Raw genomic sequence first — 106,177 nt, 5'->3', positions numbered from 1 at the left:
CGGGGGCGGGGGGGGGGGGGGGGGGGGTGTGCCGCCGCCGGCCCCCCCCGCGGCCGGTCGAGGACCGGCCGCGCGCCCCAGGTCGGTTCGCCGGCGTGACAGCGGCGGGCCGGGGGCGGTCGGGCTGCTGTGTCGTCGCCGGGATTCAGCGAAGCCGGTCCAGCACCGTTCGCAGCACGGGGGCGAACGCGTCGGGGGCATCGGCGAAGCCCGTGTGGTCGCCGGGGAACAGGACGGGGTCGAGCCCGAGCGCCTGCCCCAGGGCCCGGGAGGCGCGGTCGCACAGCTGCCCGGCCGACTCCTCGCCGATGCCGATCACCAGACCGGGCGTCGCGCGCAGCCGGTCCAGGTCGGGCGCCCAATGCGTGGTGGCGTGCAGCTCGTGGGCGAACCAGCGGCGCTCGTCGGCGACGTCCCGCGGGTCGCGCGGGCCGCCGAACATCATCTCCAGCGCGCCGTCCGGCACCGTGATGCCGGCCTGGCCCATGACCCCCGCCCAGGCCCCGACGACGTCGCCGCTCAGGTAGGCGGCGATGAGCTCGTCGGTCTGGCGGTGCAGCTCGTCGCGGTCCGGCAGCAGCTCGACCAGCGGCGGTTCGTGGGCGACGACGCCGCGCAACTGATCGGGACGGGCCTGCGCCAGGGCCAGCGCGGTGACGGCCCCGCCGCTGGAGCCGAAGACGACGGCCGGACCGGCGTCCACGTGGGCCAGCAGGCGGGACAGGTCGTCGGCGCGCAGCCGCGGCGTGGAGTCCTGGGCGGGGTCGTCCAGCGGGCTGTGCCTGATGCCGCGCGGGTCGGTGGTCAGCACCGTGTGGTCGCCGGCGATCAGGTCGGCCAGCGCGGCGAAGGAGCCGGCGTCCATCGGCGCGCCGACGAGCGCGACGAGCGGGCCCTGGCCGCGTACCTCGAAGTGCAGGCGGGCGCCCGGGACGTCGAGCGTGGAGACGGTCGTGGAGACGGTCGCGGTCATGATGTCCTCCTGGAAGCGACGGCCCTGACGCGGGCCGCCGGATGGTCGGCCGCGGCCGCGGTCGTGCCGACCGCGTCCAGCAGCGGTGGTGCGGCGATGGCCACGAGCAGCGCCAGGGCCGCCGGGATCACCAGGGCGAGGGGCAGCGACGCCGTCGTGGCGACGTACCCGATGAGGGCGGGGCCGACGAGGCCGCCGCCGTAGCTGACGGTGGTCACCGCGGACAGGCCGCGCGCGGCCCCGCCCACGGTGCCGAGCAGGCTGGCCACGACCGGCCAGACCACGGCCACGCCCGCGCCGGACAGCGCCCAACCGGCCATGGCGCAGCCCAGCCGGACGGCCGCTCCCACGGGCAGGACGCCCGCGAGCAGGACGAGCCCGTAACCGGCGGTGGCGGTCGCGCCGGCCAGCCGGATCGTGACGCGGACGCCGAGCCGCGTCCTGACGGCGTCGCCGGCGAACCGGACGAGCGTCATCGCCACGAAGAAGACGGTGTAGACGAGCGACCCGGTGGCCGGGTCGGCGCCCAGGACGCGGGTCGCGTGCACCCCGGCCCAGTCGGTGGCGGCGCCCTCGGCGACGAACGCGGCGGCGCCGATCACGCCCAGCATGGCCAGCACCCCCGGCCTGAGCCGAGCCACCCCCCGCCCCTCCGCTCCGCCCACCCCGCCCGCACCCCCGCCGACGGCTCCGCCCGCGCTCCCGTGGGCGGCCTCGACGGTGGTCCTGGCAGCGCCCCCGACGGTGGTCCCGGTGGTGGTTCCGGCCGTGGCCCGGGTGGGGGCCATGGCGGCGCCCCCGACGGCGGCCATGGCGGCGGTCAGCGCCGTCGCGCCCACCAGCATCAGCACCCGCACGTCGGCCCCAGCACGCAGGGCCGCCGTGACGAGCGCGCCGCCCGCCACCGCGCCGAGCGTCCATGTGCCGTGCACCGTGGCCATGATCGGCCGCCCGAGCCCCCGCTCGACGGCCACCGCCTGGACGCTCAGGGCCACGTTCAGCAGACCGAAGAGCACCCCGAGCAGAGCGGCCGAGACCATCAGCGGCCCGGGACCGGCCGCCAGCGCCGGGCTGGCCAGCGCCAGCGCCGCCGCCGGTGCGCAGACCCGCAGCAGCCCGCCCCCGGACCACCGGTCGCACAGCCGTCCGGCCACCGGCATGGCCACGAGGGAGCCGGCGGCCAGCACCATGAGCAGCGCGCCGAGCCCGCCGGGCCCGAGCCCGAGGCGCGCGTCGGTGGCGGGCAGCGTGGCGGCCCACACCGCGTTCATGACGCCCGTCAGCCCGTAGCACAGCGTGATCGTTCCTCGTCCGGCCATGTCCTGATCCTTGCGGTGACGCGGCGTCCGGGTCCAACACCTGTTCGAACGCGATTCACGCGCCTGCTGTGTGAATCAGGTAGGAAGGTGACATGCCGGACGACGTGGAGATCCGCCTGCTGCGCCACTACGTGGCCGTCGCCGAGGAGTTGCACTTCAGCAGAGCCGCCCAGCGCCTGTACGTGGCGCAGCAGGCGCTCAGCCGCGACGTCCGCAAGCTGGAGGACCGGGTGGGCCGCCGGCTCCTGGAGCGCACCACCCGCAAGGTCGCCCTCACCCCGGAGGGACGCCTGCTGCTGACCCGGGCGCGGGAGATCCTCGCCCTGTACGACGCCACCATGCTGGACCTGCGCGGCCGGCCCAGGTCGCTGACGGTCGACGTCGTCGGCGCCGGTCTGACCCCTGCCCTGGTGCTGGCCGCGGCCCGCGCCCACGCGCCGGGGGTGGAGTTCTTCGCCCGCTTCCACAGCGGCACCGAAGCGGCTCCGCCCCTGCTGGCCGACGGCCGCCTGGACGTCACCTTCGGCCGCAGCCCCGAACCGCCCGGCCCCGGAACGCTCGGCCCCGGAACGCTCAGCTCCGGAACGCTCGGCTCCGAAGCACTCGGCTCAGGAACGCCCGGCCTCGGAGCGTCCGGCCTCGGAGCGTCCGGCCTCGGAGCGTCCGGGCTCGGAGCGCCCGGCGTCAGAGCGCCGGGCCTGGGAGCGTCCGGCCGTGTGCGGTGGCGGCCGGTACGCCACGAGCGCATCGCGGTGCTGCTGCCCGAGCGTCACCCGCTGGCCCGGCTGCCCGCGATCCCTCTGGAGTCGTTGCGCGGCGCGAGCCCATGCATCCGCGCCGGCGACCACGCCACGCCCGGCTGGGAGCACGCCGTCCTGCAGTTGCTGGCCCCCTTCGGCGTCGACGCCGCCCTGGCTCACCCGCACGTGCGCGGCGGCGACGAGCTGGCCCAGCACCTCCGCGACCGCGACGCGCCCATCCTCACGCTCACCACGCAGCCCGACATCCCGGGGGCGGTCCTGCGCCCGCTCGTGGACCCGGTCGCCATGTTCCCCTGGACGATGATCTGGCGCGCCGACGACGACCATCCCGGCCTGCGCGCCCTCCACCAGGCCGTGGACGAGCTGGCCGCCGCCCACGACTGGCTCGGCGTCCCGGACGGCGCGTGGTTCCCCGGACCCGAGGCCGGGCCGGCCCGTCAGAAGGCATAGCCGTCAGAAGGCGTAGCTGGCAGAAGGCGCTGTCGTCAGAAGGCGTAGCGGATGCGGCAGTAGGGGAGCCTGGCGGCGATCAGCCCGGTCAGGGCGGCGACGTAGCGGCCCTTGTGTCCGTTGCGGTAGCGGACGTTCCAGCCGCCCGTCTCCGACCGTTTGGCCTGCTGCAGCTCGGGCCGCCACAACACCTCCTCGGCCTTCGGATGCCAGCCCAGGTTGACCTGGTGGAGCCGGTCGTTGTGGGTCAGGAAGATCACCTCGGCGGCGAGCTGGGCGCGGGCCTCGGGCGACAGCGCGTCGTCGAGCCGCTCCAGCAGCTCGGCCCAGTCCTCCAGCCAGCCGTCCCGGACCACCACCGGGCTCAGGTTGACGTGCACCTCGTAACCGGCCGCGACGAAGTCGTTGATCGCGTCGATGCGCTCGGCGACCGGCGAGGTGCGGATGTCCAGGAGCTTGGAGTCGGCGGCGGGCATGAGGCTGAACCGCACCCGCGTACGCCCGCGCGGGTCCCACCCGAGCAGGTCGCGGTTGACGTACTTGGTGGCGAAGCTGGCCTTGGCGTTGGGCAGGTCGCGGAAGAGCTCGACCAGGTCCCGGACGTTGTCGCAGATCGTGGCGTCGAGCGAGCAGTCGGAGTTCTCGCCGATGTCGTACACCCACAGGCGGGGATCGACCTGGTCGGGCCGGGGTTTGACGCCCTGGCGGGAGGCGTGCCGCCGCAGGTAGCCGGTGATCTGGTCGATGTTGGCGAACACCGTGATCGGGTTGCTGTAACCCTTGCGGCGGGGCACGTAGCAGTAGGCGCACGCCATCGCGCAGCCGTTGGCCGTGGAGGGCGCGATGAAGTCGGCCGAGCGGCCGTTGGGACGGGCGGTCAGCGACTTCTTGACGCCGAGCACGAGCGCCTCGGTCTTGATCCGCACCCAGCGGGCCACGTTCGCCTCGTCGCCGTACAGCTCGGGGATGCGGTGGTGGCTCTCGACCTCGACGATCTCGGCGGCGGGGAACCTGGCGAGGACCTCGCGCCCGCGCGGCAGCGCGGCGGCCGCGGGCTCGGCGTAGATCCGCCGGACGTCGAGAAGGCCGGTCACGGCCGCTCCGGCTGTTCCATGGGGCAACAATATGCGGTCCGCGACGCGAGTTGCCAGGTCAGCACGGGTGCGCCGCAGCTTCGGCAGTGCTCGCGCCGGTACACCCAGCGCTCGGAGGGGGCGTCCGGGTCGCTCACCACCTGCCCGGCGTCCCGGCCGAGAGCGAGATACCGGACCGCCGTGTCCCACAGCCGCCCGGCGGCCTCGGCGCAGACGCCGCGGGCGTTCGGATGCAGGCCGACGAGGAACAGCAGCTCGGCCCGCCACGCGTTCCCGATGCCCGACCACACCCTCTGGTCCAGCACGGCCGCGCCCACCGGCCCGCCGAACGCGGTCAGCCGGGCCACGGCCTGCTCCGGCACGGCGTCCGCGCGCAGCGGATCGGGCCCGAGCGAGTCCCGCAACGCCGTCACCTGCCCGCGGGTCAGCGCCTCGCACCGCGAAGGCGCGATCAGGTCGTAGGCCACCTCGCCGGTCGCCAGCCGCAACCGGGTGCCGGGCCGCGGCGACGTCCCCGGATCGTCGTACCGCAGGAAGACGCCCCGCATGCCCAGGTGGACGTGCACGGTCGGCGCGTCCGCGAAGTGGTACAGCAGGTGCTTGCCGACCGCCTCCACCTCCGTCAGCACCCGCCCGTCCCACGGCCGCGCGTCGAACCGCCCCTGCGGCCCGGCGGCGAGCACCGTCCGCCCGGCCAGGTCCGCGTGCTGCCCGGCGGCGTGCCGGTGGATGAGATGTCCTTCGGGCATGCCCGGGCCCATACCCCGTGAGCTGCGCCGACGCGCCGCGCGCGGCCGGTCCACTGAGTGGACCGAACGTTGCCCGCCGCCCTTCCACCCCAACAGCATGGACGCAGTGTAAGTGATCGCTCACGCAGGGCGACGATCGCTCGGGCGATCAGACCGTCCCACGGAAGGACGAGCACGATGAACGACAGAACAGCGAGAGCCCTTTCCCGGGCCCTCATCGCGACGGTGGTGGCGGGGGCGGCGGTGACGGCGTCCGGCGCGGCCCATGCGTCCGGCGTGCGGGCCGCGGCCGAACCGACGTGCGGGAGCTGGGTCTCCAGCGCCGTCTTCCCCGGCCTGTCGGCCCGGGCCTGCATCTGGGGCACCGGCGCCTCCTGGAAGCAGGCCCAGACCGAGGTCTTCAACGGCACGGGTTTCGCGGTGGAGGTCGAGACCCTGACCGCCACGCTCGACCCGCTCCCCGGCAACGCCCGGTGCACCGCCATCCACCTCCAGAACGGGCAGACCGCGTTCTGCGGCACGCGGAGCGTCCCCGACAACAACCCCTTCCAGTTCGACCGGGCCGTGGGCTCCGTCCAGGTCACCGACCTGGTCCACCGGGAGCAGTTCGCCTTCGCGTCCCCCTTCGTCGGCTGAGCGGGAAAGGGTGGTGAAGCCTTGACCGGTCCCGCGGAGGAGCCGGAGCAGGTCCGCCTGGTCCGCACCGCCGATCTGGCGGATCTGCGCTTCGGTTTTCCCGGCCTGTCGTTCAAGCGCCCGGCGGCCGGCCGGATCCTGGTCAGGACCGTGCCGGAGCGCGAGGGGCTGATCGTCGTCACGTTCGCCGCGCAGCACATCGTGGAGCAGGCGTTCTTCGAATCGGCCGGGGCCGGGCTGCCCGATCCCGTCCCGGTGCGGCCCCGTCCGGCGCCTCCCGTCGTCTCCCGGATCAGCGGACGCACCACGCTGGTCTTCGTCGTGGGGCCCGAGGACGAGGTGCCGTACACCGCCGAGGGCCTGCTGGCGGCCATGAGACGGCTGCCGCTGCGCACGGTGGGCGACGAGGGCCCGGCCGACCCGCTGCGCGACCCGGCGGGGGATCCGCGGACCGCGATCGAGCTGCCGTACCGGCTGCTGCTGTCACCACCCCCCGACGTGCGCTGGACCCACCGCACGGCCCCCGCCGACGACGCGGACCGGGTGGAGCTGTGGCACACGCGGGTGCGCGACACGCGGGCCAGGGCCGTGTGGACCAGGGACTTCCCCGGCGACACGCCGGTCGATCCGCCGCCCGACCCGCTTCCCACGTCGCTGACGCCCGCCGACCGGGCCGCGCTCGTCCACCTCACCAGCGACCGCGGGCTGTTCACCGAGCCGGGGCACCAGCCGTACGCGCCCGTGCCCGTCGAGGTCGGCCACCTGATCCTGTCCGCCCTGGGCGGCTGGCTCGACGCCCTGGGTAGCTGGGACCCCCGCCCGGCGATCACCAACGTCAGCCAGTGGCGGCACCGCGCGGCCATGGGCCGCGACCACTACGTACGGGTGCTCTACTCGGGCTACCTGTGCCCCTTCGGGCACCGCGCGGACCTGGTGAAGGTGACCGAGCGGAAGTTCGACCCAGATCGCCCGGAACATCCCGCCTACCTGGCCCAGCGCATCTTCATCACCTGCCGCGAACCGGTCCGGGACTTCCCGCCCGGCCCGGCCCGCCGCGACGACGACGGCGAACGGCTCGACGCCCTGTTCCCGTTCCGGCGGGTCGAGCTGCTGACCCTGGTCACCCCCGACCTCTCCCCGCCCGCCGACGTCCTGCCGGTGCGCGAAGGGCAGCACGCCTTCTTCCCCGCCGTCCGCGACCAGGACCCGTACCTGTTCAAGGTGCGCGCGACCGACCTGGCCGGGCGGGAGACCGAGTTCAGCACCCCGCTGCTGTTCCTCACCGAGAACTTCAACAAGGGCGCCGACCTGGTGGCGGTGGCAGCGGCGTACAACGCCCTGGACCCCGGTCCGGCGGAGGCGCCGCCGGACCGGCTGAGCGCCAACCTGCACGGCGCCCGGGTCGCCGTCGCCGCGCCCGCCGCGCCCGGCGACACCACCGTCGAGGCCGCGACCCTCGTCTGGGGGGCCGCCCTGCCGACGGACCGCGACGACCGGCTCCACCAGCGGATCCCCGGCTTCCTCCCGGTGCTGCGCTGGGCCTCGGCGGTGGTGCCGGCCGTGAGCAGGCTCACCGGCGCGGCCGGGCCCCGCCCGGTCCGGTACGCCCGGCGCTACCGGCAGGCCGCCTTCGACCGGACGCCCGACAGGCCCGGCGACCCCGTCAACCCCGGCGAGGTCTTCCTGGAGCTGGTCGCCGGCACGTCCCCGCTGGTCATGGACTTCGACGACCAGCGGGACCGCGCCGGCGGCCTGGCCGCGCCCACGTTCACCGTCGCGGGCCTGTCCCGCCTGACCGGACCGGTCAGCGCCACCCGAACACCCGCCGCCGCGGCGGCCGACCCGCTCGGGGCGGTCGCCGACGGCACCTTCCGGCCCTCGGACTTCTTCGACGCGATCGGCGCGAGACTCTTCGGCGTCATCCCGCTGTCCGCCCTGGTCAAGGCGGCCGGCCTGGACGAGGAGCTGAAGGCGCCGCGGTTCGTCACGCAGACCGTCAACGCCGCCACCTCCTTCCTCTCCGACCTGCGCCGCGCCGAACGCCGGCTCACCGGCGTGGCCGAGCGCTTCCCGGCGGTGGCCGCCGCGGCCGGGCGGGTGCGGACCACCGCGCTGACCCTCGCCGCCACCGTCGAGGCGTTCATCGCGGGAACGGCCGACCTCGGCCAGGTGGACGCGGCCTTCCGCGACTTCGGCGCCGCCCTCGACGCGCTCGGCGCCGGCCTTCCCGCCGACGTGGACCACGCCGTCGTCACGCTGCTCGGCCACCTGCGACAGGCCCTCGCCATCTGGGACGACGCCCCCGCCGGGGTGCTGCCGCTGCGGCAGGCGATCGAGAGCGCCAGGGCGGGACTGCGGCTGCCGGAGTCCGTCGCCGCCCGGCTGGAGTGGACGCCCGACATCCAGCCCTGGTCGTTGCGCGAGGGCGAGCAGCCGGTCTTCGTCCCGCACGACGGCCACGGCGACCCGGCGCGCAAGGGACGCTTCTCCGTGGTCGTGGACCTGCGCGCCGCGCTGCGGCCCGACACCCGCCCGGCCGCCGACGTGACCTGCACGCTGGAGGAGTTCGACCTGGTGCTGCTGCCGGGCGTGCTGGAGGCGATGCGGCTGGACTTCCGGCGGATCAGGTTCACCATGCGGGCCGGCGAGAAGCCCGACGTCGAGGTGGCGTTCCGGAACGTCGAGTTCATCGGGGCGCTGTCGTTCGTCGAGACGCTGCGCCGGATCATCCCGCTCGACGGGTTCAGCGACCCGCCGACGCTCGACGTCTCCCCGCGCGGCGTGCTGGCGAGGTACGGGATGCCGCTGCCGAACCTGGCGATCGGCGTCTTCAGCCTGGAGAACATCTCCCTGAACGCCTACCTGGACCTGCCGTTCGCGGGCACCCGGCCGCTGGAGATCGGGTTCGCGTTCTGCCGCAGGGACGCGCCGTTCCGGCTCACCGTCTCGCTGTTCGGCGGCGGCGGCTGGTTCGGGATCGTGCTGTCGCCCGACGGGGTCCGCGCGCTGGACGCCGGCCTGGAGTTCGGGGCCGCGGCGTCCGTCGACTTCGGGGTGGCCAGCGGCAGCGTGTCGGTGATGGCCGGGATCTACTTCCACCTCGACGCCGCGACCGGGCAGGCCGTCCTGTTCGGCTACTTCCGCGCGCGCGGCGAGGTGGACGTCCTCGGCCTGGTCTCCGCCTCGATCGAGCTCTACCTGGAGCTGGGGTACGAGGGCGGCGACGCGGTCGGCCGGGCGCGGATCACGATCACCATCGAGATCGGGTTCTTCGAGGAGTCCGTCGAGATCAGCTGCGAGAAGCGGTTCGGCGGCGCCCGGTCACTGACCGCCGCCGCGGCGCTCGCCGAGGGCGCGGTCGTGGACGGCGAGGAGACGGCCGGTTCCGCCGCGACCTTCGCCCAGATGATGGCGCCGTACCGGGATCCGGTCACCGGCGCGCGACGGGACCCGGTCGCCGAGTACTGCGGCGCCTTCGCGGCGGTGGCCTGACATGAGCGAACGGACCGGACAGAGTACGGGGGAGCGCATGGGCACGTTCAAGGTTCTGTGGACGGCGTTGCCGGCCGGGGCGGCCGGGCCGGGCGAGGTGCGGCTGTCGGTCGCCGTCGGGCCCCGGCTGGAGGCGCCGCGCGGCCGGCTCGATGACGTCGCGGAGTTCACCGACTGGCCGAGGACGCTGCGCGAGACTGTCCTGCCGGCCCTGCGCATCGTGTGGGACGGCCACGCGGCCCCGGTCGTCCCACACCCCGACCCGAGATCCCCCGCCCCCGACTCCGACCTGTGGGGGAGACTCTTCCCGGCCGCCTCGCCGGTGCGGTCGCGCTCCCTGGCCGCCGCCGGCGCCCTCGGCGCGGCGGTCGCGGGCGGCTCGCCGGGCGTGCGGGTGCTGCGGTCGTTCCCCGCGGCGCTGGTCCACGAGCGCATCGCCACGCTGTACGACCAGATCGGCCAGGCCGTGATCAGCGACCGCCTCACGCCTCCGGGAAGCGGCGAGGCCGCCCTCGGGGACGGCCGCCCGCGACGGCCCTGGCGTCAGCCGTACACCGGTCTGGTCCGCGAACTCCCGGTGGCCGGCGAGATGAGCAGGTTCAGCGGCGACCCCCAGGCCGCCTACCGGGCCATCGACGGCATGATCGGCGGGGGCGTCCGCTCCGCCGCCGAGCTCGGCCCGGCCACCCTCGACCGGACGAGCGCGACCTACCGGGGCGACGAGACGAGGTTCGCGCTGGCCGAGGCCGTCAGGTTCTACGACCGGCCCAAGCCCCCCGGCAACGGCGGCGGCCCGGCGGGCGCGGAGGCCGGCCGGCCCCGGCCGGAGCCGCCCGACGTGGAGTTCCACGGCGTCTGCGGCTTCCTGGCCGACTATCCGGAGCTGTGCCGCCGGCTCGGGCTCGTCCTCGACCTCGTCGTCCCCGTGCCTGCGGGGCTCGCCGCCGCCGGACGGCTCCGGGTGGCGTTCGAGGACGTGCCCCCGCCGTTCGACACCGACCGGCTGCGGCCGTGGACGCTCTACGACTTCGCGCCGGGGGAGCGCTTCACCGCCGCGTCGCCGCCCGGGCACCCCGTCCAGGGCGGCTGGCTCGGCCTCGGCGGCGACGACTGGACGGTCACCGACGCCGACGTCGACGGCGCGGCCATCAAGGCGGCCGACTTCACCGCGCTGATCGAGCGCATGCACGGCCTGAGCGGGCCGAGCGGCCAGCCGAGCGCCCAGCACCTGGGCACCGGCACGACGGCGCTCCAGGGCGCCGGGCTCACCGTCTTCCACCGCGGACGGGACGCCTGGCTGGCCGCCCAGATCGGCGACGACGCCGCCCACCAGCGGGGACCGGACGACGCGGTCCCCGAGCTGCACGCCGGGCACCTGGTCCGCGGGTTCCGCGTGGACGCCGGGATCGTCGGCCCGGACGGCGCCGTCACCGGCTGGCTCTCCCTGTGCCGCCGCCGCGGCTCCTACCTCATCCGCCGCGGCGGGCAGCCGCCGTACTGGATCGAGGGGATCGCCGACGACGAGGGCGCGGTCCGGGCGAGCGCCGTCACCCGCGACGCCACCAGGACCGACGAGCTGTACGTGCACCAGGCGCTGTTCGGCTGGGACGGCTGGAGCCTGGCCGCCCCGCTGCCCGGCCGCACGCTGGACAGGTTCGGCCGGCCGGTCGTCGCCGATCCGGAGGTGGACGTGAACTTCCCGCTCGACACCAAGTTCACCCCGGTGCCCGGCTCGCTGCCGGCGCTGCGGTACGGGCGCACCTACCGGCTGCGGGCCCGCGTCGTGGACCTGGCGGGTAACGCCCTGGACCCGGCGGCGCAGGCGCCCGCGTCCGCGCTGTCGCGGGCGATCACGTACTCGCGGTGGGAGCCGGTGCCGCCGCCTGTGATCGTCGAGCGCAGGCCGTTCAACGAGGGCGAGTCGAGCCAGTGCCTGGTCATCCGGAGCACCGTCACGGCCACCGGACGGGACGTGCCCGCCTGGGAGTGGGCTTTGGACCGCCAGGACGTCCCCGGCCACACCGACCACCCGCCCGCCGCCGACGGGCTGAGCCGCCGGTACGTCTACTACGACGAGCGGTTCGTCGCCCCGCCCAAGACGTCGCTGCAGATGGCCGAGCGGCACGGCCGGTTCGACGACGCCATCGGCGGCGACCGGCCGCAGGAGGTGCGCAGACGGTTCTTCACGGCCGCCGCCCGCGAGGCCGGCACGTTCCTCGACACCGTGGTCAGCTACGCCGACGACCCGCGCCGCACCCGCGACCTGCTGTTCTTCGGCGAGATCGCGGTCGCCAAGCACGACGCCGCCGACCCCGAGCCGGTCACCCAGCTGCCCGTGACGCGCGGCGCCGGGCTGAAGCGCGGCGAGTTCGTCGTGCACACCGCCGCCGAGCTGATCCTGCCGTACCTGCCCGACGTCCTGGCCAGGGGCGTCACGCTGTACGGCCTGCCGGGCGCGCCGCCCATGTACCCCGTCTCCTTCTACGACGGCTTCCACGACGGCTGGCCGGACGCGGCGCCGTTCACGCTGCGGATCGAGGAGGGGGACGGGCCGCCGCGATGGCAGGACGTCCCGCGCCGGCTCACCGTCCACCTGCCCAAGGCCGAGACGGCGACCGTACGGCTCAGCTGCCGGCTCACCGCGGCCGATCTCGCCCTGCTGCCCGTCTGGCAGCGCCTGCTCGTCTCGGACTTCTGGCGCGACCTGACCGACGCCGAACGGGAGCTGATCGCCGAGGAGACCGTGGCCGGGCTGAACTGGCTGCTCACCCCGTACACGGAGCTGCGCCTCGTGCACGCCGTCGAACGCCCGCTGTCGCCGCCCGCGCTCGCCGGGCTGGACTTCGCCCGCGACCCCGAACAGACCTTCGCCGACCTGCGGGGCACCCTGCGCGCACACCCCCGCAGCACCGGGCACGTCGACATCGACGCCACCTGGACGCGCTGGATCGACGACGTCAAAGAACCGGCCCCCCGCCGGATCAGGGAGCACGCCCACGTCGGCCGGGTCGAGCTGGCCCACGCCGACCGCGAGGAGGTGCGCCTGCCGCACTCGGCCACCCCGGTCCGCCACGACTTCGGCGACACGCTGCACCGCAACGTCGCCTACCGGCCGACCGCCACCACCCGGTTCCGCGAGTACTTCCACCCGTCGATCACCGCCGATCCCGGCCTCGTCACCAGCGCCGGCGAGCCGAGCGCCGGACCGTCCGGGCGGGGCTGGCCGGTGCCCGCGAGCAGGCGGCCGGAGCCGCCGAAGCCGTCGTACCTGCTGCCCACCTTCCGGTGGAGCCGGCAGGAGGACCGCCGCGAGCGGCGTCTGGTGTCGGTACGCGACGGGGCCGGCGTCCGGGTCCACCTGGACCGGCCGTGGTTCTCCTCCGGCGACGACGAGTTGCTGGCGGTCGTCCTCGACCCGCCCGGGGGCGACGTGCTGCCCGGCCGGCTGGCGACCCGGTGGGGCACCGACCCCGTCTGGTCGGACGCGACCGTGCTGCCCCCGCCCGCTCCCGGCAACTTCCCCGGCCCCGTCACCGCCGTCGGGCTGCGACTGGCCGAGTCGGGGGAGGGCCGCGAGCTGATGGGGGCCGTCGTGGCGTACGAGCCGTCGTACGACGCGGCCAAACGCCTGTGGTTCGCCGACGTGGACGTGGACCTGGGCACGGCCGGCCAGGCGTCGGCCTGCTTCCCGTACCTGCGCCTGGCCCTGGCCCGCTACCAGCCGCACGCGCTGACCGGGCTGGAGCTGTCGCCGGTGGTGCAGGCCGAGTTCGCGCAGCTCGTGCCGCGCCGGACGCTGACGGTCGAGGAGGTGTCCGGCGGGGGGCTGCGCGTCGTCCTCGCCGGGCCCGCCGCCGCCACCGAGCTCGGCGCGTCGGCCGGTGCCGGGCTGCCCGGGGTCGCGGCGAGCCACCGCGTCACCGCGACCGTCCAGCGGCGGCCCTTCACCAGCGCGGAGGAGCTCGACTGGACGGACACGCCGATCAGGGCCGAACTGACCTGCGGCACGGCCGGGGCCGGCTACCAGTGGTCGGCGGTGATCCCGCCGGCGGTGCTGGACATCGTGTGGCAGTACCGCCTCCTGGTCGAGGAGCGCGAACGCTACCGCACCGACCCGGGCACGGCCGACGAGACGGTCGTCATCGACGCGGCCGGGGGTGGTGCGCCGGAGCGGATCCCGGTGGGCGAGCGGCTCGCGCACGCCGACAGCGTCCCGCTGCGCGCCCGGCTGGGGCGGCTGGTCATCGACTTCGACGCCTAGCCGGACCGCCCGGCCGTGACCGGCGGCGACGGCCGCCGGTCACCCCTTCAGACGGGCAGCTGGGGGCTCAGCGGTCGGGTGGCGGGCCTTCCGGGGCGGCCAGCAGGCTCAGGGCGCGGCCCGCGCCCGGCACCCGGGCCAGATTGGCGCTGATGCACGCCGCGGTCTCGCGTACGGCGTCGGCCAGCAGGGGCAGCCGGTTCGTGCCGACCACCACGACGGCCGCCGCGGCCACCACGGCCCCCGTCGGCGCGCGCACGGGGGCGGCCACACAGCCCAGGGGCGGCAGGGCCGCCTCGAAGTCGAACGCCACCCGCCGCTCGCGGGCGTCGCCGACCCGCCGCGCCCACTCGGCCGGGGAGTGCCCCTCCGGCAGGCTCCAGCCGGGATCGGGACGGCGGCCCGACACCGGGTTCCCCACCGCCAGCACGACCTCGGCGGCGCTGGCCACCGGCAGCACCAGGCCGGGACGCATGCGGAAGACCTCGTCCACGGCCGGGTCGCCGATCCCCGAGACGACGATGACATCGTCGCCGTCCCTGACCGCGATGGTCACCGCGCATCCGGCGGCGGCCAGCCGGCGCAGCGGCCGCACGGCGGCCGTGCCCAGCACCTGGGCCGGTGACCAGCGCTGACCCCAGCGGAACATCCGCGTGCCGATGCGGTAGCGGCCGCCGTCCTCGCGGTGGACCAGGCCGAGGTCGGTGAGCCGGCACAACAACCGGTGGGCGGTCGCCTTGGGCAGGCCGGTGGCCACGGCGAGCTGCGTCAGCCCGGCCTCCTCCACCCGCGCGAGCTCCTCCAGCACCGCGAACGCGCCGTGCAGCACCCCGCGCCCGGCGGCGGGCCCGGCTCGTCCGTCGTCACCGTGGCCGCCGCCGAGCTCTTCCGGGCAGAATTCCATCGCGCACCCCCCGGGTCGCACTGACCCACCCGTTCGTATCACCAGGACGGACGCGCTCCCCAGAATCCCGGCCGCCATAAGTGACTAACCAATTACTCAAAGTGATGCCGCGAGGCGAGTGCACACTTCGGGGGCCTGGTCGCAAGAGGTGCGGACGGCTATAGGCGAGTTTCTCCGTCGATAGGGTGACGTGTCGCAATGACACGACTACTTATCGTGTGCGAGCGGTATCAGTCGTTCGGCCGGACGGACACCGGCGACGGGCGCGATCAGTTCGCCAAGACCGCGCCCTTCGCCGGTCCTTTCCCGTGCGCCGCAAGCCCCGCCTCCAGGAAGGGACTACATGCGCAGCAAAGTCGTCGCGGTCTTCCCGGGCAGCGTAGCCATGCCCGCCGCCGGGGTGCTGGCCCCCTTGGTCGCCCGTACGCCGGCCGTGCCGGAGCTCCTGGCGGAGATCGACGCGGTCGCCGCCGAGTACGGCTCGCCACCGCTCAGCCCCTACCTCCTCACCCCGGACGCCCCCCGCCCGCCCGGCCCCGAGAGCCACTACCTGGCCCTGATGGCGGTGTCGTTAGCCACCTTCGACACCCTCGTACGGGAGGGGCTCCAGCCGTACGCGCTGGTGGGCCACGGCCTCGGGGAGCTGTGGGCCCTGGTCGCCGCCGGGGTGCTGAGCGCGGGCGACGGCGCGCGCCTGGCCTGCGCGCGCAGCCGCGCACTGACCGGCCTGGGCTGGCCGGGCGCGATGATGTCCCTCGACGTCTCGGCCGTGCAGGCCCGGCACCTGGTCGCGCTGCTCGACCATCCCCATCTCGTGGTCGGCTGGGACGACACGCCGCGGCGGTGCGTCCTGTCGGGGCCGCGCGAGCTGATGCCCCAGGCGGCCCGGATCGCCGGACATCTGGGCTGGACGAGCGCCGTTCTCCGGGTTCCGCACCCCGCCCACACGCCCGCGGTCGCCGCCGCGGCCGCCGACCTGAGAGGGCGCATGCCCGGCGTCAGGACGGCTCCGGCGCGCTGGCCGGTGTTCTCGCCGACGCTGGGACGTCTGCTCACCCCGGACGACGATCCCGTCGCCGTCACCGCCGACGCCATGGTCGTCGCCGTGCACTTCCACCAGGCGGTCCGGGGGCTGGCCGCGCGTGGCGCGGAGGTCTTCCTGGAGTGCGGGGCGGGCGAGGACGCGGTCGCGCTGGTCCGCGCCATCGTCCCCGCCGCCACCGCCGTCTCCCCGCTCGCCGCCGACGGCCCCTGGCGGCCCGGCGAGCCCCTATACCCCGCCGCCGCCCTGACCACCCCCGCACCGGCACCGAACGGCTCCGCCCCCACACCGGCTCCGGTCGCGCCCGGCGGCCCTTCCCTGCTCCTCGACCGGCCAGAACCGCCGTGGCGCGACGAACCCGCAGCGCCGCCCCCGCGCGACGGGTTCTCAGGGCCTGGCCGGCGTGGCGAAGCGGTGGAACGGGGTGCGTGGCCGCAGGCCGGTGCCGGGCTCGTGCCCGCCCCGGCCCGTCCGGGGGACGCCGATCAGGGGACGGGCCGAGCGGGGACGGCCGGTGGTGCGGCTCTCGGTCAGGGGGCAGGCTGGTCGGTGGCCGGTCGCGCGGCTCTGGGGCGGGAGGCGGGTCGGTTGGGGGTGGCTGGTGGGGCGGGGCTCGGGGAGGGGGCGCGTCCGCGGCTCGCGCCTGCGCCGCCACTCGCGCCCCCGCTCTTCCCGTCCGTCGACCGGATGTTGCCCCCGGCGACGCTTCTGCTGTGCGGCGGGGCCGACGTCCCGGCGTTGCGGGCGTTGACCGACGATCGTGACGACGTCGTGGTGGCCGACGCCGAGACCATCGACTGGACCTGGCTCCCCCTGACGCCCCGGCACCTGCGGGTGGTCGCCCGTCCCGGCCCCGACGCCGGCCCGGTGCACGAGGCGATGATCGCCACCGCGGCGCGCTTCCCGCATCTCCACAGCATCGCCGCCCTCGTCATGGACGCACTGCGCCAGGAGGTGGTGCCGCACCCGATCGCCGGCCTGTTCACGGGGTCGATCCAGCCGCTGGCCGCCGAACTGGCCGGTTGCGCCTGCGTCGCGGTGGCGACCGCGGACGTCGACCTGCCCGCCGCGCTCGACGTCCTGGCCGCCGAACTGGAGGCGGCGCCCCCGCTGCTGGCCGCCTTCTACCAGGGCCCCCAACGGCTCCTGTACGAGCTCCCCCCGGCCTTCGGCGACCAGCCGGGGCAGGGGAACGGACGATCGTGGCCCTCGCCGACCAACACGGCCTGAACGCCCCGCCCCGCCGACATCCCGGGGAAGCGACTCCTGACGAGACCGCGCCTTCCGCAGCCGCCACTCTTTGCGTACGCTGCATGACGGTAAGTGACAGGCAAGCATTCGTTCAGGAGGGGCATTGCGCAAGACAAGGCATGTCGCGGCGGTCGTCGCCGGGTCCGTCGCCCTGCTGTCGCTGGGGTTCACCGCGCCCGCGTCGGCCGCCACGGTCCTCGACTGCGACACCTTCGTCCACAACAACGACAACTACCTCGGCATCGCGATGTGCAGCAACCCGACGGGCGAGACCTGGCGGTTCCGGGCCGTGATCACCTGCGGCTGGGCGCCCGACGTCGTCGGCGACTGGGTCGACCTCCCGCCGGGTCGTTCGGGCCAGTCGCAGGGCGTCTGCGGCCGGCTGGGCACGGGCGTCGGCGCCGTGGGCGTCGACGAGCGCCGCGTCTGATCCGGAAGACGACGTAACGCCGGTGAAGGCCCTCGGCCATGGTCGGGAGCCCTTCACCGGTGGAGCCGGCCGTCGGACGGCGATCGTCAGGATCGGCCGATGCCCTCTCCGTGCGGCGTGCGGGCATCGGTCCGTTCCTCCAGGTGGCCGTCGAACGGCGTCGATCAGGGGACTCGGGCCGGCGGGGAGCTCCGCGGTGGCGGTCAGGACCGCGCGGCTGAGGATGTGGCAGGTGTTCGGGAACTCGGGGTGGTGGGCGGACAGTACTGATATGTGGATATGTCGATGCGTGTCCGGATCCGAGCTGGGGATCGGGCGGCCTTCTCGCGACTCTTCGACGAGTACGCCAAGGCCGTCTACAACCATGCCTTCCGCCTGACGGCCAACTGGAGCGAGGCGGAGGACGTCATGGCGTTGACGTTCCTGGAAGCCTGGCGATTACGCCCGAAGATCGATCCCGAGGGCGGCTCGCTGCGGCCGTGGCTGCTCGGCATCGCGACCAACGTCTCCCGTAACGTCCGCAGAGCCGCCCGCCGCCATGACGACGCCCTGGCCAGGATCCCCAAGGGCGAGTCGGTGCCGGACTTCGCCGAGGAGGTGGTCGGGCGCATCGACGACGCCGAACGGCTGGCCGCCGTCAGACGCGCGTTCGGCAGGCTCCGCAAGCAGGAGCAGGACGTGTTCGCGCTGTGCGTCTGGGCCGCGCTGGACTACGCCCAGGCCGCCGAGGCGCTGGGCGTGCCGGTGGGCACCGTGAGGTCCCGCCTGTCGCGGGCCCGCAGGAAGCTCGCCGAGTTCGCGGAACGCGACGGACTCACGGAACACGGGCAACTCGGGGAATCCGGGGAACGCGAGGAACGCGGAGAAATCGCAGGATTCGGGGAACTCGCCGGGACGAGCCGACAGGTAACAGGTGACCGAGGCCCCGCCAAGGAGGAGATCCGATGAACGTGCCGGTTGAGCGTGATCTTCCCGAGGGCCGTCGCCAACTGCTCAAGGAGTTCGTGATGACCGAGATCGAGAAGGCGCCCCGTACTCGTCCGTCCCGGGTCGGGCTGCTGGCTCCCGTCGGCGCGCTGGCGGCCGCCGTGGCCGTCGCCGTCCCGCTGCTGTTCGGGGGGCCGGCGTACGCGGTGTCCAGGGCGTCCGACGGGTTGATCGACATCAGCATCAGCGAGGCGCAGGACCCCGAGGGGCTGCAGGCCGAGCTGCGGGGGCTGGGGGCGAACGTGGTGGTCAGCTACGTGCCCGACGGCAAGAAGTGCGGCCCGGAGCCGCGCGCGGCCCGTTTCCTGAGCCAGGAGGAGGCGCCGCTGTCGGTGTTCCCGCCGCCCGAGGGGCATGAGGCCGGCTTCGTCATCGACCCCAGGGCGATCAAGGAGGGGCAGACGGGCGTGCTGGAGTTCAGTGTCAGCGAGGAGAGGAACGTCGCCGGGATCTGGGCGCGCGTCGCCGAGGGGCCGGTGGCCGACTGCGAACTGGTCGACACCACGGATGCGCCGCTGTCGCACTGACGCCACCCTCCGCCCGTCCCCGCGGGAGGGGCAGGACGATCCCGGGATCTCAGGAGCTCTCCACGAAGCGCGCGCCTGGCCCGGGCGTGCGGCAGACGTCTTCCGGGGCGAGGTGGCGGTGCCCCGCGGCGCACTCGAGGACGACCTTGACCGGCTCGTCGCAGGAGCTCGCATCGTCGGCGGGCCGGTGCCGGACGATGACCGACGGGCCCTGCGGATCGGCGAGGTACGCGTCGCCCCATTCCAGGAGCGCCACGAGCGTGGGCCGCAACGCCCGGCCCTGCTCGGTGAGCTCGTAGGCGAAGCGCTGCCGATCCCCGGGATCCTGGTAGGGCGCGCGGCGCATCACTCCCGCGGTCACCAAGGTCTCGAGCCGAGTCGCCAGGAGATTTCTGGCGATCCCGAGGCGGGACTGGAACTCTCCGAACCGGCGCGCGCCGTCCAGCGCTTCGCGAACGATCAGCAGCGACCAGCGCTCACCGACCACCGAGAGGGCGCGCGCCACCGAGCAGTTCACCGGGTCGATCCGCCGCGTCTCCATGGGATGAGTGTACCCATCTGGGTTTACAAGTTGTACTCAGCCCTCGTAGACTCCGGCCTGAGTTGAAGAATTAAACTCAGAAGGAGAGCGACCATGCCCATGCTCGACGTGTACATTCCCGACGGCGCGCTCCAGCCGGACGCCGAGGCGGCCCTGCTGAACCGCATCACCGAGATCCTCATCCGCAACGAGGGATTCGACCCCGCCGACCCGGTGAGCCGTTCCGTCTCCTGGCTCTGGCTGCACCGACCGGCCGGCGTCTACGTCGGCGGAGAACCCGCGGACGCACCTCGCTACAAGGTCGTCCCGTCCGTCCCCGAGGGCCAGCTCGACGCGCGGCAGCGGGCGAGCGTCATCGCCGAGGTCACCGAGGCGATCCTCGACGCGGAGAACGGCGCCTGGCCGCGTGACGCCAGCCGGATCTGGGTGTTCCCCGCCGAGATCCCCGAGGGGCACTGGGGCGGCTGGGGCCAGATCAGGCCGCTCGCCACGATCCTCGCCCGGCTCACCGGCAAGGACACCGAACGGGCCCGTACGCTCGCGCGTGAGCGGATCGCCGCCACCCGGGCCGAACACGCCCGCCTGCCCTGATGAGCGGCGAACGGACGTTCGTCGGGGGTCCGCTGGTTCCGCCGGATGATGTGACGGCGGATCGGGCTGCCCTGCTCTTTGTGGGGGGCGTGGCCGGTGCCGTCCACGGTGAAGGAGCGAAGCCGGATCGCGTGGAGGTGTTCGGCGCGGGCGCAGGCGACGCTTCCGGCCGTCCCCGCCAGTGTCAGTGGGCGAGGCCGATGGAGGTGGGGATGCTCCAGGGGCCGCAGTCGGAGCCGAAGGTCGCCCTGTCGCAGCCCTGGACGACGAAGGCGAACGTGTTGACCTCGTGGCCGTTGGTCGTGGTGCCGACGCCGTCCCGTACGTAGGGGGCCATCACGTACTGGCCGCTCCAGGCGGTCAGCCGGCCCGTCCGGACCTGGGTGGCCTTGCCGCCGTCCTTGCTCCAGCGGACGTTGAAGAAGTCCCAGTCACGGCCGAGGCCGCTCCACTTGAAGACGAGGTTCTGGCCCTTCCGGTAGACGCGGACCAGGGCGCCGTCGCCGAGGTTCGGCGACCAGACGATCTTGCCGTTGGCGAAGCGTTGCCAGGAGCCCTTCTTGTCCGGGTATCCGTACTCCTTGGTGGTGGGGCAGCCGTACACGCTGCGCTCGCCGCCGTTGGAGCGCCACAGGCCGCCGATGAGGCTGCCGGACGGCGCCACCAGCGCCGGGTCGCACGCGCTGCCGGCCGCCGCCGCGGGCGCCGGTGTGGTGAGGCAGAAGGTCGCCGCGAGCAGGGCGGCGGCGGCCGTGCCGGTTCGGGATGGTGAGGCTGCGCGGCTCATGGGCGTCCTCTCGTCGAAGGTGTCGGCGCGCGTGCGGTGGGGCCTGGTGCGGGAGCGTTCGGGCGGCTCAGCAGTGCTTGCTCAGTGACATGCGCTTGACCAGGTCGAACAGGTCGGGGTCGAACTGGCCCTTGGCGATCCAGCGATAGGTCCGGCGGTCGTGCAGGTTCTTGACGAACTTGGTGCTGGTGCTGCCGTACACGCGGATGTCGCCGAGCAGGGCGCCGGCGCCGTCCTTCAGGTGCGCCCACATCAGCCAGGCGTCCTCGTCGCCGAGGCTGGAGACGGTGGCGTCCAGGCGCGCCGTGCCGTTGGAGTACAGGGTCCAGGTGGCGCCGGGCTCGATCGTGCATTGGCCCGCCGAGAGGTAGCCGCGCCAGACGTACGTCTTCTGCTCCAGGCTGGACGCGCCGGCCGTCGCGGTGACGGACGACGTCAGGACGACGGCGGACACGAGCACGCCGGCGGTCTTGCGGACGACTCTCATGAGGACTCCTCGGGGCGTGGGGGGTGTGCCGGGGGTCGGACGGCGGTGTCCGGGGGCGGGCCGATGACCTGGTAGCCGTGGCGGGCGGCGACCTCGGCCAGATGGCCGGGATCGACGTCCCCGGCCGCGACCTCGGCGGCGAAGTGTTCGAATCCGGCGGGCCAGGTGAGCTGGAGCAGGCGCAGGGGAGCGTCCTGGACGTTGGCGAAGGCGTGCGGCACCCGGCGGGGGAGCAGGACGAAGGCCCCGGCGGCGACCTGCCACGACCGCTCGCCGCAGTGCATCCGCGCCGTCCCCGACAGCACGTAGAACGCCTCGTCGTCGTCCCGGTGCACGTGCAGGGGCGTGGCGAAGCCCGGCGGGCATTCCTGCTCGATGACGGTGAGCCGGTCGCCGGTCTCCGGCCCGCCCGCCTTCACGGTCATGGTGGTGCCGAGGAACGGGTGGACGGCGCCGCCGCCCGCCGGCAGATGGAGCGCGCTCATGGCCGTCTCCGCAGCGTGTGGAGCCGGATCGCGATGGACGTCATGCCTCACCACCCTTTGTAGCCTCACTCTAAAGTGCTACTCTAAAGTGGTACTCTAAATCGATGGATGACGTCAAGAGCCCCAAGCGGCGCTCGGCCCAGACCAGAAGCCGGATCGTGAACGCCGCCCAGGGGCTGTTCGTCGTGCGGGGCTACGCCGGCACGACCTTCCAGCAGGTCGCCGACGCGGCCGAGGTCTCGGTGCAGACGGTGTACTTCCACTACGGGACCAAGAGCGGGCTGCTCAAGCACGTGGTCGACGTCGCCTCGGCCGGTGACGACGAGCCCGTGCCGCTGCTGGAACGTCCGTGGTTCGCGGCCCTGCAGGCGTCGCGGGACCCGAGGGAGGTCGTGCGGGGGTGGGTGCACCAGAGCGGCGTCATCCTCGGCCGCGTCGCCCCCGTCCTGGCCGTGGTCCGCGACGCGGCGGCCGCGGACGCCGACATGGCCGCCCAGTGGGCCGTCAACAGCGAGCAGCGGCACACCGCCCACGGGCAGGTCGTCGCCATCCTCGACCGCCTGCACGCCCTGCGGCCCGGCCTGACCGCCGAGCGGGCCACCGACATCACCGTCGGGCTGCTGTCACCGGACCTGTTCCTGGTGATGACCCGCGAGTGCGGCTGGACGCCGGCGCAGTGGGAGAGCTGGAGCGCCGACCAGCTCTCCCACGCCCTCCTGCCCTCCTGACGCCCCGGCGGATCGTCCCGGCGGGCCGGCGTCCTGATAGGCGGACGGACGGACGGGCGGGCGTCGCGGATGGGCGGATGGGCGGATGGTGGGCAGGTGGTGGGCAGGTGGTCAGTCGGTCGGCTCCGCGTCCGGCTCCACGTCCGGTTCCTTGTCCTCGCCGGACTCCTCGGCCACCTCGCGCCGCTCCTGCGCGACCTTCTCCTCCGGATCGGGCGGTGGCTCGACCGGCTCGGCGGGGATCGGCCGGGGAGTGTCCCTCACCTCGACCGCCGCCCGCGCGGCGGTGGTGTCGCTCTCCCCGTTGACCCGTCCGACCGCGGGCGGCATGTCCTCGGGCAGCTTGTCCTGTTCGTTCATGACCCGCAACTGCCCTGACCTTGACCTCTTGAACGAAGATCGGCCTGCTCGGCATCTGCCGCGGTCGCGGCCCCCGGCTCACGGGCCGAGCCACCGGGGAAGCCTTCGCGTCACGGGACTCGCGCTGTTCGGCGGTCAGGTCGTGCGGCGGGCGCGGTTCAGGACGAGGACGCCGAGGACGACGGCGGCCAGGCCGAGGATCAGGTCCAGGTAGCCGCCGACGATGCCGTAGCCGGTGCCCGGACCGCCCTTGGCGGCGCCGATGACCCAGCCGCCGATGACGATGCTGGTCACCCCCGCGGCCAGGGCGACGACGGCCCCGCGCTTCCCGGTCGCGGCCACCGTCGCGGTGCCGGTGCCGGTGCCGGGGGTGGCGCGGCGGCGGAGGCGGCCGGTGGCGCGGGCCAGGCCGAGGCCGCCGACGGCGACGCCGGCCAGGCCCAGCCCGGCGGCGATCAGGGACCACATCCGGCCGGTGGTCATGGCGTACGCGGCGACGGGGTCGGCCTGGGCCGCGAGCAGGTGGTCGATGAACATGGCGGGTTCCCTTCGGCTGGACGTTGACGTGGAAAGCATGACCGCCGGGCCCGCCGCCGGTCGTCCGGCGGGAGCGGGCTTGTCGGGGTGCCGCCGGCGCCGCAGCCGGCTACCGCAGGGGCGGCAGGCAGGCGCGGACGTACCGCGTCCGCGGTAGGCGGCGCATGATCCTCCTGCCGGAGTCGTACGGCCGGACATGCGGCTATGGTGCGCGTATGAGCACAAGGCGGCTCGGCGTCGGAGCCGGGGTGATCGACTGGCTGATCGCGGCCGGCGTGGCGGCGGCGCTGGTGATCACCGGGTTGTCCGGGCAGCCTTCCGCCACCCACCTCGCGCCGCTCGGCTACGCGCTGCTGGCGGCCGGCGGACTGGCGCTGGTCGCGCGCCGCCGGGCGCCGGTGCCCGTCCTGGCCGTGACGGGGTTGTGCGCGGTGGGGTACCAGGCGGCCGGGTTCGACGTGCCGGCGGTGGCGTACCTGTTCGCGGTGTACGCGGCGATGCGGGCCGGACGGCGGCTGGTCACCGTGGCCGCGAGCGTGATCGTGCTGGCCCTGCTGCCCCTGGCCGCGCTGGCCTCCGGGCTGCACGACACGGGCGAGGCGTTCGCGCAGGCCAGGGGCGCGCTGGAGCTGGCCTGGCTGGTCGCGGCCGGCGCCGCCGGGGAGGCGTTGCGGCAGGCGGAGGGACGGGCCGAGGAGGCCGAGCGCACCCGGGAGGAGACCGCGCGGCGGCGTGCCGACGAGGAGCGGCTGCGCATCGCGCGGGACCTGCACGATTCGCTCACCCACCAGATCTCGGTCATCAAGGTGCAGGCCGAGGTGGCCGTGCACGTGGCCCGCAGGAAGGGGGAGCAGGTGCCGCAGGCCCTGCTGGTGATCCAGGAGGCCGGACGCGAGGCGACCAGGGAGCTGCGCGCGACCCTGGAGGCGCTGCGCGACGACACGACTCCGCCGCACGGCCTGGACCGGGTCCCCGAGCTGCTGGAACGGGCCCGGACCACCGGCCTCGACGCGACGCTGACGATCGAAGGGCAACGACGGGACGTGCCGGCCGCGGTGGACCGGACCGCGTACCGGATCGTCCAGGAGTCCCTGACCAACATCGCCCGGCACGCCGCCGCCGCGACCGCGGAGGTCCGCATCGACTACCGTCCCGACGCGCTGGCCATCCGCGTGGACGACGACGGCACGGCCACGCCGGACGCCGCCCCCGTGCCCGGCGTCGGCCTGATCGGCATGCGCGAACGCGTCACCGCGCTCGGCGGCAGCCTGCGGGCGGCCCCGCGCGGCGCGGGCGGCTTCACCGTCCAGGCAGAGCTGCCGATGGACCGCACGCCGTGATCCGGGTCCTGCTGGTGGACGACCAGCCGCTGCTGCGCGGCGGGTTCCGCGCGCTGCTCGACCTGGAGGACGACATCGAGGTGGTCGCCGAGGCCGCCGACGGGGCGCAGGGCCTGGCCCTGGCCAGGGAGCACCTGCCGGACGTCGCGCTCATCGACATCCAGATGCCGGTCGTGGACGGCATCGAGGCGACCCGCCGCATCGCCGCCGACCCGGCCCTGGCCGGCGTGCGCGTGGTCATCCTGACCAACTACGGCCTGGACGAGTACGTCTTCAACGCGCTGCGCGCCGGCGCGGCCGGGTTCCTGGTCAAGGACGTCGTGCCGGAGGACTTCCTGCACGCCGTGCGCGTCGCGGCCCGCGGTGACGCGCTGCTCGCGCCGTCGATCACCCGCATGCTGATCGACCGGTACGTCACCCGGCCGCCCGCCGCCACCCACGGCGAGGAGCTGCGGGAGCTGACCAACCGCGAGCGCGAGGCCGTCGCCCTGGTCGCGCGGGGGATGTCCAACGACGAGATCGCCGCCCACATGGCGATCAGCTCGATGACCGCCAAGACCCACGTCAACCGGGCGATGGCCAAGCTGCGCGTGCGCGACCGCGCCCAGCTCGTGGTCCTGGCCTACGAGTCGGGGCTGGTGACGCCGCGCACGGCCTGACGTGCCCCGAGTCAGGCGGGCACGTCGTCCAGCCGCCAGCACAGCTCGTCCACCACGCCGACGACGCCGTTGACGCCGCAGGTCCGGCGGACGGCGTGCGCGGCCTCGGACCGGCGGTCCATCCGGCCCGACAGCGTGACCACGCCCTGCCGCACCGAGACCCGCACGCTCCCGGTGTCCATCCACAACGCCCGGTGCAGGACGTCGTCGCGGACGACGGCGGCGATCTCCTCGTCGCCGCGCAGGAACATCCTGACCAGGTCGCCGCGGCTGAGGATGCCCACCAGGCGGCCGTTGTGGTCGACCACGGGGATCCGGCGCACGTCGCGGGCGTTCATCAGCCGGGCGGCGGTGACCGCCGACCTCTCGGCGGTGATCGTGACCGGCGGGCTCGTCATCAGGTCCGCGGCCGTGACCGCGGTGGCCTTCCTGCTGCCGGGCCGGTGGCGCACCCGGGACAGCAGCGGCGGCCGGTAGTCCTCGCCGGGGAACTGCTCGCGGAACTCCTCCTTGCACAGCAGGTCGGACTCGGAGACGACGCCGATGACGTGCCGGTCGTCGTCGAGCACCGGCACGGCGCCGATCCCGCGGCCGGCCAGCGCCTCGGCGATCTCCTTGAACGGGGTGGCGGCGCCGACGGAGACGACCTCGCGGGTCATCACGTCCTCGACGGTCAGGTTCATCGTTCACCTCGGGGGTTCTCGGTCCTGACTCCATCCCATCCGGCGACGCGGCCCGGCCGTAGGGGCGTTGGTCCCTGGACGGCGGGCCGGGAGTCCCCGCCGCCGCTTCAGGGTCGCTCGCGCACCACCGCGACGGTGCAGCGCGCGTGGTGCAGGACGCCGCGCATCACCGAGCCGAGCACGAACGAGCCCAGCCCGCTCCTGCCCTGCGAGCCGAGCACCAGCAGGTCGGCCCGGTCGCCCGCGGCGACGAGCGTCTTGACGGGATGGCCGCACTGGACGTCCGCGATCACCCTGACGTCGGGATGCCGTTCCTGCCACGGGGTGAGCTGCTCCCTGGTGACGCGCAGGTGGCTCTCCCGCAGCGCCTCGATGTCGCACGAGAAGTCGGGCGCCAGCGCGAACGGCAGCGGCCAGGCGTGCACCGCCCGCAGGCTGCCGCCGCGCAGCTCGGCCTGCCGGAAGGCGTAGTCGAGGGCCGGTTCGCAGGCGGGGGAGCCGTCCACGCCGACGACGACCTCGTCGTGGGAGGCGGCGTCCCCGTCGCGGACGACGACCACCGGGCCGGGCGCCTGACCGGCCACGCTCATGCTGACCGAGCCGAGCACGGCACCGGCGAAGCCGCCCGCCCCCCTGCGCCCCACCACCAGCTCGGCGGCCTCGGCCGCCTGCTCGCGGAGGGCGACCGACGCCTTCCCGGTCATGACCCGGGTGCTCACCTCGACCGTGGGCCGGCGTTCACCGACGATCTCCTGCGCCTTGGCCAGGATCTCCCGCGCGCGCTCGGTCATCGCGCTCTCCCACTCGACGGCGGCGATCTGCGGAACCTGGTACGGCCAGGTCTCCACCACGGACACGATCCGCAGCGCGGCCCCCGCCCTGAAGGCGTCGTCGGCAGCCCACGCCACGGCGTCGAACCCGGACGGCGATCCGTCGACACCCACCACGACCAGCTCAGACATCGCTCATACCTCCCCTACTCATTCAGCCGTCCGGGAGGTGAGCGGACAGGATCGCCAGCCCCAAAACTTGGAGAAATCTGGCGGCGGAGGCGATCCGGGGCGGCTCCGGACGGCTTCCGGCCCGCGAACTTGGGGTTTCTTCGCCCGCTCCTGACTTTGGGCAGGCGGGGCCCGAGGAAGATCCACGGCCGGGAGGCAGCATGCCGGGACGGATCATGGTCGGCGTGGACGGGTCCGCGCCGTCGGACGCAGCGTTGGGCTGGGCCGCCGACGACGCGGCGCGTACGGGCGCGGAGCTGCACATCGTGCACGCCCTGGACCGGCAGCCGTACAGCGTCGGCAGGTTCCCCGACTTCGGGCAGTGGAACAACCTGCTGCTGGCGGCGTCCAGGGTGCTGGAGCGGGCCGAGGCGGCGGTCCGGGCGCGGCAGCCGTCCGTGGCGGTGCACGCCGAGATCGTGGAGGGGACGCCCGCGGCCGTCCTGCAGGATCAGGCGCGGCGGGCGGACGAGCTGGTCATCGGCAACCGGGGGCTGGGCGGGTTCGCCGGCGCGCTGCTCGGGTCGGTGACCACGCAGGTGGCCGGTCAGGTGCGGTGTCCCGTGGTGGTGGTGCGCGCGGACCCGCCGGAGCGGGTCGGCGAGGTCGGCGTCGGGATCGACGACTCCGGCGTCTGCGAGCCGGCCGTCGGCTACGCCTTCGAGCAGGCCAGGCTGCGCGGCGCCACGCTGCGCCTGATCCACGCCTGGCAGATCCCCGTGCACGCCTTCGCGCCGGAGATCGCCTACGACGTGGACGAGGTCCGGGCCGCCCAGCGGGAGGTGATCCGGACCAGGACGGCCGGATGGCGGGAGAGGCATCCCGAGGTGGCGATCGTGGAGGACGTGCAGAGCGCCCATCCGGTCGAGGCGCTCACCGGCGCGGGCTGCGACCTGCTGGTGGTCGGCTCCCGCGGCCGGGGCGCGTTCGGCTCGCTGCTGCTCGGCTCGGTCAGCAGAGGGGTGCTGCACCACGCGCGCTGCCCGGTCGCGGTGATCCGTCCCGCCGACGATGCCGAGGGCCGCGGGCCGCGGTGATGGACGGGCGGCGCGAATCAGTGCCCGCGAGCCGGCGAATCAGGGCCTGCGAGCCGCGGTGAAGGACGTCCGGCGCGATCAGGGGCTGCGCCGTCGTCCCCAGTCCTCGCCGGCCCGCGCCCACTGGACCTCCCACTCCCGGTACCGCCGCCGATCCGTCCACCACCGGAACGCCGCGAACCCGCCCGCGGCGGCCAGGGCGATCACGGACATGAGCAGGAGGCCGGTCACCACGCCCCTCGTCCGCAGGACGGTGCGGGCGGTGGGCGCCGGCACGGGCCGGCCGGCGGCGTCGATCCACAACGGGACCGTCGAACCGGCCCTGGCCACCCCGGGGACCGGCACCGGGCCGCTGCGCGCCGCGCCCGAGGACGTCGTCCAGCTCGCCATCGCCCGCTGCTCGCCCACCGGCATCTCGGTGAGGGCGACGCGGGCGGCCGGCGCGTCGGCCAGCAGCGTCGCCCTGACCTGGTGCCGTCCCACGGCGTGCGCGCTCTCCTCGTGGAGCGCGCCCTCGTAGGCCAGCCGGCCCACGAGGACGGCGGGCCAGACGCCCGCCAGCACCACGAGCCCGGTCACCAGCACCGCGAGCGCCTCCAGCCGGTCGGAACGGCGGCGCAGGGGATTGCCGTCGGGACGGTACAGGCGTACGCGCCGGGCCAGAAGGTCGATCAACGCTTTCAACGGACACCTCCTTGAAGCACTGTGCGGGCGCCCCGGCGGGGACGGCAGGGGCGGGCGGCTCTTGACGGGAGGACCTTCGTCCCGAGTCCGTCAGGACGGACGGGGCGGCCCCGCGTACGGATCACGGAGCAGGACGGATGGGGCGGCCCCGCGTACGGATCACGGAGGACAAGGCGTGGTCACCCCGCCATCATGAACGAACCAAGAAGATCAACATGGCCGTTCTCCTGGGAAGACGTGCCAACAGGCACCCCGGCCGGCCTCAGCCGGGCGCCAGCGAACGGGGGATCGAGTCCGACGGCCCGGCGGGATGCCCGGTACGCCCCGCCGCGTCATAGATCTTGACCCACCGGATCGCCGGGAACTGCTTGAGCGTCGGCCTGATCTGGTCGGCGATGGTGAAGGCCGATCCGCCGCCGTCGACCGGGCCGGTCAGGTGGACCCTGGCGATCCCGTCCGCGACGGTCAGCCTGCCGAAGCCGGTGGCCCTGGAGCTGACGAAGCGCAGGCCGCGCGCCCGTTCGGCCTCGGTCGGGCCGGCGAACAGCCGTTGCAGCGCGCCGTAGGCGGTCGCCGGCGGGGCCACCGGGCGGGTCACGGCCGCCGTGCGCGGGCTCCGGGCGGTGGTGTCGAGGAAGTGGTCGCGTACGGACACGGTCCGGTAGGACGTGGTGAGGTCGACGACGACCCGGCTCGGCCGGGTGAGCGTGCGGACCTGGTAGGGCACGCGCCTGGCCAGCCCGACGCCGAAGGTGAGCGTGGCCTCGAAGTCGCCGGTGTTGACGACCTGGACGACGCCGGGCAGCGCGTAGGTGCGGCGGGTGGGGCCGTAGGTGACCCGGCCCCGGCGGTCGTGGCCGTCGGCCTGGTCGAAGCGGACCTGGAGGAGGGCGTCGCCGACCGCGCCGACCGTCCGTCCGGAGCCGTCGGCGATCAGCCGGGACACGTAGCGCACGTCGTGCCGGGCCGGGACCGGGCCGCGGAACTCGAAGACCAGCCGGTCCAGGCCGGGCAGGTGCGCGGCCCGGATGCCGACCAGGACGGGGACGGCGGCCTGCCGCGCGGCCCGCGCGGGTAAGGCCGGCACGCCGGTGACGGTCACCGCCAGGGCGACGGCGAGGAGGGAACGGATCGGGGCCATGATCATCATCTCTTTCCCGTGAACGATCCTGGTCCCAGACTGACGCGCGCGACCGCGGGGCGACACCGCCGGACGTCCTGAACTCCGTGGCCCTCCGGCACTCGCGCCGGCCCCGGAAGTGTCCTTGGACCCTCGTGGCGCGGGTCCTCCGGCCCTGTGCCGGGCGTCCTGGGAGGTCTCATCCTGGCGGGGTAGGCCGGACAGAGAAGACCGAACATTCGACGCGGTCGTCTTCTGGAGGTGGACCATGAGCACGTGCTCGCCGAGACAGGCCATGGACGCGGCGGTCGAGGCCGCTCGATGGGCCCCTTCCGTGCACAACACCCAGCCGTGGACCTTCTCGGTCTCCGACGTGGAGATCGCGTTGAAGGCCGACACCGGCAGGCAGCTCAAGGCCGGTGACGCGACCGGGCGGGAGCTGGTGATCAGTTGTGGCGCGGCGCTGTTCACGATGTGCGTCGCGATGCGGCGCGCGGGGTTCGAGCCGGTCGTCCGGGTCCTGCCGGATCCCGATCGGCCCGGGTTGCTGGCGACGGTCCGGCCGGGCCGGGAGAGCGAGCCGGACGAGGTGACGCGGGTGCTCGCGGGCGAGATCGAGCGGCGTCACACGCATCGGGCGGGTTTCGCCGACGTCCCGGTCCCTGACGCGTTCGTGGAGTCGCTGGTGCGGGCGGCGATGGGTGAGGGGGTCCGGTTGACGCCCGTCCGGTCGGTGGAGGCGGTGGAGGTGCTGGCCGCGCTGACCCGGGCGGCGCAGGGCGTGCAGGAGCAGGATCAGCGGTTCGGGCTGGAGGTCGTACGGTGGGCCAGGCCGCCGGGCAGCACGCGGGCCGACGGCGTGCCGGCCGGGAGCTACCCGCGCGAGGGCGCGCCGACGGAGGCGGTCTTCCCCCAGCGTCACTACGCGTGGCGGCAGGGCTGGGGCGCGCCGGGCGGCCAGGACGAGACGGCCGTCGGGGTGGTCGCCGTGCTGACCACGCGGGCGGACGACCGGCGGGACTGGCTGGCCACCGGCCAGGCGCTGCAACGGGTGCTGCTGCAGGCGTCGGCGCACGGGGTCAGCGCCGCCTTCCACACGCAGGCCCTGGAGCTGGAGCTGTTGCGGGAGTTCCTGCGGCTGGAGCTGTTCTCGGGGGAGCACCCGCAGATGATCATGCGGCTGGGGGTCACCTTCGAGGAGAAGGGCACGCCCCGGCGTCCGCTCTCCGACGTCCTGGGGTGAGCCCGGCGCCCTTCTAGAATCCGCAGGCATGGGGACTGACAGGCTGCGCCGCAAGCCGTACGAGAAGGAACTCCTCCGCCTCCAGGAAGAGCTGGTGGAGTTGCAGGAGTGGGTGCGGGCCGAGGGGCGGCGGGTCGTGGTGATCTTCGAGGGACGCGACGCCGCGGGCAAGGGCAGCACGATCAAGCGGGTCACCGAGTACCTGAACCCGCGCGTGGCCAGGATCGCCGCGCTGCCCGTCCCGACCGACCGGCAGCGGTCGCAGTGGTACTTCCAGCGGTACGTCGAGCACCTGCCGGCCGCGGGGGAGATCGTGCTGTTCGACCGGAGCTGGTACAACCGGGCCGGGGTCGAGCGGGTGATGGGGTTCTGCACGCAGGAGGAGTACACGCGCTTCCTGCACCAATGTCCGATCTTCGAGAGGCTGCTGGTCGAGGACGGGATCCTGCTGCGCAAGTACTGGTTCTCGGTGAGCGACGCCGAGCAGGAGCGGCGCTTCCGCGACCGGCTGGCGGACCCGATGCGCCGGTGGAAGTTGTCGGCGATGGACCTGGAGTCGATCACCAGGTGGGAGGAGTACTCCCGGGCCAAGGACGAGATGCTGGTGCACACCGACATCCCCGAGGCGCCCTGGTACGAGGTGGACAGTGAGGACAAGCGGCGGGCCAGGATCAACATGATCGCGCACCTGCTGTCCACGATCCCCTACCGGCGGGTCGAGCGGGCGCCGCTGGAGATCCCGCCGCGACCGCCCGCCACCGGCTACCGCCGCCCGCCGCGCCGCCCCGGAGGGTACGTCCCCGACGTCACGGCCGGCCTCTGAGCTCGGGCCGTCCGCCGGGGGATTACTCCGCCGATCAAGGAAATCCGGCGTACCGGACTTGATCCTCCCTTGTCGGGGAAAAGATGATTGTCTTTGCTTGTGTCCGGTGATCTGCTCGACGTCGTCCTGGTCGTTCTGGTGGTCGGGTTCGGCGTGGCGGGGTTCCGGCAGGGGTTCGTCGTCGGGGTGACGAGCTCGATCGGGTTCGTCGCCGGATGCGTGCTGGGCATCGCCGTCGCCCCCGCCGTGACGAACGCGCTCGTGACCGGCGACATCGCGCAGACGGCCTTCGCGGTCGTCATCGTGTTCCTGATCGCGCTGGCCGGCCAGTTCGCCGCGTCCACCCTGGGGGTGCGGTTACGCACGTACCTGCGCGGCGAACCGGCCCGGATCCTGGACTCCCTGGGCGGCGGGCTGGTCAACGCCACGTTCGTGCTGCTGGTCGCCTGGCTCGTGGGCAGCCTCCTGGTGGCCGGCCCGTGGACGCTGGTGGTCGAGCAGATCCGCGGCTCGGCGCTGCTGTCCACGCTCGACGCGGCGGCCCCCGAGGCGGCGCGGAACTGGCAGCGGCCCTTCAAACGGTTCATCGACCGGTCCGACTTCCCGCCGGTGCTCGACACCATCGCCGGGATGAGCCCCGTCCGGGTGCCGCCGCCGGACGTGGCCGTGCTGCGCAGCCCGGCGCTGCGGCAGGCCAGGACGGGCATCCTGCAGGTCCAGGGGACCGCCTCCTCCTGCGGCAAGCGCATCACCGGCACCGGCTTCACCTACGCGCCCGACCACATCATGACCAACGCGCACGTCGTGGCCGGGGTGGACACGGACCTGCAGGTGGTCGACCACCAGCAGCGGCCGCACCCGGCGCAGGTCGTCTGGTACAACCCCCGGCGGGACGTCGCGGTCCTGTACGTCCCCGGCCTCGGGCTGCCCCCGCTCTCCTTCGACACCCGGGCCAGGGAGGGCCAGGACGCGCTGGTCGCCGGCTACCCGAACGGCGGCGGCTTCACGCCGGAGCCCGCCCGCGTCGCCACGCGGCAGCGGGCCGGCAGCCCCGACATCTACCACGCCTCGCAGGTGACCAGGGACGTCTACCTGGTCCGGGGCAAGATCCAGCAGGGCAACTCCGGCGGCCCGCTGCTCTCCGTGGACGGCCGCGTGCTGGGCGTGATCTTCGCCGCCGTCGCCGGCCAGGTGGAGACCGGCTACGCGCTGACCGCCGGCGAGGTCGCGCCCGACGCCCGCCAGGCCGCCACGGCCACGAACCCCGTCAGCACCCAGTCCTGCGACTGACCCCCGGCCCGCCCGCGGTGACCGGTGCTCACGCCGGCCCGGACGCCGCCAGCGGGAGCGGGTCGAAGGCGTGCCCGGCCCACAACCGGCGCGACGCCTCCTCCGGGTACGCCGCCGTGCCCGGCTCGGTGCCGATGATCCAGGTCAGCCGCTCGCGCGGCTCGTACGCCGGCCAGCCCGGGTCCCCGGTCGCGGCGAAGGCGGTCCACGCCGCCCGCACCCGGGCCGACAGCTCGGCGGCCTCCGGCGGCGGCTCCTGGCCGAGCAGCAGCCCGGCCGCGCCCGCGGTCAGGTTGCCGAACGTCAGCGGCAGGCCCAGCCCGTGGCACGCGCCGAGCATCCCGCCCATGCCGGGGGCCGGCCAGGTCAGCTCGTACAGGTGGGCCCGGCCGCGCCCGCCGTGGGCCTCGGCCAGCCGTACGGACGGCATCCGGAACAGCCAGTCGGAGTGGACCAGTTCGTACAGCCGCTCGTCACCGGCCTCCGGGTGGGCGGCCCGGTAGGCCGCCGGGTCGGGGGCCAGCGCCCGCAGCGCGGCGGCCGCCTGCTCGGCGGTGACCTGGCCGAGCTCGCCGCCGAGCGCCATGAACAGCCGGTACTCGTCGCGGTTGTGCCCCACGAGCAGGTCCACTCCGCCTGCCGGCGACCGCCAGGGCGTCGCGGGCAGCACCTCGCCGTCCACGACCGGCGCGAACGGCGTGCGGACGTGCGCGGCCAGGCCCCAGCGCGGCCTGCCGCCCATGCCGGTCGCCACCGCGTCGCCGGCCTCGATCAGCCGTTCCGGCGGCAGGCGCGCCAGCTCGCCCGCGTGCGGGGCCGCTCCCAGCTCGGCGGCCACCGCGGCGGCGAGATCGGCGGCCAGCTCGGGGGTGAAGAACAGGCCCGGCACGCTCTGCGCGATCGCCCGGCGGAACAGGCCGGCCGCGCCGGGCATCGTCATCAGCGCCGCGATGCTCCCGGCTCCGGCGGACTCGCCGAAGACGGTGACCAGGTCGGGGTCGCCGCCGAAGGCCGCGGCGTTCTCGCGCACCCAGCGCAGGGCGGCCACCTGGTCCAGCAGGCCGCGGTTGGCGGGCGCGCCGCCGAAGTGCCCGAAGCCCTCGGCGGAGACCCGGTAGTTGACGGTGACCACGACGACGCCGTCCCGGGCGAGCACGCCGCCGTCGAAGAGCGGGTCGCCGGACCAGCCGTACATGTAGCCGCCGCCGTGGATCCACACCATCACCGGCAGCCGGGTCGCGCCCAGGTCGGGGGTCCACACGTTGGCGGTCAGCCAGTTCCCGTCGGTGCCGGCGTCGCCGGCGGCGCCCAGCAGCCTGGACTGCGGCGGCGGCGGGCCGAACGCGGCGGCCTCGCGCACGCCGTCCCACGCCTCGGGCGGCGCCGGGGCGGCCAGCCGCAGGCCGCCCACCGGTGGGCGCGCGTACGGCACGCCGCGGAAGACGGCCACGCCGCCCTCGATCCGGCCGCGCAGCCGGCCCGTGCGGACGGTGACCTGCGGGTGAGCGGTTCCGGCGGCGCTCATGGCACGCTCCTCGTCCGGGGGACGGCTCCGACGGCCGTGCGCGGCCATCCTCACCCCGGACGCGGCCCGGCCGCATCCCGTTTTCCGACGGCCGGGCCACGGCGATGGCATGGGGCGGCCGGGTGAGGGTATGCGGTCCGGATCTCCCCCCCCGGAAGGAGCCGCCGGAATGTCTGATCGCATCGCCGACCCGTGGGGCTCGCGCACGCCGTACGGGCCGCGCGAGGACGGCAGCGCCGAGGACTGGCCGGTCCGGGTGGACGCCTGCCTGGCGGAGGGGCTGACCGAGCAGGACGTCGAGTCGTGGGCCCAGTCGGCGTCCGTCCTGCACTCCAACGGCGACGCGATGGACATCGCGGTCAAGGACGGACGTATCGTCGGCGTGCGCGGCCGTGCCGTGGACCGGGTCAACCACGGCCGGCTCGACCCCAAGGACCTGTACGGCTGGCAGGCCAACAACAGCCCCGACCGGCTGCTGCGCCCGCTCGTCCGCGAGGGCGGCACGCTGGTGGAGAGCGACTGGGAGACGGCGATGGGCCGGATCGTGGCCCGGTCGAAGGAGCTGCTGCGGGGCCCCGGCGGATGGGGGCACTTCGGCTTCCACACCAGCGGGCAGCTCTTCCTGGAGGAGTACTACACGCTCGCCGTGATCGGGAAGGCCGGCCTCGGCACCCCGCACATGGACGGCAACACCCGGCTGTGCACGGCCACGGCCGCCGCCGCGCTCAAGGCCGGCTTCGGCACCGACGGGCAGCCCGGTTCGTACACCGACATCGACCACTGCGACGCCATCGCGTTGTGGGGGCACAACGTTGCCGAGACCCAGGTGGTGTTGTGGGACCGGATGCTCGACCGCCGCCGCGGCCCGCGCCCGCCCGCGATGATCGCCGTCGATCCCCGCGCCACGCCCGTCGCCCGCGAGGCCGACGTGCACCTGCCGGTGCGCTCCGGCACGAACCTGGCCCTGATGAACGCCCTGATCCACCGCCTGATCGAGCGCGGCCGGCACGACCGCCGCTACGTCGAGGAGCACACGATCGGGTTCGAGCGGCTGTGCCGGGTGGTCGAGCAGTGCCCGCCGGAACGGGCGGCGGAGATCTGCGACGTGCCCGTGGCCCTGATCGAACAGGCCGCCGAGATCCTCGGCACCAGCGAGCGGCTGGTCTCCACCGTCCTCCAGGGCTTCTACCAGTCCAACCAGGCGACGGCCGCCGCCTGCCAGGTCAACAACATCCACCTGCTGCGCGGCATGCTGGGCCGCCCGGGGGCCGGGGTGCTGCAGATGAACGGCCAGCCCACCGCCCAGAACACCCGCGAGACCGGCGCCGACGGCGACCTGCCCGGCCTGCGCAACTGGGACAACCCCTCGCACATCCGCGAGCTGGCCGAGCTGTGGAACGTCGATCCGGCCGTCATCCCGCACTGGGCGCCGCCGACCCACGCCATGCAGGTCTTCCGGTACGCCGAGCAGGGGTCGGTCAAGCTGCTGTGGATCTCCGGCACGAACCCCGCGGTCTCGCTGCCCGACCTCGGCCGCGTCCGCCGCATCCTGGGCCGGGACGAGCTGTTCGTCGTGGTGCAGGACCTGTTCCGCACCGAGACCGCGGAGCTGGCCGACGTGGTGCTGCCGGCGGCGACGTGGGGGGAGAAACTGGGCACCTTCACCAACGCCGACCGGACCGTGCACCTGTCGGAGAAGGCCGTGGAACCGCCCGGCGAGGCGCGGGCCGACCTGGACATCTTCCTCGACTACGCCCGCCGCATGGACTTCCGCGACCGCGACGGCAAGCCGCTGATCGGCTGGCACGACGCGGAGTCGGCGTTCGAGGCGTGGAAGGCGTGCTCGGCCGGGCGTCCCTGCGACTACACCGGCATCACGTACGAGAGCCTGCGCGGCGGCAGCGGCGTCCAGTGGCCGTGCCCGCCGGGCTCGGGCGGCACCGAGCGCCTGTACGCCGGCGGCCGCTTCAACACCGACCCCGACTACTGCGAGACCTACGGCCAGGACCTCGTCACCGGCGCCGAGCACACCCGCGAGCAGTACCTGGCCCAGGAGCCCGGCGGACGGGCCTTCCTGCGGGCCGCGGCCTACCACCCCTCGCCCGAGGTGACCGGCGACGACCTGCCGCTGCTGCTGACCACCGGCCGCACCGTGCACCAGTTCCACACCCGGACCAAGACCGGCCGCGTCCCGCGGCTCGACGCCGCCGCCCCCGAGCCGTGGGTGGAGCTCAACGCGGCCGACGCCGCCGGGCTCGGCATCGGCGAAGGAGACCTGGTGCGGGTGGAGTCACCGCGCGGCCGGCTGGAGGCCCCGGCCCGGATCACCGGCATCCGGCGGGGCGTGGTGTTCGTGCCCTTCCACTACGGCTACTGGGACCTGGAGCCGGGAGCGGCGCCCCGGGCGGCCAACGAGGTCACGAACACGACTTGGGACCCCGTCTCCAAGCAACCGATCTACAAGGTCACCGCGGTCCGGGTGACCAGAGCGGGAGGATGACCGTGCTGCTGGCGCACTACCTGGGGCTGCTGCACCGATCGGAGGAGGAACTGGCGTCGGCGTACCGCGAGGTCGCCGCGGCCCACGGCGACGAGCCGGACGTGATGCACGTCTGCCGGCGGCTCGCCGAGCAGTGCGACGAGCACGTACGGCGGCTGCGGCCGTTCGTCGAACGCTACTCCGAGGACGCCCCCGACGAGCCGGAGCGGCTGCACTCGACGCTGTTCTCCGGCTCCCGCGGTGGCGGCCTCGGCCTGCTGCGCGACCTGCACGACCTCTACCTCATGGCCGCCGAGTGCGACGTCTGCTGGACGCTGATCGGCCAGGCCGCGCAGGGCGCCCGCGACGAGCCGCTGCTGGCGGCGGTCCGCGACTGCGAGGACGAGACCGCCACCCAGATGACCTGGGCCCGCGGCCGGATGAAGCAGGCGGCCCCGCAGACGCTGGTCGTCGCGTCCGGGTAGCGCCCGGCCCCGGCGGTCAGCCGTCGAAGACGATCAGCTGGCGCAGGGCGGCGCCGTCGGCGAGGTGGTCCATCGCCTCGTTGACGCCCGCCAGGCCGATCCGGGCCGAGACCAGCCGCTCCACCGGCAGCCGGCCCTCGCGCCACATCCGGGCGAACACCGGGATGTCGCGTGCGGGCAGCGCCGAGCCCAGGTAGCTGCCGATGATGCTGCGCCCGCCGGCCACCAGCGCGAGCGGTGAGATCGAGGCGCGGGCGCCGGGCGCGGGCAGGCCCACGCTGACGGTGCGGCCGCCGGGGGCCGTCGCGGTCACCGCGGTCTCGAACGCCCGCGCGCTGCCCGCCGCCTCCACCACGACGTCCGCCTCGCCGGGCAGCTCGTCCGGGCCGTACACCTCGTGCGCGCCCAGCTCGCGGGCGGTGGCGAGCTTGGCCGGGTTGGCGTCCACGCCGATCACCCGGACGTCGTCGAGGGCCAGCGCGGTGAGCAGCGCCGCCATGCCCACGCCGCCCAGCCCGACGACCGTGACCGTCTGCCCGGGGCGTGGCCGGCCGGCGTTGAGCACGGCGCCGCCGCCGGTCAGCACGGCGCAGCCGAGCAGGGCGGCGACCTCGGCCGGCACGTCGGGATCGACCGGGACGATCGAGCGCCGGTCGACCACCACGTGCGTGGCGAACGCCGACACCCCGAGGTGGTGCAGCACCGCGACGCCGTCCCTGTGCTGGCGGACCGCGCCGCTCAGCAGGGTGCCGTCGTTGTTGGCGGCGCTGCCCGGCACGCAGGGCGTCACGCCCTCGGTGGCGCAGCCGGCGCAGCCGCCGCACCTGGGCAGGAAGGTCATCACCACGCGCCGCCCAGGGGCGAGGTCGTCGACGCCCGGCCCGGTCCGCTCCACCACGCCCGCCGCCTCGTGGCCGAGCAGCATGGGCGTGGGACGCACCCGGTTGCCGTCCACCACCGACAGGTCGGAGTGGCACACGCCGGCCACCTCCACCCGCACCAGCAGCTCGCCCGGCCCCGGCGGATCGAGTTCGAGGTCGCAGACCGTCAGCGGCCGCGACTGCGCGTAGGGCCGGGACCGGCCGATCTCCTCCAGGACCGCGCCGCGAATGCGCATCAGTTCGCCCTTCTTCGTGTCGAGAGGTTGGCCAGCAGCACCCCGCAGCCGCCCAGGACGAGCCCGGCCACGGCGAGCGGGGGCAGCGGCTGCCCGGCCAGCGACCAGGCCAGCACGGCGGTCACGGCCGGGGTCAGGAAGAACACCGTGCTCACCCGGCTGGCCGGGGAGCGCAGCAACATCCGGTTGAGCAGGATGAACGCCGCGATGGAGTTGACCAGCGCCATCCAGCCGACCGACAGCCCGAACGCCGTCCAGTCCGACACCCGGACCGGGCCGAGCGCCAGGCAGGCCAGCCCGGCGGCGGGGGCGCTGACCAGCAGCTGCACCGCGGTGCCGCTCAGCGCGTCCATGCGGGGGGCGTACCGCTGCTGGTAGAGGGTGCCCGCGCTGAGCCCGGCCAGCCCCAGCAGACACAGCGCCACCCCGGACGCGGACAGGCTGATCCGGTCGGCCACCGCCAGGACCACCCCGGCCAGGCCGAGCGCGAACCCGGCCCACTGCCCGGCGCCGACCCGCTCACCCAGCACCCGGCCGACCAGCAGGATGACCACCGGGTTCAGCCCCTGCACCAGGGACACGACCGCGGCCGGCAGGCCCGCGCCGAGCGCGCTGTAGAAGGCGCCGAACTGCACGGCCTGCATCAGCAGCCCGGCCACGGCCACGTGCGCCAGGTCCCGCCCCCGGGGCCACGGCACCCGCCTGACCAGCGCGTACGCCCCCAGCAACACCCCGGCGACGGCGAACCTGCCGAACATCAGCAACAGCGGCGGCGCCGCCCTGACCCCCGGGATGCCCGCGATGAACGCGCTGCTCCACAGGACGACGAACACCCCGGGCGCCACCGGCCACCGCCTCCCGGCGCGCCGGACGGGCGCCGTGGCGGCGGCGGTCTCCCGCACGCGGGCAGGCGTCATCGCAAGGTCCTTCCGGATGAAGACGGATCAGGAGGCGCGCAGGGCCGAGCGGCGCAGCCCCCACAGCTCCTCGTCGGAGGTGCACACGCCGACGGCCCCGTGCCGCAGCGCCTCCACCACGTCGTCCGCGCTCTGCACGAACCCCGCGGCCAGGCACGGCACGCCGACCGCCCGCACCTGCCGCTCGACGTGCCGCAGCACCATGGCCGGCATGAGCTGCACCAGGTCGGGCCGCGACCGGGTGATGGACTGCAGGCTGCGCCGCAGGTTCGACCGGTCGGTGACGAACACCTTCTGCATGGTCAGCAGCCCGAGCCCGGTGGCCCGCTCGATCATCGCCTGCCGCGTGGAGACGACCCCGACCGCGCCGATGCCCTGCAGGTACGCCAGCGCCCCGGGATCGTGCCCCAGGCCGGGGGTGGAGTCGATGTTGACGAATGCGATCTTCCGGGCGGCCACCGTGCGCTGGACCGTGGCCGCCAGGTCGCCGAGCGGGATCGAGGCCAGGATGCCGATCGGCGTGGCGGAGGAGGTGAACCGCTCGACCATCTCCACCCCCACCAGCGACGCGGCGACGGGATGCTCGGCGAGGGCGGCGAGCAGGCGCTGATCCAGCGGACCCTTGTGTCGAGAGTTCACCGCATCCACCTTAGTGCGCCGTGTTTTCGAAGGACGCGGGCAGTCCCAGCTTGCCGGGGTTCATGATGCCCCGCGGGTCCAGCGCCTGCTTGACCGCCACCAGCGTGGGGTAGCCGCTGCCCAGCGCGTCCCGCATGTACGGCGAGCGCAGCAGGCCGACGCCGTGGTGGTGGCTGATCGCCGCGCCGTGCCTGACGAGCACCTCGGCGGCGGCGTCCCAGGCGGCCCGGTACCAGGCGCGCCGCTGGTCGCGCTCGACGTCGCCGCGCAGCGAGAAGTACAGGCAGGCGCCGTCGGTGTAGGCGTGCGACTGGTGGGCCGAGGCGCGCAGCGTGCCGGGGACGGCCTCGATGGCGGCCACGACCTCGTCGTACAGGGCGGGCAGCGCGGCCCACGGCCCGGCGATCTCGCAGGTGTCGGAGACGAACCCCGGCCCCCGGACGAAGCCGTCGGCGGCCTTGCCGACGATCATGCGCTCGTCCAGCCAGCGGGCGAAGACCGCCGCGCCGTCCAGTTTCACCGACGCGCGTTCGGCGCAGACCTCGTCGGCGATCTTCATGACGGCGTCGACCAGCACCGGGTCGCCCTCGTCGGCGACGAGCAGCAGGTTGGTGCCGGGCTCGCCGAAGTGGGTGCCGCTCTCGTGCGCGTCGTACAGGCGCAGCGCGGCCGGGGTGGCGCCGCGCTGCAGGATCTCCCGGCACGCGTCGAGCCCGGCGGCGAAGGTGTCGAAGCCGTAGGCGATGCCCACCGCGTAGTCGGGCAGCCGGTGCGTACGCAGCCGCAGCCGGGTGATGACGCCGAGCGTGCCCTCCGAGCCGATGAACAGCTGCCGCAGGTCGGGGCCCACCGCGGCGCGCGGGTAGGTGCCGTAGCTGGCGGTGGTGCCGTCGGGCAGCACCACGTCCAGCCCGACCACCATGTCCTCGATCTTGCCGTAGCGGGTGGAGAGCTGGCCCGCGCCGCGGCAGGCGGCCCAGCCGCCGACGGTGGAGATGGCGAACGCCGACGGCCAGTGGCCGGTGGTGGCGCCGTGCGTCTCCTGCAGCTCCTTCTCGAACAGGTCGCCGAACATGCCCGCCTGCACCTCGACGATCATGGATTCGGCGTCGAAGGACAGGATGCGGTTGAGCCGGCACACGTCCAGCACGACGCCGCCGTGCACGGGCAGCGCGGCGCCCAGCACGTTGCTGCGCCCGGCCGAGACGGTCAGCGGGATGCGGTGCTCGTGGCAGATCCGCACCACGGCGGCCACCTGCTCCTCCGCGTCCACCTCGACGACGACCGCCTCCGGGGTGGCCGGGCGGCCGTCGGTCTCGCCGATGGAGGTGCCCGCCCACCAGTCACGGGTGCGCAGGACCACCTCGTCCCGGTCGGTGTGCACGGCGGCGCCGAGCGCGCGCAGCTCCGCCACCACGCTCTCGGGGACCGGCACGACCTGGTCCTGCAGGCTGGCCGGGCCCTTCCCCGGCGGGCAGTCGGCGGCCCAGCGCGGCGGCGTGGGCGCGCCCACGACGTAGTCGCCGCGGTTGAACGGGTGGGTGACGGTCTGCCTGCTGATCATGAAAGTCCCTCCATCAGAACGCTCTTCTCGCGGTCCACGCCGCGTACGTAGTCCTCGACCTGCCGGGCCACCTCGTCGTCGGAGAGGCCGAGCTCGCGCTGGAGCAGCCGGCCCACCTCGGGAGCCGCCTCGACCGACAGGTCGCGGGCGAAGACCCGCATCCGGGTGCGCCGCGACAACACGTCGTCCACGTTCCTGGCCAGCTCGCAGCGGGCCGCGTAGACGACCTCGGCCCGCAGGTACTCGCTGCCCTCGACGACCGGCCCGGCCAGCGACGGGTCCTCGGTGATCAGGTCGGCGACGAACCGGGCCTCGGTGCCGTACCGCTCGCCCAGGTGGGCGCCGAGCCCGCCGGTCGCGGTGGTCGCCTCGGCGTCGTAGCCCGCGCCGCCGAGCAGCGGCAGCCGCGCGGTGCGGCAGCGGGCCTTGCGGCCGAGCACCTTCAGCGCCTCGTCCACGGCCAGCTCGCCCATGTGCCTGCTGGTGGTCAGCTTGCCGCCGGTGACCGTGACCAGGCCGAAGCCGTCGGTGATGATCCGGTGGTCGCGGCTCATGTCGAGCGTGGCGCCCTCCTTCTCGCCGACCAGCGGGCGCAGCCCGGCGATGGAGCCGATCACGTCGTCCGGGGTGAGGTCGGCGTCGAAGGCGGTGTTGGCGCCGTCGAGCAGGTACTGCATCTCCTCGCGGGTGCACAGCACCTCGTCGGGCGAGCCGTCGTAGTCGGTGTCGGTGGTGCCGACCACGACCACGTCGCCCCAGCGGGTGCAGGTGGCGCGGCGCGCCCGGCCGGGCACCGGGACGGTCACCGTGCCGTCCACCGGCAGCCGCGTCCACGGCACCACGATGTGCACGCCCTTGGCCGGACGCACCCGCGGCCGGTGCGCCGGGTCGGACAGCGCGTCCAGGGTGTCGGTCCACACGCCGGTGGCGTTGACGACGACCCCGGCGCGCACCTCGATCGTGCGGCCGTCCACCTCGACGCGGGCGCCGCGCACCCGGCCGCCCTCCTTGACCAGCTCGCGGCAGGTGGCGCCGTTCAGCACGGTGGCGCCGAAGTGGGCGGCGGTCCTGGCGATGGTCAGGGTCAGGCGGGCGTCGTCGGTGCGGCTGTCGTAGTAGAGCAGGCCGCCCTTGAGCCGGTCGGCGCGCAGCCGCGGCGCCCTGGCCAGCACCTCGGCCACGCTGAGCCGCTGGTGCAGCCGGCCGATGCGCCAGCCGCCCGCCAGGTCGTAGGTCCACAGCAGGCCCTCGAAGGCCTTGGCGATGCGGGCGTCGAAGACGCCGTCCTGGGCGAGGATCGGCAGCACGAACGGCAGCCGCCGCACCAGGTGGGGCGCGTTGCGGCGGAACCGCTGCCGCTCCAGCAGCGAGCGGCGCACCAGCGGCAGGTTGCCCTGCTCGATGTAGCGCAGGCCGCCGTGGACCATCTTGGAGGACTTGGAGGAGGTGCCCGAGGCGAAGTCGTCGCGTTCCACCAGCGCCACGCTGAGGCCGCGGGTGGCGGCGTCCAGCGCGGCGTAGCAGCCGGTCACGCCGCCGCCGACGACGAGCACGTCCACCGGCCTTCCGGCCAGCCGCTCGATCTGCGCCTGACGGTCCAGCCGCAGCGGGGTGCGCCGGATGGCGCTCCTGGTCTCCGATCTGGGCTTGCGTTCTGGAAGCCGGATCACGAGGGGGATTCCTCCTGTTGGTACGAGATGTGCCGGGAGAGCAGGTCACGCCAGGCGGCGCGGGCCTCCTCGCGGGCGGCGTCGGGCAACGTGGGCTCGAAGACGGGGACGTCGCCGAGCCCGGCGAGGGCGGCGGGCAGGTCGGGCCAGAGCCCCGCGCGCACGCCCCCGAGGTAGGCGGCGCCGCGCAGGCTGGCCGTCTCGTTGGCGCGGGCGCGGCGGACCGGCCGCCCGACGAGGTCGGCCTGGCTCGCCATCAGCACGTCGCTGCTGGCCAGGCCGCCGCCGCAGAACAGATCGGTGACCGGCGCGCCGAGCGCCTGCTCCACCCCGTCCAGCAGGTCGCACACCGAGTGCGCGATGCCCTCCAGGACGCCCCGGGCCAGCTCGGCCCGGGTGGTGGACAGGCTGAGCCCGGTCAGGACGCCGGTGGCCTCGGGCGACCAGACCGGGGTGCGCATCCCGGCCAGCGCGGGCAGGAACCGCACCCGGCTCGGCCCTGGATGCTCGCGGGCCAGCGCGGTCAGATGGGCAGGGGAGTCGAACAGCCCGATCTCCTCGCACAACCAGCGCACCGCCGAACCGGTGGTGGCGGCGTAGCCTTCCAGGCTGAACACCGCCGCGCCGCGCGAACGCCAGCCGACCAGCGTCAGCACCCCCGGCACCGCCCGGCGATGCGCGGGCGGCCGGTCGCCGGCCACGGCGTCCAGGAACGTTCCCGTGCCGTGCACGCACATCGCCTGGCCCGGCCGGTGCGCGCCGAGCGCGATCATCGCGGCGTGCTGGTCGCCCATCACCGACAACACCGGCAGCCGCACGCCGAGCACCGACGGGTCGGTGTGGCCGTAGTCGCCGTCCTCGTCCAGGATCTGCGGCAGCACGTCGCGGGGGCAGCCCAGGAAGTCCCGCCACGGCTCGTACCAGTCGCCGGTGCGCAGGTCGTAGGCGCCGGCGGCGACCGCGTTGGTGGCGGACATGACGTGCCGCGCGCCGCCGGTCAGCCGCCACACCAGCCAGGTGTCGACCGAACCGAACGCCACCCGTCCCGCCTCGTGCGCCCGGCGCACGGCCGGGTCGTCGCGCAGCACGTCGGCGGCCCACAGCAGCGGCGCGCGCGAGCCGACCGGCCGGCCGGTGTGCTCGACCAGGCGGGCGTCCCAGCCGGGCTCCCATTCCCGCAGCCGGGCGGCGTAGCGGCGGTCCTGCCAGACCACGGCGGGGGTGAGCGGCTCGCCGGTGACGGTGTCCCACAGCAGCACGGTGGCGCGCTGGGTGGCGATCGACACGCCGGTTACCTCGACGTCGTGCGCCCGCGCCCACTCCAGGGCCTGCGCGCAGACCTCGGCGGTCTTCGCCCAGATCTCCATGGCGTCCTGCTCGACCCGCAGATGGTCGGGGGAGCGGACCGAGATGGGCCGGTAGGCGGGCGGGGCCGCCGAGCCGTCGTCCAGGACGACCGCGGCGCGCGTGCCCGTGGTGCCCTCGTCGACGCTGAGGATCCCCCGTCGGGTACGGCCGGTCATCGGCGCTCGTCCCTCTTCCGCAGCGCGATCTCCTCCTCCTCCAGGTTGACCGCCACGCGGGTGGGGTCCCACTTGATCAGCAGGCAGGTGACCAGGCCGACCAGCGGCACCACCGAGAGCACCATGAGGCTGGCGCCGACCCCGATGCCCGCCTGCAACTGCGGGAACAGGTACAGGCCGGCGACCGAGCCGAGGCTGCCGAGCATGCCGGTCACGCCGGTGCCCAGGGTGCGGATGTCGCTGCGGTAGGACAGCGCGGCGATCGACTTGCCGTTCGGGCCGGGCCCGGCGGAGTGGAAGAAGATGAACAGCACGGGCAGCAGCGCGGCCAGCGCGACCGGCAGCTCCTTGAACGTCGCGCCCATCACCAGCAGCGCCACGAACACCACCGCGTACCCGGCCATCGAGCTGATCCGCAGGCCCAGGCGGCGGCCCGTGTAGGCCGCCAGGCAGCCGCCGACGATGCCGACCGCGTTGAACGCCATCGACCCGATCGTGGCCTTCTCGAACTCCTTGCCGAACAGCTCCAGGCTGATCACCGGCAGGTACCAGCCGACCGCGAAGTACTGCATGGCCTGGGTGAGCGAGATGACCGTGGACAACACCGTGCGCGGCAGGTACGGCCTGCGGAACAGCACGCCCGCGTCCCCGAACCCCACCTGCCGCCCCTGCTCGGCCGCGACGCCGTCCCGCCCGGCGTCCTCCTGGACGGCGAAGCCGTACATGCGGCGCAGGGCCGCGGCGGAGTCGCGCAGCCGTCCCTTGGCGGCCAGCCACGTCGGGCTCTCCACCAGGAAGGCGAGCTGCAGGACCAGCAGCACGACGGCGAAGACGGCCGAGGAGCCCACCGACCAGCGCCAGATGTCCGCGCCCACGTCGAAACGGTAGAACACCAGCGTGAGCAGCAGGTTCGTGGTGGTGGCGGTGTACCAGACGCCTTGCCAGAAGTTGAGCCTGCCCTTGAGCGCGGACGGCGTGTACTCGGCCAGCAGCGCCATGGCCACCGCGAAGTCGATGCCGTACGCGATGCCGACCAGGCCGCGGCCGGCGAAGACGGTCTGGAAGTCGGAGCCGGACGCGGTCAGCAGCGCGCCGAGCGCGAACACCACCTTGGTCAGCAGCAGCGGCTTGACCCGGCCGATCCGGGCGGCCAGCCAGCCGCCGAACGGGTTGGAGATGATGGCGATGGCCGGCGCCATGGCGGTGAGCACGCCCACCTGGCCCGGCGACAGGCCGAGCTGCTTGACCATGGGGGACAGGCCGGCGCCCAGGGCCGCGTTGGAGTAGGCGTCCAGGAACAGGCCCGCCAGGGCGAGGAACCAGATCCAGTTGGCCCGGCCGGCCAGCCTCGTCAGGGTGTTGATGACGTCGGCCGCGTCTCCGGCGTTGCGGATCCGCGTGACCGAGGTGTTCTGCACGGGGGCGTCGCTCATGCCCAGCCGCCTTTCAGGGGGGTGTGATCCCTTGCCAGCGGTCTGGATACGACAAAGGCACAGACGAAGACCACTGACAGGGATCTCTTCGTCTGTGCCTGCCGATTGACGGGACACTATGTGCCGGTTGTCCGGTATGTCAAGCGGTCGCGGTCGTATCGCCGCAGCTCGCACGCCCTGCCCGGCGGACCGGTCGGTCAGGAATACCTGATCTCCCACCAGCCGCGGGTGCACGACCACTTGCCCGCGGCCTTCACGCAGGCGCGGAACTTGCGGCCGTTCGGGGCGTCCACCGCGTACGACGTGACGCTGCGGCGTCCGCCGCCCCTGACGACCGCGTGGCAGGCGTGGTAGGTGCGGCCTCCGTCGTCGGTCCAGTCGATGGAGATCCGGTCGCCGGAGCGCAGGCTGGTGCCCCAGGCCCACCACACGTTCCGGCCGCGGTAGACGCCGTCGGCCTCGTACAGGTAGACCATGCCGCGGCGGCCCTTCGCCTTCGCCATGCGGTGCCAGGTGTTCCTGGGCACGTCCCGGCTCACCCGCAGCCGCGCGCCGCACGAGTAGTTGATCGGCCCGGCGGCCTGCGTCCGCGACACCTGCCGGGCGTCCTGGACGGTGGCGCCGGCGGGCGAGGCGACGGTCAGGACGCCGCCGGCCACCACCGCGGCGAGTGCCAGAGCTGGAAGGTTGCGCATGTGCTCCCCCTTGGTGCGAAATCGTGTGATCGCAACGTAGGGGCGCCGGTGTTGAGGATCCGTTGAGCCCGTGTTGATCTCTGCCGGGGTCCGCGCCGCCGCTGGTCAGGCGCCCGGAGGCGCCGGGGCCCGGTCGAGGTCGGCGCGGACGATCCCGTACATCACGCCGTCACGCCACTCGCCGGCGCGGAAGCCGCAGCCGCGCAGCACGCCCTCCCGGGTGAAACCGGCCTTCTCCAGCGCCCGCTGCTCGGCCACGTTGCCGAGCTCGGTGGTCGCCTGCACCCGGTTGACCGGCGAGTGGTCGAACAGGTAGCGCGCCAGCAGCCGCTGCGCCCGCGTCCCGTGCCCCTTGCCGCGGAAGCCGGGCGCCACGATGAGGCCCATCTCCCAGCAGTACGACACCCGGGAGGTGAGCTGCCTGCGCCACGACACGAGGCCCGCCCGGTCCTCGCCGGAGGCGATCACGAGCATGCCGCCGTCCTCGCCGAGCATCCCGTTCTCCTCCCAGAGGCGGCGCAGGCGGTGGGGGTCCTGCCAGCCGTACCACTGGTACTCGCCGCTGCCGTCCGGGTCGCCGATCAGCCGGGTCAGGAACGCCAGGTCGTCCTCGCGGACGGCGCGCAGTTCGATCGTCATGATCGCGACACTATGTGGCGGACGTGACGTCGGCGCGGGCCCGGCGTCCGGCCCGCAGCGCCAGGGCCAGCGCCGCCAGCAGCGCCGCGCCCGCGAACGGCGGCCACGACAGCCCGGACGGCGGCCCGAACGTCCCGCCCGCCCCCGCGCGGTCGAGCACGGCGGCCACCGCGAGCGCGGGCAGCGCCTGGGCCGCTCCCGAGACGAGCGCGAGGACGGCGAGCCAGGCGACCCGCGCCGCGTTGCCGCGGCGGTACGGCTCACCCTCGAACACCGACGTCAGCAGCCCTCCGACCAGGAGGGCGGCGACGAGCGCGCACAGGCCGCCCACCAGCACGTCCGCCCGGTAGAGCACCTGCTCGGCCGCCGTCGAGTCCCAGACCCGCAGCGGCAGCTCCCCGTCTCCCAGGGAGAGGCCGCGGGGCAGCTTCACCCCGCTCAGCCCGAGCCGGTCGGCGGCCTCGAAGCGGGGGACGACGCGAACGACCATCTCCCCGCCGGCCTGCGTGGCGCCGTTGACGGCGTAGGCGACCCCCCACACCCCCGCGACGGCCCCGGCGAACCTGACCACGTAGAGGGCCAGCCGCACGAACAGACGATCCATGGACGCTCCAAGGAGACGGACCGATGGTTGTTCATCATGCCCGCCGGAACGGCCCCGCGTACAGACCGCCCCGGGTCACTCGCAGGTCTTGTCCTCCGGGCTGCAGAACCTGACCTCGGGGACGTCGGCCGACGGCTGGTCCAGCAGGGGCCGGGGCTGACCGCGCAGGTGCCGGTCGAAGAAGGCGGTGACGTAGGCGCGGGTGACGCCGAGTGCGCGGGCGCCGGGCACGGCGGCGCCGTCCTCGATGCCGACCTGGTCCATCAGGACGCCCAGGTCGGTGAAGGACGTGTGCGCGGCCCCCGTCAGCAGCAGCCAGCGCTTCCATCCGGTCAGCCGCGCCCAGACGCGCTCCCACGTGGCGGCCGGCTTGCCCGTGCCCGGCGTGTACGTGGCCGGTTTGCCCAGGAACAGGAACGGCCGGGACGTCCCGGCCTCCGGGAGCGTCGTCTCCACGCTGCCGTCGAGGTCGATGCCGGCGCGCAGCCGGGTGTCGGCCGCGATCGAGGCGACGGTGGCGGCGCCGCCCACCGAGTGCCCGGCCATGGCGATCCTGGACGGGTCGATCAGGCGGGACCCCTTCCACGGCGCGTGCGCGCCGGTGAGCCGGTCGAGCACGAAGGACACGTCGGCCGCCCGGCTCTGCTCCAGCTTCGCCCACCAGGCCGGGCCCTTGTCGTCGATCTCGCAGGTGACGCAGGTGGTGACCCGGCCGTCCGGGAAGGAGGTGGCGACGTTCTCGTAGGTGTGGTCGATGGCGGCCACCACGTACCCGTGGCTGGCCAGCTCCTCGGCCAGGGCGGTGAGCTCGGTGCGGGGCTTGCTGTGCCCGGGGGACAGGACGACGAGGGGCAGGCTGCGGGGGCGTCCGGCGGGGCGGGCGTCGGTGAAGGCGTTGGTCCGGGTCCTGCTCAGGGTGTCGGCCGGGAGGTGGGTGATCCCGCCGTCCTTGAGCAGCAGCTCCGACGCCTTCGCCGTCATGTACGGGGCGCGGTGGCGGCCCGGCGACCTGGCCGGGTACCAGAGCGAGACCATCAGCTCGCGCGCCTTGACCGAGGGGACCCACGGGTCGGGTCGCGAGGTGTCCTTCAGGTACAGGGACGTGGTGCCGACCGGCCGCGAGCCGGTCGGGGCCGGCAGGTACGTCGCGGGCGCGGGCGCCGCCGCCGACGCCACGGACGCCGCCGACGCCGCCGCCACGGACGCCGCCGCCGGCGAGCCGTGGACCAGCCCGGCGGCCAGGACGGCGGCGAGCCCGGCGACGGCCGCGGTCCTGCCCACCGGGTTCGTTCTGAGGTGCTTGATCATGCATCGCAATATACTTCGAGAGTATATACGCGGTGTATAAGAGGTCGGAGTGAGTGCGGCGAGGAGGCTGGCGCGGAAGCGGCGGCGACCGGGATCTCGGCCGTGTGCAGGCCGACGCTGATTGGACTCTCCCCCACGGGGAGACCCCACGCTGTGGGGGATTCCACCCAGATCTACCCGGAGGATCCATGACCCCGCGACTGGTCCATTGCCATCCCGTCACCTGTCTCAATGTCACGGGCATGGGAGAGCCCGGCGGCGCCGAGCACCTGTCGGCCATCGGCGCCCTGTACGCCGTGGCCGCCGCCATGGGCGGCGCCGCCGGGCCGCTGGAGGGGCGGTGGTGGGTGGAGGACTCGTCGCTGCCGCCGCTGGAGACCCCGCGCGATCAGTGGCGGTGGCACCTGCTGCTGCCGTTGCCCGGGATGCCCGAGCCGGGGGCGGCTGAGGCGGCGCGTGAGCGGGCCCGCCCGTCGGGGGCCGCCGTGGACCGGGTCCAGGTCGTCACCTTCACCGAGGGCGAGTGCGTGGAGTTGCTGCACGAGGGGCCCTACAGCGAGGAGAAGAGGTCGCTGGAGGTGATGGAGGCGTTCATGGCCGAGCACGGGCTGGTGCCCAACGGGCTGCACCACGAGATCTACCTGACCGAGTTCACCGACCCCGACCCGAAGACGCTGCTCAGGCAGCCGGTCGCCCCCCGGCGGGAGGCGGCGGCTCACCGGTAGACGGCCAGGGGGCGGGCGGTGTCAGCGGACGCCGGTCACGTCCGCGTGCCGGACCGCAGCGCGCCCCGCAGCAGGGGGCGGGCCGCCAGGGCGACGACCATGGCGGCCAGCACCCCGACGCCCGCCATGAGCACGGCCCTGGTCAGCGCCCACGGCAGCGACTCGACGCGGTAGACGGTCACCACGGTGAGGACCACCACGGCGACCCCGGAGACGGCCGCCACCACGCAGACCGGCAGCGCGGCGACGACCGCCTGCCGCACGAGCACCCCGCCCAGCGCCCGTTCCGGCACCCCGGCGGCTGCCAGCGCGGCGAACGAGCGGCGACGGTCGATCAGCTCCTCCGCCTGGTGCACCACCAGGGCGATCGACGAGGTCGCCAGGGCCAGCAGGAGCGCGACGTCCACCAGCGCGTGGGCCTGGGAGTAGCCGACGGAGGCCTGCTGGGCCCCGGCCGCCGCGCCGAAGAACACCGTCAGGCTCACCACGGACAGGGCCCTGGCCCACGCCCGGGGGTCGGCCTCGACCAGCCGCGCGGCCAGCAGCGTCTCCGGCGACCGGGCCCGCCGGCCGGCCCGGCGGGCGTAGGCCCTGATCAGCCAGGTCGTGGCCAGGGTCAGCCCGAACAGCATCATGACCAGCCCGGCCACCATGGCCAAGGCGGCCCCGTACGGACCGGCCAAGGGGAAGCGGCCCTTCAGCCAAGCTCCGAGAACGAAGAGGCCGACGCCCGCCGCGAGGAGGAGCAGGTCCTGCACGCGCGGCCCCCGCACGCGCGCCCGGCGGGTCGCTCCCAACGGCGAGACGACGACGTGCCGACCGGCGCGGGCCCCCGACAGGACCCCGCCGAGCGTCACCAGCGCGACGACCACGGGGATCTGCGGCAGCGGCCCGCCGAGGTGGGTGACGACGTAGAGCGCGCCGCCGGTCAGCGAACCGGCCAGCGCCAGCAGGCCGCCCTCCAGCGCGCCCAGCCGCCGTACGTCGCCCGGCGTCGCGCCCGCCAGCCGCAGGGCGGCCAGTCGTCGTTCCCTGGTGGCCGAGGCCAGCCGGTTGGCCTGGTGGACCAGGCCGGCGACCGGCACGGCCAGCAGCGCCAGGCCGAGCCCGGTCAGCGAGCCGCCCTCGTCCTCGAAGTCGGCCAGGCTGACGGCCGTGCAGACCAGGAACGTCGCCGCCGCCGCGCCCGTCCCCACCAGCCAGGCGCGGACGCGCTCGGCCCGCGAGCTCCCCCTGGTCAACATCAGCAGTACGGCGATCACCGGTCCACCCCTGCCGGCACCGCTCCGTCACGCAGGGCGATCTCGCGGTCGGCGTAGGCGGCCACCCGGTTGTCGTGGGTGACCAGGACGACGGCGGCCCGGCCGGCGCGGGCCGCGCCGAGCAGCGCGCCCATCACCTGCTCGCCGCCGAGCGTGTCCAGGGCTCCGGTGGGCTCGTCGGCGAACACCACGCGCGGGCCGGTCACCAGCGCCCGCGCGATGGCGACCCGCTGCCGCTGCCCGCCGGACAGCTCGCCGGCACGCCGCCCGGCGCAGCCGGACACCTCCAGCCGGGCCAGCCACTCGGCCGCGGCGGTCATCGCCTCCTGCCTGCCGTGCCGGTCGAACAGCAGCGGCAGCGCGACGTTCTCCGCCGCGGTCAGCTCCGGCACCAGCTCGCCGAACTGGAAGACGACCCCGAAGCTCTGGCGTCGCAGCCGGGTCAGGTCGTCCTCGGGCAGCGTGTCGATGCGCGTGCCGTCGAGGACGACCTCGCCGGACTCCGGCCGGACGACCCCGGCCAGGCAGTGCAGCAACGTCGACTTGCCCGCGCCGCTCGGACCGGTGATCGCCACGATCTCGCCCTCCGCGATCGCGAGCGAGACGCCGTTCAGCGCCCTGGTGCCGCCGAACGACTTGCTCAGGCCCCTGGCCTCAAGCATCGGTGTGCTCCTTCATCCGCGCGAGCGCGGTCTCGATCCAGCGCAGGTCGGCGTCGAGGTGCTGGAGCGCGTAGTCGGCCGCCAGCACCTGGGCGGGCGAGCCGGTCGCCTTCTCGGCGGTCAGCTCCCGCATGCGGGCCAGATGGGCCTCGCGTTGCCGCAGGAGGTGGCCGTCGGCGGCCTTCCCCGCGACGGCGACCCGGGCGAACAGGGGACTGGCGACGTACGGCGCCGACGGCTCGACGGCGTTCAGCCACCGCTCCAGCTCCGCCCGGCCGGCCTCGGTGATCGCGAACAGGGTGCGCTCGGGGCCGCCCTCCTGCCGCGTCTCGGCCACCTCCGCCAGTCCGTCGCGTTCCAGGCGTTGCAGCGTGGCGTAGACCTGCCCGTACGCCAGGGGCTTGGCGCCGGCGAGACGGTGGTCATGCTCTTTCTTGAGCTCGTACCCGTGCTTCGGCCGCTCGGCGAGGAAGCCGAGCAGCACGTGACCGGTTGACATGATCACGACTATACATTCAATGAATAGTCGCGCAAGCGGAACCGGCGGGCCTCACACGAGGCGGGCCTCGTAGGCGGCGATGACCAGGTGCACGCGGGTGCGGGCGCCGAGTTTGGTCAGCAGGCTGCTGACGTGCGTCTTGACCGTGCTCATGCTGACGAACAGGGCGCCGGCGATCTCCGCGTTCGACAGGCCCCTGGCGACCAGGACGAGCACTTCGCGCTCGCGTTCGGTGATGTCCAGGCCGCCGTCCCCGGACGGGGGACGCACGTAGCGCTCGACCAGCCGCCGCGTCGCGGTCGGCGCCAGCAGCGACTCGCCGGACGCGACCACGGCCATGCTCCTGATCAGCTCGGCCGGTGGCGTGTCCTTGAGCAGGAAGCCCGCCGCGCCCGCCCGGAGCGCCCCGTAGACGTAGTCGTCGAGGTCGAAGGTGGTCACGATGAGCACGCGCGTCTCCGGCCGGTCCGCGCAGATGCGGCGGGTGGCCTCGATGCCGTCCATCTCCGGCATGCGCACGTCCATCAGCACCAGGTCGGGACGGTCGCGTCCGGCCGCCATCACCGCCTGCGCGCCCGTGGCGGCCTCGCCGACCGCCTGGAACCCCGGCGTGGAGTCGATCAGCCGCCGGAAGCTCGCCCTGATGAGCGCCTGGTCGTCGGCCACCAGCACCCTGATCACAGCGGCAGCCTCGCCCTCACCCGGAAACCGCGCACGGGACGGACGCCCGCCTCGAACTCGCCCCCGAAGACGCGCACGCGCTCGCGCAACCCGGTCAGGCCGTGCCCGTACGGCCGCGCCCGGCCGCGCGTGCCGTCGTCGGTGACCTCCACGGTCAGTGCGTCCGGGAGGCGTTCGATGCGGACGAGGGCGTGCCGGGCGCCGGCGTGCTTGAGCACGTTGGTCAGCGCCTCCTGGACGATCCGGTAGACCGTCGGCCCCAGCTCGCCGTCCACGGGGCCGTCGATCGACAGCTCCACCTCCAGGCCCGCCGCCCTGGTCCGCGCGACGAGCGCGTCGAGATCGGCCAGGCCGGGGGCCGGGGCCAGCTCGGCCGCGTCGTCCTCGCGCAGCACGCCGAGCAGCTGCCTGGTCTCCCGCAGGGCCGACCTGCTGGTCTCCTCGATCGAGGCGAGCGTGCGGCTCATCTCCTCCGCCCCGCCCACGTGTCCCGCCACGCCCGCCTGCACCGCGATCGTGCTGAGGCTGTGGCCGATGACGTCGTGCAGCTCCCGGGCGATCCGCAGCCGCTCGGCGACGGCCTCCGCACGGGCCCGCTCCTCCGCCTGCGCGGCCAGCTGCCCGGTGTAGAGCCCGCGCTGGCGTACGGCCGTGCCGGCGGCCCACGCGGCGAGCAGGATCGCCAGCGCCAGCCCGAGCCGGTCGCGGACCGCGGCCGTCAGGGGGACCTCCGCCACGCCCTGCGCGGCGACCGCGCCCGCCACCAGCAGCGGCAGCACGGCCCTGCTCCGCGTGGCCAGCGTGTACAGCACGAGCGGCAGGCAGAGCAGCTCGGCGTGGGGAAGCAGGAACTCCCGCATGCCCAGCCCGCCGAGCAGGACGACCACGAACACCGGCCCCGGCCACAACCGCCTGACCGCCACGGGCAGCCCGGCCGCCAGCGCCGCCGCGAAGTCCAGGACACCGGGCTCGGCCGGGTTCCGCGACGAGGTGAGCCCGGCGTAGCCGAGCGCGACGACCAGCGCGACGACGGCGTCGAGGGAAATCCAGCCCCATGCGGGCACCCGGTTCAGCAGCGGCGGACGGATCTGTTGGCGCACGGTGCGAACCTAACCCGGCGGCCACGCCGCCCGTATCGGTCCCAGGACCGATGCGCGCCGGGCCGGGGGCCGTGGAGGGTGAGGAACATGATCGAAGTCACCGGACTCACCAAACGCTTCGGCCGGACCCCGGCCGTGCAGGACCTCACCTTCACGGTCCGGCCCGGCCGGATCACCGGCTTCCTCGGCCCGAACGGCGCCGGCAAGACCACCACCATGCGCGTGCTCCTCGGCCTCGAACGGCCCACCGCCGGACGGGCCACCGTGAACGGCCTGCCCTACCGCGCGCTGGACCGGCCCCTCACCCAGGTCGGCGCGCTGCTGGACGCCTCCGCCGTGCAGGGCGGGCGGCGCGCGGAACAGCACCTGTGGTGGCTGGCCCGCTCCAACGGCCTCGACCGGGCCCGCATCGGCCCCCTGCTGGAGCTCGTGGGGCTCGGCGGATCGGCGGGCCGGCGCGTCGGCGGGTTCTCGCTGGGCATGAAGCAGCGGCTCGGCCTCGCCGCGGCGCTGCTCGGCGACCCCGAGGTGCTGGTGCTCGACGAGCCGGCCAACGGGCTCGACCCCGAGGGCATCCGCTGGATGCGCGGCCTGCTCAGGACGCTGGCCGCCGAGGGGCGCACCGTGCTGGTGTCCAGCCACCTCATCGGCGAGATGGCGGTCACGGCCGACCACCTCGTCGTCCTGGCGGGGGGCAGGCTGCGCGCCGACGCCGCGCTCGGCGAGCTGGTCGGGCCGGGCGGCTCGCTGGAGGAGACGTTCATGGAGCTCGTCGGAAGGGGGGAGCGGTGAACGCGCTCGCGGCCGAGTGGATCAAGTTGCGGACCCTGCGTTCCACCTGGTGGGCGCTCGGCGTCGGGGTGCTGGTGTCGCTCGCGCTCACCGTGCTCGGCGCCGCCACCGTCATCTCGCGCTGGGACCCGGGCCGCACGGGGGACCAGGCGGCCATGGGGGTCGTGGTCGCCGTGTACGTGGGGGTGGTCCTGGCCCAGCTCCCGCTCGGCATGCTGGGCGCGATGACCGCCAGCGGCGAGCACACGTCCGGCATGATCGACGTGACGTTCGTGGCGATGCCGTCGAGGGTGCGCGTGCTGGTGGCCAAGGCGGTCGTCCTGGGCGGCGTCGCGGTGGCGGGCTCGCTGCTCATCGCGGTGCCCGGCTACCTCTACGGGCGGTTCGTCGCCGCGGAGTTCCACCCGTCGTCGCTGCCCGCCGGGGCCTGGACGGTCGTCGCCGGCGGCACGCTCATGATCGTCGTGGCCACCCTGCTCGGGCTGGCGCTCGGCACGGTCCTGCGCAACGGCGCGGTGGCGACGGCGGCGCTGGTGGTGATCGTCCTGGTGGCGCCGTTCGCCGCCCGCGTGCTGCCGGGCGGCGACGTGGTCAACCGGGTCCTGCCCGGGTACCCGGCCCTCCAGCTGATCGAGCAGGTGCCGGACGTCATGCCGACCTGGGCGGCGTTCGCCGTGCTCGGCGCGTGGGCGGTGGTCCCGCTGTCCGTCGCCGTGGTCGCCGCCGCGCGTTCCTGACGCCGCGCGCCCCCGGCCGGGCAGGGCTTGGGGCAGGGTTCAGGGCAGGGCGAGGAGGCTGACGGCGAGGGCCGCGGCGCCCAGGCCGACGAGCTGGCCGCGGTGGATGCGCTCGGCGAGCACGCCGCGGGCGAGCAGCACCGTGCCGGCCGGGTAGAGGGCGGTCACCACGGCCACCACGGCCAGGTCGCCGCTGCGGGCCGCGAGCAGGAACAGCAGGTTGGCCACCGAGTCCAGCACGCCCGCGCCCGCCGACAGCGCGTACGCGGGCCGCTCGGGGCCCAGCCGGCGGCGCAGCAGCCCGGCCGCGGTCAGGGTGACGGCCGAGGAGACCGCCCGCCCCACGATCAACGGCGCCACCCCGCTGTCGGACGGCGCCTGGTGCAGGAAGACGAGCTGGAGGGCGATCGCCGACCCGGCGCCGAAGGCCAGCAGCAGCGCCGTCCGCGACGGACGCGCCGACCCCGCGCCGTGCCCCGCGCTGACCAGGACGACCGCCACCAGCGCGAGCGGCAGCCCCACCAGCCCGGCGGCCGACAGGTGCTCGCCCTGGAGCAGCCCCACGGCGACGGGCAGCGCGGCCGACACCAGCGCGGTCACCGGCGACAGCACGTTCATCGGGCCGATCGCCAGCGTGCGGTAGAGCAGGGCGAACACGGCCGCCGAGGCGACGCCCGAGGCCGCGCCCCAGCCGAGCGCGGCGGGGCTGAACGACGCGCCGAGCATCGGCCACAGCAGCAGCTCGACCACGAGGCTGGCCGGGGCCGCGACCATCACGGTACGCAGCACGTGGGCCCTGCGGGCGCCCAGGCCGCCGAGGAAGTCGGCGCAGCCGTAGGCGAGCGAGCTGCCCAGGGCCAGCAGCAGAGCGATCACGACACCTCCCGGACATTCAGCGGAACGACCAAAGAGTACATTAGAATGACTACCGGAGCACAACGGACCGACCGCGCAGTACATTCGACCGGTCCGCCCCGCGAGGAAGGTGAACAGATGGCCGAGCCGGCCAGCGCCCTGCGCACGGTCGCCCACAACGTCAAGGCCGCCCGCACCCGCGCCGGCCTGTCCCTGGAGGAGCTCGGCCGGCGCGCCCAGGTCAGCAAGGGCGCGCTGGTGGCGCTGGAGAAGGCGCAGGGCAACCCCAACCTGGCCACGCTGGTCCGGCTGGCCGACACCCTCGGCATCTCGGTCTCCGCCCTGATGCAGGGGCCGCCGGAGGGCCGCCTGCGCGTGGTGGCCGCCGACGCGGTGGCCCCCTTGTGGACCGGGCCGCGCGGCGGCCAGGCCCGGCTCATGCTGACCACCACCGGCCCGGCCCCCGTCGAGGTCTGGCGCTGGCGGCTGGAACCCGGCGAGGAGTACCCCAGCCAGCCCCACCAGGCCGGGGTGGTGGAGACCCTCAGCGTCGTCTCCGGGCGGATGACGCTCGTCCTCGACGGCGCCGAGCACCCCGTCGAGGCGGGCCAGACCGCCACCTTCGACGGCGACGCCCCGCACGGCTACCGAGGCGAGGGCGACGGCACCTGCGACGTGATCATGACGGTCCACCTCCCTCCGGGCCCCTGGACCGCCGGCCGGCCGTGAGCCGCGCTCGCCGTCAGGAGGCCAGGCGCTCGATGGCGAAGGCGGACAGGAAGCCCACGGTGGTGATCAGCCCGGTGAGGACGTGCGCCTGCTCGAACGCCTCCGGGATCATGGTGTCGGCCACCATGGCCAGGATGGCGCCGGCCGCGATCGCGGTGATCAGCGCGATCGCCTCGGGGGAGGCCGACCGGAGGGTCAGGTAGCCGATCATGGCCGCCACGCCGCTGACCACGGCGATGCCGCCCCAGACGCCGAACACGTACGCGGGGCTGCGCCCGGCCCGTCGCATGCCGGCGGCGCTGGACAGGCCCTCGGGGACGTTGGAGACGAACACCGCCGCCACGACGGCGAGGCCGATCTCGCCGCCGTGCAGCAGGGACAGCCCGAGCACCACCGACTCCGGGATGCCGTCGAGCAGCGCGCCGACGGCGATGGCCGCGCCGCTGCCCTGCGCGTCGGCCTCGCTGGGCTGCTGGTCGCCGGAGCGTTTGCGGTGCCGGGCGCCGTGCCGCGCCAGGATCGCGTTGGCCGCCACGTACGCGCAGGCTCCCGCCAGGAAGCCGACGGCGGTGGGCAGCAGCCCGCCCGACCGTTCGGCCTCGTCCAGCAGCTCGAAGGAGAGCGCCGAGATCAGCACCCCGGCGCCGAAGGCCATGACGGCGGCGATCGCCCGCGCCGGGACCCGCACCAGCATCGCCACGGCCGCGCCGAGGACCAGCGCGCCTCCGGCGACCAGCCCCCACGTCCCCGCCTCCAGCCACTCAGGCATGTGCACCGATCCCTCTCGCCGTCCTCGTCCCCAGGTTCTCTCGCCTACGCCCTTCCCGTCACCCGTGCCCGGGGCCGCACCGGGCGCCAGCCGGTCGCGAGGGCCACGGCGAGCAGCAACTCGGCGATGTCGCCGCCGTAGTACATGATCTCGGCCGCGCCGCGCCGCTGGTCCGCCGGCACGGGCAGGTCCACGCCGATCCCGGCGTACATGAGCTGGGACAGCCCGCTGTGCACCGCGATCGCCACGCCGAGCACCACCAGCCGGGCCGGCACCGAAGGGCGGCGCGGCGCGGGGTCCGGCCCGGCGATCGCCCAGGCGAACAGGCAGCCGGACAGCAGGAAGTGCGCGTGGAGGGCCGCATGCAGCCAGGGGTCGCCGGTGGCCAGGTCGTACAGCGGGGTGCAGTACAGAACCACCATGCCGCCCACGCTCAGCACCAGCGCGGTGACCGGGTGGGCGACGAAGTGCGCCGCCCGGCCGCGCAGGAACCCGCCGAGCCGGCGGGCGTGGGCGGCGGGCAGGCAGCGCAGCAGCAGCGTCATCGGCGCGCCGAGCACCAGGCAGAGCGGGGCCAGCATGCCGATGAGCAGGTGCTGGAGCATGTGACCACGGAAGTCGGCGGCGGCCCACGCGGCGACCGGCCCGGTGAGGGCCACCGCCGCCAGCGCGAGTCCGGCGAGGAACGCGACCGGGCGCCGCCTCTTCCAGGGGCTCGCGCGTCCGGCCAGCACCAGGTAGCCGGCCGCGCTCAGGGCCGCGAGCAGCAGGACCGGCGCCGACGCGCCGCCGTGATGGTCGTGGCCCGTCATGTCCTCGTGGTCCGCTCGTGGCCGGCGCACAGGTCCAGGCGTCCGCCGCCGCGTCGCAGCATCCAGCCGCCGAGCACGAGCAGCCCGCCCAGGACCAGGAAGCCCAGGTCCCACCAGAGCTGGTACGGCCCGGTGCGCACGTGGTGGATGCCCAGCAGGTGGTGGTCGATCAGGCCTTCCACCAGGTTGAACAGGCCCCAGCCGGTGACGATCCAGCCCCAGAGCGTGCGCGACTGCCAGACCCGGCCGCGCGAGGTGGTGACGCGGGAGTAGAGCAGGCCGAGCCCGACCAGCACCGCGAGCCAGGTGAAGGTGTGGAACAGCCCGTCCCACAGGGTGTTCATGCGCAGCCCCGGGACGGTGTTCACGGGGTAGGGGCGCAGGCCGAGGTTGTCGGCGCCGGTGCTGCTCAGCATGTGGTGCCACTGGAGGACCTGGTGCAGCAGGATGCCGTCCACGAAACCGCCCAATCCCACCCCCAGGGCCGTGCCGGGCAGCGCCAGGGCCGTCTTGCCCGTCGTCTCGGGGGCGGCTGCGGTCATGGTTCCTCCTTGCGTCGGGGCGTGGGCTACCCGGAAGGAGACGCGGCACGCCTGTCCCGCGGACGACCGGAAGCCTGCGGGATCGGGTGAAGATTGAGCCGGGAAGCCCCGGGTAGGGCAGGCGGCGGTCCGCCCCCGTCGTGAGGAGACTTGGATGGAGCACCGCCACACCCCTTGCACCCCGCGTCCGGCGCGACAGCTCTACGAGATCACCGCCCTGGACGCGGCGGGCGACCGCTGGCACACCATCGGCTGGGGGATCGACCAGGCGGAGGCCGAGTCGGCCGCGCGGGCGTGCGTCACCCGGCCGGTCCCGCCCTACCGGGCCGCCCGGATCCGGCGCGACGGCCGGGTCCTCGCCGAGCACCGCCGCAGCGCGTGAAGGCGCCGCCGTCGCCGCGCGTGGCGCTGCCGGTGATGTGCCACCGGTGGGCGCACATCACGTTCCTGCACTGGCGCTACCCCGTCGAAGTGGTCCGCGAGCTGGTGCCGGACGAGCTCGCCGTCGAGACCATGGACGGGTCGGCGTGGGTGGGGGTGACGCCGTTCCTCATGGAGGACGTACGGGTGCCCGGCCTGCCCGCCGTGCCGTGGTTGTCGGCGTTCCCGGAGACCAACTGCCGCACGTACGTCCGGGACGCGCGCGGCCGTTCCGGCATCTGGTTCCTGTCCCTGGACGCGGGACGGCTCCTGGCCGCGCTCGGCGGACGCTCCGGCTACCGGCTGCCCTACCACTGGTCCGACATGTCGGTCCGGATCGACCGGCAGCGCCGCCGCTACCGCTGCCGCCGGCTGTGGCCGGGGACGCGGGGCGTGCGGTGCGACGTCGAGGCGGAGGTGGGCGGCGTCCTGCGGGAGGACGAGCAGGACGAGCTCGCGCACTTCCTGACCGCCCGCCACCGGCTGTTCACCCGGGTGGCGGGCCGGCTGGCCGCGGCCGAGGTCGAGCACCCGCCGTGGCCGCTGCAGCACGTCGAGCTGACCGGCCTCGACCAGGACCTGCTGCGGGCCGCCGGCCTGCCCGGCCCGGCCGGCCCGCCCCTCCTGCACGCCTCACCGGGCGTGGACGTACGCGTCGGCATGTGGTCGTGGTGACCTGACGAGGGGCGCGGCGGGTCCAGGCCAGGTACCAGGCGGTGGCCGGAGGGGCCGCCGAGCGGAAGGTCCTCAGGGATGACTCCGGTCTCCTCCTCCAGTCGGATGGTCTTGTCGGAGGAACTGATCGATGATCAGGTCCCCGAACGATTGGAGTCGCGATGCGAAGACCAGTCCTGATCCTCACCCTCTTATCGGCCCTCGCCGCGCCGCTCGCGCCGGTCCCCGCGGCCGCCGCCACCACCGGTGCCACAGCCGCCCCGGCCGTGCGGTGGGCGCCGTGCGCGGAGGACCCCGCGGCCGACTGCGGGACGCTGACCGTGCCGGTCGACTGGAACGACCCGCGCGCCGGGACCTTCGAGCTGGCCCTCGCCCGGCGCCGGGCGAGCGACCCGGCCGCCCGCATCGGGTCGCTGGTGATCAACCCCGGCGGCCCCGGCGGCTCCGGCGTGGACGCCGTGGTGAACAACTGGCTCAGCTTCACCCCCGAGATCACCAGCCGCTTCGACGTGGTCGGCTTCGACCCGCGCGGCGTGGGCCGCAGCCATCCCGTCACCTGCTCGCTGGAGCTCGCCCAGCAGGCGCCCGACCCGCTGTCGATCAAGGACCAGGCCGGCTGGGACGCCCTGCTCGCCTTCAACCGGCGCTACGGCGAGGACTGCCGCCGGCGCACCGGCCCGCTGTTCGACAACGTCCACACCGGGTACGTGATCCGCGACCTCGACGCCCTGCGCGCCGCCCTCGGCGACGACAAGCTGACCTACTACGGCGTCTCGTACGGCACCCTGATCGGCCAGCTCTACGCCGAACGCTACCCGCGCCGCGTCCGCGCCCTCGCGCTGGACAGCAACATGGACCACAGCCTGGGCACCCAGGCGTTCCTGGACACCGAGGCCTGGACCTCCCAGGACTCCTTCAACGAGTTCGTGGCCTGGTGCGGCCGGACCGACTCGTGCGCGCTGCACGGCAGGGACGTCCGCGCGGTGTGGCACGAGCTGCTGGCCAGGGCCGACCGGGGCGAGCTGACCTTCCCCGGGCAGCCGGACGTCAAGCTGCGCAGGCTCGACCTCATCGGCCTGGCCTTCGGCGCGTTCTACGGCCCGGCCTGGAGCCAGCTCGCCCAGCTGCTGGCCGCCATGGAGAGCGGCGCCGGCCCGGTCAGCCCGCTCTTCGCGCCGCCCGTCCGGGCCGCCGGGGAGACCGTCAACGACGCGAGCTTCGTCTTCTGCCAGGACTACGCGCTGCCCGTCCGCGGCTACCGCGACTGGGACCGGCTGCTCCGCAGGTCGGCGGCCCTCGCGCCGGACATGCTGGTCAGCGCCGCGGCGCACCCGCTCGCGCTGGCCTGCCAGGGCACGGCCACGCCCAACCGGCAGCACCGGCTCAGGGTGGACGGCTCGCCGGCGCTGCTGCTCGGCAACGCCCTGCACGACCCGGCCACGCCGTACGTGTGGGCGGCCTCCACGGCGCTGCAGGCCGGCCGGCAGGCCCGGTTGCTGACCTACGAAGGGTGGGGGCACGGCATCTACGGGCGCGGCGAGTGCACGACGGCCGCCTTCGACCGCTACCTGCTCTCCCGTGACCTGCCCGCCCAGGGCGCCCGCTGCCCGGCCGTCCCGCCGGACGAGACGGCGCTCAGGCGGGTCCCGGGCCCGAGCCCGCTGCCCGGCCGCCCCGGGTGGACGTCCGTCCTGCGGTAGCCGGATGGCGACGCGGCCTCGCGGCCCCCTCTCCGCGAGGCCGCGTCCTACCCCCGGGCGCCCGTGGTCAGGCGCTCGCGGAGGGCGTCGAGGCGGGCCATGGCCGGGGTCGCGGTGATGCCGTGCAGGACGACCGAGAGCACCACGGTGAAGGCCGTCACCGCCCACAGCTCCTCGGGCGGCACGCCGAAGTCGGCGTGGCCCAGCGCGTACGCCAGGTAGAACAGCGACCCCACCCCCCGGATCCCGAACAGCGAGATGACCCGGCGCTCGCGGGGGCCGGCCGGGCCACGGACCTGGGAGAGCCAGCCCGCCAGCGGCCGGATGACCAGGATCAGCAGCACCCCGACGAGGGCGCCGCGCCAGGTGAGCGGGGCCAGGCCGCCGGCGGCGACGAATCCGCCGAGCAGGAGCAGCAGCCAGGAGGTGAAGAGCCGTTCGAGCTGCTCGACGAAGCCGTGCAGGACGTTGTTGTAGCCGTGTCCGTGCTCGACCCGGCGGATGGCGCAGGCGGCGACGAACACGGCGATGAAGCCGTAGCCGCTGACCAGCTCGGTGACCCCGTAGGCGAGCAGGGTGGCGCCCAGGGCGACGAAGCCGTCGCGGCGCTCGGCCAGGCGCAGCTCCTCGGCGGGGGAGTGGAAGAACAGCCGGCCGAGCAGGCGGCCGATCAGCAGGCCGCAGACGACCCCGGCGACGATCCGGTAGAGCACGTCCGTCAGCGCCCACTCGCCCGTCCAGCCCAGGCCGCCGGCGGTGGCCAGGGCGATGGCGGCGTACACGATGGGGAAGGCCAGCCCGTCGTTCAGGCCCGCCTCCGAGGTGAGGGCGAAGCGGACCTCGTCGTCGGCGTTCTCGGCGTCGGCGGGCTCGCCCACGCTGACGTCGGAGGCGAGCACCGGGTCGGTCGGCGCGAGCACGGCCCCCAGCAGCAGCGCGGCGGCGACGGGCCAGCCCAGCACGCCGGTGGCCGCCGCCGTGACCCCGGCGACGGTCAGCGGCATCGCCCAGCCGAGCAGCCGCCAGGTCGTCGACCAGCTCCGCAACCCGATCCGCCGGTTGAGCGCCAGCCCCGCGCCCATGAGCGAGACCAGCACGCAGATTTCGGTGATGTGCTCGACGGCCGCCCGGTGGGCGACGGGATCGGGCTCGGGCAGCCCGATCGGCAGCAGGTACAGCCCCATGCCGCCGAGCAGGTAGACCAGGGGAGGGGAGAAGGCCCGGCGGGCGAGCAGGCCGGGCAGGACGGCGGCGAGCAGCGCGGCGGCGCCGCCGAGGGCCAGGACGAGATCGGGGGTGGACATCCCGGCCCCACTGCCCTGATCAACTCAGGACAATCTTCCTTTTATGCGCGCAAACCGCTCAGTATCGCTCGGATCAACAAGCCGGCACCGTCGTCGGCATATCGCGGCAATATGCACTAATAGCTACTTTTCGCACCCCTGGCTGCGCGCCTACCGTGACAGGACCCCCCAACTTCTGGAGGAGGATCCGTGTCAAGGTCTCTCCGTGTCACGCTCTCCGTCGTCCTCGCCCTCTCCTTCCTGCTGGTCACCTCCCCGGCCCAGGCCGCCGTGCTGGTCCGGGTGCTGCGGTACGACGCCTCCCGGTCGGCGGAGTTCGTCACCGTGATCGACCAGGCCGCCCAGGTCTGGAACGCGAACGTGGTGAACGTCCGGCTCATGCAGGGCACGCCCGCCAGCTTCGTCGTCCTGGCCGACAACAACTGGCCCAGGACGCTGCCCACCAGCCTCGGCCGCGGCACGATCTGGATGGGCCGCCAGGCGGTCAACCAGGGCTACTACCCGCTGCGGATCGCCACCCACGAGATCGGCCACATCCTCGGCCTGCCGGACCGGCGCACCGGGCTCTGCGGCGACCTGATGTCCGGCTCCAGCGCCCCCGTGAGCTGCACGAACGCCACCCCCAGCGTGGCCGAGCGGGCCGAGGTGGACCGCAACTTCGCCGGCAGCGCGCCCGCGGTCGAGTTCGGCCGCGTCCACGAGGACCGCTGACCTCCAACGCGCCCGACAGGCTGTGTCGCTCCGCGCCGCCCCGCCGGTTCGTCCGGCGGGGTTGGCCGGAGGGCCGTGATCGTATTGTCTGGGAGCAATCGCCCCCCGACGTGAGGATCAGCGCATGCCCCGTTCGAGAGCCGTCCTGTCAGCCCTCGCCGCCGCGGCCTCGGTCCTGACGGCGGGCGGATCGGCCGAGGCGGCGGCGGACGTGCCGTTACCCTCGGCGGTCTTCCGCGCCACGCACAACAGCTACTCGGGCAACATCGCCGGCGCGAGGAACTCGATCGCCTACCAGCTCGACCACGGCGTCCGCTTCGTCGAGCTCGACGTGCACGACAACGGGTACGCCACCGCCCGCGACTACTCCGTCGGCCACGACGCCCCCGGCGACGAGGTGGACCACGCGGGCAACCCGGCCTCCAACCTCCTCGGCGACTGGCTCGCGGTGATCGCCGGCTGGTCGGCGGCCCATCCCGCGGCCGCGCCGATCGTCGTCGCCCTCGACCTCAAGGACGACCTGACCGACAACCCGTCCTATGCCGCGGGCAACCCGGCCGCGCTGAACGACGAGCTCGTCGCCGCCTTCGGGCCGCGGCTGCTGCGGGCCGAGGACTACCCGGCCGCCCCGCCCACCGTGGACGCGCTGCGCGGCCGCGTGCTCCCGGTGATCTCCGGCGACGGCACGACCCGCACGCTGTACAAGCGCGACCTCGGCTCGAACCCGGCCGTCGCGGCCAACGCCCGCGGCCAGGTCGTGGAGGTGCACGACTCGGGCGCCGGAGCGCTGTGGTACTGGACCGGCGCGTACGGCGCCGACGGCCGGGTGACCTGGCTGCGCCACGGCAGGTACGACAGCGGCGTCACCCCCGCCGTCGCCCTCAACGACAACGGCGACCTGGTCGAGGTCCACCAGTCGCAGAACGCCACCACGCTCTGGTACCGCGTGGGACGCCTGGACGCCGCCGGCGAGATCACCTGGTCCGCCAGTCGCCAGTACGACAACGGCGTGCTGCCGACGATCCGCTTCACCGACGCGAACGGGACCCGGCTCCGGGAGATCCACCGCAGCCAGAGCAACAGCCAGAACTGGGAGTGGTCCGGCACACTCGACGCCGGCGCGGCGAGCGTCACGTGGAGCGGCAACGCCAGGACCTCCGACGCCCGCCACGACAAGACCACCTCCTACGGCGGCGCGCCCCGCGTGCACGTGTGGACCGGCGCCGACGGCCCGACCCCGTCGCGGACCCTGCGGGTGGACACCGACGCGTTCACCGGGGACCGCATCCGCCACCGCCAGGTCGCCTTCGCCGAGTTCCAGCAGGGCGACAGCGCGGAGCTGCGGCAGGACGCGCTGTTCTACGCCGCGCCCGCCGGGCAGTCGTCGTTCATCACCGACGCGCGGCGGGCGGGCCGGCTCGTCCGCGGCTGGGACTTCGACTCGGCGGGCCAGACGACCGATCCGCCGGCGAACTACCCGGCCACCAACCATCCCTACGACGCCTGGTACCAGGACCTGCTCACGCGGACGGGCGCGGTGGAGTGACCGGCGGACGGCGGCGGGTCAGCACGCGGGTGGTGCCGCCGTCGTCCTCGGTGATGTCGCGCACGTGCTCGAAGCCGAGCTTGCGCAGCACGGCCAGCGAGGCGAGGTTGTCCGGCGCGACGGTGGCGTGCACCTCGGTCAGGCCGAGGGCGTCGAAGCCGTGGCCGACGATCGCCTCGGCCAGCTCCCGGCCCAGGCCCGCCCCCCACACCGCGGGAACCAGCGCGTAGATGAGCTCGTGGCCCGACACGGTGTCGGTCGGCTTGATCTCGGCGTGCCCGACCAGCTCGCCGTCCCGGCGTACGGCCCAGACGGCGAACAGGTCCTGGGCGTAGACCTTGCTGAAGATGCGGCCGAACAGCGCGCGGTCCTCGGCCTCGGTGGCGGTGCCGTCCCCCATCCAGCGCGTGACCCGTGGATCCTGGAACATGGCGACGAACGCGTCCTCGTCGGCGGGGACGTACGGCTCCAGCAGCAGCCGTTCGGTGCGCAGAGTAGGGGTCATGAACGGCGAACCTACTCGAACGCCGCGCGCCCCGACGACTCATTTTCGCCGGGGCGCCGCAGGTCACGCCTCCAGTTCGGCCGCCCGGCGCAGGTCCTTCGGCCGGCCCAGGGCGCGGCGCATCCGGATCAGGTCCTCCCGGGAGACGTAGTGGACCTCCAGGCCGCCGGGGCCGGTCGCGGTCAGCGCGCGGTCCAGGCACTCGCCGACCCGAAGCCCGCCCCAGGGGAGCGCCGGGGTGCAGCAGTCGCCGCCGGCCCCCGGCGAGGCGAACTGCGTCTTCGGGCGCAGCAGGGAGTCCGGGTGCAGGGGCAGCGGGCCGCCCGTCTCGTCGGCGAGCCGGGCGCCGACGGAGGCGAAGGCGGCGGCCAGGGCCGGGGCGTGGGCGGGGCGGCCGTCCCAGAGCAGGTCAAGGTCGCCGGTCAGCTCGGCGGAGCCGTGCATGATGCCGGCGACCTGCCCGATCACCACGGCCCGGACGCGATGCCGGTGCAGGGCTTCGAGCAGGGGGAACGGGTCGAAGCCGAGGGCGCCGTCGGTGCCGATGGTGCCGGCGTCGTCGTCGGCGTCCTCGTGGCCCACGCCGGTGGCCCCCCGGTCCAGGGCCAGTTCGCGGGTACGTCGTGCGGCGGCGCGGAGGCGGTCCAGCGGTTCGTCGATCATCCGGACATGCAACACCGGCCGCCGCCGTGGCGCACGCGATTTTCCCCATGCTAACTTGGCCGCATGACCAACTTGGCCGATCGGCCAAATTCGGCGCGCGGCGACCGCCGTCGTGAGCAACTGGTGGAGACCGGGGTCGCGCTGCTGGGCGAGCACGGGTGGCCCGGCGTCACCACCCGGGCCGTGGCCGAGCGGGCCGGCACCAACCCCGGCCTGATCCACTACCACTTCGGCGGGCTGCCCGGCCTGCGTGAGGCGATCTTCCGCCGCGCCACCGACCTCGTCGTCGGCCCGCTGGTCACCGAGCTGCTGGCCGCCGGCGACGAGCGCGCCGCGCTGGCCCTGCTGCGCGGCCTGCCGGCCCAGGCGGCGGCCGACGGGCCGACGACCCGGCTGGCCGCCGAGCTGATCGTGGGCGCCACCCGCGATCCGGCCCTGGGCGCCGTGCTGCGCGACGAGCTCCGCCGGGCCCGCGGCCGCATCGCCGCCCGCCTCGGCCGCCTGCGCCCCGGCTGGCCGGCCGACCGCCTCGACGGCGTCGCCACGCTCGTCACCGCCGCGATCGACGGGCTGATGCTGCACCACATGATCGACCCCGCCCTCCCCGTCGGCGCGGCGCTGTCGGCGGTGGAGGACCTGCTGGAGGCGGGCGAGTCGGCCGCGTCGCCGCCCGGCTGACGGAGACCGTCCTCGACCGGGCCGTCCAGGGCCCGCCACCCACCACGGAAGGAGACCGGCCATGGAGATCGTCAGCAGACCGGACCCGCCGACCGGGCTGCGCCGCCGGCTGTGGCGGCTGCCCATCCTGCTGTACCGTCTCGGCCTCGGGCCGCTGCTCGGCGGCCGCGTCATGCTGCTCACCCACACCGGACGCGTCTCGGGCCTGCCCCGCCGGGCCGTCATCGAGGTCGTCCAGCGCGACGGGCAGGGCTACGTGGCCGCCTCCGGCTTCGGCCCCAAGGCCGACTGGTACCGCAACGTCATGGCCACCCCGCAGGTGAGCCTGCAGGTCGGCGGCCACCGCTGCCGCGCCACGGCGGTGCCGCTGGAGCCCGGCGAGGGCGCGGACATCATGGCCCGGTACGCCCCCCGCCACCCGGCCGCCGCCCGCCGGCTCTGCCGGATCATGGGCTTCGCCGTCGACGGCGGCGTGGACGACTACCGCGAGGTGGGCAGCCGCATCCCGTTCGTCCGGTTCGTTCCGGGCTGATCGGCGAAGCCGTCCAGAGCCTTCAGGATCTCGTCGCGGAAGGCGCCGCTCCCGGTGTGCCCCGAGTCCTCCACGATCACCAGGCGGGCCCCGCCTTCACGGCTGCCCGTCCAGGTCCGCGGGGGCGCGGCGGATGAACAGCTCCAGCCGGGAGCGGCCGTCCGGGTGGTCGAGCGTCACCCGGTCGCACACGCGCTGCATCATCCACAGCCCCATGCCGCGCTGCGGCGGCCAGGCCGGGACGCGGTCGAGGTGGGCGTGCGTCAGGGTGCCGCGCTCGTCGATCACGTGCACCGTCACGCCGTCCTCGTCGCTGCGGGCGCTCACCGTGCCGGGCGCCTGGGCGTGTTCCAGGACGTTGCCGGCCGCCTCGCTGACCGCCAGCACCAGCCGTTCCACCCGCTGCCTGTCGAGCCCCGCCTCCAGGGCGAAAGCGCTGACCAGGCCCCGCAGGTGAGCCAGGTTCGTACCGATCGGCACGTGCAGCCCGAAGGACTCGCCCATGGTCACCGCCTGATTCGTCCCGTTGGTCGGTACCGGCCCTCGCCGCGAACGAGCGGAGTGTGCATGCGGCCGCTCACCCGTCAGTGAGCAAATCCTAAGCACCCTGATACGACATTCGGCCGGAAATTCCGCGAAACCCCTCCGAGGGGCGTGCCGCGCCTGCCCAGGATGGGGACGACCTCGGGCTACCGGCCGGTTCCGTGCGCGGGCGGCTCGCCGGAGGGGAACAGGATCGCGCTGAGCAGGTAGGGGGCGCGGCCGGGGGCAGGGGCGTTGCCCAGCCGGTCGCCCAGCACCGCCAGCAGGTCGGTCAGCATCGCGGCGAGCTCGCCGGGGCTGAGCCACACGGTGCCCTGCCGGTAGGAGACCGAGTCGGCGACCGGATCGGCGCCCTCGCGGCGCAGGTAGGCGTCGAACTCGGCGATCAGGACGGCCATGGCGGCGGCGAACCCCCTGCGGTGGTCGTCGAGCGACATCGACGCGGCGGCCCCCGCGTCGATCGCGGGACGGTCCTGGCGCAGCCGGTAGCGGCGCTCGGTGGCCCCGCGTACGCGCTGCTCGCCCTCGACCTCCAGGAACCCGCCCTCGGTCAGGTGCGCGACCTGGCGATAGACGGTGATCTTGGGAACCTCGGGCATGCGGGCGCAGAGCTGCGCGATCGTCATCGTGCCCGCGGCCGCCACGGCGTGCACGATGCGCAGCCGTACGGGGTGCAGCAGCTGCTCGACAGGGTCCATGGCCTAACGATTTCATATGAGATACCGTTATCCAAAATGAAAACGTTCGGTTCGCGGAGCGGAGGAGGCGGCATGCGGGACGTGCCGGGGCGGACGGTGCCGGTGAACGGCCGGCACGTCTATGTCGAGGAGACCGGTGAAGGCCCCTTACCGGTGGTGTTCGAGGCCGGCGGGGGCTGCGGGCGCACCTGCTGGGACGCGGTGACGCCGCTGCTGGCGAGCAGGGCGCGGCTGGTGACCTACGACCGGGCCGGGCGCGGGCGCAGCGGCCCCGCCACTGGGCCGCTCGGCATCGACGACCTGGCGGCCGACCTGGTCGCGATGACCGAGGCCGTCGTGCCGGGGGAGTTCGTGCTGGTCGCGCACAGCATGGGCGGGCTGGTCGCGCGCCGTGCCGCCGAGCTGCTGGGGCCCCGGCTGCGCGGGCTGCTGCTGGCCGACGTCCTGCCGGAGACCTCGCCGGTGTACGACACCTGGGACCGGACCGCCGCGCAGGTCGACCGCGTGATGGCGGTGACGCAGGCGCTCAGCCGGTTCCGTCCGGCGGCGCGGCTGTTCAGCGGGAACGTCCGGCGGCTGTTCCCCGCCGACACCTACCGGACCATGCTCGCCGAGGACTTCACCCCCGCCGGGGTCGCCCGGACGCGCCAGGAGATCCGGGCCGTGGCCGCCGCCATCCCGGAGTTCCGGGCGCGGCCCCCTCGGCTGCCGCGCTGCCCGACGATCGTGTTGTCGGTGACCCGCGCCGCCCGAGGGCGGGAGCGCCGGCACGCCGCCAACCGCGAGCACCAGCGCCGCTACGCCGACAGCCTGCCCGACGGACGCCACGAGGACGTCCTCTCGGGCCATCTGGTCCAGGCCGAGCAGCCGCACCTCGTCGCCGACCGCACGGCCGAGCTCATCGGGTGAAGCAGTCGCCGGACGGGGTGAGCCGGGCGGACATGTTGCGTTCCATCATGTTCAGCGCCGCCTGCCCGAGATCGTGGTGGATGGCCGCCACGCAGTCGGGCGGCACGGTCAGCTCGTAGTGCCGCACGTACGCGTCCAGCGCGCTGTACAACACGCACTGCTCCGTCACCTGCCCGGCCAGGACGACCCGCTCGACCCCGCTGTGCGACAGCAGGTACTCCAGCGACGTGCCGAAGAACGCGCTGTGCCGCACCTTGGGCAGGAACGCGCATCCCGGCGGCGGCAGGACCGGCTGCACCAGGTCCGGCCGCCGGCCCTTCATCGCCCGCTCCTCGATCTCCCGCCGGTCGGCGGCGAAGTCGCCGTAGTTGTCGTTGACGTAGACCAATTCGACGTCGTCCCGCTCGCGGGCCCGCGCCACCAGGTCCGCGAGCGGCTCGACGATCGGCTCCACCTGCCGGGCGAGCAGCTCGGCGTCCTGGTGCTCGTACGGGTTCAGCATGTCGATGACGACCAGCGCAGATCTTGCCATAACCCCTGTCCTGTCCAGCTACCTGCTGTTTTATCCAGGACAAATCGGGGCATGGCGGGGTTGGTCAGTTCTGGTCGATGAACCGCTGGGCGAGGGTCCGGCCCAGCGTCACGGCCTGGTCGTGGTTCTCGATGGCGGCCACCTTCGTCCCGGAGCCGGTGAACGCGATGTACGTGACGCCGGAGTCGGTGCCGCCGTTGCTCGGGTCGGGGTTGATGCCGAGGTCGGCGGCGGTGCGGTAGGAGGCCTCGCCGATGATCCCCGACGGGCCCGTGTCGCCCGTGACCGCGTACTCGACCTGGCCGTTGTAGATGACCGCCACCACCGTCCCGCAGCCGATGCCCTTGGTCCGGTAGTCCCAGATCGAGCTGGGGCTCGGCACCACCACGTAGGGGAGCTGCGCCGCGTTGAGCGGCGTGTCCGAGGTGGTGTGGCAGAACGTCTCGGCCTGGAAGCAGCAGTCGGTGCTCTCGTTGCACTGCGCGGTCCGGACGCCGTCGCAGTCGATGTCCAGGTCGCCCTTCCAGAACACGCCGCCGGTCTTGCCGCACACCGCGACGGTCGCGGAGGAGACGTCGGAGTCGGTCTTGTACTTGCCGTTGGAGATCTGGGCGCACGTGGTGACCTTGGCGAGGAGCTGGTCGGCGGTGGGCCCGCCGGCGCCGCCGGTCGTGGTGCCGGTGACCGCGGCGCTGTGCCCGGACTCGTTGCCCGCCGCGTCCACCGCCGTGATCGTGTACGTGTGGGCGGACCCGGCGGCCAGCCCCGCCACCGTGGCGCTCGCGGTGGGCGAGGTCGCCACCACGGTCGTGCCCTCGTAGACGCGGTAGCCGGTGACGCCCACGTTGTCGGTGGAGTCCGTCCAGGCCAGGGAGATGCCGGTGGCCGAGACGCCGGTCACCCGCGGGCTCGCCGGCACGGTGGGCGCCTGGCCGTCGGCGCCGCCGGCGCCGCTGACCGACAACCTGTCCACGTTCGGGCCGCCCTCGGCGCCGGTCCCGGTCGCGCGGACGGTGTTGACGCCGGCGTTCAGCGTCACCGTGGCGCGGACGTCGGCCCAGGTGTCCCAGCCGCCGGTGCCGGGGAAGGCCAGGCCGGTCACCGCGGTGACGCCGTTGACGGCGACGTCCATCGGGCGGCCGGCGGCGGTGCCGTTGGCGTAGCGGAAGGTCAGCGTGTGGCTGCCGGCCTCGGCGACGTTGACCGACCACTCGATCGAGCCGCCGGGGGCGTTGACGTAGTCGACGAACCCGGCGCCGGTGTAGCCGGTGTGGTTGGTGGCCACGCTCGCCCCCGTCAGCGTCGCGGCCTCGGCCTGGTACTCGGTGGCCGGGGCGTCGGCGGTCGTGGCCTCCAGTTGGGGTTGCCGCCCGCGGACGCGGCGGTGACCCGGATCTTGTTGTCGCCCCGGTTCAGGGCGGCGGTGAGGGTGGAGGTCGCCCAGGTGTCCCAGTTCGCGGTCGCGCCGAACGAACGCCCGGCGGACACGACCGTGCCGTTGACGGAGACGTCGGCGACACGGGCCGAGCCGGTGCCGTTGGCGTACCTGATGGCCAGGGTGGCGGTGCCGGCCGCCGGGGCGTCCACGGTCCACTCCGTGTACGGGCCGGCCGCGTTGACGCTGTTGACGAAGCCGGTGCCGGAGAACCCGGCGTGGTTCGCCTCGACGGCGCCCTGGACGTTGGTGGCGTTCTCGGCCTCGTAGCGCACGGTCGCCGCGCGCGCGGGCAGCGCCACGAGCGCGGAGACGGCCAGGCACGCGGCGGCGACCGGGACGAGGGTGCGTAAGCGGGTTGCGAGCACGGTCACTCCTCGGGGGGCTATTGGATGGCGGAGCGGCGGATCGTGTCGGCGCTGCCGTCGCCGTTGTTGTCGGAGTTGGTCGAGCCGAACCAGATGGCGGCGGCGCCCGGCACCTTCTCGACCACGCGCAGCCTGCCGTACGTGCCGTTGAAGTAGGAGTTGACCGTCGAGACGTTCTCGCCGTTCAGGACGATGCGCCACAGCCGCTGCCCGCGCAGCGCCGCCATGAAGACCGTGTTGCCGACGATCGCGATGCCGCTCGGCGAGGCCTCGGCGACGCCCCAGGTGTACTTGGGGTTGGTCATGCCGGAGGCGGTGCAGGTGCCCTCGCAGGTGGGCCAGCCGTAGTTCTTGCCGGGCTGGATCAGGTTGAGCTCGTCGCGCGCGGAGTTGCCCAGCTCCGACGACCACAGCCGGCCCGCGGAGTCCCACGCCAGGCCCTGCGGGTTGCGGTGGCCGTAGCTGTAGACGCGGGTGCCGAACGGGTTGCCGGGCGCGGCGGCGCCGGTCCTGGTCAGGCGCAGGATCTTGCCGTTGAGCGAGTTCAGGTTGGGCGCGTTGGCCGACTGCTGGGCGTCGCCGGTGGTGGCGTACAGGTAGCCGTCGGGGCCGAAGCGGATGCGGCCGCCGTTGTGGTACCGGTTCTTGTCGATGCCCTGGAGGATCGTGGTGTAGCCGCTGAGCGTGCTGCCGTTGAAGTTCATCTTCGCGATGCGGTTGCCCTCGGCGGCGGTGTGCATGAAGAACACCTCCTGGTCGGTCGTGCCGTTCCAGGTGGGGGAGAGGTCCAGGCCCATCAGGCCGCCCTCGCCGTCGGTGGTCTGCACGTTCGGCACGGTCCCGACCTGCGTCTTCGTGCCCGACGGTGTCACCTTGAACACCTTGAACGTGTCCCGCTCGGTGACCAGCGCGAACGAGCCGTCCGGCGTCCAGGAGGCGTCCCAGGGCACGTCCCAGCCGCCCGCGACGGAGGTCGGCGTCTGGGGCACGGTCCCGCACCCGCCCGTGGTGAACGCGGCCGACGCCGCGCTCGGCGCGGAGAGCTGGCCGGCGGTGTCGCGGGCGACGACGTCGAGCTGGTAGGTGCGCGCGCACTCCAGCGGCACGCTCGTGCTGGTGGCGGGCGGTGCGCCGGTGACGGTGGCCAGCACGGCGCCGGAGGCGTGGTCGCGGACCAGGTAGGCGCGCACGCCGCCGTCGTCGGTGGAGGCGGCCCAGGTGACGGTCGCCGACGTGGGCTGGACGCCGCTGACCGCGGGCGTGCCGGGCGGCGAGGGCGGGTCGTCCGGCGGCGCGGGCAGCGTGCGGCAGGCGGCCTCGGGGCTGCTCAGCGAGACGTTGCCGGAGGCGTCCCGGGCGAACACCGACAACTGGTAGCCGAAGTCGGGGGTCAGCCCGGTCAGCGTGGCCGGCGGCGCGGGGGCGGTGGCGATGAGCTGGCCCTGCTGGTAGATGTCGTAGGCCACGACGCCGATGTCGTCCGTGGCGGGCGGCCAGTCCAGCTTCAGGCTGTTGTGGGTGATCTCGCCGCACACCGGCTGGCCGGGCGCGGTCGGCTTCTGGGTGTCGGCCGGTCCGCTGACGCGCAGCCGGTCGAGGTTGGGGCCGCCGTCCGCGGTGGTCGCGGTGGCCCGTACGGTGTTGGCGCCCGCGTTCAGGGCGGCGTTGAGCGTGACCTCGTTCCAGGTGGTCCACGCGCCGGTGCCGGGGAAGGAGCGGGTGCTGGCGGCGCCGTTCACCGAGATGCTCAGCGGCCGGTCGATCGTGGTGCCGTTGGCGTAGCGGAAGGTCAGGCTCTGCGGGCCGGTGGCCGCCGCGCTGACCTGGAACTCGACGTACGAGCCGGTCGCGTTGTCGTAGTTGACGAAGCCGGAGCCGGTGTAGCCGGCGTGGTTGGACTCCACGACGCCCCGCGCGATCGTGGCGGTCTCGGCCTGGTAGTCGGTGAAGCCGCTGACCTGGACGTCGGCGTCGAGGTAGTCCCAGTTGGGGTTGCCTCCGGCGGTGGCGGCGGTGGCCCTGATCGTGTTGGGGCCCGCCTTGACCTGGGCGGTCAGCGTGACCGTGGCCCAGGTGTCCCAGTTCGCGGTGGGGGCGAAGGCGCGGGAGGCGGCCACGACCGAGCCGTTGACGGCGAGGTCGGCGGGCCGGTCGCCGGTGGTGCCGTTGGCGTAGCGCAGGGCCAGCGTGGCGGTCCCGGCGCCGGGCGCGTTGACGGTCCACTCCGTGTAGGAGCCGGCGACGTTGTCGCCGTTCACGAAGCCGCTGCCGGAGTAGCCGGTGTGGTTGGACTCGACGGCTCCCTGCGAGAGCGTCGCGTTCTCGGCCTCGTACCTGGTGGGGGCGGCGTCGGCGGGGCCGGCGGGCACGGCCAGCGCGCCCGCGACCAGCGCGAGGACGCATAACCGGGGCTTCCACGAGTTCATCGGGTGGCTCCTGGGGGGTGAGCGGCTTTTCATCGTGTTCCCACAGGGAGTCACACCCGTCAACAAGTTGTCGATCTTGGAACGCTCCAACTTTAGGAAACTTTACTAACTCGGCCCGGAGGAGACATCGGAGGTGCGGACGGCCGTGGACAGACATCCGTGCGAGATGTATGCCTGAAGCAGATGGGAGGTCGGACCTGTGATCGTCACCCTTCGGCGGGAGCCCCGCGCCATGCAGCCCGGAAACCGACGTCAACGCTCACCCCCGGCGGCTGGACAGCCGCGCGGTCCTGCCGGGACGATATGTGATCATGGACCAGAACGACCCCGGGAAGCCGCGCCTGCGGCCCGCCGAGCCCGATGACCACGGCCGCATCGTCGCCGTGCTGGACGACTGGTGGGGACGGCCGATCAGCGCCGGGCTGCCGCGCCTGTTCCTCGACCACTTCCACCGCACCAGCCTGGTGGCCGAGGACGACGACGGCCTGGCCGGGTTCCTCGTCGGGATCCTGTCGCCCTCGACGCCCGGCCTCGCCTACGTGCACTTCGTCGGCGTCGCGCCACGCCTGCGCGGCGGCGGCCTGGCCCGCCGCCTCTACCGGCGCTTCTTCGCGCTCGCCACGGCCGACGGACGCGACCGGGTCAGGGCGATCACCTCCCCGGTCAACACCGCGTCCATCGCCTTCCACGCCGCGATGGGCTTCACGGTCACCGGGCCCGTCCCGGACTACGACGGCCCCGGCCTCGACCGCGTCGTCTTCGAGTTGCGGCTCCCGCCACGCTGACGGCCGCGCCCGCTCATCGGGGGTCCGTACGGGCGTTGAGCCGGTTCAGGGTCGCCGCGAGGGCCGATCCGTAGACCACGTGCCCGAGGGCCATCACCGCGGGACGGCCGGGCCGGTCGCGGGAGACCGGCGGCAGGATGTCCAGGCTCGGGATCCAGCCCTCGTAACTGGCGATCCAGATCGTCAGCGCGTACCCGACGCCCAGCGCGGACGGGGTGCGGCGCCCGCGGGTGAGCAGGCCGTACAGGGCTCCGGCGGTGACGCCGAACCCCAGGTGGGCCAGCGCCCCCACGACCCCCTCGCCCGGTTTGGGGCGGTGCCGGTGGCCGGGCAGCAACGCCCGCGCGATGCGTTTCGGCGGCTGGTCCTCCATCAGGCCCGCCCGGCTGCCGGCGAGCATCACCGCGCTCATCGCCGCGGTGGCCACGGCGCCGCCCGCGGCGCCTTTCATGAGGTTGCGCATGCGAAGTCCGGTGCCCGGGACGGAACGCCGGAAACCGGCCATGACCCGGATCACGGCCGTCGGCTGACATGCCGGTCGGCCGGCGGGGCAGGAGGAACGGTCTTCCCGACCAGAGAGGACCGGATGGGCGACACGGCGGCGGAATGCGAGCGGGTGGCCAGGCAGGCGCTCGGCCTGACCGACCTGCGGCCCGGCCAGCTCCGGGCGATGACGGCCCTGGCCGAGGGCAGGGACACGCTGGTGGTGATGCCCACCGGGAGCGGCAAGTCGGCGATCTATCAGGTGCCGGCGTTGCTGCTGCGCGGCCCGACCCTGGTGGTCTCGCCGCTCATCGCCCTGCAGCGCGACCAGGTCGAGGCCCTGCGCGACCGCGACGAGGAGGCCGTCAGCCTGGACGCGGGAACGCGGGCCGCCGAGCGGGCGGAGACGTTCCAGGCGCTGCGGGCGGGTGAGACGGAGTTCCTGTTCTGCGCGCCCGAGCAGCTCGCCCGTCCCGACGTCCTGCGCGAGCTGGCCGCCGCGGCCCCCTCCCTCATGGTGGTGGACGAGGCCCACTGCGTCTCGGCCTGGGGGCACGACTTCCGCCCCGACTACCTGCGGCTCGGCGCGGTGGCCGACGCGCTCGGCCGTCCGGTCGTCGCGGCGCTGACGGCGACCGCCGCCCCGCCGGTACGGGCGGAGATCGCCGAGCGGCTGGGCATGCGGACGCCGGTGGAGATCGTCCAGGGGTTCGACCGGCCCAACATCTCGCTGGAGGTGCGCCGGGCGCTCGACGACCCCGCCGGCGACATCGTCACGACCGTCGCGGCGGCGAAGAAGCCCGGCATCGTCTACACGAGCTCGCGCAGGCAGACCGGACGGCTGAGCGGCCTGCTGGCCGAGGCCGGCGTACGGGCCGCCGCCTACCACGCCGGGCTGCGCCGGGCCGAACGGGACGCGGTGCACGACCGGTTCATGGCCGGTGACCTGGACGTCGTGGTCGCGACCAACGCCTTCGGCATGGGCATCGACAAACCGGACGTGCGTTTCGTCCTGCACGCCGAGATCCCCGGTTCGCCGGACGCGTACTACCAGGAGATCGGCCGGGCGGGCCGGGACGGCGAGCCGGCCGACGCCCTGCTGTTCTACCGGCCCGAGGACCTGGGGCTGCAGCGGTTCTTCACCGGCGGGACGCCCGACGAGGAACGGCTGGCCCGGGTCGCCGAGGCGGTCGCCGAGTCCGGCCCCGGCAGCGACCGCAAGGGCCTGGCCGAACGCGCCGGACTGTCGGCGCGACGCCTCACGGCGCTGCTGGACCTGCTGGAGAGAGCCGGCGCGGTACGCCTCGGCACCCGCAAGGTCGATCCCGTGCCCGGCCTCGACCCCCGGGCGGCGGCGAGCCGTGCCAGGGAGCTGGCCGAGCGCCGCCGGGACGTCGACCGCAGCCGCCTGGAGATGATGCGCCGCTACGCCGAGACCACCGACTGCCGCCGGCGTTTCCTGCTCGGCTACTTCGGCGAGGAGCTCGCCGGCAACTGCGGCAACTGCGACACCTGCCGCGCCGGGACCGCCGGGCAGGCGTCCCCGGAGAGCGGCCCCTTCCCGCTGCACGCCCGGGTGGAACACCGCGCGTGGGGGCCCGGCCAGGTCATCCAGCGCGGCGAGGACCGCCTGACGGTCCTGTTCGAGGACGCCGGATACCGCGAGCTCCAGCTCGACGTGGTCCTCGAAGAGGGCCTGCTCACCGAGGCCCGGACCGGCGAAGGGGCACGCGGACCGGCCTAGCGCCGCGCCGGGCCCGGGAAGCGCAGGATCCAGCGGCGCTGCCACGGCGTCTCGACCGCCCGGGGATGGTGGTGCTCGCGCGTCCAGGCGACGGCGTCGGCCGGGTCGAGACCGGCCAGGACGGCCAGGCAGGCGACGACCGTGCCGGTGCGGCCCACGCCGCCCCCGCACGCCACCTCGACCGCCTCGCCCGCCCGCGCCCGCCGGTGCAGGTCGCCGATCCGCTCCACGGCCGCGTCGCGGTCGCGGGGCAGCAGGAAGTCGGGCCACTCGATCCACGCGTGCGGCCAGCGCAGCCCGTCCTCGTGGCGGCGGGTGAGCCGCGCCGACCCCAGGTAGAGGCCGAAGCCGGGCGCCGGGCCGTCCGGCAGCGGGTGGCGCAGGCCCCGGCCGCGGATCCAGGAGCCGTCCGGGAGCTGGAAGGCGCCCGCGAGCGGCGGCTCGCCCGTCGGGCCGTCCGTCGGAGTCGTCACGGATCCTCCTCGTGGTCTCGGGGCCTGCTCAGCCCGCGGTCCCGCAGAATACCTTGACGGCCATGCCCATGATCTCCGCCGTGGACGGGTTCCTGGTCGAGGGGTTGAGCGACAGGGTCAGCGACTTGCCCGAGTCCGAGCGGAACGCGAACGTCAGGTAGCCGATCAGCTCCCCGCTGTGCCCCCACACCGTGCCGCACGGCAGCGCGTACGCCTGCAGCCCGAGGCCGTAGCGGAACCCGGCGCCCGTCTCGACGGTCGTGCGCATGGCCTTCAGGGACGCGGCGCTGGTGAGCCTGCCGCCCAGCAGCGCGGACATGAACCGCTCCAGGTCCGCGGCGGTCGAGATCATCTCTCCCGCGGCCCAGTCCAGCGAGGGGTTCATCCGGGTGGCGTCCACGAGGCCGGGCATCGGCTCGTACCCCTTGGCGTGGGGGGACGGCAGGCCCGCCCGGTCGCCGGGGACCAGCGTGTGGCGCAGGCCCAGCGGGCGCAGGATCCGGCGGGCGACCTCCTCGCCGTACGTGCGGCCGGTCAGCTTCTCCACCAGCAGGCCGAGCACCACGTAGTTGGTGTTGGAGTAGTGCCACTTGCCGTCGTCGGGGAGCTTCTTGGCGAAGGCCACCTTGAGCAGCTCGCCCGGCCGGTAGGAGCGGAAGCGGGCCTCGCCGCGCCAGCGGTTGGTGGAGTAGCCGGGCTCGCTCATGTAGTCGTACAGGTGGCTGGTGTGGTCGAGGAGGGCGCGGACCGTGATCCGGTCGCCGCCGGGGACCAGGCCGGGCAGGTGGTCGCCGATCGGGTCGTCCAGCTTCAGCTTCCCCTCGTCCACGAGCTGGAGCACCACGGTGGCGACGAAGGTCTTGGTCACGCTGCCGATCCGGAAGTAGCCGCCCGGCGAGGGGCGTCCGCCGCGCTCGACGTCGCGGACGCCCGCCGAGCCCGTCCAGGTGCCGCGCTCGTCGGTGACCCGGGCGAGGGCCGCCGTCGCGCCCTGTCCCGCCACGATCCCGGCCAGCTCCTTGCCCACTCCGGCGCCCGGGCCGCCCGCCGCCATCGTCGCCGCCACCAGCACGTTCATCATCGTCTGCATCATGCGGTCAACGTTAGGAAGATCGGCCGTAAGGCGGAATGCGGTGCTCCGCCCAGTCCTGCTGCGGAAAACCACAGCCCGTCGGGAGGGGGGTTGTCCCTACCACGGGTTGGCGTGCTGGCGTACTGATGCGGGCGAATTCTTCGCAGATAGCGTGTTTTCATCGTAATCACGCACTGAAATGGATAAATCCGTTGTTTAGTCGTAAATCGCTGGGTCGTGTCCTGGGCCGTTCCGCCGTCGTCGCCGTGGCGGGCGCCGCCTGTCTCGCCGTCACCGCCGGCGGCGCCGGAGCGATCGTCAACGGCGGGAAGGCCACGGAGGCGTACCCGTTCATGGCCTCGATCCCGATCAAGGCCCCGGCCCTGGGGCTGACGGACGGCGTGTGCGGGGCGGCGCTCATCGCGCCGCAGTGGGTGGTGACCGCGGCCCACTGCCTGGACATGGAGGTCGGGTCGATTCCGAAGGGAACCGTCCGGGTCGGCAGCGACCTGCGCAAGTCCGGCGGTGAGGTGCGCGAGATCGCCCAGGCCGTGCTCCATCCCCGCTACTCCCAGAACACGCCCAACAGGAACGACATCGCCCTGGTCCGCCTGGACCGTCCGGTCACCCAGAAGCCCGTGCCGATCGCCGCGCGGCCGGGACGGCCCGGCACTCCGACCCGGATCATCGGCTTCGGCGTCACCGAGTCCAAGCCCGACCCGGCCGACTGGAAGATGTCCCCGCGGCTCAACCAGCTCGACACGCGCCGAGGCGCTCCGTCCGAGTGCGGGCCCGGATACGCGAGCGGCACCCGCCTGTGCACGGTCAGCCGGGTGCCCAAGGCCATGGCGTGCAACGGCGACTCCGGCTCCCCGCAGTTGCAGCGGGGCAGGAACGGCCGGTGGGAGCTCATCGGGGTCACCTCGGGGCCCGGCGCCAAGAGCCCGTCCTGCGCGGAGGGCCCCGGTCTGTACACCAGCGTGCCGGCGTACGCGGAGTGGCTCGACCGGACGATCCGCGCCTACAGCTGACCGGCGGGGCTGCACCGGCGGTTGAGGGCCGCCCGCCCGGCGGCCCAGCGCCGCCCGCCGCGCCCGGCGCGAAGCTTCCGGGAGCGGTTCAACGACAGCCTTGAAGTCATGAGAACCGAAACCGAGCCGGCGCACGGGACGCCGGTCCCGCCACCGCTCCCGCCCGCCCGCACGGCGGAGGCACGCGGATGAGCCGCGCGCAGGACGTCCCCGCCACCTGGCGGGAGCTGCTGGGACGGGAGCATCTCGGGGCCGCCGTCGTGCCGGCCGGGGGAGTGCTCGCCGGCGCGATCAACATCTACCTGGCGGCCGGGCTGCTGCCGACCGCGGTGGCCGAGCTCGGCGGGGCGAGCTTCTACGCCTGGAACATGACGGTCTACCTGGTCGCCATGGTGATCGCCACCATGCTCACCGCCCGGTCGCTGTCGGCCTGGGGGACCGTCGGCTCCTACCTCGCCGGGTTCGCCACGTTCACCGCGGGATCGCTGGCCTGCGCGGTGAGCCCGGCGATGGCGGTGCTGCTGGTCTCGCGCGGGGTGCAGGGGCTCGGCGCCGGGCTGCTGTCGGGGCTCGGGTTCGCCGTCGTCCGGTCGGCCCTGCCGGCCCGGCTCTGGGCGCGCGGCACCGCGCTCATGTCGGCCATGTACGGCGTCGGCAACTTCGCCGGACCGGCGCTCGGCGGGCTGTTCGCGCAGTTCGGGGCGTGGCGGCCGGCGTTCGCGGCGATGGCGGTGCTCGGGGCCGGCTGCGGCCTGGTCGTCCCGCGGGCCCTGCGCGGCCGGGGCGACGCGTCGCGCGACGGCGGTGCCGGCCGGGTGCGGGTGCCGGTGGGCTCGTCGATGCTGGTGACGGCGGTCGCGGGGGCGGTGAGCGTGGCGGCGGTGGTCGCCGGCACGCTCGCCAAGACCGCCGTCCTGGCAGTGGCGCTGCCGGCGGCCGTGGAGTTCGTCCTCCACGAGCGGCGCAGCGAGCACAGGGTCCTCCCGGCGGAGACCTACCGGCCGGGTTCGCCGCTGAAGTGGGTCTACCTGACGATCGGGGTGCTGACCTTCGGCGTCGCGGTCGAGTCGTTCCTGCCGCTGTTCGCGCAGCGGCTGGCCGGGCTGCCGCCGCTGGTGGCCGCGTTCTTCGCCGCGGCCGTCTCGTTCGGCTGGTCGGCGACCCAGATCGGCAGCTCGTCCGTGAGCGGGCGGCGCGCGGTGCGGCGGCTGCGGGTGGCCGGCCCGCTGCTGCTCGCGGCCGGTCTGCTCGTCCAGGGGCTGGTGCAGCGTACGGACCCGCCGGGATGGCTGGTGCTGGTCTGGGTGCCGGTGCTGTTCGCGGCCGGCGCGGGGATCGGCCTGGCCTACCCGCACCTGTCCGTGGCCGTGCTGACCGGCACGCCGGACCCGGCCGAAGGCGGCCGGGCGGCCGCGGCGATCGCCACCGTGACCAGCCTGTCCGTCGCGTTCGGCACGGCGGTCGCCGGCATCCTGGTCAACCTCGGCGGCGCCTCCATGCTCGACTCGGCCCGGTACGTGCTGTTCGGCTTCGCGGCCCTCTGCGCGACCGGCGCCCTCACCGCCCACCGGGCCGCGCGGCGGGAGCGGGACGATGGACTCTCCCCCCGTGGGAGGCCGCAGGCTGCCTGACGGGGCCGGACCGGCCGGCGGCCCCGCGCCCGATGATCGAACCGGCCAGAGGAGAGCGACGCATGACCATCGTGGAAGGCATCGAGGCTCGCGGCATGGAGCACTGCGAGACGACGGCGCTGGGGGTGCTGCTCCGCCACCAGGGGCTCGACCTGTCCGAGCCCATGCTGTTCGGGCTCGGCTCGGGCCTGTCCTTCGTCTACTGGGACGCCAAGGGCATGGACGTCCCGTTCCTGGGCGGCCGGGTCAAGCCGTTCGAGCTCACCAGGAACCTGGCCGCGAGGCTCGGGCTGACCCTGGACGTGGCCGAGACCGGCTCGGCCCGCAGGGCCTGGGAGAACGTGGCCGCCCGCATCGACGGCGGCCTGCCGGTCGGCCTCCAGCTCGACAGCCACCACCTGGACTACTTCGGCTCGAAGGTGCACTTCGGCGGCCACGTCGTCGCGATGTACGGCTACGACGAGCGGCAGGCGTACCTGGTGGACACCGCGCAACAGGGCGGCGCGGTGCGGACGAGCCGGGACAGCCTGGCGGCGGCGCGGTCCGAACGCGGCCCGATGACCGCCAGGAACCGGTCCTTCACCCTCACCCTGCCGGGCGGCCCGCCCGCCTGGCGGGAGCGGGCCGTCCCGGCGATCAGGGCGTGCGCCGAGGCGTTCCTCGCCGCGCCCATCGCCAACCTGGGCCACCGCGGCATCGACAAGGCCGCCCGCCTGGTGCCCAAGTGGCTGGACCGCGTGGCCGAGCCCGCGCGTGACCTGTCGCTGGCCGCCCTCCTCATGGAGAGGGGCGGCACCGGCGGCGGCCTGTTCCGCGCCCTCTACCGGGACTTCCTCGGCGAGTGCGCCGGATTCGTCGACGACGACCGCCTGCGCGCCGGCCACCGCCTGTACGCCGAGGCCGCCGCCCTGTGGACGGACGTGGCCGCCCTGATCGCCAAGGCCGGCGAGGGGCGCGAGGCGGCGTACCTGGAACAGGCCGGCGCCCTCCTGCACGACCTCGCGCGCATCGAACGCGAGGCCATGCAGGCCCTGCGCGAGCTGTGACCGCGGGCCGCCGGAGCGCTCTGGGCGAGCCGTGAGCGGGCCGCCGGAGCGCTCTGGGACCCGTGAGCGGGCCGCCGGAGCGCTCTGGGCGCGCTGTGAGCGCGGGCCCCTAGAGCGCCGCCCGGTCGCGGGCGGCCAGGCTTTCGGCGCGCAGCGACCGAAGGTCGTCGAGCACGGCGTCGGCCGCGCGCCGGCCGGACACCAGCGCCCCCTGCAGGGAGCCGGTGTCGCGGTGGTCGCCGCACACGTACAGGCCGGCCCGCAGCCGCACGGGCTTGCGCAGCGGGTACGGCGGCCGCATCGCCGGCAGCGCCGCCGGCACCTGGTACGTCGCCACGTGCTCCCAGCCGGAGGTGTCGCCGTAGATCTCGGTCAGGCGGCGGCGTACCGGGCGTTCGTCGTCGGCCAGGCCCAGGACCGACGTGGACACCAGCGCCCGCCCGTCGGCGGAGTACCCGGGGGCCGCGTCGGTGAGCACCAGGGTGTCGGTGACGGCCCCGGTGGCGTCCACGACCTGGATCGGCTCGCGCATGGGGGAGCGGGGCGCTGCGTGGTAGAAGGTGGTCACCGCGCGCATCTCCGGCGTCTCGATCTGGCTCAGCAGGCGGCCGGCGGCCCCCGGGTCGGCGGCCACGACCACGGCCCGGCCCCCGACCGTGGCGCCGTCGGCGAGCCGCACGCCGCCGGGGCTCACCTCGGTGACGCGGGCGCCGAGCGTGACGGTGCCCGGTGGCAGCCGGTCGGCGAGCCGGCGCGGGATCTCGCCCATGCCGAGGGCGGGCACCGCGATGGTGCCGCGCGCGAACGACCGCCAGAACAGGTGGAAGATCCGGCTGGAGGTCTCCAGGTCGCGTTCCAGGAGCACCCCGGCCAGGAAGGGACGCATCAGGCAGTCGATCATCTTCTCCGACATGCCCCAGGCGCGCAGCTCGTCGTCGGTGCGCCGGTCGGGCCCGCCGCGCAGCCGGGACGCCGGCAGCACCAGGTCGCGGGCCGTGAGGGCGGCGAGCACGGCGTCGTCGCGCGGCGTGCCGAGGCCGGTCAGCAGCCCGCTCAGCGCGTGCCGGGGATGCCGCCACGGCAGCATCACCCTGGCCCTGGCCCGCGTCCCCTGGACGATCACGCCCGAGGCGAACGGGCGCAGGTCGAGCGCGTCCAGGTCGAGCAGCCGGCGGGCCTCGGGGTAGGCGGTGTTGAACACCTGGTAGCCGCGGTCCAGCCGGAACCCGTCCACGACGTCGGTGCGCACCCGCCCGCCCACCCCGTCGGACGCCTCCAGCACCCGCACCGGCACACCGGCCTCGTGCAGCCGCACCGCGCAGGCCAGCCCCGCCATCCCGGCCCCCACGACGATGACGGTCCCAGCCGTTCTCCGCTCGTTGTCCATGCCAGGGGCCCTACCCGCGACCTCGCAGCTCAGACCCCACGAGTCGTCGTGCCCTACGCCCAGCCGTAGACCGACCTGACGGCGGCGGCGACCTCGTTGACCAGCGCCGTGTCGTTGCCGTTGGCCAGCACGGCGTAGCCCGCGCCGAGCTCCGGATAGCCCTTGAACACCGATCTGAAGCCGTAGTTGGAGCCGTCGTGGGTGTAGGAGAAGTTCTGGGTGCCGGAGCCGGCGACGAACAGGCCGCGTCCCATCCCGGGCTGCGGGCCCTCGGTGAGCAGCGAGCGCACCGACGCGCGGGTGAGCGGCCCGGCGATGTCGCCGGTGGCGGTCCAGGCCCGGTTGAGGTACGACACCAGGCGGCACAGGTCGAGCACGTTCGTGTAGAGGCCGGCGGCGGCGGACTCGGGATACCGGTTGTGGCCGCCCGGGATGACCGTCCCGGTGGAGGTGTGGCCGGAGGCGAGCTCGAAGGCGGGGGAGAGCGCGTACGAGCTGCCCGCCATGCCCAGCGGGGCGAACACCTCCTGGCTCATGTAGTCGGCCAGCGACCTGCCGGTCAGCTCCTCCACCATGCGCTGCAGCAGCACGTACCCGGCGCCGGAGTAGTGGTACTCGGCGCCCGGCTCCGTGGACAGCTCGATCCTGGGGGAGTTGCCCTCGCCGTTCATGACCTGGAGCAGTGACGGGACCGTGGCGGCGGCGCCGTACCCGGCGAAGCCGCCGCCGCCGGCGTCGAAGCCGGAGCAGGCCCCGGCGGGCGAGGTCGAGCCGCGCCCGACGACCCCGGCCCGGTGCGTCAGCAGCTGCTCGACGGTCGGCACCGCCGTCGGCGACACGCACGAGCGGGCCGGCAGCGTCCAGCCGAGATGCGGGCGGACGTCGGCGGTGAGCGCGATCTTGCGCGTCTGGAGCAGCCGCAGCACGCCCACCGCGGCCACGGCCTTGCTGATGGAGGCGGCCTGGAACGCGCTCTCCGGATGCGCGGCGGGGGCGCCGCCGGCGGCGAGCCGCCCGTAGCCGGTGGACCAGGCGATCTTGTTGCCGACGACCACCGCGACCGCCACGCCCGGCGTCTTGTACGCGCTCATCCGCTGCCAGATGGTCGAGCCGCCGACCGCGTTCTCGAACTGGCGCACCCGGTCGGCGGGCAGCGCGGGCGCCTTGCCCCGGGAGCACAGCGCCCAGCCGCCGCCCGGCCGGAAGGCCACGTTGTGCAGCTGCCAGCCGCCGCCGGCCAGGCTCTTCATCTTGGCAAAGCAGGCGTCGTCGATGCCGCGGGCGTGGAACTCGTCCTGCGCGACCAGGGCCCAGCCGCCCGCCTTGGGGAAGGCGACGCGGGTCAGCCGGCGGCCGCCCTGGGTCAGGTTGCGCATCATCTGGTAGCACTCGTCGTCCACGCCGTTGGCCTGGAAGGCGCCGGACGCGACGACCGTCCAGCGGTCGCCTCCGGCGGGCGGGAAGGCCACGTCCACGACCTGCTGCCCGGCGGTGTAGTACGCCTTGATCCGGCTGAGGCACGCCGCGGGCAGGCCGCGGGACGACACGCCCTTGTCGGTGGTGATCACCCAGCGGTCGCCGCCCTCCGGCGGGAAGGCGATGGCGTTGACCTTCCGGCCGGCCTTGACCAGCGCCCCCAGCTCCGTGAAGCAGGCGTCGGGGATGCCGCGGGCGAAGTACCGCCCGTCCTGCGTGACCATGACCCAGCCGCCGGACGGCGTGAAGGCGAGCGCCGTGACGCCGTAGGGAGCCAGCTCGGCCAGCTTGGCGTGCGCCTCGGCGGTCAGCCCGGCGTCCGCGGACGGGTAGGCCGCCGCGAAGGCGGGCGCGGCGGGCACTGCGGCGGGCACTGTGGCGGCCGCCAGTCCGGCGACACCGGTCAGGGTGAGAAAACGTCTCCTGTCCACAGGGCTCCTCGGTCAAGGCGGGGCGAAACACGGTGATCTTGGCAGAGATGTCCGGCAAGGGCCAACCGCGACCGGCTCCGGCGGGGGCCGGGGGTGTCCGAATCGGATCGATTCCCTGCGATGAGGGGCGATCTGATGGATCATGATCAGCGCATCGGAACAGGCGGAGGAGATCGGCGACGCCCTCTCCCCGCATTCGGCCGTACGAGCGGGAAGGACGAGGGGTTGACGACGAGAAAGCTGCTCGCGACGCTGGCCGCCCTGCTCCTGGTGTGCTGTGGTGCGGGCTGTTCCACCTGCTCCGTCGCGCAGGGGCCGCCGGTCACCATGCCGAAGCGGGACGCGGCCGCCGATGTGGTGGTGCGCGCGTATCTGGCGGCCATCGCCGCCCGTGACGACGAAGCGGTCCGTCTTCTGCCGGCGCCGGCTCGTTACCCGAGCCGACACCTGACGAGTACGGTCGGACGACGCTCCATGGAAGGTCATCGGGTTCGGGGCGGGGTGAGGGCCGCCGGTGCGCCTGTGCCAGGGACCATCAGGGCGAATTGACTTCGAGCGCGCTCGAATTCCTAGCGTCGCGTCCATGACGACGACACTGATCACAGGGGCCAACAAGGGGCTCGGGTTCGAGACCGCGCGGCGGCTCGTCGGCGCGGGACACACCGTCTACGTCGCGAGCCGGGACGCCGGACGCGGACGGCTGGCCGCCGAGCGGCTGGGCGCGCGGGCGGTGGCGCTGGACGTCACCGACGACGCGTCCGTGGCGGCGGCGGCGCGGGCCGTCGAGGCGGACGGAGGGCTGGACGTGCTGGTCAACAACGCCGGCATCCAGGTGGAGATGGGGGACGACCAGGAGGTGGCCGGCGCGGCGGAGGTGACCGCCGAGATGATGCGGCGCACGTTCGAGACGAACGTGTTCGGCATGGTGCGCGTGCTCCACGCGTTCCTGCCGCTGCTGCGGCGATCCGGCGCGCCGGTCGTCGTCAACGTGAGCAGCGGCCTGGCCTCGCTGTCCCGGATGACCGACCCCGGCAGGCCCGGCTATCCCTACCCGGGCGTCGCCTACCCGGCCTCTAAGGCGGCCGTCAACATGGTCACCGTCCAGTACGCCAAGGCGTTCCCGCAGATGCGGATCAACGCGGTCGAACCCGGCTTCACCCGTACCGACCTGAACGGCAACAGCGGCCTGCAGACCGTCGAGCAGGGCGCCGAGATCATCGTGCGCATGGCCCAGGTGGGACCGGACGGCCCCACCGGCGGCTACTTCGACGCCAAGGGGCCGCTCGCCTGGTGACCGTCCCGCGCGCCTCCCCGGGGGGCGCGCGGGACCGCCGGTCAGTCCTTGATGACCGCGTCGCGGGGGCCGCCGTAGACCGGGTTCTTGTCCAGGCGCTGCTCCGTCACGAGCAGCTGGATCACCCCCTTGGCGTTCTCCTCCGCCTCCCAGACCACCCAGTTGTCGCCGACGGGCGTGCTCTGGGTGCGGTCGATGCCGTACCCTCCCGGGTTGCCGGGCGGGACGCCGATGACGGCGAAGATCACCTTCTTGCCGCGCCTGCGCAGCTCGGGCAGCACCTCGCCGACCGTCTTCTCGTCCACCCGCAGGCCCTCCAGCGAGCGGCCCTTGTCGGTGGCGACGCGGAACTCCGGCTCCATGTGCTTGGGCGTGGGCGCGGGCACCGGCTCGCAGGGCGACACCGGGCCCTCCATCAGGTACGTCGTGGTCGTGCCGGTCTTGCCGCTGATGGTCCAGACGAACGTCTGGCCAGGACCGAACAGCTTGCTGTTGATGCGCATCTGCCAGCCCTCGGTCTCGCCGGGGATGTTCTCCGGCACGCTGTAGAGACCGCGCGGGATGTTCTCCACGAACTTCCCGCGCGGTTCGCGGCACATCATGCCCGTGGGGACGTGGTCCACCATCGCGGGCACACCCAGCTCCTTCAGCCGCCGCTCCAGCGCCGGGGCGTCGTCGAAGTCGCGGATCTGGATCGTCACCATCCCGTCGTCCAGGTTGACGGCCCACGAGGCGGGCGCGCCGTCCTTCAGCACGATCGGGACCGTCACCACACCCGCGGCCAGCGCGACCGCGGCGGCCAGCCCGAACGCCAGCCGCCTCGGCCTGATGCCGCGCCGCACCCGTGGGGCCGTGCCCGGCTCCGGCCCCGGCTCTTCGGCGGTGATCGCGGCCAGCAGCGCCCGCGCCCCCGCGCCGGACGGCTCACCTGCCCGCTCGCCCGGCGCGACGCGGGCCAACGCCCTGATCGCCGCGATCTCGTCGACCTTCTTCACGGTGTCCTTCACGGTGTCCTTCACAGCGCTCCCCCCAACGGCCTCTCCGCCGGGACCAGCCGGCTCTCTGCGGTGACGTGCACGCCCGCCGACGTCAGAGCGCGCGACAGGCGCTTGCGGGCGCGGTGCAGCCTGATGCGCACGGCGTTGCGGGACAGCCCCAGCGCCTTCGCGATCTCCTCGCGCTCCAGCCCCTCCCAGGCGACCAGGGACAGCAGCTCCCGGTCGTCGTCGGGCAGGCTGCGGAACGCCCGGCCGATCGCGTCCAGCTCGACCTGGGTGTCGGGCGAGTGGCCGTACCGGTCGGCCAGTTCGGCGTCGAGCTCGGCCGTGCGCTCCCTGCGGCGGTTGTCGCCCCGGAAGTGGTTGGCCAGCACCTTGCGCGCCACCCCGTACAGCCAGAGGGTGGCCTCCGGGCCCTCCGGCAGCTCGTCCACCCGCCGCCAGGCGACGGTGAAGGTCTCGGCCACCACGTCGGCGGCGTCCTGAGGCGAGTCGCACCGGCGTACGGCGTAGGCGGTGATCTGGCCGTAGGCCCGGTCGTAGGCGGCCTCGAACCTGGCCGACCGCTCGTCATCCACGGGCGGTTCCCATGGCGGATCTCCTCATCGAATCATTTGTTCGGACACCTCTGCCTATGTGCGCTCATGGGCCATCATTTCGCCGGAAATGGCGGCGAGCGCGGCGAGGTGTGAGAGGAGACGCGAGGTCACTCGCCGCTCACCGGGTTCTTCGGCACGCGCTTCTCCGACACCAGGAGCCGCACCGCGCCCTGCCGTTGCGGCTCGGCGGCCCACACCACCCAGTGGCCGCCCACCTTCGCCGACTGCTCGCGCGGGTTCACCGAGAAGCCGTTCCCGTCGGGAGCGGGTTCGATGATCTGGAACGTCACCTCCAGCCCCCGCCTGCGCGTCTCGGCCAGGACCTCGGCGACCGTGCGGCCGTCGGCGACGTACCCCTCCAGGGCCTCGCCCTTCCGGCCGGCGTCGGCGTTGTTCTGGTACGGCTCGCCGGGCCTGGCCGGACGGCCGAGGTAGAGCGTCCCCTTGCCGCCGAACCCCTTGGAGACGGTGACGGTGAGCGCGCAGCCCGGCCGCCCGGGGGTGCAGCCCTCCGGACGGAGGGCGCCGCCGATGCGGTCGCGCTCGGTCGTGCCGGCGAAGCCGAGCCGGAAGACCCGGCCGACCCCCGTCGGGGACGCGGGCCGCAGGTCGAGGGCGACGTCCAGGCCCATCGCCCGGAACGCCTCGTTGTAGAGGGCGTGGTCGGCGAACGGGTCCTTGATCGTGGCCACGTACTCGTCGCCGCGCAGCTCGATGTCGATGGCGGCGTTGGCGTACGCGGCGGGACGGGCGTCGCGGCCGGCCACCACCGGCCCCAGCACGGCCACGGCGGCCAGCACGGCGGCCGCCAGCAGCCCCGCGAGCAGGAAGCGGCCGCGCCGGGGAACGCGCGGCGCGGCCGGGACGCGGTCCCCCTCCGCGGCCAGCGCGGCCAGGAAGCGGCCCTCCTGCGCGGCCAGCGCGTCCGCGGCGGGCGCGGGCACCTCGCAGCGGAGGCGTTCGAGCTCGGTCATCTCATTCATGGACGGGCTCCTCGCTGACGATGGCCATGGGGTTGACTCCGCCGAGCTCCCCGCGCAACTTCTCCCTGGCCCGGTTGATCCGCGACCGCACGGTTCCGACGCGTACGTCCAGCGCCTCGGCGACCTCGGGGTACGTCAGCCCGGCCCAGGCGACCAGGAGCAGCGCGTCCCGGTGCCCCCGGGGCAGCGTCGCCAGCGCCCCGGCCAGGCGGCGGCGGGCCGCGGCGGCGCTGACCCGGTCGTCGCTGCGGTCGGTGAAGGAGGCCGTGACCGGGTCGGTGCCGGTGCGTTCGAGCACCCGCAGCTGGTGCACCTCGGTGCGCACGTGGCGGCCCATCAGGTTGGTGGCGATGCCGTACAGCCAGGGACGGGCGTGCGGGCGGGACAGGTCGTAACGGCCGCGCTGCCGGAACGCCGTCAGGAACGTCTCCGCCACCACGTCGTCCGCGGCGTCGGCCCCCAGCCTTCTGGTGACGTACCGGGTGATGCCGGAGGCGTGCCGGCGGAACAGCTCGGCGAAGGCTTCCGGTTCGTGCAGGGAGCGTTGGACATGGGAGGCGTCATCACCTTCCGTAGGGTTCGGGGCGCTCACTTCGTGGCCTTTCGGCGATGAATCAGGACAACTGTTGTTGCCTGACCGGCCGCGAGCGGTTCCCGGCGACCGCGTACGGAACGCCCCCCATCATCCCGGGAGGCGGTCAGCCGCCGTCGAGGGCGTTGTAGTCGACCTTGCCGTTGGGCAGCCGCGGCAGCGCGTCCAGCCGCTGGAACACCGTCGGGACGGCCACGATCGGCAGCCGGTCCAGCAGGTGGGCGCGCAGGGCCCGGCGGTCGATCCGGTCCTCGCCGGTGACGAGGTAGCCCTTCAGCCGGGCCGGTCCGGAACCGGCCCGCGCGACCCCGACGGCGGCGGCCAGCACGCCGGGGAAGCCCGCCATGGCGTGCTCGATCTCCGCCCGTTCCAGCCGCGCGCCCCCCAGCTTGAGCTGGTGGTCGGCGCGGCCGTGGAACAGCAGCTCGCCGTCCGGGCGCAGGGAGACCAGGTCGCCGGTACGGTAGGCGTCCCCGATGCCCTCGGCCAGGCCGGGGCCGGAGATCACCAGCTCCCCGACGCCGTCCGGGCCGGGATCGGCGATGGACACCCGCGCCCCCGGGACCGGGCGGCCGATCGGCACCCGGGCCGCCGCCGCGTCCTCGGGGACGCAGCGGTGGACCGTGCTCCAGACGGTGCACTCGGTGGGGCCGTACTCGTTGTGCAGCACCGCGCCGGGCAGCGCCGCGTAGTGCTCACCGACCAGCGCGGGCGGGCACGTCTCGCCCGCGACGATCACCGTGCCGAGCGACCCGAACGCGTCGGCCAGGCCGTTGCGGAGCGCCAGCCCGTAGAACGACGGCACCATGAGCAGGTGCGAGGGCCGGTGCTCGACGGCGAAGCGCGCGACGGCGGCCAGGTCGGACGGGCGCTGGCTCGGGATGACCAGCCTGCCGCCGCAGGCCAGCGTCCAGTAGATGCCGGCGACCGAACTGTCGAACGAGATGGACGAGCAGAGCAGGAACCCGGTGACCGGCGCGGCGTAGTGGGCCAGGCGGGCCCCCGTCGACCAGGCCAGGGCGGCGCGCGAGACGGTGACGGGCTTCGGCGTGCCCGTCGAGCCGCTGGTGAAGCAGGTGTAGGCGAGCCGCGCCGAGGTCGCGGGCAGCGGCCCGTCCGGCAGTTCCGTGCCGGACATCTCGACACGACGGGCCGGGCCGGTCAGCGGGACGATCATGTCGGGCTCGATGAGCGCGATCCGGGCCCCGCACGCCTGCGCGACGTCCTGCTGGCGCTGGAAGGGGAAGGCGGCGTCGATGGCCACGTAACGGCCGCCGGCCCGCAGGACGGCGAGCATGCCGATCACCGCCCACCGGGACAGATGCGCATGGATCACCACGGGCTCGTCGGGGCGCAGGCCCGCGTCCAGCAACACCCGGGCCAGCCCGGCGCTGATCCGGTCCAGGTCCCGGTAGGACAGCTCGCCCTCGCGGTCGGCGATCGCCGTGGCCGCGCCGCCCAGGTGCGGCTCGATGAGCTCAAGCATCGGCCAGCCGCTCCAGCACGCGCAGGAACCCGGCGACCTTCGCCTCCACCCAGTCCCGGCCGAACATCGCGGCCTCGTAGGAGACGATGCCGACCACCTCCTCGTCCACCCGCATCGACCACAGCAGGTGCACCGGCATCACGGGCGCGGGCTGCCGCTCCTCCGGCACGGGCGTCAGCACCAGCGCCGGGTCCTCGGCGGTGGGGGCGAACGGCGTCCTGGGGATGAGCTGGAACACCGGGAAGGTGCGCTCGACGACCTCCGACGGGTCGAACATCACGGCCGCCAGCTCCGGCGCCTCGGGCAGCACCCGCAGCAGCGGCACGTCGTGCCGGTAGGCCGCCCGGCACGCCTCGTCGGCGCGGCAGCTCAGCTCGTCCAGGTCGGCGGGGTCGCCGGTGGTGATCCGCAGCCACAACATGTTGAGCATGAACCCGGCCGTGTACCACTCCGACGGCTTGCGCCCCGCGGTGATGACCGGCACGACCGCGTCGTGGCGCCCGGCCCAGACCGACGCGGTGAACGCCGTCAGCAGCAGGGTGAACGGCGTGGTCCGGCGGCGGCGGGCCACCCGGCCCAGGTCCCGCCACAGCGGGCCGGGCACGGTGAAGCGGCACGTCCGCTGGTCGCCGCGCCTGCCCGGCGTCGGCACCGGCATGGCGAGCTCCGCCACGCCGTCCAGCCGCTCCTTCCAGTACGGCAGCGCGTCGGTGATCGTCCGCTCCCAGGCGGGCGAGAAGTCGTCGGCGGCGACCTCGGCGTACCCCATGACGGCGGAGCCCGGCGGCGGCCCGCCGCGCAGCCGGGCGGTGTAGGCGTCCGACAGGTCGCGCGCCAGCAGCGGCAGCGACCAGGCGTCGGAGGTGAGGTGGTGGGCGACGATCACCAGCAGGCTCGTGCCGTCCGCGCACCGGCCCAGGTGCACCCACAACAACGGCGGCTCCTCCGGCGGGTACGCCGAGCCGGTGGCCATCGCGAGGAAGGCGTCCTCGTCGTCCACGTCGTGCACCAGCAGGCGGCCGGGCGCGCTCTCGTGCACCCGCGCCCGGACCTCGCCGTCCGGGTCGCGGGACACGGCCGTGCGCAGCGCGTCGTGCCTGGCCACGACGTCGTCCACGGCCAGGCGCAGCACGCCGGCGTCCACCTCGTGCGCCACCCGGTAGGCCGCCCGCACGATGAACGTCGAGTTGACCACGCTCCCCGGCACGGCCTGCTCCAGCCCGAGCAGCAGCTGCTGGGCGTAGGTGAACGGGATCTCTGTCGTCATTGGCCTCTCCTGGGCGTCCCCGAGATGATCAGCTTCTTGAAACCGGTGAGGAAGGTCGATCGCACCCGGACCGGTTCGCCGGCCACCTCGACGTCGGCGAAGGTCGCGAAGAGCGTCGCGAAGAACAGCCGCAGCGTCAGCCGGGCCAGGTGGGATCCGATGCAGTAGTGGTGTCCGCTGCCGAAGGCGAGGTGGCGGTTGGGCGTGCGGGCCGGGTCGAACGTGTCGGGGTCGGCGAAGACCGCGGGGTCGCGGTTGGCCGCGCCGATCCAGGCGACCACGGGCTCGCCCGCCGCGAGCTCCACGCCCGACAGCCGCACCGGCCGGGTCGTGTGCCGCATGAAGTGACTGCCGGGCGACGCCCAGCGCAACGCCTCCTCGACCCCGTCGCGCAGCAGGTCAGGACGGCCGGCCCAGGCGCGATAGCCGCCGCCCCTGGCCAGCTCGAACACCGTCGAGCTGGCCACGTTCGGCAGGGTGACGCTCGCTCCCAGCAGCAGGCTGTAACAGTTGGAGACGGCCGTGCCGGGGTCCATCCGGCCGCCGTCCTGCGACAGCATCAGGCTGATCAGGTCGTCGCCCGGTTTGCGGGCGCGCTCCCGCACCAGGTGCAGGAAGTAGGCGAACAGCTCGCGGTGCGCCCGGCGCAGCGTCCCGGACGCGTCGCCGGCGAGCTGGTAGTCGGGGTCGTCCTCGGCGCTGGCCGCCATGACCAGCGTCAGCAGGCGCGGACGGTCGTCGTGGGGCAGCTCCAGCAGCGGCCCGACCAGTGCCAGCGGCAGCCCCCGTACGGCGGCGGCCAGGTCGAACTCCGGCCCGTCCAGGCCGGGGGCGAGCAGGGCGGTGATCGCCGCGATGACGGACGGCTCGTAGGCCGCGGCCGAGCGCATGCCCATGACCTTCTGCAGCGGGGCGCGCATCCGGTCGTGCTCGGGCGGGTCGGTGGCGGCGAGCTGCCGTCCGGCGGCCGGGTCGGCGCGGCCCAGGAGGTTGAGCAGGGTGCCGCGCTCGCTGGTGAAGCACGTGTGGTCGCGCAGGACGCGGTCCACGTCGGCGTACCGGGTGACCGACCAGAAGCCCCGGTCGTGCCGGTGCACCGGGTCGTTCTCGCGCAACCACCGCCAGGTCTCGTGCTGCCCGCCCGCCTCGAACAGGCCGGGGTCGGCGAGGTCACGCATGGTCGAGCGGGGCCGGCGAGCCGATCACCTCGGCCAGCTCGGCGATGGTCGGCGACAGGAACAGCGTCCAGGCGGGCACCTCGAAGCCGAACTCCCGGTCGATCGCGAACTGCACGTCGGCCGCCAGCAGGGAGTCGCCGCCCAGCTCGAAGAAGTCGTCCTCGATGCCGACGGGCGCGACGCCCAGCTTGGCCGACCACAGGCCGGCCAGCCGCCGTTCGATGTCGGTGCGCGGAGCCTCGTACGCCGATTCCAGTTCGAGGTCGTCCCGTGACGTGACAGTGGTCATCCCAGCTCCGTGGTGAGGTGAACGCGAAGACCCGGCCACCCTGCCCCCAAGGATGTTGAGCCCCCGTTGAGAATCCGTTGATCACCCCCGCCACCGCCCGGCTAGACTCCCGCCGGGAGGTGACCGTGAACGGTCCGCGCACGAGGAACGCGCTGCTGGCCCTCTGCCTGTCGGCCGCCCTCGCCGCCTGCGGGACCCAGTGGTTCCCCCATCGCCTCCAGGCCGACCCGGCGGCCCTCGCCCAGGTCCGGGAGATCGGCCGGACGGTGCGACAGGAGCAGGCGGAGCTGGCCTATGACGGCACGATCCAGGTCGAGGACATCGTGGTGCTGGACCTCGGCGCCGCCACCTTCGAGGAGGCCCTGCGCCTGGCGCACGACCGCCTGCGGCGGCGCGGCTGGCAGGACGCCGCGGACGGGCCGGATCGCCTCCTGATGAGCTCGCCCGCCTGGAAGCAGGCGTCACTCACCGTCGGCTCCCTCTGGAGCGCCGGCACCCACCGGATGCAGGCGGACGCCTACGCCGGTCGGTTGAAGTCCGGGGCGGTCGTCGTGGTGCGGCTGTGTGAAACGGCGTGAGCCGGGCGCGGGCCGCCGCCCAGCAGTCGTGCGACATCTACGCCGCCGGCGGCACCCCCTGCGTGGCGGCCCACAGCACGACCCGCGCCCTGTACGCCGCCTACAACGGCCCGCTCTACCAGGTCCGCCGCTCCTCCGACAACGCCACCCGCGACATCGGCCTGCTCGCCGCGGGCGGTTACGCCGACGCCGCCGCCCAGGACACCTTCTGCGCCGGCACGACCTGCCTCATCACCGTCCTCTACGACCAGTCCGGACGGGGCAACCACCTCACCCAGGCGCCCCCCGGCGGCTTCCCCGGCCCGGCGCCCGGCGGGTACGACAACCTCGCGATCGCGACCGCCGCCCCCACCATGGTCAACGGCCACAAGGCGTACGGCGTGCGCGTCACCCCCGGCACCGGCTACCGCGACAACGTCACCAACGGCATCGCCAAGGGCGACCAGCCCGAAGGCATGTACGCCGTCTTCGACGGCACCCACCACAACGGCGGCTGCTGCTTCGACTACGGCAACGCCGAGACCAACAGCCGCGACAACGGCAACGGCACCATGGAGGCCATCTACTTCGGCGACATCAAGGTCTGGGGCTACGGCACCGGCAACGGCCCCTGGGTCATGGCCGACCTGGAGAATGGCCTGTTCTCCGGCGTGAACCCGGGCTACAACCCGGGCGACCCCAGCGTCAGCCACCGCTACCTGACCGCCGTCGTCAAGGGCGAGCCGAACCACTGGGCGATCCGCGCCGGGAACGCCCAGTCCGGCGGCCTGTCCACCTACTACGACGGCCCCCGTCCCAACGCCCCCGGCTACAACCCCATGAAGAAGGAGGGCGCGATCATCCTCGGGATCGGCGGCGACAACAGCAACGGCTCGGCGGGCACCTTCTACGAGGGCGTGATGACCGCGGGCTACCCCTCGAACGCCACCGAGAACGCCGTTCAGGCGAACATCGTCGCCGCCGGCTACACCACCACGACCGGCGGCGCGGACGGGACGCTCACCCCCGGCGCGTCCGTCTCGCTGCGCGCGACCACGGCCTGCTGCACCACCCGCTACCTGCGCCACCAGAACGACCAGGTCGTCACGTCGGTGATCGGTGCCGGCAGCTCGTCGCTGGACAGGAGCGACGCCACGTGGATCGTCCGCAGCGGCCTGGCCGGGGCCTCGTGCGTGTCGTTCGAGTCGCGGAACTACCCGGGCGACTACCTGCGCCACCGCAATTACCAGCTCTACCGGCAGCACGACGACGGCAGCGCGCTGTTCGCCGCCGACGCCACCTTCTGCCCGCAGGCCGGCAAGAGCGGTCAGGGCACGTCGTTCGCCGCCGCCAACTTCCCCGACCGGTTCCTGCGCCACTACGACAACACCGTCTACATCGCGAGCAACGGCGGCTCGCACGCCTTCGACAACGCCGCCTCCTGGGCGGCGGACGTGAGCTGGGTCGTCGGCCCGCCCTGGGCATAGACGAGGGCCTGAGCCGTCCCCGGCCGGGGGCGGCTCAGTGCATGTCGGCCGGGCGCGCCCGCCCGTCGAAGGGGAAGCGGGCGCGGAAGTCGATCTCGGCCTCGGCCATCGACATGAACGTGACCCCCTTGTGCCCGCGCATGTACGCGATGAGCCGCTCCAGCATCAGCAGCACCTGGGGACGCCCGCTGACGTCGGGATGCAGCGTGACGGGGAAGACCGCGTAGTCCAGCTCGCGGTAGACCCAGTCGAACTGGTCGCGCCACTGCTGTTCGAGGTCGCGCGGGTTGACGAAGCCGTGGCTGTTCGGCGAGCTCTTGATGAACATCATCGGCGGCAGGTCGTCGAGGTACCAGTTGGCCGAGAACTCCACCAGGTCCACCTCCTGGCCGGGCACGAGCGGCTTCATCCAGGTCGAGGCGGCCTGCTCGTAGTCGATGTGCGTCCACTGCTCGCCCTTGCGGGCGTAGAAGGGCTGGAAGTCGCGGTAGGACTGCGAGTGGTCGTAGCCGAAGCCGTAGCGCAGCAGCAGCTCGACGGTCCGCGCGGACATCTCCCACCACGGCGCCACATAGCCCCGGGGCCGGACGCCGAGCACCTTGTCCAGCACCTCCAGGCTGCGCGCCAGGACGTCCTCCTCCTGCTGGGCGGACATCGCGACCGGGTTCTCGTGCATGTAGCCGTGCGCGCCGACGTCGTGCCCGGCTTCGACGATCCGCCGCATCTGGTCGGGGAACGACTCCGCCGAATGCCCGGGGACGAACCAGCTCGTCCTGATCCCCTCGCGGGCGAACAGGCGCAGCAGCCTCGGGGTCCCGACCTCGGCGGCGAACACGCCCCGCTGGATGTCGTTGGGCGAGTCCTGGCCGCCGTACGAGCCGATCCAGCCCGCCACGGCGTCCACGTCCACGCCGAAGCAGACGTTGATGGCTTTCTTCATGGACCAGGACGTACCCCCGCCGCGACGGACGGGCACCGGGCTCGACGGATCTTGGGCAGATCCTTCCCAGGTGCCCTGGCCTGGACAGGTTCGCCTACAGTTACGGCGTGAACATCTGCGTCTTCTGCTCCGCCGCCGACCTCGACGAGCGTTACACCCGCCCCGCCCGCGAGTTCGCCGAGCTCATCGGCAAGGGCGGGCACACCCTGGTGTGGGGCGGCTCCGACAGCGGCCTGATGAAGGTCATGGCCGACGGCGTGCAGGAGGCCGGCGGCCGCCTGGTGGGCGTCTCGGTCGAGTTCCTGGCGCACAAGGCCCGTCCGGGCGCCGACGAGATGATGATCACCCGCGACCTGGCCGAGCGCAAGGCGCAGCTCCTGTCCCGCGCCGACGGCTTCGTCATCATGGTGGGCGGCAGCGGCACGCTCGACGAGGCCACCGAGATCCTGGAGCTGCGCAAGCACGGCCTGCACAGCAAGCCGGTCGTGCTGCTGAACACCGCGGGCTTCTACGACGGGCTCAAGCAGCAGTTCCAGCGCATGGAGGCGGAGGGCTTCCTGCCGTTGCCCCTCACCGAGCTGGTGTTCTTCGCCGAGGAGGGCGTCGGGGCGATCGCCTACCTGGAGGAGCGGTCGGGCCTGGTCCCGCCGGGCGCCGGCGGCTGACCGGCCCCCGCGGCGCGCGTTCGGGGCGGATCGTGCGCGGGTAGGGGGAAGGGAGGCTGTGGCCGTCGGGGGAGGTCACGATGGGGGCTGACGGCGAGCCCGCGGGCAGCGGGCTGGCGTTCGAGGTGCTGGAACCGGCGCCGGTCGGCGTGGCGGTCGCGCGCGGCCCCGACCACCGCCTGGTCTACACCAACGCCGCCTACCGCTCCCTGTTCGCCGACAGCCGCACCGGGATGCCGGTCGAGGAGGCGTTCGCGGAGTTCGTCCAGGTGCACTTCCGCGCGCAGTTCGACCACGTCTACGCCACCGGCGAGCCGTTCGTCACCACGGCGGAGCCGGAGTACGTCGTCGGGCCGCAGTGCGAGGAGCCGCGGTTCTTCACCTCCAGCCTGTCGCGCGTGGTCTTCGGGCCGGGTGACTACGGCGTGCTCGAAGTGGTGATGGAGGTGACCGAGCAGGTCACCGCGGCCCGCCGGATCGAGGCCCTGGCCGAGGAGCGCCGCCGCATCCTGCGCCGCTACGAGAGCCTGATGAAGGTCAGCGCGCAGATCGTCTGGGTGACCACCCGCGACGGCTACGTGAAGGAGCCCAGCCCGAGCTGGGAGCGGGTCACCGGGCAGCCGTGGGAGGGGCACCGCGGGCAGGGCTGGCTGAGGATGGTCCATCCCGACGACCGCCAGGACACGATCAGGTCGTGGGCCGGGGCGGTCAGCAGGGCCACCGAGACCTGGCAGCACGTCTACCGGCTGCACACCGCCGACGGCTCCTACCGGCACTTCCAGCTGCGCGCCGTGCCCATCTGCGAGAACGGCCAGGTCGTGGAGTGGGTGGGGTCGTGCACCGACATCGAGGAGCAGTGGCAGGAGCAGCGGCGGCAGCGCCTGCTCGACAGCGCCGCGGCGGCCACGGCCCAGCTCAGCAGCCTGGAGGAGATGCTCGGCGCGCTGGCCGACGTCATCGTGCCCGAGCTGGCCGACGGCTGCAGCGTCTACCTCATCACCGACCTGACCGGCGATCGGCGCGGCGAGGCGCCGTTCGTCGTCGAGCGGCTGGTCACCGCGGCACGTCACGGCCTGGCGCCGCTGTCGCCGTACAGCGAGGAGCAGCTCGACGACGGCAACGCCTTCGTGGCGGTCGTTCGCCGGCGGCGGCCCGTGCTCCAGACGTTCCCCGCCGGGTGCCCGCCGCCCGACCTGGCGCCGGCCGGCACCCGCGCGTGGCTGGCCGCCAACGACGCCAACAGCATGCTGGTCCTGCCGGTCGTGGTCGACGGCGCGGTGCCCGCCGTGGTCGGGGTGGTGACGTGCGGGGACCGTCCGGCGATCAACCGGGCCGACATCACGCTGCTGGGCAACATGTTCGGCCACGCCCACGACGCGCTGAGCCGGGCCATCCGCTTCCAGCGCACCCAGCAGGTCGCGCTGGCCCTGCAGTACAGCCTGCTCGCCGAGCCGCCGCGCCTGCCCGGCCTGCGGATCGTGGCCCGCTACCGGGCCAGCCCCAGCGCCGCCGAGGTGGGCGGCGACTGGTACGACTCCTTCGTCCTGCCCGACGGCGTCCCGGCGCTGGTCATCGGCGACGTGGCGGGGCACGACCTGTCGGCGGCCGTCCTGATGAGCCAGTTGCGCAACATGCTGCGGGCGCTGGCGATGGACCGCCGCGAGCCGCCCGGCGAGATCCTGACCCGGCTCAACGTCGCGATGGAGTCGTTGTCCTCCGAGGTCACGGCCACGTGCGTGTTCGCCCGCGTGGAGGAGGGCAACGGCGGCCACCGGCTGCGGTTCGCGGTGGCCGGCCATCCGCCGCCCCTGCTGGTCACCGCCCAGGGCCACGGACGTTTCCTGGAGGAAGCCGTCAGCCCGCTGCTCGGCTTCTTCGACGACGAGACCCGCGCCTCCTGGACCGAGCCGCTGCCGCCGGGCAGCACGCTGCTGCTCTACACCGACGGGCTCATCGAACGGTCGGGCGAGCACCTGGACCTCGGTCTCGAACGGCTGCGCCGGGTGGCGGAGTCGCTGGCCGCCGAGCCGCTGGAGAGCTTCTGCGACCAGGTGCTCAGCGGCCTGCCCAGCACCGGCCTCGACGACATCGCCGTCATCGCCCTGCGGCTGCCGCCCGCGCAGGAGGAGTGATCACTAGGGCAGCACGCCCGTGACCACGCACAGGTGGCGCAGAGCGCCATGGTCGAGGATCGCCCGTGCGGAGTCCCCGGCCAGCAGGGCGGCCGCCGTCTCGCGTCCCATGGCCTGGACGGCCGGGTCGCGCGCGGCCATGGCGTACCCGGCGCTCCTGGCCATGCCCGCGATGACGCGGGAGAAGTCGCCGAAGGTGTCGGTGAACAGCAGTCCGGAGCTGACCGCGCCGACGGCCGCGCAGGCGCGGGCCGGCGGCAGCGGACCCCGGGGAGCCGCGCCGAGCTCGCGGGTCACGGCCGCGCGATCGACGGCCACCGGCTTGTCCCCCGCGGCGGCCACCATGGTGACGGCCAGGTAGCCGAAGAGCACCGTGGCGAGCGCGGTGGGGACGAGCGACAACACGGCGCCGACCGGCCGCCCGGTGACGCCGTGCCACGGACGCGCTCCCCAAGGCCGGGGGCCCGCGGCGGACAGCGCCTGCGCGGCGCCGCGCACGGCGCTGCCCAGCCACGCGGCGGCGGTGCCCACGACGATCAGCCCGGCGAACCCGACCGAGAAGAACGGCCCGCTCTGCGACAGGTCGACGAGGCGCGGCAGAGGAGCCATGCAGGACCACAGGTTCTCGGCGCCGCACGCCGCGATGACCAAGTGGATCATGATGAGCGGCACCAGGCCGAACACGGTCAGCAGCATGAGGATCCCCGCGCCCGCCACGACCGGCGCGGTGCCGCCCCGCCCCCCGGCCGCCACACCGAAGCAGAACGCCCCGGTCAGGGCCACGGCGGTCGCCACGACGAGCAGAGGGGCGAAGAGAGTGGCCGCGCTCTCCATGGGCACGGCCCCCGTGAGCGGCACGCCGCCGAAGGCCGAGCGCAGCCACCCGTAGAAGGGGATCATCACCCCGGCGTAGACGAGGCAGATCGCCGGCGCGGTGACGTTGACCGCCGGCAGCGGCATGCGGGGGGCCGCAAGACGGCTCGGCGGGGCGTCCCGCCAGACGGCCGCGAGGGGCCGGGGCGGCAGGCCACGCCGCACCGCCCAGCCGATCGACGCGGTGGCGCAGGCCAGCACGACGCAGAGCTGCAACGCCGGGCTGACAGCGGCGGTGTACAGGCCGTACCAGAGAATGTCCCAGCTCGCCGCGCTGCCGATCATCGACGCGATCATGTCGAACCAGTGGCTCAGCCACGCCCCGAAGATCACCGCCGACAGCGCCGAGCCGGCCAGCGCGGCCGTCCGGACCCGCCGGGCCAGCGGCAGCCACACCGACGCGCACAGGACCGCCCACCTCAGCATGAGCTGGAACAGGACGGCGAGCAGCGCCGCCAGCACGACCGCGATCACGGGGGAGCCGGCCAGGATGTCGCCCCACGAGCCGGCCGCGGTCGCCAGCGGCGGCGCGACGAGCTGACCGGTCACCATCCCCGCCGTCAGCGCCAGCGCGGCGGGCAGCGTGGACGGCGGACGCGTGTGCGTGGCCTGCGCCAGCAGCCCGGCCCGCCACACGGTGCCGGCGACCGCCCCGGTGGCCAGCGCCCCGAACAGCACCCCGACGGCCAGGCGCTCCGGGCTGAACAGGGAGGCCACGGGCACCGTGAAGGTCATCTCCACGAGCTGGACGCACGGCGAGTACCCCAGTCCGAGCAGCGCGCCGGCGGCCGCGGACTCCACCACGCCGATCCGGAACAGCCGGGGCGCGCCGCGGATGACGCCCGCCCGCTCCTCGTCGCCGGGGTGGAAGGACCACGGCCCCCGGTCCCGTCGGCGCCGCCGGTTGTGCGGTCGTGACGGGCTCAGGGTGGCCAGGATCAGCCGCTCGCCGTCCGGTGTGGCGCAGCCGCGCAGGTCGGCGTAGTACTCCCTGGTCCTGAGCACCGAGGTGCGGGCGAACCACAGCAGGGCCAGCACGGCCGCCAGCCGCCACGGCAGGACGGTGAGCAGGCCCGGCTCGACCGCCGCGAGCACCAGCAGCGGTAGCGCGACGACCAGCAGGTACGCCCACCAGACCGCGAAGGCGAACGTGGTCAGGCCGACGTCCTTGTTGCGCAGATGGGCCAGCTCGTGGGCGAGGACGGTGTCGAGTTGCCCGGGGTCGGCGTCGGCCGCGCGCAGCAGCCCGAGGTCGAGGATGATCCGGTACCGGGGACGACGGCCGAAGGCCCGGCCGCTCTCGCTCGCGCGCAGGGTCGCGACGTACACCTCCGTCCCTGGGGCCAGGGCCCGTACGGTGTCCTCGACGCGCCGCACCACGGCGGCCATGCCCTCGTCCACCGCGAACTGGGCCAGCGGCCGCGGGCCGGAGAGCATGACCAGACGCGGGTGCAGGAGGTGGATCACCACGGCCACCGCCAGCAGCCCGGCCACCATGCCGATCACCACCCACCCGGTGCGCGCCGAATATCGCTGGACACAGTCGATGTAGGCCGAGACCAGGACGCCGTCGGGGATCCGTCCCGCGCCGGATCCGGCGGCCAGGGCACAGGCACGATAGCCGCGGTCAGGGCTGCCGGCGGCGTACCGGTCGAGCAGGAGCAGGTACAGGTGGACGGCGCTGGTGACCGCGACGACGATCATGAGCAGGAAACGGGCCGTGGTCGCAGCCGGCAGCGCGAACGGGTCCAGCCGCGGAGGAGGCGGCGCCGCGGGCGTGCCGGCCCGCGCCGTCGCCTGCCGGAAGGGGCCGGCGGGCGGGCCCACGGTCAGGGCCGCGGGTCGATGAGGGCCGCGGCGAGCAGCGTGTTCACGCGCTGGGCCAGCTCCTCGGGCATCCCCGCCGCCAGCACGATCTCGGCCGCCTGCGCGCCGATCGCCGCCGCCTCGACCGCGCTGACCCTGGGCAACGGCGTGCGCTCGCCCTGCGGGGCGACGGCCGAGGTCAGCGCCCTGCGACGGCGGCGCTCCCGCCACCGGGCCCGCAGCCGGTCGACCCGTTCGGTGGTCATGCCCGTCAGCACCTCGCAGGCCACGCCGTTGAGCAGGGTCAGGACCACGCCGAGCACGAGCTGCATGCCCTCGCCCGCGTCGAAGCCGGTGGGCTGGTCGCGTTCGCGTCCGCGCAGCGTGGCGCGGACCGCGCGTCTGCGGGCGGCCGGGTTGCCGAAGAAGTCCGCGCAGGCCAGGGGCAGGAAACGCACCTCCTCGGAGGCCACGTCGAGCAGGATCGTCCGGGCGGCCTCTTCGATGGTCGGCGCCGTACGACGGGAGCCGTCGCCGGAAATGCCGGGTTCTGGGGAGCCTGGTTCGGGCATGTCTCCTCGCCTGACTTGAACTGAGTCCCCGAATCACCCCTATGAGAGCATGTCCGCCGCTCCGCGGATACATGACCGCTGAAGGCGATCGGAGTGTTGCGCTGGAAGTGAAGAGCGGGGGTCCGGACGGGCCGGGTGGGCCAGGATGGCAGGCATGCGGACACTTGTTCTCGGCGGCACGAGGTTTCTGTCCAGGGAGATCGCGCGGCAGGCCCGCGACCGCGGGCACGAGGTGGTGTGCGCGGCGCGCGGCGTGGCCGGCGAGCCGCCCTCGGGCGTGGAGTTCGTCCGGGTCGACCGGGCCGAAGACGGCGGGCTCGCGCCGCTGAAAGGGTCGTTCGACCTGGTCGTCGACGTCGCCAGGCTGCCCAGCCAGGTGCGGCGCGCGGTCACGGAGCTGGCGGGCCGGGCCGGACACTACACGTTCGTCTCGTCGTGCAGCGTCTACTCCGACGCGACCCGGGTCAGCCAGGTCCTGCACGACCCGTTGCCCGCCGGAGCCGACGAGAGCGACCCGGAGAACTACGGGCCGGCCAAGGTGGCGTGCGAGCAGATCCTCGGCGACGGCGCGCTGCACGTACGGGCCGGGCTGATCGTCGGCCCCGAGGACCAGTCCGACCGGTTCACCTACTGGGTCGAGCGCCTGGCGCGCGGCGGCCGCGTGCTGGCTCCCGGCTCGCCCGGCGATCTGGTGCAGCTCGTCGACGTACGCGATCTCGCGGCCTGGACGCTCGACGCGGCCCAGGCCGGGCTGACCGGCCCTTACGACGGCATCTCCATGCCCTTCACCAGGGGGGAGATGCTGGCGGGCATCGCCGAGGGGCTGGCGGTGGCGCCGGAGCTCGTCTGGGCGGGCCGGGAGTTCCTCACCGGGCACAAGGTCGAGCCCTGGGCCGGGCCGCGTTCGCTGCCGCTGTGGTTGCCGTTGCCGGAATACGCCGGGTTCATGGCCCGGGACACCTCCGCCACGCTGGCCGCCGGGCTGCGCATCCGCCCGGTCGCCGACACGGCCCGCGACACGCTCGCCTGGCTGCGCGCCTCCGGCCACCGGGTGACCCGCGCCGGCCTCACCACCGACGAAGAAACCGAACTCCTCCACCTGCTTCCCTGACCCCCGGTTCCCGGCCCCGGTTCCCGGCCCCGGTTCCCGGCCCCGGTTCCCGGCCCCGGTTCCCGGCCCCGGTTCCCGGCCCCGGTTCCCGGCCCCGGTTCCCGGCCCC

General features: G+C 74.1%; 103 protein-coding genes. 42 read left to right on the top strand and 61 right to left on the bottom strand.

Features of this window, described 5'->3' with window-relative positions; genetic code table 11:
- Positions 1-145: 145 nt before the first annotated feature.
- Together ACWEJ6_RS36255 and ACWEJ6_RS36250 are read right to left on the bottom strand one after the other, a co-directional pair.
- Positions 146-973 (bottom strand): alpha/beta fold hydrolase, encoded by an 828-nt coding sequence (locus tag ACWEJ6_RS36255; RefSeq protein WP_452429677.1) that lies wholly within the window; start codon positions 971-973, stop codon positions 146-148.
- A complete protein-coding gene (locus tag ACWEJ6_RS36250) occupies positions 970-2,292 on the bottom strand; it encodes an MFS transporter (protein ID WP_452429675.1) in 1,323 nt (440 codons plus the stop codon). The genes ACWEJ6_RS36255 and ACWEJ6_RS36250 overlap by 4 nt, the downstream gene beginning before the upstream one ends.
- A 92-nt stretch (positions 2,293-2,384) precedes the next feature.
- Between ACWEJ6_RS36250 and ACWEJ6_RS36245 the strand changes: the two genes are divergently transcribed.
- Positions 2,385-3,503, top strand: a complete 1,119-nt coding sequence (locus ACWEJ6_RS36245; RefSeq protein WP_452429673.1) for a LysR family transcriptional regulator — start codon at positions 2,385-2,387, stop codon at positions 3,501-3,503.
- A 35-nt stretch (positions 3,504-3,538) separates the two neighbouring features.
- On the opposite strand, the gene ACWEJ6_RS36240 is transcribed toward ACWEJ6_RS36245, so the two are convergent.
- Both ACWEJ6_RS36240 and ACWEJ6_RS36235 read right to left on the bottom strand, forming a co-directional pair.
- Positions 3,539-4,597, bottom strand: coding sequence for a spore photoproduct lyase family protein (locus tag ACWEJ6_RS36240; protein WP_452429671.1), 1,059 nt, complete (start codon positions 4,595-4,597; stop codon positions 3,539-3,541).
- On the bottom strand, positions 4,594-5,346 hold the full coding sequence (locus ACWEJ6_RS36235) for a DNA-formamidopyrimidine glycosylase family protein (RefSeq protein WP_452429669.1): 753 nt from the start codon (positions 5,344-5,346) through the stop codon (positions 4,594-4,596). The genes ACWEJ6_RS36240 and ACWEJ6_RS36235 overlap by 4 nt, the downstream gene beginning before the upstream one ends.
- Before the next feature lie 177 nt (positions 5,347-5,523).
- On the opposite strand from ACWEJ6_RS36235, the gene ACWEJ6_RS36230 reads away from it, so the two are divergent.
- From ACWEJ6_RS36230 to ACWEJ6_RS36220, 3 genes are read left to right on the top strand one after another with little or no spacing between them, the layout of a single operon-like run.
- Positions 5,524-5,982 carry a hypothetical protein gene (locus tag ACWEJ6_RS36230; RefSeq protein ID WP_452429667.1) on the top strand — a complete coding sequence of 153 codons (459 nt, stop codon included), beginning with the start codon at positions 5,524-5,526 and terminating at the stop codon, positions 5,980-5,982.
- A gap of 21 nt (positions 5,983-6,003) precedes the next feature.
- Positions 6,004-9,474: a hypothetical protein gene (locus ACWEJ6_RS36225; protein ID WP_452429665.1), complete on the top strand. Its 3,471-nt coding sequence runs from the start codon at positions 6,004-6,006 to the stop codon at positions 9,472-9,474.
- 1 nt (position 9,475) lies between these two features.
- A complete protein-coding gene (locus ACWEJ6_RS36220; protein WP_452429663.1) occupies positions 9,476-13,735 on the top strand; it encodes a hypothetical protein in 4,260 nt (1,419 codons plus the stop codon).
- Positions 13,736-13,802: 67 nt separating this feature from the next.
- Here the strand turns inward: ACWEJ6_RS36220 and ACWEJ6_RS36215 are convergent, their stop codons facing one another.
- The gene (locus tag ACWEJ6_RS36215) at positions 13,803-14,639 is read right to left on the bottom strand and encodes an IclR family transcriptional regulator (RefSeq protein WP_452429661.1); all 837 of its coding nucleotides are present in this window, start codon (positions 14,637-14,639) and stop codon (positions 13,803-13,805) included.
- Positions 14,640-14,982: 343 nt separating this feature from the next.
- On the opposite strand from ACWEJ6_RS36215, the gene ACWEJ6_RS36210 reads away from it, so the two are divergent.
- The 4 genes from ACWEJ6_RS36210 (at position 14,983) to ACWEJ6_RS36195 (ending at position 18,876) form a co-directional block, all read left to right on the top strand.
- The gene (locus ACWEJ6_RS36210) at positions 14,983-16,911 is read left to right on the top strand and encodes an acyltransferase domain-containing protein (protein WP_452429659.1); all 1,929 of its coding nucleotides are present in this window, start codon (positions 14,983-14,985) and stop codon (positions 16,909-16,911) included.
- A gap of 124 nt (positions 16,912-17,035) precedes the next feature.
- A complete protein-coding gene (locus tag ACWEJ6_RS36205) occupies positions 17,036-17,362 on the top strand; it encodes a hypothetical protein (protein WP_387670341.1) in 327 nt (108 codons plus the stop codon).
- Between the two features lie 285 nt (positions 17,363-17,647).
- The gene (locus ACWEJ6_RS36200) at positions 17,648-18,310 is read left to right on the top strand and encodes an RNA polymerase sigma factor (RefSeq protein ID WP_452429657.1); all 663 of its coding nucleotides are present in this window, start codon (positions 17,648-17,650) and stop codon (positions 18,308-18,310) included.
- Positions 18,307-18,876, top strand: a complete 570-nt coding sequence (locus ACWEJ6_RS36195; protein WP_452429655.1) for a hypothetical protein — start codon at positions 18,307-18,309, stop codon at positions 18,874-18,876. Before ACWEJ6_RS36200 ends, ACWEJ6_RS36195 begins: the two co-directional genes overlap by 4 nt.
- Before the next feature lie 49 nt (positions 18,877-18,925).
- Here the strand turns inward: ACWEJ6_RS36195 and ACWEJ6_RS36190 are convergent, their stop codons facing one another.
- Complete coding sequence (locus tag ACWEJ6_RS36190) at positions 18,926-19,417, bottom strand: winged helix-turn-helix transcriptional regulator (RefSeq protein ID WP_452429653.1); 492 nt, start codon at positions 19,415-19,417, stop codon at positions 18,926-18,928.
- A gap of 93 nt (positions 19,418-19,510) precedes the next feature.
- Here ACWEJ6_RS36190 and ACWEJ6_RS36185 point away from each other — a divergent pair, with 93 nt between their 5' ends.
- The gene (locus ACWEJ6_RS36185) at positions 19,511-20,008 is read left to right on the top strand and encodes a hypothetical protein (RefSeq protein WP_452429651.1); all 498 of its coding nucleotides are present in this window, start codon (positions 19,511-19,513) and stop codon (positions 20,006-20,008) included.
- Positions 20,009-20,192: 184 nt separating this feature from the next.
- On the opposite strand, the gene ACWEJ6_RS36180 is transcribed toward ACWEJ6_RS36185, so the two are convergent.
- From ACWEJ6_RS36180 to ACWEJ6_RS36170, 3 genes are all read right to left on the bottom strand, one after another.
- Complete coding sequence (locus ACWEJ6_RS36180) at positions 20,193-20,795, bottom strand: LGFP repeat-containing protein (RefSeq protein ID WP_452429649.1); 603 nt, start codon at positions 20,793-20,795, stop codon at positions 20,193-20,195.
- Between the two features lie 67 nt (positions 20,796-20,862).
- Positions 20,863-21,282, bottom strand: a complete 420-nt coding sequence (locus tag ACWEJ6_RS36175; protein WP_452429647.1) for a DUF6294 family protein — start codon at positions 21,280-21,282, stop codon at positions 20,863-20,865.
- The gene (locus tag ACWEJ6_RS36170) at positions 21,279-21,767 is read right to left on the bottom strand and encodes a cupin domain-containing protein (RefSeq protein ID WP_397160078.1); all 489 of its coding nucleotides are present in this window, start codon (positions 21,765-21,767) and stop codon (positions 21,279-21,281) included. The genes ACWEJ6_RS36175 and ACWEJ6_RS36170 overlap by 4 nt, the downstream gene beginning before the upstream one ends.
- Positions 21,768-21,871: 104 nt before the next feature.
- Here ACWEJ6_RS36170 and ACWEJ6_RS36165 point away from each other — a divergent pair, with 104 nt between their 5' ends.
- On the top strand, positions 21,872-22,495 hold the full coding sequence (locus tag ACWEJ6_RS36165; protein WP_358293629.1) for a TetR/AcrR family transcriptional regulator: 624 nt from the start codon (positions 21,872-21,874) through the stop codon (positions 22,493-22,495).
- Between the two features lie 111 nt (positions 22,496-22,606).
- On the opposite strand, the gene ACWEJ6_RS36160 is transcribed toward ACWEJ6_RS36165, so the two are convergent.
- A complete protein-coding gene (locus tag ACWEJ6_RS36160; RefSeq protein ID WP_452429644.1) occupies positions 22,607-22,855 on the bottom strand; it encodes a hypothetical protein in 249 nt (82 codons plus the stop codon).
- A gap of 135 nt (positions 22,856-22,990) precedes the next feature.
- Positions 22,991-23,392: a DUF6223 family protein gene (locus ACWEJ6_RS36155; RefSeq protein ID WP_452429642.1), complete on the bottom strand. Its 402-nt coding sequence runs from the start codon at positions 23,390-23,392 to the stop codon at positions 22,991-22,993.
- 215 nt (positions 23,393-23,607) lie between these two features.
- On the opposite strand from ACWEJ6_RS36155, the gene ACWEJ6_RS36150 reads away from it, so the two are divergent.
- Positions 23,608-24,732: a sensor histidine kinase gene (locus ACWEJ6_RS36150; RefSeq protein WP_387670321.1), complete on the top strand. Its 1,125-nt coding sequence runs from the start codon at positions 23,608-23,610 to the stop codon at positions 24,730-24,732.
- Positions 24,729-25,391, top strand: a complete 663-nt coding sequence (locus ACWEJ6_RS36145; protein ID WP_452429640.1) for a response regulator — start codon at positions 24,729-24,731, stop codon at positions 25,389-25,391. Before ACWEJ6_RS36150 ends, ACWEJ6_RS36145 begins: the two co-directional genes overlap by 4 nt.
- 11 nt (positions 25,392-25,402) lie before the next feature.
- On the opposite strand, the gene ACWEJ6_RS36140 is transcribed toward ACWEJ6_RS36145, so the two are convergent.
- A complete protein-coding gene (locus ACWEJ6_RS36140) occupies positions 25,403-26,074 on the bottom strand; it encodes a CBS domain-containing protein (RefSeq protein WP_452429638.1) in 672 nt (223 codons plus the stop codon).
- A 107-nt stretch (positions 26,075-26,181) separates the two neighbouring features.
- The gene (locus ACWEJ6_RS36135) at positions 26,182-27,036 is read right to left on the bottom strand and encodes a universal stress protein (protein ID WP_452429636.1); all 855 of its coding nucleotides are present in this window, start codon (positions 27,034-27,036) and stop codon (positions 26,182-26,184) included.
- A 200-nt stretch (positions 27,037-27,236) separates the two neighbouring features.
- On the opposite strand from ACWEJ6_RS36135, the gene ACWEJ6_RS36130 reads away from it, so the two are divergent.
- Positions 27,237-28,112 carry a universal stress protein gene (locus ACWEJ6_RS36130; RefSeq protein WP_452429634.1) on the top strand — a complete coding sequence of 292 codons (876 nt, stop codon included), beginning with the start codon at positions 27,237-27,239 and terminating at the stop codon, positions 28,110-28,112.
- Positions 28,113-28,190: 78 nt separating this feature from the next.
- Here ACWEJ6_RS36130 and ACWEJ6_RS36125 read toward each other — a convergent pair whose 3' ends face one another.
- Both ACWEJ6_RS36125 and ACWEJ6_RS36120 read right to left on the bottom strand, forming a co-directional pair.
- Entirely contained in the window at positions 28,191-28,796 is a 606-nt protein-coding gene (locus ACWEJ6_RS36125; protein WP_452429632.1) for an Rv1733c family protein, read from the bottom strand.
- Between the two features lie 262 nt (positions 28,797-29,058).
- On the bottom strand, positions 29,059-29,937 hold the full coding sequence (locus tag ACWEJ6_RS36120) for an AMIN-like domain-containing (lipo)protein (RefSeq protein ID WP_452429630.1): 879 nt from the start codon (positions 29,935-29,937) through the stop codon (positions 29,059-29,061).
- Between the two features lie 247 nt (positions 29,938-30,184).
- Here ACWEJ6_RS36120 and ACWEJ6_RS36115 point away from each other — a divergent pair, with 247 nt between their 5' ends.
- The 3 genes from ACWEJ6_RS36115 to ACWEJ6_RS36105 all read left to right on the top strand — a co-directional run bounded on the left by ACWEJ6_RS36115 (position 30,185) and on the right by ACWEJ6_RS36105 (position 33,272).
- Complete coding sequence (locus tag ACWEJ6_RS36115; protein ID WP_452429628.1) at positions 30,185-31,159, top strand: Acg family FMN-binding oxidoreductase; 975 nt, start codon at positions 30,185-30,187, stop codon at positions 31,157-31,159.
- 28 nt (positions 31,160-31,187) lie between these two features.
- Positions 31,188-31,982 (top strand): polyphosphate kinase 2, encoded by a 795-nt coding sequence (gene ppk2 / locus ACWEJ6_RS36110; protein ID WP_387670306.1) that lies wholly within the window; start codon positions 31,188-31,190, stop codon positions 31,980-31,982.
- A 99-nt stretch (positions 31,983-32,081) separates the two neighbouring features.
- A complete protein-coding gene (locus ACWEJ6_RS36105; protein ID WP_387670304.1) occupies positions 32,082-33,272 on the top strand; it encodes a MarP family serine protease in 1,191 nt (396 codons plus the stop codon).
- A gap of 28 nt (positions 33,273-33,300) precedes the next feature.
- Here ACWEJ6_RS36105 and ACWEJ6_RS36100 read toward each other — a convergent pair whose 3' ends face one another.
- Positions 33,301-34,797: a carboxylesterase/lipase family protein gene (locus ACWEJ6_RS36100; protein ID WP_452429625.1), complete on the bottom strand. Its 1,497-nt coding sequence runs from the start codon at positions 34,795-34,797 to the stop codon at positions 33,301-33,303.
- A 169-nt stretch (positions 34,798-34,966) separates the two neighbouring features.
- Here ACWEJ6_RS36100 and ACWEJ6_RS36095 point away from each other — a divergent pair, with 169 nt between their 5' ends.
- Positions 34,967-37,297, top strand: a complete 2,331-nt coding sequence (locus ACWEJ6_RS36095; protein WP_452429623.1) for a molybdopterin oxidoreductase family protein — start codon at positions 34,967-34,969, stop codon at positions 37,295-37,297.
- On the top strand, positions 37,294-37,761 hold the full coding sequence (locus tag ACWEJ6_RS36090; RefSeq protein ID WP_387670299.1) for a hypothetical protein: 468 nt from the start codon (positions 37,294-37,296) through the stop codon (positions 37,759-37,761). The genes ACWEJ6_RS36095 and ACWEJ6_RS36090 overlap by 4 nt, the downstream gene beginning before the upstream one ends.
- Positions 37,762-37,777: 16 nt before the next feature.
- Here ACWEJ6_RS36090 and ACWEJ6_RS36085 read toward each other — a convergent pair whose 3' ends face one another.
- The 11 genes from ACWEJ6_RS36085 to ACWEJ6_RS36035 form a co-directional block, all read right to left on the bottom strand.
- On the bottom strand, positions 37,778-38,878 hold the full coding sequence (locus ACWEJ6_RS36085) for an alcohol dehydrogenase catalytic domain-containing protein (protein WP_452429621.1): 1,101 nt from the start codon (positions 38,876-38,878) through the stop codon (positions 37,778-37,780).
- On the bottom strand, positions 38,878-39,795 hold the full coding sequence (locus ACWEJ6_RS36080; protein WP_397160107.1) for a DMT family transporter: 918 nt from the start codon (positions 39,793-39,795) through the stop codon (positions 38,878-38,880). The genes ACWEJ6_RS36085 and ACWEJ6_RS36080 overlap by 1 nt, the downstream gene beginning before the upstream one ends.
- A 27-nt stretch (positions 39,796-39,822) precedes the next feature.
- Positions 39,823-40,434, bottom strand: a complete 612-nt coding sequence (locus ACWEJ6_RS36075) for a glycerol-3-phosphate responsive antiterminator (protein WP_364334559.1) — start codon at positions 40,432-40,434, stop codon at positions 39,823-39,825.
- 10 nt (positions 40,435-40,444) lie between these two features.
- Entirely contained in the window at positions 40,445-41,998 is a 1,554-nt protein-coding gene (locus tag ACWEJ6_RS36070; RefSeq protein ID WP_387670291.1) for an FAD-binding oxidoreductase, read from the bottom strand.
- Positions 41,995-43,668, bottom strand: coding sequence for a glycerol-3-phosphate dehydrogenase/oxidase (locus tag ACWEJ6_RS36065; RefSeq protein ID WP_387670289.1), 1,674 nt, complete (start codon positions 43,666-43,668; stop codon positions 41,995-41,997). Before ACWEJ6_RS36065 ends, ACWEJ6_RS36070 begins: the two co-directional genes overlap by 4 nt.
- Positions 43,665-45,191 carry an FGGY family carbohydrate kinase gene (locus ACWEJ6_RS36060; protein ID WP_452429617.1) on the bottom strand — a complete coding sequence of 509 codons (1,527 nt, stop codon included), beginning with the start codon at positions 45,189-45,191 and terminating at the stop codon, positions 43,665-43,667. The genes ACWEJ6_RS36065 and ACWEJ6_RS36060 overlap by 4 nt, the downstream gene beginning before the upstream one ends.
- Entirely contained in the window at positions 45,188-46,624 is a 1,437-nt protein-coding gene (locus tag ACWEJ6_RS36055; RefSeq protein ID WP_387670286.1) for an MFS transporter, read from the bottom strand. Before ACWEJ6_RS36055 ends, ACWEJ6_RS36060 begins: the two co-directional genes overlap by 4 nt.
- A 197-nt stretch (positions 46,625-46,821) precedes the next feature.
- On the bottom strand, positions 46,822-47,319 hold the full coding sequence (locus ACWEJ6_RS36050; RefSeq protein ID WP_452429615.1) for a hypothetical protein: 498 nt from the start codon (positions 47,317-47,319) through the stop codon (positions 46,822-46,824).
- Between the two features lie 105 nt (positions 47,320-47,424).
- The gene (locus ACWEJ6_RS36045) at positions 47,425-47,958 is read right to left on the bottom strand and encodes a GNAT family N-acetyltransferase (protein ID WP_452429613.1); all 534 of its coding nucleotides are present in this window, start codon (positions 47,956-47,958) and stop codon (positions 47,425-47,427) included.
- 10 nt (positions 47,959-47,968) lie between these two features.
- Positions 47,969-48,562 carry a hypothetical protein gene (locus tag ACWEJ6_RS36040; RefSeq protein WP_452429611.1) on the bottom strand — a complete coding sequence of 198 codons (594 nt, stop codon included), beginning with the start codon at positions 48,560-48,562 and terminating at the stop codon, positions 47,969-47,971.
- 75 nt (positions 48,563-48,637) lie between these two features.
- On the bottom strand, positions 48,638-49,870 hold the full coding sequence (locus ACWEJ6_RS36035; protein WP_452429609.1) for an alpha/beta hydrolase family protein: 1,233 nt from the start codon (positions 49,868-49,870) through the stop codon (positions 48,638-48,640).
- Between the two features lie 242 nt (positions 49,871-50,112).
- Here ACWEJ6_RS36035 and ACWEJ6_RS36030 point away from each other — a divergent pair, with 242 nt between their 5' ends.
- The gene (locus tag ACWEJ6_RS36030) at positions 50,113-50,595 is read left to right on the top strand and encodes a hypothetical protein (protein ID WP_452429607.1); all 483 of its coding nucleotides are present in this window, start codon (positions 50,113-50,115) and stop codon (positions 50,593-50,595) included.
- Positions 50,596-50,630: 35 nt separating this feature from the next.
- On the opposite strand, the gene ACWEJ6_RS36025 is transcribed toward ACWEJ6_RS36030, so the two are convergent.
- The 5 genes from ACWEJ6_RS36025 to ACWEJ6_RS36005 are packed head-to-tail and all read right to left on the bottom strand — an operon-like array spanning position 50,631 to position 54,799.
- The gene (locus ACWEJ6_RS36025; protein WP_452429605.1) at positions 50,631-51,857 is read right to left on the bottom strand and encodes an FtsX-like permease family protein; all 1,227 of its coding nucleotides are present in this window, start codon (positions 51,855-51,857) and stop codon (positions 50,631-50,633) included.
- Complete coding sequence (locus ACWEJ6_RS36020) at positions 51,854-52,519, bottom strand: ABC transporter ATP-binding protein (RefSeq protein WP_452429603.1); 666 nt, start codon at positions 52,517-52,519, stop codon at positions 51,854-51,856. The genes ACWEJ6_RS36025 and ACWEJ6_RS36020 overlap by 4 nt, the downstream gene beginning before the upstream one ends.
- Positions 52,512-53,018, bottom strand: a complete 507-nt coding sequence (locus tag ACWEJ6_RS36015; protein WP_452429601.1) for a PadR family transcriptional regulator — start codon at positions 53,016-53,018, stop codon at positions 52,512-52,514. The genes ACWEJ6_RS36020 and ACWEJ6_RS36015 overlap by 8 nt, the downstream gene beginning before the upstream one ends.
- Positions 53,019-53,069: 51 nt before the next feature.
- Positions 53,070-53,699 carry a response regulator gene (locus tag ACWEJ6_RS36010; protein WP_452429599.1) on the bottom strand — a complete coding sequence of 210 codons (630 nt, stop codon included), beginning with the start codon at positions 53,697-53,699 and terminating at the stop codon, positions 53,070-53,072.
- Positions 53,696-54,799, bottom strand: coding sequence for a sensor histidine kinase (locus tag ACWEJ6_RS36005; RefSeq protein ID WP_452429596.1), 1,104 nt, complete (start codon positions 54,797-54,799; stop codon positions 53,696-53,698). Before ACWEJ6_RS36005 ends, ACWEJ6_RS36010 begins: the two co-directional genes overlap by 4 nt.
- An 87-nt stretch (positions 54,800-54,886) precedes the next feature.
- Here ACWEJ6_RS36005 and ACWEJ6_RS36000 point away from each other — a divergent pair, with 87 nt between their 5' ends.
- Positions 54,887-55,591: an ABC transporter ATP-binding protein gene (locus ACWEJ6_RS36000; protein WP_452429594.1), complete on the top strand. Its 705-nt coding sequence runs from the start codon at positions 54,887-54,889 to the stop codon at positions 55,589-55,591.
- Positions 55,588-56,328: an ABC transporter permease gene (locus ACWEJ6_RS35995; protein ID WP_452429592.1), complete on the top strand. Its 741-nt coding sequence runs from the start codon at positions 55,588-55,590 to the stop codon at positions 56,326-56,328. The genes ACWEJ6_RS36000 and ACWEJ6_RS35995 overlap by 4 nt, the downstream gene beginning before the upstream one ends.
- A 39-nt stretch (positions 56,329-56,367) precedes the next feature.
- Here ACWEJ6_RS35995 and ACWEJ6_RS35990 read toward each other — a convergent pair whose 3' ends face one another.
- A complete protein-coding gene (locus tag ACWEJ6_RS35990; RefSeq protein WP_452429590.1) occupies positions 56,368-57,204 on the bottom strand; it encodes an EamA family transporter in 837 nt (278 codons plus the stop codon).
- 117 nt (positions 57,205-57,321) lie between these two features.
- Here ACWEJ6_RS35990 and ACWEJ6_RS35985 point away from each other — a divergent pair, with 117 nt between their 5' ends.
- A complete protein-coding gene (locus tag ACWEJ6_RS35985) occupies positions 57,322-57,912 on the top strand; it encodes a helix-turn-helix domain-containing protein (RefSeq protein ID WP_452429588.1) in 591 nt (196 codons plus the stop codon).
- Between the two features lie 13 nt (positions 57,913-57,925).
- Here the strand turns inward: ACWEJ6_RS35985 and ACWEJ6_RS35980 are convergent, their stop codons facing one another.
- From ACWEJ6_RS35980 to ACWEJ6_RS35970, 3 genes are read right to left on the bottom strand one after another with little or no spacing between them, the layout of a single operon-like run.
- Positions 57,926-58,681 (bottom strand): ZIP family metal transporter, encoded by a 756-nt coding sequence (locus ACWEJ6_RS35980; protein WP_358293573.1) that lies wholly within the window; start codon positions 58,679-58,681, stop codon positions 57,926-57,928.
- 44 nt (positions 58,682-58,725) lie between these two features.
- Positions 58,726-59,493 (bottom strand): cytochrome c oxidase assembly protein, encoded by a 768-nt coding sequence (locus tag ACWEJ6_RS35975; protein WP_452429586.1) that lies wholly within the window; start codon positions 59,491-59,493, stop codon positions 58,726-58,728.
- Positions 59,490-60,035, bottom strand: a complete 546-nt coding sequence (locus tag ACWEJ6_RS35970) for a DUF2243 domain-containing protein (protein ID WP_452429584.1) — start codon at positions 60,033-60,035, stop codon at positions 59,490-59,492. The genes ACWEJ6_RS35975 and ACWEJ6_RS35970 overlap by 4 nt, the downstream gene beginning before the upstream one ends.
- Before the next feature lie 154 nt (positions 60,036-60,189).
- On the opposite strand from ACWEJ6_RS35970, the gene ACWEJ6_RS35965 reads away from it, so the two are divergent.
- The 3 genes from ACWEJ6_RS35965 (at position 60,190) to ACWEJ6_RS35955 (ending at position 62,830) form a co-directional block, all read left to right on the top strand.
- Positions 60,190-60,417 (top strand): hypothetical protein, encoded by a 228-nt coding sequence (locus tag ACWEJ6_RS35965; RefSeq protein WP_387670264.1) that lies wholly within the window; start codon positions 60,190-60,192, stop codon positions 60,415-60,417.
- Positions 60,414-61,130, top strand: a complete 717-nt coding sequence (locus ACWEJ6_RS35960) for a YqjF family protein (RefSeq protein ID WP_452429581.1) — start codon at positions 60,414-60,416, stop codon at positions 61,128-61,130. The genes ACWEJ6_RS35965 and ACWEJ6_RS35960 overlap by 4 nt, the downstream gene beginning before the upstream one ends.
- Before the next feature lie 161 nt (positions 61,131-61,291).
- Positions 61,292-62,830, top strand: coding sequence for an alpha/beta fold hydrolase (locus ACWEJ6_RS35955; RefSeq protein ID WP_452429579.1), 1,539 nt, complete (start codon positions 61,292-61,294; stop codon positions 62,828-62,830).
- A 47-nt stretch (positions 62,831-62,877) separates the two neighbouring features.
- Here the strand turns inward: ACWEJ6_RS35955 and ACWEJ6_RS35950 are convergent, their stop codons facing one another.
- Entirely contained in the window at positions 62,878-64,134 is a 1,257-nt protein-coding gene (locus ACWEJ6_RS35950) for a cation:proton antiporter (protein WP_452429577.1), read from the bottom strand.
- A gap of 189 nt (positions 64,135-64,323) precedes the next feature.
- Between ACWEJ6_RS35950 and ACWEJ6_RS35945 the strand changes: the two genes are divergently transcribed.
- Both ACWEJ6_RS35945 and ACWEJ6_RS35940 read left to right on the top strand, forming a co-directional pair.
- Positions 64,324-64,845 carry a snapalysin family zinc-dependent metalloprotease gene (locus tag ACWEJ6_RS35945; RefSeq protein WP_364334489.1) on the top strand — a complete coding sequence of 174 codons (522 nt, stop codon included), beginning with the start codon at positions 64,324-64,326 and terminating at the stop codon, positions 64,843-64,845.
- Between the two features lie 124 nt (positions 64,846-64,969).
- Entirely contained in the window at positions 64,970-66,391 is a 1,422-nt protein-coding gene (locus ACWEJ6_RS35940) for a hypothetical protein (protein ID WP_452429575.1), read from the top strand.
- Here ACWEJ6_RS35940 and ACWEJ6_RS35935 read toward each other — a convergent pair.
- The gene (locus tag ACWEJ6_RS35935; protein ID WP_358293562.1) at positions 66,366-66,896 is read right to left on the bottom strand and encodes a GNAT family N-acetyltransferase; all 531 of its coding nucleotides are present in this window, start codon (positions 66,894-66,896) and stop codon (positions 66,366-66,368) included. The two genes, ACWEJ6_RS35940 and ACWEJ6_RS35935, sit on opposite strands and share 26 nt — an antisense overlap.
- Positions 66,897-66,959: 63 nt before the next feature.
- On the bottom strand, positions 66,960-67,559 hold the full coding sequence (locus tag ACWEJ6_RS35930; protein ID WP_387670251.1) for a hypothetical protein: 600 nt from the start codon (positions 67,557-67,559) through the stop codon (positions 66,960-66,962).
- 63 nt (positions 67,560-67,622) lie between these two features.
- On the opposite strand from ACWEJ6_RS35930, the gene ACWEJ6_RS35925 reads away from it, so the two are divergent.
- Together ACWEJ6_RS35925 and ACWEJ6_RS35920 are read left to right on the top strand one after the other, a co-directional pair.
- The gene (locus ACWEJ6_RS35925; protein ID WP_452429572.1) at positions 67,623-68,237 is read left to right on the top strand and encodes a TetR/AcrR family transcriptional regulator; all 615 of its coding nucleotides are present in this window, start codon (positions 67,623-67,625) and stop codon (positions 68,235-68,237) included.
- A gap of 61 nt (positions 68,238-68,298) precedes the next feature.
- Positions 68,299-68,769 (top strand): nitroreductase family deazaflavin-dependent oxidoreductase, encoded by a 471-nt coding sequence (locus ACWEJ6_RS35920; RefSeq protein ID WP_452429570.1) that lies wholly within the window; start codon positions 68,299-68,301, stop codon positions 68,767-68,769.
- Positions 68,770-68,865: 96 nt separating this feature from the next.
- Here the strand turns inward: ACWEJ6_RS35920 and ACWEJ6_RS35915 are convergent, their stop codons facing one another.
- Both ACWEJ6_RS35915 and ACWEJ6_RS35910 read right to left on the bottom strand, forming a co-directional pair.
- Positions 68,866-69,273 carry an ATP-binding protein gene (locus tag ACWEJ6_RS35915; protein ID WP_387670245.1) on the bottom strand — a complete coding sequence of 136 codons (408 nt, stop codon included), beginning with the start codon at positions 69,271-69,273 and terminating at the stop codon, positions 68,866-68,868.
- 185 nt (positions 69,274-69,458) lie between these two features.
- Entirely contained in the window at positions 69,459-70,010 is a 552-nt protein-coding gene (locus tag ACWEJ6_RS35910; RefSeq protein WP_387670243.1) for a helix-turn-helix domain-containing protein, read from the bottom strand.
- Positions 70,011-70,082: 72 nt separating this feature from the next.
- On the opposite strand from ACWEJ6_RS35910, the gene ACWEJ6_RS35905 reads away from it, so the two are divergent.
- Positions 70,083-70,919 (top strand): alpha/beta fold hydrolase, encoded by an 837-nt coding sequence (locus tag ACWEJ6_RS35905; protein WP_452429568.1) that lies wholly within the window; start codon positions 70,083-70,085, stop codon positions 70,917-70,919.
- Here ACWEJ6_RS35905 and ACWEJ6_RS35900 read toward each other — a convergent pair.
- The 4 genes from ACWEJ6_RS35900 to ACWEJ6_RS35885 form a co-directional block, all read right to left on the bottom strand.
- Positions 70,909-71,451, bottom strand: a complete 543-nt coding sequence (locus tag ACWEJ6_RS35900; RefSeq protein ID WP_387670239.1) for a cysteine hydrolase family protein — start codon at positions 71,449-71,451, stop codon at positions 70,909-70,911. The genes ACWEJ6_RS35905 and ACWEJ6_RS35900 overlap by 11 nt on opposite strands.
- Positions 71,452-71,515: 64 nt before the next feature.
- Positions 71,516-72,736: a glycoside hydrolase family 75 protein gene (locus ACWEJ6_RS35895; RefSeq protein WP_452429565.1), complete on the bottom strand. Its 1,221-nt coding sequence runs from the start codon at positions 72,734-72,736 to the stop codon at positions 71,516-71,518.
- A gap of 11 nt (positions 72,737-72,747) precedes the next feature.
- Complete coding sequence (locus tag ACWEJ6_RS35890; protein WP_452429563.1) at positions 72,748-73,254, bottom strand: CBM35 domain-containing protein; 507 nt, start codon at positions 73,252-73,254, stop codon at positions 72,748-72,750.
- 17 nt (positions 73,255-73,271) lie between these two features.
- Positions 73,272-75,680: a PQQ-dependent sugar dehydrogenase gene (locus tag ACWEJ6_RS35885; protein WP_452429561.1), complete on the bottom strand. Its 2,409-nt coding sequence runs from the start codon at positions 75,678-75,680 to the stop codon at positions 73,272-73,274.
- A gap of 311 nt (positions 75,681-75,991) precedes the next feature.
- Between ACWEJ6_RS35885 and ACWEJ6_RS35880 the strand changes: the two genes are divergently transcribed.
- Positions 75,992-76,465, top strand: coding sequence for an N-acetyltransferase family protein (locus ACWEJ6_RS35880; protein WP_452429559.1), 474 nt, complete (start codon positions 75,992-75,994; stop codon positions 76,463-76,465).
- Positions 76,466-76,478: 13 nt separating this feature from the next.
- On the opposite strand, the gene ACWEJ6_RS35875 is transcribed toward ACWEJ6_RS35880, so the two are convergent.
- Entirely contained in the window at positions 76,479-76,928 is a 450-nt protein-coding gene (locus ACWEJ6_RS35875) for a DUF6789 family protein (protein ID WP_452429557.1), read from the bottom strand.
- 123 nt (positions 76,929-77,051) lie between these two features.
- Between ACWEJ6_RS35875 and ACWEJ6_RS35870 the strand changes: the two genes are divergently transcribed.
- A complete protein-coding gene (locus ACWEJ6_RS35870; RefSeq protein ID WP_452429555.1) occupies positions 77,052-78,692 on the top strand; it encodes a RecQ family ATP-dependent DNA helicase in 1,641 nt (546 codons plus the stop codon).
- Here ACWEJ6_RS35870 and ACWEJ6_RS35865 read toward each other — a convergent pair.
- Both ACWEJ6_RS35865 and ACWEJ6_RS35860 read right to left on the bottom strand, forming a co-directional pair.
- Positions 78,689-79,165 (bottom strand): protein-tyrosine phosphatase family protein, encoded by a 477-nt coding sequence (locus ACWEJ6_RS35865; protein WP_452429553.1) that lies wholly within the window; start codon positions 79,163-79,165, stop codon positions 78,689-78,691. The two genes, ACWEJ6_RS35870 and ACWEJ6_RS35865, sit on opposite strands and share 4 nt — an antisense overlap.
- Before the next feature lie 28 nt (positions 79,166-79,193).
- On the bottom strand, positions 79,194-80,258 hold the full coding sequence (locus ACWEJ6_RS35860) for a serine hydrolase domain-containing protein (protein WP_452429551.1): 1,065 nt from the start codon (positions 80,256-80,258) through the stop codon (positions 79,194-79,196).
- Positions 80,259-80,449: 191 nt separating this feature from the next.
- Between ACWEJ6_RS35860 and ACWEJ6_RS35855 the strand changes: the two genes are divergently transcribed.
- The 3 genes from ACWEJ6_RS35855 (at position 80,450) to ACWEJ6_RS35845 (ending at position 83,945) form a co-directional block, all read left to right on the top strand.
- Positions 80,450-81,268, top strand: a complete 819-nt coding sequence (locus tag ACWEJ6_RS35855; protein WP_387670223.1) for a S1 family peptidase — start codon at positions 80,450-80,452, stop codon at positions 81,266-81,268.
- 188 nt (positions 81,269-81,456) lie between these two features.
- Positions 81,457-82,899 carry an MFS transporter gene (locus ACWEJ6_RS35850; RefSeq protein ID WP_452429548.1) on the top strand — a complete coding sequence of 481 codons (1,443 nt, stop codon included), beginning with the start codon at positions 81,457-81,459 and terminating at the stop codon, positions 82,897-82,899.
- Positions 82,900-82,961: 62 nt separating this feature from the next.
- Positions 82,962-83,945: a BtrH N-terminal domain-containing protein gene (locus ACWEJ6_RS35845; RefSeq protein ID WP_387670219.1), complete on the top strand. Its 984-nt coding sequence runs from the start codon at positions 82,962-82,964 to the stop codon at positions 83,943-83,945.
- A 109-nt stretch (positions 83,946-84,054) separates the two neighbouring features.
- On the opposite strand, the gene ACWEJ6_RS35840 is transcribed toward ACWEJ6_RS35845, so the two are convergent.
- Both ACWEJ6_RS35840 and ACWEJ6_RS35835 read right to left on the bottom strand, forming a co-directional pair.
- Positions 84,055-85,332, bottom strand: coding sequence for an NAD(P)/FAD-dependent oxidoreductase (locus ACWEJ6_RS35840; protein WP_387670217.1), 1,278 nt, complete (start codon positions 85,330-85,332; stop codon positions 84,055-84,057).
- Between the two features lie 53 nt (positions 85,333-85,385).
- Positions 85,386-87,239 carry a serine hydrolase domain-containing protein gene (locus ACWEJ6_RS35835; protein ID WP_387670215.1) on the bottom strand — a complete coding sequence of 618 codons (1,854 nt, stop codon included), beginning with the start codon at positions 87,237-87,239 and terminating at the stop codon, positions 85,386-85,388.
- A gap of 225 nt (positions 87,240-87,464) precedes the next feature.
- Between ACWEJ6_RS35835 and ACWEJ6_RS35830 the strand changes: the two genes are divergently transcribed.
- Together ACWEJ6_RS35830 and ACWEJ6_RS35825 are read left to right on the top strand one after the other, a co-directional pair.
- The gene (locus ACWEJ6_RS35830; protein WP_452429545.1) at positions 87,465-87,788 is read left to right on the top strand and encodes a hypothetical protein; all 324 of its coding nucleotides are present in this window, start codon (positions 87,465-87,467) and stop codon (positions 87,786-87,788) included.
- A 34-nt stretch (positions 87,789-87,822) separates the two neighbouring features.
- On the top strand, positions 87,823-88,533 hold the full coding sequence (locus ACWEJ6_RS35825; protein WP_452429543.1) for an SDR family NAD(P)-dependent oxidoreductase: 711 nt from the start codon (positions 87,823-87,825) through the stop codon (positions 88,531-88,533).
- Between the two features lie 41 nt (positions 88,534-88,574).
- On the opposite strand, the gene ACWEJ6_RS35820 is transcribed toward ACWEJ6_RS35825, so the two are convergent.
- From ACWEJ6_RS35820 to ACWEJ6_RS35785, 8 genes are all read right to left on the bottom strand, one after another.
- Positions 88,575-89,552, bottom strand: a complete 978-nt coding sequence (locus ACWEJ6_RS35820; protein WP_452429541.1) for a hypothetical protein — start codon at positions 89,550-89,552, stop codon at positions 88,575-88,577.
- Positions 89,549-90,109 carry an RNA polymerase sigma factor gene (locus tag ACWEJ6_RS35815; RefSeq protein ID WP_397163979.1) on the bottom strand — a complete coding sequence of 187 codons (561 nt, stop codon included), beginning with the start codon at positions 90,107-90,109 and terminating at the stop codon, positions 89,549-89,551. The genes ACWEJ6_RS35820 and ACWEJ6_RS35815 overlap by 4 nt, the downstream gene beginning before the upstream one ends.
- 128 nt (positions 90,110-90,237) lie before the next feature.
- Entirely contained in the window at positions 90,238-91,113 is an 876-nt protein-coding gene (locus tag ACWEJ6_RS35810) for a hypothetical protein (protein WP_452429539.1), read from the bottom strand.
- Complete coding sequence (locus tag ACWEJ6_RS35805) at positions 91,106-91,705, bottom strand: RNA polymerase sigma factor (protein ID WP_397209892.1); 600 nt, start codon at positions 91,703-91,705, stop codon at positions 91,106-91,108. Before ACWEJ6_RS35805 ends, ACWEJ6_RS35810 begins: the two co-directional genes overlap by 8 nt.
- A 106-nt stretch (positions 91,706-91,811) precedes the next feature.
- Positions 91,812-93,191, bottom strand: a complete 1,380-nt coding sequence (locus ACWEJ6_RS35800) for an amino acid adenylation domain-containing protein (RefSeq protein WP_452429536.1) — start codon at positions 93,189-93,191, stop codon at positions 91,812-91,814.
- Positions 93,184-94,458, bottom strand: a complete 1,275-nt coding sequence (locus ACWEJ6_RS35795) for a condensation domain-containing protein (protein WP_452429534.1) — start codon at positions 94,456-94,458, stop codon at positions 93,184-93,186. The genes ACWEJ6_RS35800 and ACWEJ6_RS35795 overlap by 8 nt, the downstream gene beginning before the upstream one ends.
- On the bottom strand, positions 94,455-95,636 hold the full coding sequence (locus ACWEJ6_RS35790; protein WP_452429532.1) for a cytochrome P450: 1,182 nt from the start codon (positions 95,634-95,636) through the stop codon (positions 94,455-94,457). Before ACWEJ6_RS35790 ends, ACWEJ6_RS35795 begins: the two co-directional genes overlap by 4 nt.
- Positions 95,629-95,925, bottom strand: coding sequence for a phosphopantetheine-binding protein (locus ACWEJ6_RS35785; protein WP_352353844.1), 297 nt, complete (start codon positions 95,923-95,925; stop codon positions 95,629-95,631). Before ACWEJ6_RS35785 ends, ACWEJ6_RS35790 begins: the two co-directional genes overlap by 8 nt.
- Before the next feature lie 125 nt (positions 95,926-96,050).
- Between ACWEJ6_RS35785 and ACWEJ6_RS35780 the strand changes: the two genes are divergently transcribed.
- Together ACWEJ6_RS35780 and ACWEJ6_RS35775 are read left to right on the top strand one after the other, a co-directional pair.
- Complete coding sequence (locus ACWEJ6_RS35780; protein WP_452429530.1) at positions 96,051-96,503, top strand: hypothetical protein; 453 nt, start codon at positions 96,051-96,053, stop codon at positions 96,501-96,503.
- Positions 96,500-97,969 carry an alpha-L-arabinofuranosidase B gene (locus tag ACWEJ6_RS35775; protein ID WP_452429528.1) on the top strand — a complete coding sequence of 490 codons (1,470 nt, stop codon included), beginning with the start codon at positions 96,500-96,502 and terminating at the stop codon, positions 97,967-97,969. The genes ACWEJ6_RS35780 and ACWEJ6_RS35775 overlap by 4 nt, the downstream gene beginning before the upstream one ends.
- Positions 97,970-98,003: 34 nt before the next feature.
- Here ACWEJ6_RS35775 and ACWEJ6_RS35770 read toward each other — a convergent pair whose 3' ends face one another.
- Complete coding sequence (locus tag ACWEJ6_RS35770; RefSeq protein WP_364389603.1) at positions 98,004-98,909, bottom strand: polysaccharide deacetylase family protein; 906 nt, start codon at positions 98,907-98,909, stop codon at positions 98,004-98,006.
- Between the two features lie 107 nt (positions 98,910-99,016).
- On the opposite strand from ACWEJ6_RS35770, the gene ACWEJ6_RS35765 reads away from it, so the two are divergent.
- Together ACWEJ6_RS35765 and ACWEJ6_RS35760 are read left to right on the top strand one after the other, a co-directional pair.
- Positions 99,017-99,574 (top strand): LOG family protein, encoded by a 558-nt coding sequence (locus ACWEJ6_RS35765; RefSeq protein ID WP_387670199.1) that lies wholly within the window; start codon positions 99,017-99,019, stop codon positions 99,572-99,574.
- A gap of 80 nt (positions 99,575-99,654) precedes the next feature.
- Positions 99,655-101,706, top strand: a complete 2,052-nt coding sequence (locus ACWEJ6_RS35760; protein WP_452429525.1) for a SpoIIE family protein phosphatase — start codon at positions 99,655-99,657, stop codon at positions 101,704-101,706.
- A 3-nt stretch (positions 101,707-101,709) separates the two neighbouring features.
- Here ACWEJ6_RS35760 and ACWEJ6_RS35755 read toward each other — a convergent pair whose 3' ends face one another.
- Together ACWEJ6_RS35755 and ACWEJ6_RS35750 are read right to left on the bottom strand one after the other, a co-directional pair.
- Positions 101,710-104,406 carry a M48 family metalloprotease gene (locus tag ACWEJ6_RS35755; RefSeq protein ID WP_452429523.1) on the bottom strand — a complete coding sequence of 899 codons (2,697 nt, stop codon included), beginning with the start codon at positions 104,404-104,406 and terminating at the stop codon, positions 101,710-101,712.
- Positions 104,407-104,408: 2 nt separating this feature from the next.
- Complete coding sequence (locus tag ACWEJ6_RS35750) at positions 104,409-104,957, bottom strand: hypothetical protein (RefSeq protein WP_452429521.1); 549 nt, start codon at positions 104,955-104,957, stop codon at positions 104,409-104,411.
- A gap of 154 nt (positions 104,958-105,111) precedes the next feature.
- Between ACWEJ6_RS35750 and ACWEJ6_RS35745 the strand changes: the two genes are divergently transcribed.
- Entirely contained in the window at positions 105,112-106,068 is a 957-nt protein-coding gene (locus tag ACWEJ6_RS35745; protein WP_452429519.1) for an NAD-dependent epimerase/dehydratase family protein, read from the top strand.
- Positions 106,069-106,177: the final 109 nt, after the last annotated feature.

The organism is Nonomuraea sp. NPDC004702, assembly GCF_053601695.1.
This window is presented reverse-complemented; position numbering and strand designations above follow the sequence as displayed.

Excerpts from the sequence above, each read along its gene's own strand:
- ACWEJ6_RS36255 (WP_452429677.1), bottom strand. The coding sequence starts at position 973 with ATGACCGCGACCGTCTCCACGACCGTCTCCACGCTCGACGTCCCGGGC.
- ACWEJ6_RS36250 (WP_452429675.1), bottom strand. The coding sequence starts at position 2,292 with ATGGCCGGACGAGGAACGATCACGCTGTGCTACGGGCTGACGGGCGTC.
- ACWEJ6_RS36245 (WP_452429673.1), top strand. The coding sequence starts at position 2,385 with ATGCCGGACGACGTGGAGATCCGCCTGCTGCGCCACTACGTGGCCGTC.
- ACWEJ6_RS36235 (WP_452429669.1), bottom strand. The coding sequence starts at position 5,346 with ATGCCCGAAGGACATCTCATCCACCGGCACGCCGCCGGGCAGCACGCG.
- ACWEJ6_RS36230 (WP_452429667.1), top strand. The coding sequence starts at position 5,524 with ATGAACGACAGAACAGCGAGAGCCCTTTCCCGGGCCCTCATCGCGACG.
- ACWEJ6_RS36220 (WP_452429663.1), top strand. The coding sequence starts at position 9,476 with ATGAGCGAACGGACCGGACAGAGTACGGGGGAGCGCATGGGCACGTTC.
- ACWEJ6_RS36215 (WP_452429661.1), bottom strand. The coding sequence starts at position 14,639 with ATGGAATTCTGCCCGGAAGAGCTCGGCGGCGGCCACGGTGACGACGGA.
- ACWEJ6_RS36210 (WP_452429659.1), top strand. The coding sequence starts at position 14,983 with ATGCGCAGCAAAGTCGTCGCGGTCTTCCCGGGCAGCGTAGCCATGCCC.
- ACWEJ6_RS36200 (WP_452429657.1), top strand. The coding sequence starts at position 17,648 with ATGCGTGTCCGGATCCGAGCTGGGGATCGGGCGGCCTTCTCGCGACTC.
- ACWEJ6_RS36195 (WP_452429655.1), top strand. The coding sequence starts at position 18,307 with ATGAACGTGCCGGTTGAGCGTGATCTTCCCGAGGGCCGTCGCCAACTG.
- ACWEJ6_RS36190 (WP_452429653.1), bottom strand. The coding sequence starts at position 19,417 with ATGGAGACGCGGCGGATCGACCCGGTGAACTGCTCGGTGGCGCGCGCC.
- ACWEJ6_RS36185 (WP_452429651.1), top strand. The coding sequence starts at position 19,511 with ATGCCCATGCTCGACGTGTACATTCCCGACGGCGCGCTCCAGCCGGAC.
- ACWEJ6_RS36180 (WP_452429649.1), bottom strand. The coding sequence starts at position 20,795 with ATGAGCCGCGCAGCCTCACCATCCCGAACCGGCACGGCCGCCGCCGCC.
- ACWEJ6_RS36175 (WP_452429647.1), bottom strand. The coding sequence starts at position 21,282 with ATGAGAGTCGTCCGCAAGACCGCCGGCGTGCTCGTGTCCGCCGTCGTC.
- ACWEJ6_RS36170 (WP_397160078.1), bottom strand. The coding sequence starts at position 21,767 with ATGAGCGCGCTCCATCTGCCGGCGGGCGGCGGCGCCGTCCACCCGTTC.
- ACWEJ6_RS36165 (WP_358293629.1), top strand. The coding sequence starts at position 21,872 with ATGGATGACGTCAAGAGCCCCAAGCGGCGCTCGGCCCAGACCAGAAGC.
- ACWEJ6_RS36160 (WP_452429644.1), bottom strand. The coding sequence starts at position 22,855 with ATGAACGAACAGGACAAGCTGCCCGAGGACATGCCGCCCGCGGTCGGA.
- ACWEJ6_RS36155 (WP_452429642.1), bottom strand. The coding sequence starts at position 23,392 with ATGTTCATCGACCACCTGCTCGCGGCCCAGGCCGACCCCGTCGCCGCG.
- ACWEJ6_RS36150 (WP_387670321.1), top strand. The coding sequence starts at position 23,608 with ATGAGCACAAGGCGGCTCGGCGTCGGAGCCGGGGTGATCGACTGGCTG.
- ACWEJ6_RS36140 (WP_452429638.1), bottom strand. The coding sequence starts at position 26,074 with ATGAACCTGACCGTCGAGGACGTGATGACCCGCGAGGTCGTCTCCGTC.
- ACWEJ6_RS36135 (WP_452429636.1), bottom strand. The coding sequence starts at position 27,036 with ATGTCTGAGCTGGTCGTGGTGGGTGTCGACGGATCGCCGTCCGGGTTC.
- ACWEJ6_RS36130 (WP_452429634.1), top strand. The coding sequence starts at position 27,237 with ATGCCGGGACGGATCATGGTCGGCGTGGACGGGTCCGCGCCGTCGGAC.
- ACWEJ6_RS36120 (WP_452429630.1), bottom strand. The coding sequence starts at position 29,937 with ATGGCCCCGATCCGTTCCCTCCTCGCCGTCGCCCTGGCGGTGACCGTC.
- ACWEJ6_RS36115 (WP_452429628.1), top strand. The coding sequence starts at position 30,185 with ATGAGCACGTGCTCGCCGAGACAGGCCATGGACGCGGCGGTCGAGGCC.
- ppk2 (WP_387670306.1), top strand. The coding sequence starts at position 31,188 with ATGGGGACTGACAGGCTGCGCCGCAAGCCGTACGAGAAGGAACTCCTC.
- ACWEJ6_RS36100 (WP_452429625.1), bottom strand. The coding sequence starts at position 34,797 with ATGAGCGCCGCCGGAACCGCTCACCCGCAGGTCACCGTCCGCACGGGC.
- ACWEJ6_RS36095 (WP_452429623.1), top strand. The coding sequence starts at position 34,967 with ATGTCTGATCGCATCGCCGACCCGTGGGGCTCGCGCACGCCGTACGGG.
- ACWEJ6_RS36090 (WP_387670299.1), top strand. The coding sequence starts at position 37,294 with ATGACCGTGCTGCTGGCGCACTACCTGGGGCTGCTGCACCGATCGGAG.
- ACWEJ6_RS36085 (WP_452429621.1), bottom strand. The coding sequence starts at position 38,878 with ATGCGCATTCGCGGCGCGGTCCTGGAGGAGATCGGCCGGTCCCGGCCC.
- ACWEJ6_RS36080 (WP_397160107.1), bottom strand. The coding sequence starts at position 39,795 with ATGACGCCTGCCCGCGTGCGGGAGACCGCCGCCGCCACGGCGCCCGTC.
- ACWEJ6_RS36070 (WP_387670291.1), bottom strand. The coding sequence starts at position 41,998 with ATGATCAGCAGGCAGACCGTCACCCACCCGTTCAACCGCGGCGACTAC.
- ACWEJ6_RS36060 (WP_452429617.1), bottom strand. The coding sequence starts at position 45,191 with ATGACCGGCCGTACCCGACGGGGGATCCTCAGCGTCGACGAGGGCACC.
- ACWEJ6_RS36055 (WP_387670286.1), bottom strand. The coding sequence starts at position 46,624 with ATGAGCGACGCCCCCGTGCAGAACACCTCGGTCACGCGGATCCGCAAC.
- ACWEJ6_RS36050 (WP_452429615.1), bottom strand. The coding sequence starts at position 47,319 with ATGCGCAACCTTCCAGCTCTGGCACTCGCCGCGGTGGTGGCCGGCGGC.
- ACWEJ6_RS36045 (WP_452429613.1), bottom strand. The coding sequence starts at position 47,958 with ATGACGATCGAACTGCGCGCCGTCCGCGAGGACGACCTGGCGTTCCTG.
- ACWEJ6_RS36040 (WP_452429611.1), bottom strand. The coding sequence starts at position 48,562 with ATGGATCGTCTGTTCGTGCGGCTGGCCCTCTACGTGGTCAGGTTCGCC.
- ACWEJ6_RS36035 (WP_452429609.1), bottom strand. The coding sequence starts at position 49,870 with ATGATCAAGCACCTCAGAACGAACCCGGTGGGCAGGACCGCGGCCGTC.
- ACWEJ6_RS36030 (WP_452429607.1), top strand. The coding sequence starts at position 50,113 with ATGGGAGAGCCCGGCGGCGCCGAGCACCTGTCGGCCATCGGCGCCCTG.
- ACWEJ6_RS36020 (WP_452429603.1), bottom strand. The coding sequence starts at position 52,519 with ATGCTTGAGGCCAGGGGCCTGAGCAAGTCGTTCGGCGGCACCAGGGCG.
- ACWEJ6_RS36015 (WP_452429601.1), bottom strand. The coding sequence starts at position 53,018 with ATGTCAACCGGTCACGTGCTGCTCGGCTTCCTCGCCGAGCGGCCGAAG.
- ACWEJ6_RS36000 (WP_452429594.1), top strand. The coding sequence starts at position 54,887 with ATGATCGAAGTCACCGGACTCACCAAACGCTTCGGCCGGACCCCGGCC.
- ACWEJ6_RS35985 (WP_452429588.1), top strand. The coding sequence starts at position 57,322 with ATGGCCGAGCCGGCCAGCGCCCTGCGCACGGTCGCCCACAACGTCAAG.
- ACWEJ6_RS35980 (WP_358293573.1), bottom strand. The coding sequence starts at position 58,681 with ATGCCTGAGTGGCTGGAGGCGGGGACGTGGGGGCTGGTCGCCGGAGGC.
- ACWEJ6_RS35975 (WP_452429586.1), bottom strand. The coding sequence starts at position 59,493 with ATGACGGGCCACGACCATCACGGCGGCGCGTCGGCGCCGGTCCTGCTG.
- ACWEJ6_RS35970 (WP_452429584.1), bottom strand. The coding sequence starts at position 60,035 with ATGACCGCAGCCGCCCCCGAGACGACGGGCAAGACGGCCCTGGCGCTG.
- ACWEJ6_RS35965 (WP_387670264.1), top strand. The coding sequence starts at position 60,190 with ATGGAGCACCGCCACACCCCTTGCACCCCGCGTCCGGCGCGACAGCTC.
- ACWEJ6_RS35955 (WP_452429579.1), top strand. The coding sequence starts at position 61,292 with ATGCGAAGACCAGTCCTGATCCTCACCCTCTTATCGGCCCTCGCCGCG.
- ACWEJ6_RS35950 (WP_452429577.1), bottom strand. The coding sequence starts at position 64,134 with ATGTCCACCCCCGATCTCGTCCTGGCCCTCGGCGGCGCCGCCGCGCTG.
- ACWEJ6_RS35940 (WP_452429575.1), top strand. The coding sequence starts at position 64,970 with ATGCCCCGTTCGAGAGCCGTCCTGTCAGCCCTCGCCGCCGCGGCCTCG.
- ACWEJ6_RS35935 (WP_358293562.1), bottom strand. The coding sequence starts at position 66,896 with ATGACCCCTACTCTGCGCACCGAACGGCTGCTGCTGGAGCCGTACGTC.
- ACWEJ6_RS35930 (WP_387670251.1), bottom strand. The coding sequence starts at position 67,559 with ATGATCGACGAACCGCTGGACCGCCTCCGCGCCGCCGCACGACGTACC.
- ACWEJ6_RS35925 (WP_452429572.1), top strand. The coding sequence starts at position 67,623 with ATGACCAACTTGGCCGATCGGCCAAATTCGGCGCGCGGCGACCGCCGT.
- ACWEJ6_RS35920 (WP_452429570.1), top strand. The coding sequence starts at position 68,299 with ATGGAGATCGTCAGCAGACCGGACCCGCCGACCGGGCTGCGCCGCCGG.
- ACWEJ6_RS35915 (WP_387670245.1), bottom strand. The coding sequence starts at position 69,273 with ATGGGCGAGTCCTTCGGGCTGCACGTGCCGATCGGTACGAACCTGGCT.
- ACWEJ6_RS35910 (WP_387670243.1), bottom strand. The coding sequence starts at position 70,010 with ATGGACCCTGTCGAGCAGCTGCTGCACCCCGTACGGCTGCGCATCGTG.
- ACWEJ6_RS35905 (WP_452429568.1), top strand. The coding sequence starts at position 70,083 with ATGCGGGACGTGCCGGGGCGGACGGTGCCGGTGAACGGCCGGCACGTC.
- ACWEJ6_RS35900 (WP_387670239.1), bottom strand. The coding sequence starts at position 71,451 with ATGGCAAGATCTGCGCTGGTCGTCATCGACATGCTGAACCCGTACGAG.
- ACWEJ6_RS35885 (WP_452429561.1), bottom strand. The coding sequence starts at position 75,680 with ATGAACTCGTGGAAGCCCCGGTTATGCGTCCTCGCGCTGGTCGCGGGC.
- ACWEJ6_RS35880 (WP_452429559.1), top strand. The coding sequence starts at position 75,992 with ATGGACCAGAACGACCCCGGGAAGCCGCGCCTGCGGCCCGCCGAGCCC.
- ACWEJ6_RS35875 (WP_452429557.1), bottom strand. The coding sequence starts at position 76,928 with ATGCGCAACCTCATGAAAGGCGCCGCGGGCGGCGCCGTGGCCACCGCG.
- ACWEJ6_RS35870 (WP_452429555.1), top strand. The coding sequence starts at position 77,052 with ATGGGCGACACGGCGGCGGAATGCGAGCGGGTGGCCAGGCAGGCGCTC.
- ACWEJ6_RS35860 (WP_452429551.1), bottom strand. The coding sequence starts at position 80,258 with ATGATGCAGACGATGATGAACGTGCTGGTGGCGGCGACGATGGCGGCG.
- ACWEJ6_RS35850 (WP_452429548.1), top strand. The coding sequence starts at position 81,457 with ATGAGCCGCGCGCAGGACGTCCCCGCCACCTGGCGGGAGCTGCTGGGA.
- ACWEJ6_RS35845 (WP_387670219.1), top strand. The coding sequence starts at position 82,962 with ATGACCATCGTGGAAGGCATCGAGGCTCGCGGCATGGAGCACTGCGAG.
- ACWEJ6_RS35840 (WP_387670217.1), bottom strand. The coding sequence starts at position 85,332 with ATGGACAACGAGCGGAGAACGGCTGGGACCGTCATCGTCGTGGGGGCC.
- ACWEJ6_RS35825 (WP_452429543.1), top strand. The coding sequence starts at position 87,823 with ATGACGACGACACTGATCACAGGGGCCAACAAGGGGCTCGGGTTCGAG.
- ACWEJ6_RS35810 (WP_452429539.1), bottom strand. The coding sequence starts at position 91,113 with ATGAATGAGATGACCGAGCTCGAACGCCTCCGCTGCGAGGTGCCCGCG.
- ACWEJ6_RS35800 (WP_452429536.1), bottom strand. The coding sequence starts at position 93,191 with ATGCTTGAGCTCATCGAGCCGCACCTGGGCGGCGCGGCCACGGCGATC.
- ACWEJ6_RS35795 (WP_452429534.1), bottom strand. The coding sequence starts at position 94,458 with ATGACGACAGAGATCCCGTTCACCTACGCCCAGCAGCTGCTGCTCGGG.
- ACWEJ6_RS35790 (WP_452429532.1), bottom strand. The coding sequence starts at position 95,636 with ATGCGTGACCTCGCCGACCCCGGCCTGTTCGAGGCGGGCGGGCAGCAC.
- ACWEJ6_RS35785 (WP_352353844.1), bottom strand. The coding sequence starts at position 95,925 with ATGACCACTGTCACGTCACGGGACGACCTCGAACTGGAATCGGCGTAC.
- ACWEJ6_RS35770 (WP_364389603.1), bottom strand. The coding sequence starts at position 98,909 with ATGAAGAAAGCCATCAACGTCTGCTTCGGCGTGGACGTGGACGCCGTG.
- ACWEJ6_RS35760 (WP_452429525.1), top strand. The coding sequence starts at position 99,655 with ATGGGGGCTGACGGCGAGCCCGCGGGCAGCGGGCTGGCGTTCGAGGTG.
- ACWEJ6_RS35750 (WP_452429521.1), bottom strand. The coding sequence starts at position 104,957 with ATGCCCGAACCAGGCTCCCCAGAACCCGGCATTTCCGGCGACGGCTCC.
- ACWEJ6_RS35745 (WP_452429519.1), top strand. The coding sequence starts at position 105,112 with ATGCGGACACTTGTTCTCGGCGGCACGAGGTTTCTGTCCAGGGAGATC.